The organism is Flavobacterium sp. RHBU_3 (assembly GCF_046613565.1).
Lineage (GTDB): Bacteria > Bacteroidota > Bacteroidia > Flavobacteriales > Flavobacteriaceae > Flavobacterium.
Genome location: NZ_JBKJHC010000002.1, coordinates 230183 through 345525, shown reverse-complemented (window position 1 = coordinate 345525; position 115343 = coordinate 230183). Strand labels below are relative to the sequence as shown.

86 protein-coding genes, 1 tRNA gene and 1 pseudogene (2 of these 88 running past the window's edge) are annotated in these 115343 nt (G+C 43.4%); 40 read left to right on the top strand and 48 right to left on the bottom strand.

Going from position 1 to position 115343, the window contains the following annotated elements:
• The 5 genes from ACLI1A_RS03805 to ACLI1A_RS03785 all read left to right on the top strand — a co-directional run.
• A protein-coding gene (locus tag ACLI1A_RS03805) for an HTTM domain-containing protein (RefSeq protein ID WP_411406246.1) crosses the window boundary here: on the top strand, positions 1-1219 show its 3' portion. It extends 194 nt beyond the left edge of the window; only the last 1219 of its 1413 coding nucleotides appear in the window; the start codon falls outside the window, past its left edge; it ends in the stop codon at positions 1217-1219.
• Positions 1158-3629, top strand: coding sequence for a TonB-dependent receptor domain-containing protein (locus ACLI1A_RS03800; RefSeq protein WP_411406244.1), 2472 nt, complete (start codon positions 1158-1160; stop codon positions 3627-3629). Before ACLI1A_RS03805 ends, ACLI1A_RS03800 begins: the two co-directional genes overlap by 62 nt.
• A 110-nt stretch (positions 3630-3739) precedes the next feature.
• Positions 3740-4363, top strand: coding sequence for a hypothetical protein (locus tag ACLI1A_RS03795; protein ID WP_411406242.1), 624 nt, complete (start codon positions 3740-3742; stop codon positions 4361-4363).
• A gap of 105 nt (positions 4364-4468) precedes the next feature.
• Positions 4469-5092, top strand: a complete 624-nt coding sequence (locus tag ACLI1A_RS03790; RefSeq protein WP_411406240.1) for a hypothetical protein — start codon at positions 4469-4471, stop codon at positions 5090-5092.
• A 315-nt stretch (positions 5093-5407) separates the two neighbouring features.
• Positions 5408-5611, top strand: a complete 204-nt coding sequence (locus ACLI1A_RS03785; RefSeq protein WP_411406238.1) for a hypothetical protein — start codon at positions 5408-5410, stop codon at positions 5609-5611.
• Positions 5612-5757: 146 nt separating this feature from the next.
• On the opposite strand, the gene ACLI1A_RS03780 is transcribed toward ACLI1A_RS03785, so the two are convergent.
• From ACLI1A_RS03780 to ACLI1A_RS03770, 3 genes are all read right to left on the bottom strand, one after another.
• A complete protein-coding gene (locus tag ACLI1A_RS03780; protein WP_411406236.1) occupies positions 5758-7620 on the bottom strand; it encodes an OmpA family protein in 1863 nt (620 codons plus the stop codon).
• A gap of 26 nt (positions 7621-7646) precedes the next feature.
• Positions 7647-8582 carry a type IX secretion system membrane protein PorP/SprF gene (locus ACLI1A_RS03775; protein WP_411405765.1) on the bottom strand — a complete coding sequence of 312 codons (936 nt, stop codon included), beginning with the start codon at positions 8580-8582 and terminating at the stop codon, positions 7647-7649.
• Between the two features lie 79 nt (positions 8583-8661).
• A complete protein-coding gene (locus tag ACLI1A_RS03770; protein ID WP_411406234.1) occupies positions 8662-15537 on the bottom strand; it encodes a choice-of-anchor L domain-containing protein in 6876 nt (2291 codons plus the stop codon).
• A 212-nt stretch (positions 15538-15749) separates the two neighbouring features.
• Here ACLI1A_RS03770 and ACLI1A_RS03765 point away from each other — a divergent pair, with 212 nt between their 5' ends.
• Complete coding sequence (locus tag ACLI1A_RS03765; protein WP_411406232.1) at positions 15750-16496, top strand: UDP-2,3-diacylglucosamine diphosphatase; 747 nt, start codon at positions 15750-15752, stop codon at positions 16494-16496.
• Between the two features lie 34 nt (positions 16497-16530).
• Here ACLI1A_RS03765 and ACLI1A_RS03760 read toward each other — a convergent pair whose 3' ends face one another.
• The gene (locus tag ACLI1A_RS03760; RefSeq protein ID WP_411406230.1) at positions 16531-16881 is read right to left on the bottom strand and encodes a hypothetical protein; all 351 of its coding nucleotides are present in this window, start codon (positions 16879-16881) and stop codon (positions 16531-16533) included.
• A gap of 116 nt (positions 16882-16997) precedes the next feature.
• On the opposite strand from ACLI1A_RS03760, the gene ACLI1A_RS03755 reads away from it, so the two are divergent.
• The 5 genes from ACLI1A_RS03755 to ACLI1A_RS03735 all read left to right on the top strand — a co-directional run bounded on the left by ACLI1A_RS03755 (position 16998) and on the right by ACLI1A_RS03735 (position 23468).
• Positions 16998-17330: a hypothetical protein gene (locus ACLI1A_RS03755; protein ID WP_411406228.1), complete on the top strand. Its 333-nt coding sequence runs from the start codon at positions 16998-17000 to the stop codon at positions 17328-17330.
• Between the two features lie 121 nt (positions 17331-17451).
• Positions 17452-19830 (top strand): TonB-dependent receptor, encoded by a 2379-nt coding sequence (locus ACLI1A_RS03750; protein WP_411406226.1) that lies wholly within the window; start codon positions 17452-17454, stop codon positions 19828-19830.
• A gap of 179 nt (positions 19831-20009) precedes the next feature.
• Positions 20010-20570: a type 1 periplasmic binding fold superfamily protein gene (locus ACLI1A_RS03745; RefSeq protein WP_411406224.1), complete on the top strand. Its 561-nt coding sequence runs from the start codon at positions 20010-20012 to the stop codon at positions 20568-20570.
• Positions 20571-20844: 274 nt separating this feature from the next.
• Positions 20845-21228 carry a DoxX family membrane protein gene (locus tag ACLI1A_RS03740; protein ID WP_411406222.1) on the top strand — a complete coding sequence of 128 codons (384 nt, stop codon included), beginning with the start codon at positions 20845-20847 and terminating at the stop codon, positions 21226-21228.
• A gap of 140 nt (positions 21229-21368) precedes the next feature.
• Entirely contained in the window at positions 21369-23468 is a 2100-nt protein-coding gene (locus ACLI1A_RS03735; protein ID WP_411406220.1) for a prolyl oligopeptidase family serine peptidase, read from the top strand.
• Between the two features lie 43 nt (positions 23469-23511).
• Here ACLI1A_RS03735 and ACLI1A_RS03730 read toward each other — a convergent pair whose 3' ends face one another.
• Positions 23512-24453: a lipid A deacylase LpxR family protein gene (locus ACLI1A_RS03730; protein ID WP_411406218.1), complete on the bottom strand. Its 942-nt coding sequence runs from the start codon at positions 24451-24453 to the stop codon at positions 23512-23514.
• A complete protein-coding gene (gene mtgA / locus ACLI1A_RS03725) occupies positions 24453-25130 on the bottom strand; it encodes a monofunctional biosynthetic peptidoglycan transglycosylase (RefSeq protein ID WP_411406216.1) in 678 nt (225 codons plus the stop codon). The genes ACLI1A_RS03730 and mtgA overlap by 1 nt, the downstream gene beginning before the upstream one ends.
• Before the next feature lie 289 nt (positions 25131-25419).
• Here mtgA and recJ point away from each other — a divergent pair, with 289 nt between their 5' ends.
• Positions 25420-27120 (top strand): single-stranded-DNA-specific exonuclease RecJ, encoded by a 1701-nt coding sequence (gene recJ, locus ACLI1A_RS03720; protein ID WP_411406214.1) that lies wholly within the window; start codon positions 25420-25422, stop codon positions 27118-27120.
• Between the two features lie 453 nt (positions 27121-27573).
• Here recJ and ACLI1A_RS03715 read toward each other — a convergent pair whose 3' ends face one another.
• The 4 genes from ACLI1A_RS03715 to mscL form a co-directional block, all read right to left on the bottom strand.
• Positions 27574-27969 carry a DUF4279 domain-containing protein gene (locus ACLI1A_RS03715; protein ID WP_411406212.1) on the bottom strand — a complete coding sequence of 132 codons (396 nt, stop codon included), beginning with the start codon at positions 27967-27969 and terminating at the stop codon, positions 27574-27576.
• Between the two features lie 7 nt (positions 27970-27976).
• Positions 27977-28468 carry a cupin domain-containing protein gene (locus ACLI1A_RS03710; RefSeq protein WP_411406210.1) on the bottom strand — a complete coding sequence of 164 codons (492 nt, stop codon included), beginning with the start codon at positions 28466-28468 and terminating at the stop codon, positions 27977-27979.
• Between the two features lie 313 nt (positions 28469-28781).
• Entirely contained in the window at positions 28782-29771 is a 990-nt protein-coding gene (locus ACLI1A_RS03705; RefSeq protein WP_411406208.1) for an aspartate-semialdehyde dehydrogenase, read from the bottom strand.
• Between the two features lie 207 nt (positions 29772-29978).
• A complete protein-coding gene (mscL, locus tag ACLI1A_RS03700; protein ID WP_411406206.1) occupies positions 29979-30368 on the bottom strand; it encodes a large-conductance mechanosensitive channel protein MscL in 390 nt (129 codons plus the stop codon).
• 156 nt (positions 30369-30524) lie between these two features.
• Here mscL and ACLI1A_RS03695 point away from each other — a divergent pair, with 156 nt between their 5' ends.
• Entirely contained in the window at positions 30525-30878 is a 354-nt protein-coding gene (locus tag ACLI1A_RS03695) for a hypothetical protein (RefSeq protein ID WP_411406204.1), read from the top strand.
• Between the two features lie 15 nt (positions 30879-30893).
• Positions 30894-31178: pseudogene (locus ACLI1A_RS03690) on the top strand (DUF4919 domain-containing protein); the annotation flags it as partial.
• A gap of 38 nt (positions 31179-31216) precedes the next feature.
• On the opposite strand, the gene ACLI1A_RS03685 reads toward ACLI1A_RS03690, so the two are convergent.
• Genes ACLI1A_RS03685 through ACLI1A_RS03670 form a run of 4 tightly spaced genes read right to left on the bottom strand, consistent with a single transcriptional unit; the run spans position 31217 to position 34843 of the window.
• Positions 31217-33658, bottom strand: a complete 2442-nt coding sequence (locus ACLI1A_RS03685) for a bifunctional UDP-N-acetylmuramoyl-tripeptide:D-alanyl-D-alanine ligase/alanine racemase (RefSeq protein ID WP_411406202.1) — start codon at positions 33656-33658, stop codon at positions 31217-31219.
• The gene (locus ACLI1A_RS03680; RefSeq protein WP_411406200.1) at positions 33655-33945 is read right to left on the bottom strand and encodes a type II toxin-antitoxin system RelE/ParE family toxin; all 291 of its coding nucleotides are present in this window, start codon (positions 33943-33945) and stop codon (positions 33655-33657) included. Before ACLI1A_RS03680 ends, ACLI1A_RS03685 begins: the two co-directional genes overlap by 4 nt.
• Positions 33942-34187 (bottom strand): hypothetical protein, encoded by a 246-nt coding sequence (locus tag ACLI1A_RS03675; protein ID WP_411406198.1) that lies wholly within the window; start codon positions 34185-34187, stop codon positions 33942-33944. The genes ACLI1A_RS03680 and ACLI1A_RS03675 overlap by 4 nt, the downstream gene beginning before the upstream one ends.
• Positions 34188-34228: 41 nt before the next feature.
• The gene (locus ACLI1A_RS03670; RefSeq protein WP_411406196.1) at positions 34229-34843 is read right to left on the bottom strand and encodes a thymidine kinase; all 615 of its coding nucleotides are present in this window, start codon (positions 34841-34843) and stop codon (positions 34229-34231) included.
• Positions 34844-34946: 103 nt separating this feature from the next.
• On the opposite strand from ACLI1A_RS03670, the gene ACLI1A_RS03665 reads away from it, so the two are divergent.
• From ACLI1A_RS03665 to ACLI1A_RS03640, 6 genes are all read left to right on the top strand, one after another.
• Positions 34947-36524: a hypothetical protein gene (locus ACLI1A_RS03665; RefSeq protein ID WP_411406194.1), complete on the top strand. Its 1578-nt coding sequence runs from the start codon at positions 34947-34949 to the stop codon at positions 36522-36524.
• Entirely contained in the window at positions 36524-37231 is a 708-nt protein-coding gene (gene rsmI, locus ACLI1A_RS03660) for a 16S rRNA (cytidine(1402)-2'-O)-methyltransferase (RefSeq protein ID WP_411406192.1), read from the top strand. The genes ACLI1A_RS03665 and rsmI overlap by 1 nt, the downstream gene beginning before the upstream one ends.
• 168 nt (positions 37232-37399) lie before the next feature.
• Positions 37400-38203 (top strand): hypothetical protein, encoded by an 804-nt coding sequence (locus ACLI1A_RS03655; RefSeq protein WP_411406190.1) that lies wholly within the window; start codon positions 37400-37402, stop codon positions 38201-38203.
• Positions 38204-38454: 251 nt separating this feature from the next.
• Complete coding sequence (locus ACLI1A_RS03650; protein ID WP_411406188.1) at positions 38455-41799, top strand: reprolysin-like metallopeptidase; 3345 nt, start codon at positions 38455-38457, stop codon at positions 41797-41799.
• Positions 41800-42264: 465 nt separating this feature from the next.
• Positions 42265-44166, top strand: coding sequence for a S9 family peptidase (locus ACLI1A_RS03645; RefSeq protein WP_411406186.1), 1902 nt, complete (start codon positions 42265-42267; stop codon positions 44164-44166).
• A 153-nt stretch (positions 44167-44319) separates the two neighbouring features.
• Positions 44320-45522: an aminopeptidase C gene (locus tag ACLI1A_RS03640; RefSeq protein ID WP_411406184.1), complete on the top strand. Its 1203-nt coding sequence runs from the start codon at positions 44320-44322 to the stop codon at positions 45520-45522.
• Positions 45523-45743: 221 nt separating this feature from the next.
• Here ACLI1A_RS03640 and ACLI1A_RS03635 read toward each other — a convergent pair whose 3' ends face one another.
• Both ACLI1A_RS03635 and ACLI1A_RS03630 read right to left on the bottom strand, forming a co-directional pair.
• Complete coding sequence (locus ACLI1A_RS03635; RefSeq protein WP_411406182.1) at positions 45744-46208, bottom strand: hypothetical protein; 465 nt, start codon at positions 46206-46208, stop codon at positions 45744-45746.
• A 162-nt stretch (positions 46209-46370) separates the two neighbouring features.
• Complete coding sequence (locus tag ACLI1A_RS03630) at positions 46371-46820, bottom strand: hypothetical protein (protein WP_411406180.1); 450 nt, start codon at positions 46818-46820, stop codon at positions 46371-46373.
• Positions 46821-47013: 193 nt separating this feature from the next.
• Between ACLI1A_RS03630 and ACLI1A_RS03625 the strand changes: the two genes are divergently transcribed.
• Positions 47014-48597: an FMN-binding glutamate synthase family protein gene (locus tag ACLI1A_RS03625; RefSeq protein ID WP_411406178.1), complete on the top strand. Its 1584-nt coding sequence runs from the start codon at positions 47014-47016 to the stop codon at positions 48595-48597.
• Here the strand turns inward: ACLI1A_RS03625 and ACLI1A_RS03620 are convergent.
• From ACLI1A_RS03620 to pdxA, 13 genes are all read right to left on the bottom strand, one after another.
• A complete protein-coding gene (locus tag ACLI1A_RS03620; protein WP_411406176.1) occupies positions 48594-49007 on the bottom strand; it encodes a hypothetical protein in 414 nt (137 codons plus the stop codon). The two genes, ACLI1A_RS03625 and ACLI1A_RS03620, sit on opposite strands and share 4 nt — an antisense overlap.
• Before the next feature lie 118 nt (positions 49008-49125).
• Complete coding sequence (locus tag ACLI1A_RS03615) at positions 49126-49497, bottom strand: hypothetical protein (RefSeq protein ID WP_411406174.1); 372 nt, start codon at positions 49495-49497, stop codon at positions 49126-49128.
• A gap of 11 nt (positions 49498-49508) precedes the next feature.
• Positions 49509-50252 carry a hypothetical protein gene (locus ACLI1A_RS03610; protein WP_411406172.1) on the bottom strand — a complete coding sequence of 248 codons (744 nt, stop codon included), beginning with the start codon at positions 50250-50252 and terminating at the stop codon, positions 49509-49511.
• 107 nt (positions 50253-50359) lie between these two features.
• The gene (locus ACLI1A_RS03605) at positions 50360-51118 is read right to left on the bottom strand and encodes a LytR/AlgR family response regulator transcription factor (RefSeq protein ID WP_411406170.1); all 759 of its coding nucleotides are present in this window, start codon (positions 51116-51118) and stop codon (positions 50360-50362) included.
• The gene (locus ACLI1A_RS03600) at positions 51115-52128 is read right to left on the bottom strand and encodes a sensor histidine kinase (RefSeq protein WP_411406168.1); all 1014 of its coding nucleotides are present in this window, start codon (positions 52126-52128) and stop codon (positions 51115-51117) included. Before ACLI1A_RS03600 ends, ACLI1A_RS03605 begins: the two co-directional genes overlap by 4 nt.
• 156 nt (positions 52129-52284) lie before the next feature.
• Positions 52285-59088: a YDG domain-containing protein gene (locus ACLI1A_RS03595; protein ID WP_411406166.1), complete on the bottom strand. Its 6804-nt coding sequence runs from the start codon at positions 59086-59088 to the stop codon at positions 52285-52287.
• 327 nt (positions 59089-59415) lie between these two features.
• Positions 59416-59784, bottom strand: coding sequence for a hypothetical protein (locus ACLI1A_RS03590; protein ID WP_411406164.1), 369 nt, complete (start codon positions 59782-59784; stop codon positions 59416-59418).
• Between the two features lie 230 nt (positions 59785-60014).
• Positions 60015-61367, bottom strand: coding sequence for an acetyl-CoA carboxylase biotin carboxylase subunit (accC, locus tag ACLI1A_RS03585; RefSeq protein WP_411406162.1), 1353 nt, complete (start codon positions 61365-61367; stop codon positions 60015-60017).
• Positions 61368-61456: 89 nt separating this feature from the next.
• A complete protein-coding gene (gene accB / locus ACLI1A_RS03580; protein WP_411406160.1) occupies positions 61457-61942 on the bottom strand; it encodes an acetyl-CoA carboxylase biotin carboxyl carrier protein in 486 nt (161 codons plus the stop codon).
• A 34-nt stretch (positions 61943-61976) separates the two neighbouring features.
• The gene (locus tag ACLI1A_RS03575) at positions 61977-62975 is read right to left on the bottom strand and encodes a beta-ketoacyl-ACP synthase III (protein WP_411406158.1); all 999 of its coding nucleotides are present in this window, start codon (positions 62973-62975) and stop codon (positions 61977-61979) included.
• Positions 62976-63151: 176 nt separating this feature from the next.
• A complete protein-coding gene (rpmF, locus tag ACLI1A_RS03570) occupies positions 63152-63346 on the bottom strand; it encodes a 50S ribosomal protein L32 (protein WP_411406156.1) in 195 nt (64 codons plus the stop codon).
• 9 nt (positions 63347-63355) lie between these two features.
• Entirely contained in the window at positions 63356-63898 is a 543-nt protein-coding gene (locus ACLI1A_RS03565; RefSeq protein ID WP_411406154.1) for a YceD family protein, read from the bottom strand.
• A gap of 117 nt (positions 63899-64015) precedes the next feature.
• On the bottom strand, positions 64016-65080 hold the full coding sequence (gene pdxA / locus ACLI1A_RS03560; RefSeq protein WP_411406152.1) for a 4-hydroxythreonine-4-phosphate dehydrogenase PdxA: 1065 nt from the start codon (positions 65078-65080) through the stop codon (positions 64016-64018).
• A 51-nt stretch (positions 65081-65131) separates the two neighbouring features.
• Here pdxA and ACLI1A_RS03555 point away from each other — a divergent pair, with 51 nt between their 5' ends.
• Positions 65132-65722 carry a riboflavin synthase gene (locus tag ACLI1A_RS03555; RefSeq protein ID WP_411406150.1) on the top strand — a complete coding sequence of 197 codons (591 nt, stop codon included), beginning with the start codon at positions 65132-65134 and terminating at the stop codon, positions 65720-65722.
• A gap of 39 nt (positions 65723-65761) precedes the next feature.
• On the opposite strand, the gene ACLI1A_RS03550 is transcribed toward ACLI1A_RS03555, so the two are convergent.
• Positions 65762-66331: a hypothetical protein gene (locus tag ACLI1A_RS03550; protein WP_411406148.1), complete on the bottom strand. Its 570-nt coding sequence runs from the start codon at positions 66329-66331 to the stop codon at positions 65762-65764.
• A gap of 71 nt (positions 66332-66402) precedes the next feature.
• Positions 66403-75555 carry a choice-of-anchor L domain-containing protein gene (locus ACLI1A_RS03545; RefSeq protein WP_411406146.1) on the bottom strand — a complete coding sequence of 3051 codons (9153 nt, stop codon included), beginning with the start codon at positions 75553-75555 and terminating at the stop codon, positions 66403-66405.
• Positions 75556-75979: 424 nt separating this feature from the next.
• Between ACLI1A_RS03545 and ACLI1A_RS03540 the strand changes: the two genes are divergently transcribed.
• Together ACLI1A_RS03540 and ACLI1A_RS03535 are read left to right on the top strand one after the other, a co-directional pair.
• The gene (locus ACLI1A_RS03540; protein WP_411406144.1) at positions 75980-77242 is read left to right on the top strand and encodes a putative DNA modification/repair radical SAM protein; all 1263 of its coding nucleotides are present in this window, start codon (positions 75980-75982) and stop codon (positions 77240-77242) included.
• Between the two features lie 2 nt (positions 77243-77244).
• On the top strand, positions 77245-78012 hold the full coding sequence (locus ACLI1A_RS03535) for a TIGR03915 family putative DNA repair protein (protein ID WP_411406142.1): 768 nt from the start codon (positions 77245-77247) through the stop codon (positions 78010-78012).
• Positions 78013-78088: 76 nt separating this feature from the next.
• Here the strand turns inward: ACLI1A_RS03535 and ACLI1A_RS03530 are convergent, their stop codons facing one another.
• Both ACLI1A_RS03530 and ACLI1A_RS03525 read right to left on the bottom strand, forming a co-directional pair.
• Complete coding sequence (locus tag ACLI1A_RS03530) at positions 78089-80542, bottom strand: AsmA family protein (protein ID WP_411406140.1); 2454 nt, start codon at positions 80540-80542, stop codon at positions 78089-78091.
• A gap of 409 nt (positions 80543-80951) precedes the next feature.
• Entirely contained in the window at positions 80952-81770 is an 819-nt protein-coding gene (locus ACLI1A_RS03525) for a carboxypeptidase-like regulatory domain-containing protein (RefSeq protein ID WP_411406138.1), read from the bottom strand.
• Between the two features lie 118 nt (positions 81771-81888).
• On the opposite strand from ACLI1A_RS03525, the gene ACLI1A_RS03520 reads away from it, so the two are divergent.
• The 4 genes from ACLI1A_RS03520 to ACLI1A_RS03505 all read left to right on the top strand — a co-directional run bounded on the left by ACLI1A_RS03520 (position 81889) and on the right by ACLI1A_RS03505 (position 87186).
• Positions 81889-83187 carry a pyridoxal phosphate-dependent decarboxylase family protein gene (locus ACLI1A_RS03520; RefSeq protein ID WP_411406136.1) on the top strand — a complete coding sequence of 433 codons (1299 nt, stop codon included), beginning with the start codon at positions 81889-81891 and terminating at the stop codon, positions 83185-83187.
• Positions 83188-83218: 31 nt separating this feature from the next.
• On the top strand, positions 83219-85072 hold the full coding sequence (locus ACLI1A_RS03515; protein WP_411406134.1) for a hypothetical protein: 1854 nt from the start codon (positions 83219-83221) through the stop codon (positions 85070-85072).
• Complete coding sequence (locus ACLI1A_RS03510) at positions 85030-85617, top strand: 2'-5' RNA ligase family protein (protein WP_411406132.1); 588 nt, start codon at positions 85030-85032, stop codon at positions 85615-85617. Before ACLI1A_RS03515 ends, ACLI1A_RS03510 begins: the two co-directional genes overlap by 43 nt.
• 135 nt (positions 85618-85752) lie before the next feature.
• Complete coding sequence (locus tag ACLI1A_RS03505) at positions 85753-87186, top strand: TlpA family protein disulfide reductase (RefSeq protein WP_411406130.1); 1434 nt, start codon at positions 85753-85755, stop codon at positions 87184-87186.
• A gap of 37 nt (positions 87187-87223) precedes the next feature.
• Here ACLI1A_RS03505 and ACLI1A_RS03500 read toward each other — a convergent pair whose 3' ends face one another.
• Together ACLI1A_RS03500 and ACLI1A_RS03495 are read right to left on the bottom strand one after the other, a co-directional pair.
• Positions 87224-87985: an SDR family NAD(P)-dependent oxidoreductase gene (locus ACLI1A_RS03500; RefSeq protein ID WP_411406128.1), complete on the bottom strand. Its 762-nt coding sequence runs from the start codon at positions 87983-87985 to the stop codon at positions 87224-87226.
• Positions 87986-88145: 160 nt separating this feature from the next.
• Positions 88146-88541, bottom strand: coding sequence for a helix-turn-helix domain-containing protein (locus tag ACLI1A_RS03495; protein ID WP_411406126.1), 396 nt, complete (start codon positions 88539-88541; stop codon positions 88146-88148).
• Between the two features lie 206 nt (positions 88542-88747).
• Here ACLI1A_RS03495 and ileS point away from each other — a divergent pair, with 206 nt between their 5' ends.
• From ileS to ACLI1A_RS03465, 6 genes are all read left to right on the top strand, one after another.
• A complete protein-coding gene (gene ileS / locus ACLI1A_RS03490; protein ID WP_411406124.1) occupies positions 88748-92179 on the top strand; it encodes an isoleucine--tRNA ligase in 3432 nt (1143 codons plus the stop codon).
• A gap of 7 nt (positions 92180-92186) precedes the next feature.
• On the top strand, positions 92187-92570 hold the full coding sequence (locus tag ACLI1A_RS03485) for a TraR/DksA family transcriptional regulator (protein WP_411406122.1): 384 nt from the start codon (positions 92187-92189) through the stop codon (positions 92568-92570).
• A gap of 355 nt (positions 92571-92925) precedes the next feature.
• Entirely contained in the window at positions 92926-95691 is a 2766-nt protein-coding gene (locus ACLI1A_RS03480) for a PD-(D/E)XK nuclease family protein (RefSeq protein WP_411406120.1), read from the top strand.
• Between the two features lie 42 nt (positions 95692-95733).
• Positions 95734-96303, top strand: a complete 570-nt coding sequence (locus ACLI1A_RS03475) for a hypothetical protein (protein WP_411406118.1) — start codon at positions 95734-95736, stop codon at positions 96301-96303.
• Between the two features lie 108 nt (positions 96304-96411).
• A tRNA-Ile gene (locus ACLI1A_RS03470) sits at positions 96412-96485 on the top strand.
• A 164-nt stretch (positions 96486-96649) separates the two neighbouring features.
• On the top strand, positions 96650-97147 hold the full coding sequence (locus ACLI1A_RS03465) for a hypothetical protein (RefSeq protein WP_411406116.1): 498 nt from the start codon (positions 96650-96652) through the stop codon (positions 97145-97147).
• Between the two features lie 273 nt (positions 97148-97420).
• On the opposite strand, the gene ACLI1A_RS03460 is transcribed toward ACLI1A_RS03465, so the two are convergent.
• From ACLI1A_RS03460 to ACLI1A_RS03435, 6 genes are all read right to left on the bottom strand, one after another.
• Positions 97421-97984: a 5-formyltetrahydrofolate cyclo-ligase gene (locus tag ACLI1A_RS03460; RefSeq protein WP_411406114.1), complete on the bottom strand. Its 564-nt coding sequence runs from the start codon at positions 97982-97984 to the stop codon at positions 97421-97423.
• 94 nt (positions 97985-98078) lie between these two features.
• Positions 98079-99548: an amino acid permease gene (locus tag ACLI1A_RS03455; protein ID WP_411406112.1), complete on the bottom strand. Its 1470-nt coding sequence runs from the start codon at positions 99546-99548 to the stop codon at positions 98079-98081.
• Positions 99549-99715: 167 nt separating this feature from the next.
• Complete coding sequence (locus ACLI1A_RS03450; RefSeq protein ID WP_411406110.1) at positions 99716-100117, bottom strand: hypothetical protein; 402 nt, start codon at positions 100115-100117, stop codon at positions 99716-99718.
• Between the two features lie 333 nt (positions 100118-100450).
• On the bottom strand, positions 100451-101374 hold the full coding sequence (locus ACLI1A_RS03445) for an alpha/beta hydrolase (RefSeq protein ID WP_411406108.1): 924 nt from the start codon (positions 101372-101374) through the stop codon (positions 100451-100453).
• A 235-nt stretch (positions 101375-101609) separates the two neighbouring features.
• Positions 101610-102422, bottom strand: a complete 813-nt coding sequence (locus tag ACLI1A_RS03440) for a CPBP family intramembrane glutamic endopeptidase (RefSeq protein ID WP_411406106.1) — start codon at positions 102420-102422, stop codon at positions 101610-101612.
• Positions 102423-102435: 13 nt separating this feature from the next.
• Positions 102436-103569 (bottom strand): sensor histidine kinase, encoded by a 1134-nt coding sequence (locus tag ACLI1A_RS03435; protein ID WP_411406104.1) that lies wholly within the window; start codon positions 103567-103569, stop codon positions 102436-102438.
• 132 nt (positions 103570-103701) lie between these two features.
• On the opposite strand from ACLI1A_RS03435, the gene ACLI1A_RS03430 reads away from it, so the two are divergent.
• Positions 103702-104325, top strand: a complete 624-nt coding sequence (locus ACLI1A_RS03430; protein ID WP_411406102.1) for a 2'-5' RNA ligase family protein — start codon at positions 103702-103704, stop codon at positions 104323-104325.
• 1 nt (position 104326) lies between these two features.
• Here the strand turns inward: ACLI1A_RS03430 and ACLI1A_RS03425 are convergent, their stop codons facing one another.
• Positions 104327-105154, bottom strand: a complete 828-nt coding sequence (locus tag ACLI1A_RS03425) for a helix-turn-helix domain-containing protein (RefSeq protein WP_411406100.1) — start codon at positions 105152-105154, stop codon at positions 104327-104329.
• Positions 105155-105250: 96 nt separating this feature from the next.
• On the opposite strand from ACLI1A_RS03425, the gene ACLI1A_RS03420 reads away from it, so the two are divergent.
• Positions 105251-106438: an MFS transporter gene (locus tag ACLI1A_RS03420; protein WP_411406098.1), complete on the top strand. Its 1188-nt coding sequence runs from the start codon at positions 105251-105253 to the stop codon at positions 106436-106438.
• Positions 106439-106695: 257 nt separating this feature from the next.
• Here the strand turns inward: ACLI1A_RS03420 and ACLI1A_RS03415 are convergent, their stop codons facing one another.
• A complete protein-coding gene (locus ACLI1A_RS03415) occupies positions 106696-108594 on the bottom strand; it encodes an amidophosphoribosyltransferase (protein ID WP_411406096.1) in 1899 nt (632 codons plus the stop codon).
• A 69-nt stretch (positions 108595-108663) separates the two neighbouring features.
• On the bottom strand, positions 108664-109593 hold the full coding sequence (locus ACLI1A_RS03410) for a PfkB family carbohydrate kinase (protein ID WP_411406094.1): 930 nt from the start codon (positions 109591-109593) through the stop codon (positions 108664-108666).
• A 588-nt stretch (positions 109594-110181) separates the two neighbouring features.
• Between ACLI1A_RS03410 and ACLI1A_RS03405 the strand changes: the two genes are divergently transcribed.
• The gene (locus tag ACLI1A_RS03405; protein ID WP_411406092.1) at positions 110182-110316 is read left to right on the top strand and encodes a hypothetical protein; all 135 of its coding nucleotides are present in this window, start codon (positions 110182-110184) and stop codon (positions 110314-110316) included.
• Positions 110317-110391: 75 nt separating this feature from the next.
• On the opposite strand, the gene ACLI1A_RS03400 is transcribed toward ACLI1A_RS03405, so the two are convergent.
• The 4 genes from ACLI1A_RS03400 to ACLI1A_RS03385 all read right to left on the bottom strand — a co-directional run bounded on the left by ACLI1A_RS03400 (position 110392) and on the right by ACLI1A_RS03385 (position 112732).
• Positions 110392-110832: a response regulator gene (locus ACLI1A_RS03400; protein ID WP_411406090.1), complete on the bottom strand. Its 441-nt coding sequence runs from the start codon at positions 110830-110832 to the stop codon at positions 110392-110394.
• 202 nt (positions 110833-111034) lie between these two features.
• Positions 111035-111499 carry a ribonuclease HI gene (gene rnhA, locus ACLI1A_RS03395; protein WP_411406088.1) on the bottom strand — a complete coding sequence of 155 codons (465 nt, stop codon included), beginning with the start codon at positions 111497-111499 and terminating at the stop codon, positions 111035-111037.
• 46 nt (positions 111500-111545) lie between these two features.
• Positions 111546-112121 carry a hypothetical protein gene (locus ACLI1A_RS03390; RefSeq protein ID WP_411406086.1) on the bottom strand — a complete coding sequence of 192 codons (576 nt, stop codon included), beginning with the start codon at positions 112119-112121 and terminating at the stop codon, positions 111546-111548.
• A 47-nt stretch (positions 112122-112168) separates the two neighbouring features.
• Positions 112169-112732 (bottom strand): phosphoribosylglycinamide formyltransferase, encoded by a 564-nt coding sequence (locus ACLI1A_RS03385; RefSeq protein ID WP_411406085.1) that lies wholly within the window; start codon positions 112730-112732, stop codon positions 112169-112171.
• 179 nt (positions 112733-112911) lie between these two features.
• Here ACLI1A_RS03385 and ACLI1A_RS03380 point away from each other — a divergent pair, with 179 nt between their 5' ends.
• The 3 genes from ACLI1A_RS03380 to rnc form a co-directional block, all read left to right on the top strand.
• Positions 112912-113148, top strand: a complete 237-nt coding sequence (locus ACLI1A_RS03380) for an acyl carrier protein (RefSeq protein ID WP_026980165.1) — start codon at positions 112912-112914, stop codon at positions 113146-113148.
• A 218-nt stretch (positions 113149-113366) separates the two neighbouring features.
• Entirely contained in the window at positions 113367-114620 is a 1254-nt protein-coding gene (gene fabF, locus ACLI1A_RS03375; RefSeq protein WP_411406082.1) for a beta-ketoacyl-ACP synthase II, read from the top strand.
• A 7-nt stretch (positions 114621-114627) separates the two neighbouring features.
• Positions 114628-115343, top strand: the 5' portion of a protein-coding gene (gene rnc, locus ACLI1A_RS03370) for a ribonuclease III (RefSeq protein WP_411406477.1). The gene runs 31 nt beyond the window's last position; only the first 716 of its 747 coding nucleotides appear in the window; the start codon lies at positions 114628-114630; its stop codon lies beyond the right edge, outside the window.

Genomic DNA, 115343 nt, shown 5'->3' with positions numbered 1-115343 from the left:
CGTATACACCTATCTATTGTTTATAGTTTGTGCGGTATCGGCACTTATGGTAGCTTTCGGATATAAGTACAGGCTGGGCATTATACTGTTTTTCCTGAGCTTTACTTACATAGAGCTTATGGACAAAACCACCTACCTTAACCACTACTACTTTATTTCGGTGGTGAGTTTTGTAATGATGTTCCTTCCTGCAAACGCATTTTTCTCTGTCGATGCCCATAAAGACCCAAAACTATTCCGCAATACCGTACCCCGCTACACTGTAGACGTACTGAAAATCCTTTTAGGAATTGTATACTTCTACGCCGGCATTGCCAAACTGAATTCCGACTGGCTGTTGCACGCACAACCGTTAAGGATTTGGCTCCCGGCCAATGCCCACCTGCCTGTAATCGGGCCGCTTATGGGTAAAGAATGGGCTGCCTATGCCTTTAGTTACATAGGCACTGTTTATGACCTAAGCATTCCTTTTCTTTTATTAAACAAACGCACACGCTGGTTTGCCTTTATACTGGTGGTGGTGTTCCATGTGCTTACGCGCATCCTGTTCCCTATTGGTATTTTCCCGTTTGTAATGATTGTTTCTACACTCATATTTTTTAGTGGGGATTTCCATAGGAAGGTATTGAATAGTTTAAAGTTTCAGGTTTCAGGTTTCAGGTTCAACACACCCCTAGCCCCTCTCAAGAGGGGAACAACTTCGCTTGAACCTACTGTCAAGGAACCGACAACCGACAACCGACAACCAGCAACTAATAACCTAAAAGCCGCTTTCCTTGCCCTGATTATTATCATACAACTGCTGTTCCCTTTCCGTTACCTTTGCTACCCCGGAGAGCTGTTCTGGACCGAAGAAGGTTTCCGCCTGTCGTGGCGTGTAATGCTTATGGAAAAAGCAGGCTACGCGCAGTTCAGTGTTTCCGACCCAAAAACGCATACCTTTGCGGTGGTAGATAACAGTAAGTTCCTTACCCGCTTTCAGGAGAAGCAAATGGCTTTTCAGCCCGACTTCATTCTTGAATATGCGCATTTTTTGCACAATTATTATAAAAAACAAGGTATGGCCGACCCCGAAGTGCGCGTAAAAAGCTACGTAACGCTAAACGGTCGCCTGAGCCGCCCTTATATAGACCCGAACGTTAACCTTGCGAAACAAGATGAATCATTCCGCCACAAAACCTGGATACTGCCGTTTAACGACACTATCAAAGGTTTTTAGCATACTGTTTTTTTTATGTATTACCGCTGCCTTTGCACAGGGTACACTACACGGCACAGTTAACGATGCCGAAGGTAAGCCCCTGCAAAATGTCGAGGTTCTAAACCCGGAAACGGGCAGCAATACAAAAACCGATGCTTCCGGAGCATACACCATTGCCCTGAAAAGCGGCGATAATAAACTGGTGTTTTATAAGGAAGGATACCTGTTTTTAGAAAAGGTAATTCCGGGTGATGCTACTTTCGACAAAGTTTCTATGGAAAAAATCATAGAGCTGAACGAGGTGGTGGTACAACGCGAAAAAGAAAAGCGCTTTGCGCTGAATCACCTTAGGGATATTGAAGGAACTGCCATATATGCGGGTAAAAAAACCGAGGTAATAAACCTAGACAAGCTTACCGTAAACAAAGCTACTAATAACACCCGCCAGGTATACGGGCAGGTTGTGGGCCTTACGATAAACGAAAACAGCGACGGCGGATTACAGCTAAACATAGGAGGGCGCGGACTTAACCCTAACCGCAGCTCTAACTTTAATACCCGACAAAACGGTTACGACATTAGCGCCGATGTGCTGGGTTACCCCGAAAGCTACTACACACCACCTACCGAGGCACTAAGCCAGATAGAGGTAATACGCGGAGCAGCATCACTGCAATACGGCACGCAATTTGGCGGGCTTGTAAATTTTAAGTTCTACGACCCGTCTGCAAAGCCCATAGAAATCATCAGCCGCAACACAGGCGGCTCGTACGGGCTGTATACAAACTTTACCAGCCTTAGTGGCACACAGGGCAAGTTTAGCTACTACACGTTCTTTAACTACAAGCAGGGCGATGGTTTCAGGCCGAATTCGGAATTTAACAGCCGCAATTACTTTGCTAACCTGAACTATAAGTTTACGCAAAAAACGTCGCTGCATTTTGACTATACATTGTTTGACTACCTGGCTAAACAACCCGGTGGCCTTACCGATGCCATGTATAACCAGGATATGTTTCAGAGTAACCGCTCGCGCAACTGGTTTCATGTAAACTGGAACCTTTTTGCCCTGAAACTAAAACATAAGTTTACCGAAGACGCTAACTTTTCGTTACAACTTTTCGGGCTCGATGCAAGCCGTAAAGCGCTTGGCTACCGCGCAACCCGCGTAAGTACTGCCGACGTACCCGGAACCGAACGCGACCTGCTTGTGGGCGACTTTGTAAACTGGGGAGCCGAAGCGCGCTTCCTGCAAAAATATACGCTGGGCAAACAAAAAAGTGCCCTGTTAGTGGGTGCCAAATACTATCATGCACAAAACACTTCGGAGCAAGGGCCCGGAAGTAGCGGCAGCGAACCCGATTTTCATTTTGCTTATGATGAATTTCCGAACTATACCAGCCAAAGCGATTACACCTACCCGAACCAGAACGTGTCGTTTTTCGGGGAAAACATTTTCAGGCTGTCATCAAAGTTTACTATAACCCCGGGGTTCAGGTTTGAAAACATCCGCACCGAGGCAAACGGCTACCGCCGCCGTATTAACGTAGACGGAGCAGGCAACATTATCCTTGACGAGAACGTGTACCAGGACGTGGTTAAAAACCGAAATTTTGTACTACTGGGTGTTGGCCTTAGCTATAAACCTACAAACAGCATAGAATGGTACGGAAACGTTTCGCAAAACTACCGCTCTGTTACTTTTAGCGACATTAGCGTTGTAAGTCCTGCCCAAGCTATAGACCCCAACATAATGGATGAGAAAGGCTATACAAGCGACGTGGGGCTGCGCGGGCATATAGACGACAGGTTTTCGTTTGACACCAGCATATATGCATTGTTTTACGACAAAAAAATAGGTGAAATACAAGCCACAGATCCTAACGGGGGTGCTGCAGTGGTACGCTACCGTACTAACCTGGGTACGGCCATTACTTACGGCTGGGAAATGCTGGCCGACTGGAACATAAGCCGCACTTATTTCCGCGACAGCGAATCGTTTACATGGAATGTTTTTGTAAACAATGCACTTACTAAATCAGAATACACCAAAAGTGACATTACAGGAGTAAAAGGTAAGGAAGTAGAATTTGTACCATTGGTAAATATAAAAAGCGGCACCACAGCCGGGTATAAAAACTTTATGATGAGCCTGCAGTTTACGTATCTTTCCAGCCAATACACGGACGCAAAAAACATACCTACCGATGACACCGATAATTCAAACGGCACCTTTGGGCAGATACCTGCCTACTACGTAGCCGATTTCTCGGCATCGTATACGTGGAGGCGCTTTAAACTGGAAGCGGGCATTAATAACTTTACAAACAATTATTACTTTACCCGACGTGCTACAGGGTATCCCGGCCCGGGAATACTACCCAGCGATCCAAGAACGTTTTATGCTACACTGCAAATAAAGATATAAACAAGGCTCCGGAAATCGGGGCCTTATTTATTACCAACAATGCCCGGCATAACCTATGAATTATGAATTGAATACCATAAATTAGCTTAACCAACCAAAATTAAACGACTATGATTTTTGCAATAGATTTTTTTTCACAAAACAGCATTGAGCTAGATAAAAATGAATTAAAGTTATTATTAAATATAGAAGATTTAAATAACATTATTTTTAATGAAGTCTTAAACAGCCTTAGTCAGTATAAGCAGGAGCAATATATAGCTTATAAAGAATCTGAACAGGCCAAAACGTACAGGGAAGAACGAGATGCTAAATTGCCTTATGTAGATTTTAATCATTTACCTAAAATCCTTGATGATGTTTTATTGCATAAAATTTTGTTATATCAAGAGGATGGACTAGTACGGCTAGCGATATCTGATTCATTATCGCATAAACATAAGACTCAGATAACTAAACTCGAATGGAAATTGAGTGACCAAGAAGAAGAGGAAAGACGGGCATCTTTAACCGATGAGGAAAGGAAAGCAGAGGATGACTGGAAAGAAAGGATTCGCAATAACCCCACTGCATTTTATGGTAACATAGCAGAACCGGATAATGCCGATAGTTATATTTTAAAGTATGGTATAAATCCTTATACAAATGAGCCGGAAACGATAGAGAGTTTTTATGCTAAATATACCATAGATACCAAAACAGGGAAATTTATCCCTAAAACGGATAACAAGTAGTACCGTGAAACGATATTTACTTAATGCTACAGTACTGATAAAACAATTTTTATCGTAACAGCAAACATCAGGTTAACTAAAAAAACCAACCAAAATTAAACGACTATGATTTTTACAGAAACTATTTTTTCTGATAATGAAAGTGAATTATCAAAATATAAATTGAAGATGTTATTAAATATTGAAGATTTAAATAACACCATTTATAATGAAGTTTTTAACCTCCTTGGTCAAGATCAGCAGGAACAATATATAGCCTATAAAGAATCTGAAGAAGCCAAAGCGTACAGGGGAGAAAGAGATGCCAAGTTACCTTACGTGGATTTTAGCCATTTACCCGAAACACTAGATGATGTTTTGTTGCATAAAATCTTGTTATATCAGGAGGACGGAGCTGTGAGTGGGGCAATATTTGATTCATTGTCGCAGCAACATCTGACACAAATTGCACAATTGGAAACGAAACTAAGAGATGAGAAAGAAAAGGAAAGACGGGCATCTTTAACCGATGAGGAAAGGAAAGCAGAGGATGACTGGAAAGAAAGGATTCGCAATAACCCCACTGCATTTTATGGTAACATAGCAGAACCGGATAATGCAGATAGTTATATTTTAAAGTATGGTATAAACCCTTATACAAATAAGCCGGAAACGATAGAGAGTTTTTATGCTAAATGTACCATAGATACCAAAACAGGGAAATTTATCCCTAAAACGGATAACAAGTAGTACCGTGAAACGATATTTACTTAATGCTACAGTACTGATAAAACAATTTTTATCGTAACAGTAAACATCAGGTTAATTGAAAAAAACCAACCAAAATAAATAATAACAAAAAACAAGGACACAAATTAAACAAGCCGTAAAAAAGAAAGTGTAATTATAATGTTATCGCAAAATTCGGCAACAAGGCTATAATGCTGTGTATTATTAAGCAAGGATTAAAAAATGCTAAACTTTTATTAATCCATTTCCTAATAACAAACAGTGTCGCTAATTTTAAGCAACAATAATTAGTAATAACCTAAAAACATTTACGCCATGCACATTTCTATTTTCCGCACGCTGTACAAAAACGTAATAGACAACCACCGCATAGAGCGTTTATTACAAAGACACAACATACTGTTTGAAAAAACAGTTTCAGACAGGGGTTCGCGCTACAGGATTACGGCTGATAGTGAAGACACTATTAATACGTTTAAAAAACAGCTGAACATGATTTACCCACAGATTTGCTTTTAATACAATTCATCTTACTTTAAAGCATAAACCTCCGCAATACGGAGGTTTTTTTATGGTATTATCAGGAGAAAAAAACACCCCTGCCATTTCGGGCAGGGGTGTTACTATTTGTATGCGTTAGGCTTTATTTGCTTGTATCTCTAAGCTTACTGCTTTACGATAACAAACTCACTACGCCTGTTTTGTGCATATTCTTCTTCAGTACACTTATCGCAGGCAACTTTAGGCTCGCTCTCGCCATAACCCTGGCCAGAGATACGCTCTTTAGCTATACCTTTTGATATAATGTACTGTACTGTACTTTTAGCCCTACGGTTAGAAAGACTCATGTTGTACTGCTCAGAACCACGGCTATCGGTGTGGGCTTTAGCCATAACAACAAGATCAGGATACTGTTTCATGATCTCAACGATTTTGTCAAGTTCAAAAGCACCTTGTTTAGTAATGTTGCTCTTATCGTATTCAAAATAAATTTCGTTAAGTACAATCACATTATCTACAGGTATCACTACCGGTTTCAGCTTAGCATCCACCTTAAGCTCACCTCCAGGGTTTTTAGCTATAGGGAATGTACCACCTTCGTAACCCGAAGCTGTAGCCTGTACGGTATACGCCTTATCACAGTCGATGTTGTAAGTAAGGTTACCATCTGTACCTGTAGTACGGGTTTCTATTACGTTACCTTTGTCATCAAGTATGGCTACAGTTGCTGATGCAATCGGTGCGCCTGTGTTAAGGTCGCGAACCATTACAATAGCTTCTACACCACATATTGGAGTAGCAAGGTAAATTTTATCAAAACCTTCCCTGTTACTTGAGAAAAGACCTACTTTTTTAGTATCGTTAAAGCTGAACGCGAAGTCGTCTTTACCAGAGTTGATAGGAAGACCTACGTTTTTAGCCTCAGTACCTTTTTTAAGGTCGATTACAAACACATCCAGAGATCCGAAACCTTTACGACCGTCTGATGCAAAGAAAAGCTTGTCTGAATCAGTGATGAAAGGGAAACTCTCCCTACCCTCAGTGTTGATTTTCGGACCAAGGTTAATAGGCTCACCATAGCTGTTAGGGCCTTTTACCTCCACTTTCCAGATGTCAGTACTGCCGCCTATAGAGCCTTCCCTGTCTGAAGCAAAGTATAGCCATTTGCCATCCTTGCTAATTGAAGGGTTACCGGTACTCCATTTCTTATCGTTAAATGGTAGTTCCTGTATCTTGTCCCACTTGCCGTTTACCTTAACAGCCTTGTAAAGATAAACCTGGCCTTGCTTAATGTTAGCCTTTTTATCCTTTACAAATTCTTTTTCTACAAAGCTTTCGCTGGCAAAGTACATAGTGTTACCGTCTGCAGTTACTGCAGCAGGGCCGTCATGCCACTTAGTATTCACGTCACTCACCGGAACCGGCTCGCTTACAGTACCGTTTGCATTGTAGGTAGACTGATACAGGTCAAGGTACGGTTGCTCATCGGCACCATAGGTTTTTCTGCCTGTATTACGCGCGCTGGTAAAGTAGATGGTGTTATCATCTGTAAGTACTCCACCAAAACTGCCGTATTTCTTGTCGTTAATGTCCAGCGCCTTCTCCTCAAACATCTTTGCCTGGCTCTGAAGCTTCGGCAAATAGTTAGGATCCTGCTTGAAAATGATAGCACGCTGATCGTTTGGAGCAAGCGCAGCAAACTTCTGCATCTGGGCATTAGCCTCCGCATACTTGCCCTCTGCTTTCAGCATCTGGGCATATTTGTAGTACGTCTCGGCATCCTGCTGTGTCTTTGTAAGCTCGCCATACCATTTTACAGCTTCCTTGCTGTTAAAAATGTTGTAGTAGCTCTCTGCAAGTTGCTTCTTTACATACTCGTCTTTGTCTTTTACTTTAAGGTAAGCTGTAGCTGCATCAACATACTCCATGCGGGCATAAAGCTTGTCTGCATCCTTGGTGGCATCGCTCTGAGCCATTACTGAACCGGTAGCCAGCATAAAACCAAGGGTAATATATAGATTTCTCATATCTTCTTATTTTATGGTGCTTTAGGTTAGAAATAACGTGGTGAACGTGATACCTTTTTCGGGAAGTTCAGGTCAAACAGTACCATGAATTCGTGCGATGCAGGTGTGGTTACCTTTAGGTCGCTTACAATGTGGTCGTAAGCATAACCAATCCTGATGTTTGGTGTTATGGCATAGTTTACCATACCACCCCAGCTGTCATCAAGCCTGTACGTAGCGCCTATCTCAAACTTCTCGAAGAACAAGGCGTTCAAAGAGCCGTCTATCGATGGGTCTACACCAAAGGCCGACTTAAACATAAACGATGGCTTTAGCTTAAAGTTATCGGTTATCTGGAATACGTAACCTCCCGTTACAAAGTAGTGTGATACTTCTGAACCAAAACGGTAATCTGTACCGGTTTGCGTAATATCAAGGTGCTTGCTCTTTATCATGTTCGGCACCGAGAACGCAAGGTAGTAGTTATCGCTGTAGTAGAAGATACCCGTACCAAGGTTAAAGTACGCGTTGTTAACGTTCTCCTGGAATGCAGGGTCACCCGGATCCGGTACAAAACCGTTACCTATATCACTGTATAAACCTACTTTGTGGAAGGTAGCTCCGGCCTTTAAACCAAGGGCCAGCCTGTGGCTGCCTCCAAGCTTAAGGGTGTAGCTGAAATCTCCGTAAACGTTCGTCTCGTTTACAGGGCCTATCTTGTCGGTAATCGCAGAAAGTCCCAAACCTACGTTTTTGCCCGCAGGGCTGTGAACCGATAGCGTACCTGTACTCGGCGCGCCGTCTATGTCTACCCACTGCTTGCGGTACAGCAAGCCGATAGCCATATTCTCTTTACTACCAGCATACGCCGGGTTAATTACGTTCATGTTGTACATGTACTGGGTGTAGTGAGGGTCTTGCTGTGCATAAGCCCCATACAAACTGCCCAGTGCAACTATTGCCGCCAGGTATAGTTTTCTCATTGTATTTTGTTTTGTTAGTCTTGCTTAGCAGTGGCATACCCCCGCCGGGACGGGGGTATAACTGCTTAAGGTATTATTATTATTTTATTTCCCTGTTAATGTAAATCCAGCCGGTTTTACTTTCACCTGTAGTACGGTGGTACATGTAGAAGTAAGTACCTGTAGGAAGCTCATCTCCACCTGAGGTTTGTCCGCCCCACTGGTTAGTATAAGCACCTTTAAAGCTGTAAACTTCTTTACCGTAACGGTTAAATATTTCCAGTTTGTTCACATCAAGGTTAGACAGGTCGAAGTTGTCGTTCTGTCCATCGTTGTTAGGCGAAATACCACGCTGAACAGCACAGCTTGTATCGTCTATCTGTATAGTAGCAGATACCGCACACGCCGTATTACCGTTAGGTGTTACCACAACTTCATATAAACCTACTGCTGTAATTACAATAGACTCACCGGTTCCGGCAGCAGCACCGGTTGTTGTATTTGTCCATGCGTAAGTTACGTTATCAGAATTGTACACTTCTTCGGCATCATCAAACACCGCAGTAAGTACAAAGTTTATTCCGTCACACTCAGTAGTTACTGGTACCTCTACAGAAAGTAGCGGCGTAGGCGTTACTGTTACCACAAAGGTTTGCTCGTCAACACAAACGCCGTTAGTAGCGTATACGTAGATAGTTTGTGTTTCGTAGACAGTAGTACCCTCAGCTATTGGAGATGTTCCACCGGCAGCCGCGTAGTAACCGCCAGCTGTAAGTGCAGGAAGCACATACTGGTCGCACACGGTTTGATTACCAGGTGTAGTAATTACCGGAAGGGTATCTATAGTTACTGTAAAGCTTCCTTCAGCCACACAGCTACCGCTTGTAGCTACTACATAAATGGTTTGTGAGGTAGTTATTACATCACCTTGTACCAGTTGTGTACCCGTAGCACCGGCACCGGTCCAGTAAGCATTACCGGCAGGTATAGCACCTATGGTATAGCTGTTACAAGCAGAAAGATCAGCCAGAACCGCAGGAACCGGAGTAGGAACTACAGTTACTGTAAAGCTTCCTTCAGCAGAACAGCTTCCGTTAGTAGCAACTACATAGATAGTCTGGGTACCAGTTATTACGTCACCTTCAACAATTGGGCCTACACTACCTGTTTGAGCATAGTAAGCATTTCCAGCAGGAATAACACCTACAGTATAGCTATCGCATACGGTTACATCGGCAGGAACAACCGGAGTTGGAGTTGGCGTAATTGTAACTGTAAAGCTGTCTTCACCAAAACATCCGTCTGGAGTTGTGTAGCCTACAAATATTGTTTGGTCAGCAGAAATGACTGTACCTACAGGAATTTCGTTTACACCAAGCGTTTGTGCATAGTACTTATAGTCTGCCACAGCAAGAGCCGGTAGTGTATAGCTATCGCAAGCCACTACATCATCAGGAGCTGTAACTTCAGGAGCTGGAGTAATGGTTACAGTAAAGCTTGTTTCAGCTGTACAGTTTGGTGTAGTACCGCTCGATGCAAGTACAAATATCTCATTAGCACCTACAGTTGTTACAGCATCACCGGCAGCAAGCATAGTGCCAGTACCACCAGTACCTGTATAGTATGCATTACCGGCGCTTAGCGCAGGCAGTATGTAGTGGCCACACTCTGTTACATCAGTAAGTACATCGGCTACAGGCGTAGGTACTACAGTAACGTTTACAGTAGCTGTACCCACACATCCGCTCTTATTAACTACAACTTCATAAGCACCACCTTCAGTTACGGTGATTTCAGAAGTATTAGCTGATAGCGTGTCGCCGTCATGTGTCCATGTATATGTAACTTCTTCAGGCAGGTAGTTACCAGGAGTAACCACTATTGTAGTAGAAGTACCTTCGCAGATAGAAACATCTGACGATACAGTGAACTCAGGCGATACCGTTTGTACAATCAGATCGAAAGGAGCCACACCATTACAGCCTGTAGTAGTGTTAAATGCCCTTACATATACCGTTTGCAAGAACTGTGTCGTGTTAGTATAAGGAGATGTTAGCGGGTTAGTACCTGCTGTAGCATCAGCCTCAGTTGCATAGTAGCTAATTTGATATTCAGAAGCATTTTCAACTCCGTCAAGAACCACAGCGTCGTTCACTGTCAGGTCGAATTGATCATAACCAGAAGCATCACATTGTGTAAGGTCTTGAGGCTCGCTTACTACCACTTCTACCGGATCGTAGAACTCTACTACAATACTATCTGAAGTTTCACAAGTAGATGAGAAATAGTGTGCTACTACTGTATATTCACCTTCTTCACTTACAGTAAGTGTAGGACCAGTTTCACCTACAATTTCAGTAGTACCGTTGTACCATGTAAATGAGTACTCTTCAGGATCAAGACCGGCATTGATAGTTGCTGTACCACCAGAACATAGTGCTGTGTTAGCATCTATAGTAAGGTCGGCACCAAGATCTACATCACCAATATCAAACGGACCGATGAATACAGCCGAGTTAAGGGCAGTATCGTTCCTATCGGCAATTACCAGTTTTATGTGGTATGTATTACCTACAATCACGTCACTTTCTGCATACATTTTCTTAGTTACACCATTATAGTTAATAGGTGCAGAAGCCGCAGGCATACCCGGAGGGCTGTTATAGTAAGCATCAAACCACTCTACGTTTTGAGAGTCACAACCAGAATTGTACAGGTTATCGCGTATGGTAATTACCGATACCACATCACCTGTACCCGGAATTAGTGCAAGGTTTGTAGTAACGTTGTTAGCATCTGTAAGGAAGAATGCAAATGCATCTGAATACGAACACTGGAAGGTACCATATTCCTCTGAAGCGAAGATGAATGGGAACTTAATGTGCGATGAAAGTGGTACAAAATCAAATTCAAGTACCGTAGCATCATTATAAGAATATAAGGTTGGGTCTATTCCTTCTGCCTGTATATAGTTAAACAGGTCAGAATCTCCACCCCATCCGCCGCTGCTTAGCGTGCTTAGGTTTGGTCCGGCAGAATCCATTGCGTTACCTGAGGCAAGTACCACACCTTCTTCTATACCAAATTCACTGTTACCCTGACCAAACTTAGCAATACCTGTAGTAAGGTTGTTACTGTCTCCACCTGTACTCCATGTAACGTTACTTACCGTAGCACAAAGTGAGTTTACAAGAACTTCCGAAACTAATTCAGGAACTGTATAAGTACTGTTATCAAGCTCTATAACCGCCGGTGTAGCCACACAAAGATCGAAGCTGTTAATAGCTGTAGGGTCGCTCATCCAGGTTACATATACCATTACATAGTATGTTTCGCCCGGTGTAAGGCCGCTTACGCTGGCACCGTCATCAAAACCACAGTAAATTTCTTCAAATTCACCACACTCACCACTGTATACAGTAAAGTAAGGGTAAATGTTTTCAGCATTGTTTATGCTTATAGAGTGTGTGCTGTTTGTAGCAGTAAAGCTAAACCATGCATCGTACTCTATTGTAGACCAAGAGTTACAGCTTGGTGTAAGGCCAGAGCCTGTAGAACCAAGAAGTGTACCCGATACAAACTCAGTACAGTCAGCACCAGAGTTTACAGGTACCGTTACAGCACCGGCACAGTCGTCGTTAGACAGGTCTGTTACAAAGTTTACAGGACCGGCCCAATTACTGTTGCCGTTATCGCCACCACATACCGCGCGTACATATACTGTATAAGGTGTACCCGGAGTAAGGCCTGTGATTGAATACGGGTTGTCTGAAGTAACCACACCAGTATCTGTAGCTAACGGGAATGACGAGCCGTAAGGCAGCACAAGTACTTCCCACTGGGTAGCACTACCCATTTCAGTCCAGCCAAATTCAGCCGTAGTTAAATCAATGTTATCTACAGAAAGGTTTTGCGGCATAGGGCACAGTGGAGGATCACACGAAGGTGTACCTGTAAATACTGTGGCACCTAGTGTACCACCACCTGCAGGTAGGGTAAAGAAGGTTTCGTTATAAGAATCATGTACTACAAGACCCGTATACTGGGTAGACCAGCCGCCATTATTAAGTACAATGTTTATTTCCTCACCAGGACACAGCGCTACATCGTAGGTCATAGAATAACCCCATGTAAAATCTGAACCAAAGGTAGCCACCGGTACACCTGCCTGATAAACAGTAAAGGTATTTCCGCTGTTACCCCATCCTTGTGAGTGTGTCATTTCAAATGTATAGGTACACTGGTTTTCTGCCTCACATACTTGTGTATGGAACGCAAACGGACCAGCCCAATCACTACTTTCTGTATCGCTACATACCATCCTTAAATAGTATTCGTAGTTTGTAGCTGCAGTAAGGCCTGTAGCAGTAGTACCATTAGTAGTAGTAAGTACACCCGCAGTAGCATCTGTTGGTGCAGGGTCGCCTGCAGGCACTATGTAATACTCCCAGTTACCTGTAGCCTGTCCGTCCCATGCAAGATCGGCAGTAGTAGTTGTAGTACCGTTTACAGTAAGACCTGTAGGAGGTAAACATAGCGGAGTTAAACAGTCGGCAGTGCCACTGTAAATAACCGATCCAGGAGTTTCTGAACCATAATCCATGGTATAGAAAGTCTGGTCAAAGCTGTTTGTAATAGACAGACCTACCTGGAATGACCAAGATCCGCCATTATCCCAGTATACCTCAAATGGTACGTTATTACATAGAGGAACTGTTATCTCCTGAGATTGTCCACTTGTAAAAGTAGAACCAATTACAGCAACAGTAGTACCGTTCTGAGAGATAATCATGTTAGCTCCATACCAGCCACCCCACCAGTCGCTAAGCATGGTAAAGGTATAGTTACACTGTTGTTCAGCAGGACACACAAGTGTGCTAAAGTCAAACGGACCAGCCCACTCGCTGCTTTGAGTATCACTACATATCATACGTACATAGTACTGGTATTCTGTAGCTTCTGTAAGACCTGTTGCAGTAACAGGGTTAGTTGTTGTAGCAGTACCTGCTGTAGCTGCCGTAGGGGCAGGATCACCGTTTGGCACTACATAATATTCCCAGTTACCTGTTGCAGGACCAGCCCACCCAAGAGTAGCTGTTGTTTGAGATATGTTAGTTGCAGTAAGCGCTGTAGGAGGTAAACACATAGGTGTGTCACAAACCACGGTACCTGTATACAGTGAACTACCCGGACTACCTACGCCCGGAGCCTTTGTAAAGAATGTTTGATCGTAGTTATTGTGTATAGACACACCTACTTCACTAGACCAGCTACCACCGGTGTTCCAGTAAAGCTCAAACGGAATGCCATCACACATCTGTACAGCAACTTCAACAGGACCAGTGCCCGAAGTCAATGAAAGAGTGGTTAAAAGCACACCGTTTTGAGTAACATTCATAGTGTTACCGTTCCATCCGTCGCCAAATGAATCTGTAAGCACAAAAGTATAAGTACACTGATCTGCAGCTTCACACACCATAGTATTGAAAGTGTAAGGACCTGCCCATTGACTAAAGGTACCATCGCCACAATCAGACCTTACATAGTACTCATAAGGAGTAGCCTGGGTAAGGCCAGACACAGTAAAGTTAGTGTTTGTAGTTGCAGGAGTACCACTACCTGTAGGGATACCTGCACCCGGCGCCTGAACCACAACTTGCCATGCAGTAGCACCTGTAGGGTTAGTCCATGAAAGGTCGGCCGAAGTCATACCCATGTTAGTAGTAGGAAGCCCTACCGGAGGCGTACAAGTTACCTGTTGTAAAACAAGGTTGTACGGGTTAGTTTGATAAATATAGTTAGAGATAACTATATAATAAGTAGTGCCTGCAGTTACTGCAAGCGTAGGTATAGTGGCAGATGTATACTGCCAGCCGGTTACGGCACCACCAATACAGCTAACGCCTATATCTTCGCAACTGTCGTAAACAAATACACCCGAATAGTTACCGGCATTGTTCAGGTTTACCTGTACAGTACCTGTAAAACCAGGAGTATAAGAATACACTACATCATTACCGTAAAGGTACGATTCCCAGCTGCTTGTTGCACAGCCCGATGTACCCGGTACTCCGGTATAGTTGTTAGCATAGTTGCTCGTGTTATCTGTAGTTGAATACGGTAACGACGCAATTTCTATAGGAGCCGTACAGCTTTCGCCAAGACCCACAGTAGTAAAGTTAAACGGCCCTACCCAGTTACTCTCGGCACCGGTAGAACAAATAGCTTTTACATAATACCTGTAAGCAGTATTGCTGTCCAGGCCGGTAACCTCATAAGGGAATGAACCACTCCACTCAACACCTGTACCCGTAGGGGTTTGTGTAGCAGGTATCACTTCAATCTCCCAGCTCGAAGCAGTACCGCTCCAGCTTAGGTCAGCACCATCAAGGCCAACGTTAGTAGCAGTAAGGTTAGTAGGATCAAGACATTGTTCTACAACGCTTACGTTATCCACTAACCAGCGGTCGCCGTCGTCGCCCATCATTACAAACGCAATGTAAAGTGATTGTCCGGTGTAAGTAGCCGGGATAGCTACAACTTTCTCTTCATACTCTTGCTGTACAGCATTAAGCGAAGTCTCCGTCCACTGAGTTACCTCGGTAAAATCAGCAACGTTAGTACTGGTACCAATCATAACTTTGTAAATGGTACCCTGGTCACCGTTAACGGTAAGCCTTGAGTAGAAGCGCAGCTGCGCGTTACTCGGAATGTTTACGGCCGGGGTAATTAACCAGTCTTCAGACTGTGTACCCGTAGCCACATTCTCCTTGTTCATGAAAGCAGCATGTACTCCCTCAAACGCTGGCTGTGCGGCAGAGTTATTTGCCTGTTGCCATTGTTGAGAGGGCCCCGCAATGTTCTGGATGCTCCATCCAGTAGGCGGCCAGCTACCCTCAAAACCCTCCATTGCCATCTGGGCATAGCCAGTTAGCGTACAAAGGGCCATGAAAAACATCATAGTAATTTTTTTCATAGGTTTTTAAATTTAGCAGTTTATGTTCAAAAACCGAAAATAGGCAAAAATTCTTAACCTTTTCAGGGAATTATTAACTATAATTTAATTCTTGACTAAAAAAAACAAAATAGAGACTTTTTGTTATGTTTCTGTAATATTAAATTTCTTTTATTAAGAATCTTACAATTTAACATTTTTAGTTTTTATATCTTTGCACAGTCAGTAAAACAATGAAAAATACACCTACAATATATTTCGCCTCAGACCAGCACTTCGGGGCCCCTACGCCAAAGGAAAGTGCGGTACGTGAACAAAAGTTTATTAAATGGCTGGACATTATTAAGGAAGATGCCGATGTGCTTTTTCTGGTAGGCGACCTCTTCGATTTTTGGTTTGAATACAAAACAGTAGTACCGCGCGGGTTCATAAGAGTACTGGGCAAACTGGCCGAACTGAAAGACCGCGGCATAGAAATACACTTTTTTACCGGAAACCACGACCTGTGGATGGACGATTACTTTAAAAAAGAACTGGGCATACCCGTATACCACCGCCCGCAGGAGTTTACTTTTAGCGGCAAAAGCTTTCTTATAGGGCACGGAGACGGACTGGGACCCGGCGACAAAGGATACAAGCGCATGAAAAAGGTGTTTACAAATCCTTTTTCAAAATGGCTGTTCCGATGGCTTCACCCGGATATTGGCGTAAAACTGGCACAATACCTTTCGGTAAAAAACAAACTGATTTCGGGCGATGAAGATGTGAAGTTTTTAGGCGAAGAAAACGAATGGCTGGTACTGTACAGCAAGCGTAAACTAGAAACCAAGCATTACGACTACCTTATATTTGGCCATCGCCACCTGCCTATGGTAATCCCCGTAGGGCCAAATTCGGAATACGTAAACCTGGGCGACTGGATAGTATACTTTACCTACGCAGAATTTAAAGACGGCAAACTGGAACTGAAAAAGTTTTAAAAGCGACTGTGCTTCTAAGCTGCTTAGAAACTTTTTAATTTAACCCTGCACCTCCCAGATATTCCAGCAGGTTAATTTTAAACAAGGTGCCTTCTACAAGGTCTTTTATTTCCAGGTACTCATCATAGTTTATGGCAAGGTCTACTTCAGGCACCGGGGTTTTCAGTAAAAAACGATGGCAACGCCCCTTAAGGCTGCAATTACAGCAATTGCTCCCCTCACATTCTGCTATTTTCCCGGAAAACTCTACAAGCTGTGCAGGCGTAAGATAAAATCCGGTTTGCCTGAATACCAGCTGCACCCGCTTTGTTACCACCTCTTCATTCTTTTTCCAGTAGAAGGCTACTCCAAAATCGTTGTGGTATACCTGGGCTATATCTTTCATGTTTATGCGGTTTTGCTCCCCACAAATATAATCTTTATTTAAAACCATTCTAAATAATGTTGTTTTTTTTCTGTTAAAATCATCAGTGCTAAAAATTAGTGTGTACTTTTGCAGCAATGAAAAGAAAAATAGCCATATTAAACCTGGTGTTTATGGCCTTGGTACAGTTTACCATAGGCTATAAGTCTTTTCACGTATTTTCACATCATGTAGAACACAAAACCCATACCGAACATTCTATAAAAGGTAAAGCGATAGTTAGCGCCGATACCCATGAAGAATGTAGCGTATGTGATTTTCATTTCGACTTCTTTATCGCGCCGCAGCAATTTTGCCTTAAGCTCGATTTCCCTTACACCCACATCCCTTACACATACAACAGTATAGAAGGGCATGCTTCTTTTTCAGGAAGCCTCTTTACCCTGCGGGGTCCTCCGGCATTGGCATAAATAAACTAAACCGTTAGTTACGGGCAAATTCCTACGGCTATATGCCAAAGGCTTGCAGTGTCGTTACACCCGGTACCGCCACTACCCTGCCCTGTTTTATTTATCCTTACCGGAAATCATCATGCAAAAAATATTCTTGCTTATAGCCATTATGGCTACAGGCTGGTGTGTACGTGCGCAGCATACCCTTAGCGGTACCGTGAGTGCCACACAAAACCTGCCCTTAGACGGCGCGCACATACACTTAGGCGACAGGCACGCAGCCACACTACCCGACGGAACCTACAGTTTAGGCAACATACCATCGGGAAACATACGGTTGGAAATAACCTACATAGGTTACCAAAGCCTGGATACCATAATAAACCTACAACAAAACATGGTGCTAAACGCCCGCCTGAAGCCGCAAAACGAGCAGCTGCAGGAAGTGGTGGTTACCCAAAACCTTGTTACAAACACTACAGTACACACGCAGAAGCTAAACACAGCCATACTGGAAAAGTTTAGCGGTGCCACACTGGGCGATGCCTTGCGCGAAGTAGCCGGCGTAAGCTCACTCCGCACGGGTAATGCAGTTGTAAAACCCGTAATAAACGGTTTGCACAGCAGTCGCGTTCCGGTTTTTACTAATGGAGTAAGACTGGAAGATCAGCAGTGGGGCACGGAACACGCCCCCAACCTCGATGTAAATTCGGCAGGAAAAGTTACCGTGATTAAAGGTGCCGGTGCGCTGCAATATAGCGGAGATGCCGTAGGCGGGCTGGTACTCGTAGACCCCATAAACATAGAAAAGGACACCCTTACAGGGCGCACCATAATGACGGCCGATAGTAACGGCCGTGGCGGTACCATAGCAACACATATTAATAAAGGCGCAGAGAAAGGCTGGGCATGGAACCTGGGCGGCACCTATAAATACCTGGGCGACCGGGAAACACCCGATTATATACTGAGTAATACCGGTAACCGCGAGGCTAATTTTAGTGGCAACCTAAAATACATAGCCGATAAATACACGTTAGGTGCATCATACAGCTATTATAATGCTACTATAGGTATTGCCACAGCTACGCATATAGGTAGCTTAGGCGACCTTGTTACTGCAATAAACAGCAGGCAGCCCAGTATAGTTAACCCGTTTACGTATACCATAGGCGCACCAAGGCAAGAGGTACAGCACCATTTAGGCAAGCTGAACTACACCCGTCAGCTGAGTGAGGATGCATCGTTATCCATACAGTATGCATTTCAGATGAACCGCAGGAAAGAATTCGACCTGCGCAGGGGAGCTTTGGAAAACGTAGCAGCACTCGACCTCACCCTGGACACCCACTCGGTTAATGCCGACTGGAAAAAAGAAAGCGGGGATAACACCTATAAAGCGGGTGCAAGTGCAGCCTATCAGCATAACGATGCCAGCCCTTCAACAGGAATACGCCCACTGATACCAAATTATACCAAAACCGATGCCGGAGCCTATGCCATAGCCAGTCACAGGTTCAGCACTACCCTTTCGGGGGAAGCAGGTTTGCGCTACGACTTTAGCCATGTACTCGCAAAAAAGTATTACCAAGTGTCGCGCTGGAATGACCTGGGCTATAACGACGGGTCGTTTGACCAGTTTATAATAGAAGACCTGGGCACCCAATATTACACCGAACCGAAGTTTACCTACCACAACCTTTCGGCAAGCCTGGGATTACACAAACAACTTACCGATGCCATAGACCTTATGGGTAACGTAAGCCTGGCCATGCGCAACCCAAACCCAAGCGAGCTCTTTAGCGACGGACTGCACCACAGCAATGCCACTATAGAGTTGGGCAGCCTGCGCACCAAAAAAGAAGAATCGGTAAAAGCATCAGTAACGGCGGTAAAGACGAGTGGAAGATTTACCTTTGAGCTTACTCCTTATATAAATAGTATCAGCAACTTTATATACCTGCAGCCTACAAACCTGGAGTACACCATTCGTGGGGCGTTCCCGGTATATCGGTATAAACAAACCAATGCCTTTATGGCGGGCACCGACCTGCATGTGGGATATGAGCTTACCCAAAACCTAAGCTACGGGCTAAATGCTGCATACATCTATGCGCAAAACACCCGCGATAACCTGCCGCTGGTAGACATGCCACCTGCAAACTTTGTAAACACCATACGATTTACTAAAAAAGAATGGCACAACTTCTTTGCAGAGCTGCGCAGTGAAACCGTATGCAGGCAATGGCGCTACCCTAATTATAACTTCTACGCCGATATACCACAAACAGAAGGCACGGTAAGCACTTATGTAGACATAAGTACGCCTCCGCCCGCCTACCAATTGTTTCATGTAAGTACCGGAGCACAGTTTGCATTGGGCAAAACCACAGCTTCGATGAGCCTGTCGGCGTTTAACCTTTTTAACACCTCGTACCGTGATTACCTCAACCGCCAGCGCCTTTACGTTGACGAAATGGGGCGCAACATTCAGTTGCAGGTGAAGCTGAATTATTAAAGCTACTGAGCTGCTGAGCCACTATCTATAATCTTAAAAACACACCCCTAACCCCTCTCAAGAGGGGAAAAGCTTCACTCGTATCCTAATTGTAACATATGAGTGAAGCTGCTCCCTCTCCTTTGGAGAGGACTGGGGAGAGGCCTACTTAGTAATACATTTTAAATTTAAATACAATCATGAAAAACCTGAAGATGATGGCCCTTGCTGCCATAGCCATTTCGTTTGCATCATGCAGCGACGACGACAAACCACAACAAGTAATAGAAAACGAAGTAATAACCACCGTAACCGCTACCCTTACCCCTACGGCAGGAGGTACATCTATTGTACTTAAATCACAGGACTTAGACGGCGATGGGCCCGATGCTCCCGTGGTTACCGTAAGCGGAAGTTTTGCAGCAAACACTGCCTACACCGGAACGGTTACCTTCCTTAACGAAACCGTGTCTCCGGCCGAGGACATTACCACAGAAATTGAGGAGCTGGGTATAGAGCACCAAATCTTTTACCGCCAGAGCGGCCTGGGTACCTTTGCCTACGCTGATGCTGATGACAACGGCAACCCGATAGGACTGAATTTTACCTACAACACAGCAAACACAGCTGCGAGTGGCAACCTTACAGTAACACTAAGGCATTTACCAACCAAAACAGCCTCAGGAGTTTCGGGTGGTGATATAACCAATGCAGGCGGTAGTACCGATGCCGAGGTTGTATTTCCGGTAAGCATACAATAACCTCAGCAGGCACATCGGACAGTTACCACAAATATTTTGTACGGTAATACTGATGTGCCTTTTCTGTTCTTAATTCAGATTTTCCTACAAACCAATAAATTATCACCAAAAATTATAGACAAAAACAAAATTTATTTAAAATAAATATTCCAAAAGAGTAAATTCACCCGAATTTTGCCAATTATCATTTTAGTAAAAAAATACTGCATTTTTTGTTAATTTATTTTTGTAATTTAGGTATACTATTAAAAATCAGGCACCTAATACACAATCTATGAATTCAAAATTTACCAACATTATTCGTATCTGCCTTGGAATTATATTAATACTTTTCGGCGCCAATAAAATCTATTCGTTTATTCCCCTGCCCCAACCAACGGCCGAAGCATCCAGCTTTATAAGCTCGCTTACCGATACCGGTTATATGCTCTCACTCATTGCTATAGCCGAAATATGCATTGGCATTATGCTGGTGTTTAAGCTTTGGGTACCCTTTGCCCTGCTGGTACTGGTACCGCTGTCATTAAACATATTATTATTCCATTTATTCTTAGACGTACCGGGCATAGCTGCCGCCATAGTGGTAGCCGCACTAAACTTTATATTACTCTACAAGAACCGCCGGCGCTACGTTCCGTTGTTCCGGGAAGCATATTAAGTGTATCCACACTAAAAATTCAGGTCCGGCACGGATTACATCATCCGCCCATTTTTCATACAAGCACACCCCTCCCGATGTAGTCCGTGCCATTTCTTTTATCAGGTATACTTCATTACATTTGTACTAAAGCCCATAGTATGAAAAAGATTTCTATTGCTTTGGCCGCAACAGCCATAAGCCTAAATGCTACTGCACAAATGAAAGACCTGAAATATCCGCAAACCCGAAAGGACAACACCGTAGATAATTATTTTGGCACCCCGGTGCCAGACCCGTACCGCTGGCTGGAAGACGACCGCAGTACCGAAACCGCAGCCTGGGTAAAAGCCGAAAACCAGGTTACCGATGCCTACCTGGCACAGATACCCTTTAGAGATGCCATAAAAAAGCGCCTGGAGCAACTGTGGAACTACGAACGCATATCGGCTCCGTTTACACAGGGCGACTTTACTTACTACTACAAAAACAACGGCCTGCAAAACCAAAGCGTGCTGTACCGCAAAGGCAAAGACGGTAAGGAAGAAGTATTTCTGGACCCGAACACGTTTAGCAAAGACGGCACCACTTCGCTTTCATCAGTTACCTTTAATAAAAAGGGCGACCTGGCTTCGTATATGATATCGGAAGGAGGTAGCGACTGGGGGAAAATCATTATCATTGATGCCATAACCAAAAAACAACTGGGTACCATAGAAAACGTAAAGTTTAGCGGCATGGCATGGTACGGCAGCGAAGGCTTTTACTACAGCACCTACGACAAACCCGAAGGCAGCCTGCTTTCGGCCAAGACCGACCAGCACAAGCTGTATTTCCACAAACTGGGTACAGAGCAAAAAGACGATACGGTGATTTTTGGCGACAGCGAAAAAAACCGCTACGTGGGCGGTTACATTACAGAAGACCACCGCTACCTGGTGGTAACGGCCGCTAACAGCACCTATGGTAATAAGCTGTATATAAAAGACCTGAGTAAACCGGGCAACATCTTTACTACTGTGGTAAACGACTACAATAGCAGCACCGGCGTAATAGACAGCAAAGGCACTACCCTATACCTACGCACCGACTACAAAGCGCCAAACAATCGCGTGGTAACGGTAGATGCTGCACACCCACAACAGGAAAACTGGAAAGACCTTATCCCCGAAACAGAAAATGTACTATCTATTACCGATGGTGGTGGCTACCTGTTTGCCACTTATATGAAAGATGCCATTTCGGTGGTAAAACAGTTTGACTACAGCGGCAAGCTAATACGTGAAATAAGCCTGCCGGGCATTGGCACGGCGTCGGGTTTTGGCGGAAAGCATGAAGAGAAAACACTGTACTACTCGTTTACCAACTATGTAACGCCAGGTAATATTTACGCTTTCGATCCTAAGACGGGAAAATCTACCCTGTACCAAAAACCTAAAATTGGTTTTAACAGCGAAGACTACACCAGTGAGCAGGTATTTTATACCAGTAAAGACGGCACTAAGGTACCTATGATTATTACCTATAAAAAAGGCCTGAAACGCGACGGCAAAAACCCAACGATGCTGTACGGCTATGGCGGGTTTAACGTAAGCCTTACCCCAGCGTTCAGTATATCGAATGCGGTGTGGCTGGAAAATGGCGGTGTGTATGCCGTGCCAAACCTTCGCGGTGGTGGCGAGTACGGACGCAAATGGCACGATGCCGGTACTAAGCTGCAAAAACAAAACGTATTTGACGATTTTATTGCCGCTGCCGAATACCTTATCAGCAACAACTACACCTCATCAGACTACCTCGCCATACGCGGAGGCAGTAACGGCGGCCTGCTGGTAGGCGCGTGCATGGCCCAGCGCCCCGAGTTATTTAAAGTGGCACTGCCCGCTGTAGGCGTTATGGACATGCTGCGTTACCAAAAGTTTACAGCAGGTGCAGGTTGGGCATACGACTACGGTACTGCCGATGATAACAAAGAAATGTTTGATTACCTGAAGGGGTATTCTCCCGTGCAATCGCTAAAAAAAGGTACACATTACCCTGCCACGCTGGTTACAACAGGCGACCATGACGACCGCGTGGTACCGGCGCACAGCTTTAAGTTTGCCGCCACACTGCAGGAATGCCAGGGCGGCAGCGCACCGGTACTGATACGCATAGAAACCAATGCCGGGCACGGTGCAGGAAAATCTATAGCGCAAACCATAGCCGAGCTTACCGATGTACAGGCGTTTACGTTGTTTAATATGGGGATTAAGTTATAAATTCACAGTCATGGGAATCAACTGTAAACTGTGAACCGTAAACTTAAAACATATACCCCAGCTGCAACGAACCGTAACAAAAACCGGTAATCACGTTATTACTGAGTTCTTTGCCGCGGTAATTAAACACGTAAGCATACGTCCAGCGGCGGCGGCCGTATTTAATACCGGCCTCGGCATTAAACCGGAAAGGTATAAGCGGAAAGGTTACAGGGCTTTTATCGTTAAACGGACTGCCCTGTATGGTAGTATCATAATTCATGTACTGCACTTTTGGGTTAAAGTACAGAAAGAGTTCGTAGCGGCTTGCAAAATCCTTATCTCCCGAAAGGTGTCCGCCGTACAACGAACTTTCGTACAACGGCAGTAAGTTCCCTTTAAGGCTTACCCGCGCCATAGCCTCTACAGACAGGCTGCGCCATATAGTACCCAGCTGCCCTTCGGCCTGCAGGTGGAAATCGGTTTTTTCGTGATAGGTTTCCGGGAAAATTTTATGGCTGTAAAAAGCATTAAGCTGCACGGCAGGCGTGGTGGTTATCTGGTATTCCCAGCCGTGTATGCGGTGGTAGCCTAACATTTTGTGGAGGAATTTCTGCGCTTTTTCTGCTCCGCTTTCGGGTCCTACTACGCCCAGCTGCATGTTTACTTTAAGCAGGTTTTCACTTTTAAAAAAAGTATTAATTCCCGCCTGGGCAAACAGGTATCCTGCAAAAGGGCGATCGTGCACATCGATACTTGCAGCGCGTACACTTTGCGGATTGTACATGTACTGCCCCACACGGAACTCCCATATCTTTTTGGCTACGTTTTCCGAACGGACATTGCCCAGATAGCGGTAAAAAAACTCTAAACCATTAGTATAATACTGGTCGGTAACCGGAGAAGTATACAAATCATTATCACTGATAATACCAGCTTCAGAGGGCTTTTGGGCAAAAGCTACACATCCGCACAGGCACAGTATTAACAATGATTCACGCAGCATTAGTACTTAAGCTTTACGTAGCGCATGTGTTTCAGTATGCGTGATTTGCGCCTTTCTATATAGGCAGATGAGTTTTTGGCCTTATACTTCAGCGGATTTGGCAATATGGCCGCTATGCCCGCCGCATCATATTTACTAAGGTCGGCTGCCGGCTTATCGTACCAGTACTTAGATGCCGCCTGGGCCCCGTATACGCCATCGCCCATTTCTATGCTGTTCAGGTATACTTCCATAATGCGCTCTTTGCTCCACAGAAGCTCTATCAGCACCGTAAAATACGCCTCAAAAGCCTTACGCACATAGCTGCGCCCCTGCCACAGGAACACGTTCTTAGCGGTTTGCTGGCTTATGGTACTGCCGCCTTTTATGCGTTTGCCCTTGCTGTTGTTTTTATATGCCTTAAACATGGCACTGAAATCGAACCCGTGGTGATCCTGAAAGGTAGCATCTTCACTGGCTATTACAGCACGTTGCAGGCGTGGCGAAATTTCCTCTATAGGCACCCAGTCGTGCTTGCAGTGCAGGGACTCTCCGTTAAATTTCTGCTCGAAGGCGCGGGTTATCATCAGCGGGGTAAACGGTACCGGTACCCAGCGGAAAAACAGCACGGAAAACACCGAAATGAGGAAAAACCACATGGCAACTTTATAAAACAGGCGAAGTATTTTTTGAAACATACGGGTTAGTGTGTAAAGGCGTTGCGAAATTACAAATTTTAGGTATTAGTTTTCAGTCACAGTCGCAGTTTTCAGTTATTACACAGAGTCCCTCTATGGAAGTGTAAAGTTCCCAAGAGTTTTCTCCCGCTCTCAAAGGCAAAAAGGGCATTTTATCAAAATCACTAAAAATCCGCAATTGCGAAGCATCCGCATCATCCGCGTTCCACTGCACCCCTGAAACTTTACCAAAAACATACCCTTGCCCCGCCCAAAAATATACCATACATTTACAGAAACACACTACTCCATGCGCTGGACTTTTGCCCCGGAACCTGATTCACTGATTATAAACCACCTTACCGATGTACTGGGGGTAGACCGCCGTATAGCAACCCTGCTGGCACAGCGCGGCATCAGCACGTTTGAGGAGGCGCGGCAGTTTTTCAGGCCGTCTCTGGCCGACCTGCACGACCCCTACCTGATGAAGGATATGGACAAAGCAGTAGCACGCGTGGAGCAGGCTTTGGTTAACGGCGAAAACATTCTTGTTTTTGGCGATTATGATGTAGACGGCACCACGGCAGTTTCGCTGATGAGTGGCTACCTGCGCAGTATTTACCCCAATGTAGACACCTACATCCCCGACCGCTATGCCGAGGGTTACGGCGTTTCGTTTGCGGGTATCGACTATGCCGATGACAACGGTTGCACCCTGATTATAGCACTCGATTGTGGCATTAAAAGCCCCGACAAAGTGGCCTATGCCAAAGAAAAAGGTATCGACTTTATTATTTGCGACCACCACCGCCCCGGCGATACCCTGCCCGATGCCGTAGCGGTACTGGATCCGAAGCGTGAGGATTGCACCTACCCGTACGACGAGCTTTGCGGCTGTGGTGTGGGCTTTAAATTAGTGCAAGCCTTGGGTGCCAATCGTAACCAAACGATTATGGATTTACTCCCCTGGCTGGATTTGGTGGCTACTGCCATTGCTGCCGATATAGTACCCATAACCGGAGAAAACCGTATACTGGCTAAGTTCGGGCTGGACGTGATAAACAGCAATCCGCGCCCCGGCATAAAGGCATTGGTGCAAAATGCCAAAAAACAACAACTAAATATAAGCGATGTGGTGTTTCGTATAGCGCCGCGCATTAACGCCGCCGGGCGTATAAGCCACGGTAAACACGCGGTGGCATTGCTTACCGAGTTCAGCTTGCAACAGGCAGAGGCATTTGCCGCCGAGATAGAAACCTTTAATGCCGACCGCAAGGAACTGGACAAGCAGATAACCCAGGAAGCCCTGCGGCAAATAGACCGCAACAACGACCACAACCGTTACAGCACCGTGGTGTACCAGGAAGACTGGCACAAAGGGGTGATAGGCATTGTGGCGTCTCGGCTTACCGAAACCTACTACCGCCCTACCCTGGTGTTTACCAAAAGCGGCGATAAGTTGGCCGCATCGGCGCGCTCTGTGCGGGATTTTGATATTTATAACGCCCTTGAGGCTTGCGCCGACTGCCTGGAGCAGTTTGGCGGGCATATGTATGCAGCGGGGCTTACACTAAAGGAGGAACAGTACGAAGCCTTTAGGGAAAAATTTGAGCAAGTGGTGCAAGACACTATTTCTCCGGAATTACTTATCCCCGAAATCAAGATAGATGCCGAACTGGACCTGGTTGATATAACCCCGAAGTTCTTTAGGATATTAAAGCAGTTTGAACCCTTTGGGCCGGGGAATATGACGCCGGTGTTCTTAACGAAAGGACTGCGTGATACAGGCTTTGGACGGGCCATTGGTGCCGACAGTGAGCACCTGAAATTGTTTGTAAAACAAGGCGGCAGTGAGGGTTATAGCGCCATAGGCTTTGGCCTTGCCAAAAAGAAACACCTTACCGAAAACACTGCTTTTGACGCCGTATACAGCATTGATGAAAACGAATGGAATGGCGAGGTTAGTTTGCAGTTAAGGCTAAGGGATGTGAGGAGTGAGTATAGCTGTTAAGCAAGTACTGGCTTTAGGGCTTTTTGTGTTTTAACACATTCCACAATATGACTACTATTCCAATGATATGGAATAAAAACAAAACCAGAATACTGAGCATTGACGTGTGCCCTAATTCAATAAACACGTCTCTATTTCTAGCCATATATGAATTTGGTTAAACAGTTCTGCGGTTAACCACAGCAGGCCGAAATAACAAACAATGACCAGCACTCTATTATATCGGAGTAGGCTTTTATGCAACAGAAAAGTCAGCATTAAAAAACTACCAATCTCAAAAAAAGATAGATCAGTGTATTCATTGTTTGGTTTTGATTGAGAAATGTAAACTTACAAAAAATCAAAAGCATAAAAAACAGCAATCTAAGACTCTTAAAGCACAGATGAAAACAAGTGGAACGGCGAGGTTAGCTTGCAGCTACGGCTTAGGGATGTGAGGGGTTGAGTAGGGGTTTATTTGTAATTATAAATATCACAATCTATTTCTGCTCCTACAGCGTGTACAAAATCCAAAACCTCTTTACTAAAACTGAGTCCGGGAGTTTCCTCCCCGTGATAGATTACAACTTCCAATACAAAACAAATTTCAGGATTCTCAGTTTTCAGCTTTAGAAATTCTTCTTTATGCTGAGCCAATACGGCAATAAGACGATCTATTTCTTCACCAAAAATCGGGTTAATCAACTTTGCGGAAGAGTAGTCCCAGCTTGTGCAAACCGGTGTTTTACCGCGCTCAAACATTTTACTGAACCGGGTAGGCAACAAAGAAAGGCGAAGATTGAACCACTCTAAATCAATAGATTCATTTTCTGTTTTGGCTGCGAAATAAACATAACCTGTTGTATCCATAATATCGCTAATCTAAATAATCCATTGGGTAGGTTTTTTGCTTGTACTTTATATCTATAGCTTTAAAAAAGGCACGGCGGTTTTCGTCCAGTTCGGGTATGGGTAAAAATGTGCCGGGCGCTACGGGGGTGCCTATTTCACGAAACAAGTCTTCCAGTCCTGCCGGCACTACGGTGCACAGCAGCCGTGCATAGGCGTCGGATGTGTTTTTAAAGCAGTGTATGGCACCACCCATGGGTATGTTTACAAAGCCGTCTTTACGTACCAACTGGTTTCCGGCTTCGGTTTTAAAGGTGAGTTCGCCTTCCAGCACGTAGAACATTTCCTGTATTTCGGGATGCGAATGCGGCGGAGGACCACCACCGGGAGGCACTACCATTTCTATAACGGCATAGGCACCACCGGTTTGCGAACCGTCTATAATAATGCGGTAATTGCCACCCGCCACAGCAAGGGCTTCACCTCCGGTTTTATGTGTAATGGTTATGTTTGGGTTCATAAGGTTGTTTATTATTCTGAGATTTAGCTTCGCTGAACCTAGAGATTCCTCGGCTCCGTTGCACTTCGCTCGGAATGGAAAGCATGTGGTTCCATGTCGAATGCAGCCAAGCGGAATTGAGACATCTCTTCCAAATATGTAATGACATGGTTTTCTCGCAAAGCCGCTAAGGCGCAAAACTTTTTGGATTTTGCCTAAAGATAGAATTTTTTACCAAACAAAAACCCACAAAGCCGTAGCCTGCGGGTTTTAAATATTTTAAGGGTTTAGAGATTCCTCGGCTCCGTTGCACTTCGCTCGGAATGGAAGAGGATTACACCAGTCCGTTTGCCACAAGGTATTCGGCAATTTGTACCGCGTTTGTAGCAGCACCTTTACGAAGGTTATCGGCAACAATCCACATATTAAGTGTATTTGGTTGGGTTTCGTCACGGCGGATACGGCCTACAAACACCTCATCTTTACCTTCGGCATATAGCGGCATAGGGTAATCGGCATTAGCGGTATCATCCTGAACAACCACACCCGGAGTGTTGCTTAGCATTTGGCGTACTTCAGCAAGATCAAAATCATTGCTAAACTCCACGTTTACGCTCTCGCTGTGCCCGCCCACGGTAGGGATTCGCACAGTAGTAGCCGTAACACGGATGCTGTCATCGCCCATAATTTTCTTGGTTTCCTTAACCATTTTCATTTCCTCTTTGGTGTAGCCGTTGTCTTCAAACACGTCTATCTGAGGAATAGCATTACGGTGAATAGGGTATTTGTACGCCATTTCTCCCTCTATGCCTGCGTACTCGTTTTCAAGCTGTTTTACAGCCTTAACGCCGGTACCGGTAACGCTCTGGTAGGTAGAAACCACCACGCGCTCTATGTTGTATTGTTTGTGCAGCCCAGACAGTGCCAGTACCATTTGTATGGTAGAACAGTTAGGGTTAGCTATTACCTTATCTTCGGCAGTAAGTGTAAACGCATTAATTTCGGGAACCACCAGCTTGTTAGCCGGGTTCATCCTCCATGCGCTTGAGTTGTCTATTACGGTAGTACCTGCTTCGGCAAACTTAGGTGCCCACTCCAGTGAAGTGCTTCCCCCAGCCGAAAAAAGCGCTATTTGCGGCTTCAGGCTTACAGCAGTTTCCAGGCTTACCACCTTATATTTATTGCCCTTAAATTCAATCTCCTTACCTACCGACCTTTCTGAGGCCACAGGTATAAGTTCGGTTACAGGGAAATTTCTTTCTGCCAGTACTTTAAGCATTACTTCGCCTACCATTCCGGTAGCGCCAACAACAGCAACTTTCATAGTATTTATGTGATTAATAAATTATTTCGGGTCAAAAGTAGTTATAAAAGCGTTTCAAACTTAAAATTTATAACAAAGAAATACCGCCCTTGCGGGGCGGTTTTGTTAGAAAATAGAATATGTCGTGTAGCGGAAACTTAATATCACAAAATGTTACATATAAAACAATATATTTTAAATATAACTTATTTTAGCTGCAGACGAAATTTATTGTTTCGCCCTTAGTGCGTCGCGTATCTCCATAAGCAGCTTTTCCTCATTAGTAGGTGCAGGCGGGGCAGCTGGTGCGGCTTCTTCTTTTTTGCGGGTAGCATTGATGCCTTTTACTACCAAAAACAGTGCAAAAGCCACAATAACAAAGGAAATAATATTAGAAAGGAAATTACCGTACTTTACCGCCGTACCCGGTATGGTAAGTTCGGCAAGGTTACTCAGCTTTGCTGCTTTAAGTGCAGGAGTAAGGATAAGCGGTGTAATAATATCATCTACCAGTGATTTTACAATATTATTAAACGCAGCTCCTATAACCACACCGACAGCAAGGTCTATTACATTACCTTTAAGGGCGAAGTCTTTAAATTCTTTCATTAATGCCATAAGCAAGTCTTTTAGTTTTCTTTTTGTTTAAGTGAATTACTAAGATAAGGATTTTTTTTGAGGTTTGAAGAAGAATGAACTAATCAAGAAATGAAGCTTTCTAAACTTAATCTAATTAACTATATTTGAACGTAACAACTAAACCACCCAATACATATGAAAAATCATTTATACATTATCTGTTTCATTTTCTTCTCACAATTAACCATTTGCACCGCACAGGAAGACAAAATTAAAATCCCCGACACGAACGACAAATATGCCGAGTACGTTAAAAAACTGGAAAATGGTGAAACCGATATTGACTACACCGATTTTAGGAACAGTTTTGTAGACAGCAAAATGTTCTCAAAAAAATCAACCAACTACCGTGATATTCAAAAAAAGTTGTTTGAAGCCATAAATAAAGGTGATTACAACGAGGTAATAAAAGCGGCTAAGGCCATGCTAAGCATTGATTACACAAGCATGACGGCACACATGTACCTGCAAAAAACGTATAAAATATAAGGTGATACCGCAAATAGCAAAAAGTACCACGACATAGAATTTGGTTTAATAAACTCTATCATGAAGAGCGGCGATGGTAAAACCTGCGATACCGGCTGGCATGTTACCCAGATTGAAGAGGAGTATTTTATACTCAATGTGGTTTTAGACGGCGATTTTCAAAAGCAAAGTTTAACCAGCGGAACCAAAAACACCTGCGACAAAATGGATATTAAAAATGAAAAAGGAGAAGTAATATCTTATTTTTTTGAAGCCAATAAGGTGCTTGAAGCCGAAGCAAAAATGTTTGGAGGAAATTAATCCAAACATCTTTGCTTAACAGATACGAGATAAAATAATTACTCCTTATAAAACACCCTTTTTACCCGTTGTGATATACTGGTAAGTATTTCGTAAGGTATGGTTTCCAGCACTTCGGCCATTTCGTGTACGGTAGGGCCTTCACCAAAAATTACAGCGGTATCGCCCTCTTTGCAGTCGATACCCGTAACATCTACCATAAGCATATCCATACAAATGCTCCCTAATATCGGGGCTTTACGACCGTTTATGGTTACATACCCCTTACCATTGCCCCATGCCCTACGAATGCCGTCGGCATAACCTATGGGCAGCGTAGCCACACTTACGAGCTGGCGTGCCATATAACGGCGACCATACCCTACACTATCTCCGGCAGGTACCTGTTTTATTTGCAGGATTACTGTTTTTAGCGTACCCACATTTTGCAGGAACTTTTGTTCGGTAGCGTCGTTACCCACACCGTAGAGACCAATACCCAGGCGCACCATATCGTACTGCGACTGTGGATAGTGGTAAATACCCGACGTGTTTAGTATATGTCGGATGGGTTTTATGGTAAGCGCTTCGGTAAGCACAGTAGACCACGCCTCAAACTTGCTTATCTGTTCTAATGTAAAGTCGCGGAATTGCGGACTATCCGATGCCGAAAGGTGCGAGAAAATACTGCGTACCTCAACAAAGTTATTGTTACGCAGCAGGCTTATGAGTTCCTCAAGCTGGTTCTCCTGAAAACCCAGGCGATGCATACCGGTATCCAGCTTTATATGTATGGGGTAATTACTTAAATTCTTTTGTTGTGCCAGGGCAATGAACGCGCGCAGTTCCTTAGCCGAATAAATCTCGGGCTCCAGGTTATACGCTATCATCGACTCAAACGCCGTATTTTCGGGATTCATTACAATAATCGGGGTACTGATGCCTGCATTGCGCAGGTCGATTCCCTCATCGGCAAAGGCTACCCCCAGGTAGTCTACCTTTTCGTGGCTCAGGGTTTTGGCTATTTCGTAGCTGCCCGCCCCGTAACCAAAGGCTTTTACCATAACCATAATTTTGGTTTCGGGTTTCAGCCTGCTTTTATAAAAGTTCAGGTTGTGCACCACGGCGTTCAGGTTAATTTCCAGTACGGTTTCGTGGGTCTTTTCTTCAAGAAGCACCACAATTTCATCGAACCTGAAACTGCGCGCACCCTTAACCAATATGGTTTGATCGTTAAAACCCGACGGCTTAAAGTTGGCCAAAAACTCCTTGGTATCCTTATACGGATAAAAGTTCGGGAAATCAGCCAGCTCACGGCTTATGGTTTCGCCTATGCCTATCACGCGGCTTATGTTATGCCCGGCAAGCAGTTTGGCAACCTTGGCATACAGCACCGATGTATCAAACCCGCTCTGGAAAACGTCCGACAGTATCACCGTTTTCTCCTGATGGGTTTTGTGCTGCTCTAAAAAGTCGAGTGCTATTTTTAGCGACTGATAGTCGGCGTTAAAACTATCGTCTATAATGGTACAGTCATTAATGCCATTTTTTACCTGTAGTCTCAGCTCCACAGGGTACAACCCAGCCATGCGCGCAGCAATAGTTTCGGCGCTGTAATCCAGGCTCAGCATAGTCATAGCACAGCTTATGGCGTTCTCTACCGATGCATCATCGGCAAACGGAATGTTTATATCAAAACTACCACGGTAGCTAAAGGTAAGTTGGGTTCCACCTGCTGCTGCCACGCGATGAATGTTTACTACGGCATTTTCATCGTTATACCCCCAGCTAAACGTGTGCACCCCATCGGGCACCAGGTTGATAACCTCAGCATTGTTTTGAAGCACCAAGGTTTTAACATGGGTAAACAGCTTTAGCTTTTCAGATACTTTTTGGGCACTGTTCTCAAAACCTTCGTCATGAGCTGAACCAATATGCGTAAGAATCCCTATAACCGGGCGGATGATGGGCTCCAGTTTTTCCATTTCGTCCACGGTAGAAATACCCGCCTCAAAAATACCCAGGTCATGGTGTTCGTTTATACCAATAACCGAAAGCGCCACCCCTACCTGTGAGTTGTAGCTCTTAGGGCTTCGGATAATGTTATAGTCGGGGCTTAACAGATAGTTGAGCCACTCTTTCACAATGGTTTTTCCGTTACTGCCCGTTATGGCAATAACCGGGAAATTGTACAGCTGGCGGTAGTATATGGCAAAATCCTGAAGGGCTTTTAGGGTATCGGGTACAATGAAAAAATTGGCTTTACCCTCACTCCCTGCGGGGACGTGGTTTACCACAAAATTCTGCACGCCTTTTTCTATCAGCGCAGGAATAAACTGGTGGCCGTCGCGGTTTTGTCCGGTAAGGGCAAAGAAAAGAGTACCGCCGTTGTTTTGCAGCGAACGGCTGTCTATAGACACGTTGTCTATTTCCATATCGGGTTGTATACCTTCAAAACGGGCATACAGCGCCGGGGTAATATGTTTTATGTGGACGCTCAAGGTTTAAGTTTTTTGGGATGTTGCCTTGTGCTGAATACACGTGATATTGTTATCGAGTCTTTGCCTACAATGTAAATTATCTTCATATTCCAAAGCACAGCAAAACGAACATTTGTTTTACCTGTTTTAGGCCGGAGTGGAAATTTATCGGGAAAAACAGAAAGGCTGTCAACCAATTTATGCACTTTCTCGAATACCATAAGGGCATTTTGAGGGCTATCCTTTTTTATATATTCTATTATGGCAATAAGTTCATCTGAAGCTTTTTTAGTCCACTGTATCCTCATTTACCAAAAATCATTTGTTTGACTTCTTCGGAAGTATAGGTTTCAAGGGTGCCTTCTTCAAGTTGTTTTAAAGTATCTTCTAAATCTTCCATGAATTCTTCATGGGTTACAGGATTACCCTGCGCATCATATCCTACAATATTTTCTTCATCTAAAATATCAGATATTCTTTTAAGCAACCTGTCATCTGAAAGGCCGAGGATTCTCTGGGCAACATTTATTTTCAATTTTTCTGATTCCATGGCCGTCATCTTTTACTGTAAAGTTACAAAAACAAAGCCATTTATTTTGGTTCACCCGAAGTTTTCTTCCCCTCCTGCTGTTCTCTTATAGCCGCATAATACGCCGCCCTGCTTAAGGGTTCGTATTCCTCGGTTTCGCCCAAAAGTACAAGCTTGTCGTTTTGTGCTTTACGGAAGCTGTAGTGCGCCAGGTTTCCGGTGCGGGTGCACACCGCGTGTACTTTGGTTACGTATTCGGCGGTAGCCATAAGGGCAGGCATGGGCCCAAACGGGTTTCCTTTAAAATCCATATCAAGCCCGGCTACAATAACGCGGATACCGTTATTGGCCAGGTCATTACACACGGCTACAATTTCATCATCAAAAAACTGGGCTTCATCTATGCCTACTACTTGGCAGTCCTGTGCCAGCAGGCGTATCATGGCAGCTGATTCTACAGGCGTACTGCGAATTTCGTTACTGTCGTGAGACACCACCATTTCGTCATGGTAGCGTGTATCTACTGCCGGTTTAAAAATTTCTACCTTTTGTTTGGCAAACTGCGCGCGTTTCAGCCTGCGTATCAGTTCCTCGGTTTTACCCGAAAACATTGACCCGCAGATGACCTCGATCCACCCGAATTGCTCTTTATGATTTACTGTATTTTCAAGAAACATTTTATACCTTCAGCCTGTAAAAAACAGAAATGTTTTGCGTTACTTTGTGTTGAAACAAAAATATTAAAAAAGTAGTCCGCCACGCCCGAATACGCCAAAAGTTATGAAGAAAAAGTTAGAAGCCGAACTGATAAGCATTGCGCACCGCATCCTGAAACTGAAAAACAGGGCCGAACTGGATCAGCTACAGCAGGAAACCCTGAACCTGTACCAGAAAATATCGGTGCTTAAGTTTGTTGAAGATAATTTTAGCGACGTGAAGCCCACCATAGGCTTTGGTATGGCCGAACAAAAGCTGGAGGACATATATAATGTTATTGAAACTGCACCCGAAACAGTTTCTGAAATAACTGCACCCGAAAAAGAGGAAACTACTGAAGAAATCACCGCTGTACCTGTATCGGAAACTGCACCTGCTAGCATAGAAACAGAGGAAGAAACCCCGTTTGCCGAAACTACCGAAGAAACGGAAGTAGCAGTAGAGGAAACCATTGCAGCAGAGCCTGAAGCTACTGAAGCTGAGGAAACCCCTATCGCAGAAGAAGAAGCCGTTGAAGAAACTGATGTAGAAGAAATTCCGGAGGAAGAACCGGCTACCGAGGAACCTGTTATAGAGGCTACTACCCCTGAAGAGGAAGCACCTGCCGCAGAAGAAGTACACCATTTGGCAGAACAGCCGGTATCCCACCACAGGGAAGAAATTACAGCTGAAGTTAGCTTGCACGAAGATGAACAACAGCCCGTAACCGAAGTGCCGGAAATGCCGGAAGTAGGTACACTGCCCGAAACAGCAGGTGAAGATACCGAGAACGGTACCGGCGAAGGCATAGACATACCTACAGGCGAACCGGCAGTATCTGAAGAAGAAGCTGAGATAACCGAGGAGACAACCGGAACCGAAATAAACTTTGATAGAAAAGAACCTGCTAAGCAACGCGAAATAGTATTTGAGGATTTTAGTGGGTTTGTACAGCCTGAATTTGTAAAGAAAGAGGAAGACAAACCTAAAGAGGAACCTAAGGCTGAGCAAGCTCCGGCGCCAACATTTGACGACTGGATGAACTGGGAGCCAAAGAAAGATGAACCGAAAGAGGAAGAGCCAAAAGAAACACCCAAGACCGAACCTGTAAATCCGGTGGATGACTGGATGAACTGGGAACCTACTAAAGCTGAAGTGACAACACCGGCAGAACCGGAAACTCCTAAAGAAGAACAGAAAGAGGAACCCAAAGCCGAGCCGGCAGACGACTGGCGCAACTGGGAACCTTCTAAACCTGCCTTCAGCGCACCTATAGAACCTGAAAAACCGAAAGAAGAACCAAAACCCGTTCCGGCAGACGACTGGACGAAATGGGAACCTTCTAAACCTGCATACTCGGCACCGATTACAACCCCGGAAGCCCCAAAAGAAACTCCGAAGCCTGCCGCACCTAAGTTTAACGACGGTTTTGTGCGCGCCATGAGCCTGGGGCTAAACGATCGCATAGCGTTTGAAAAGCACCTTTTTGGCGGAAGCAGCGAAGACCTTAACCGTGTGGTATCTCAACTGAATACGATAAATACCTTTGATGAGGCGAAGGATTTTATAGCCGACCTTGTAAAGCCCGACTACAACAACTGGGCCGGTAAAGAAGAATATGAAAACCGCTTTATGGAGCTGGTAGAGAAAAAATTTAGCTAATGGGCAAGCTGTATATAGTCCCCACCCCCATAGGCAACCTGGAGGACATGACATTTAGGGCCATAAAGGTGCTAAAGGAGGTAAACCTCATTCTGGCGGAAGACACCCGTACCAGTGCCAAGTTGCTGAAGCATTTTGAAATAGGTACGCACATGATGAGCCACCACATGCACAACGAGCATAAAACAGTGGAAAGCATAATACAACGCCTTAAGGCCGGCGAAACCGTAGCCCTGATAAGCGACGCGGGTACACCCGCCATATCCGATCCCGGGTTTTTACTTACGCGTGCCTGTGTGGAAAACGGCGTTGATGTAGAGTGCCTGCCCGGTGCCACTGCCTTTGTGCCTGCACTGGTAAACAGCGGACTGCCTAATGATAAGTTTGTATTCGAAGGTTTTTTGCCGGATAAAAAAGGAAGGCAAACGCGCTTTTTGGCTTTAGCCGAAGAAACCCGTACCATGATATTTTACGTTTCGCCGCATAAGTTGGTAAAGACGCTCGGAGAGTTTGCGCAATACTTTGGAGCAGAACGCCCGGTATCTGTATCGCGGGAGCTGAGCAAACTGCACGAGGAAACCGTACGCGGCACAGCGACTGAAGTACTGGAACACTTTACCAAAAAAGAACCTAAGGGCGAAATTGTAGTGATAGTGGGTGGCGCTGTTGTAGAGAAGAAAAAGAAACGGGAAGACCGGGAGGAGTAACTTTTCTTTTTGAGATTCCTCCATTCCGCTGCGCTTCAGTTGGAATGGAAGAACGCTCCGTACCTCCGCTATGACGTACCGAATGTGGGGGAGCGAATTAGACACAACGTTCTTCAGCTCTTGCCATTGTGAAAGCAGTGAAGCAATATTATAAAACCAAAACCAACCATGAGAACATTCGTTTTATTCTTTTTGTCGGTAGTAACAGTGTTTGTTTCATGTAAAAATGAACCTGCGGATAAACCACAGGAAAACACAGAAAACACATCAACTCCGAAAAAAGAATTCGAAACAGTAAAGTTCAAAAATCATACTGCAAAAGCAATACTACTTTCTGCCAACATAAGTATTTACGATAACCAGCAGAAAAAGACAGGGACGTTAGGTAATCCTGCCATGGAGGAAGTGGAGATTACTGCTGTATCTAACAAAATGTACAATACTGACGGAAGCACGGACTATTGCGAAACAGCTAACTTTATAAAAATAGTTTACAAAGGGCAGACATATATAGTTTTTGGGGCTGAAGTTTATGAAAACAATACCACAAGCATATTCTCCTTTAAAAACACAGAGGGAGTAGCATTTAATATTTTCCCTGCTACACATTTTCAAATGGGCGCATCGGATAAGGATGGCCTTACCGAGTGTGATGAATACCATGTGTTAGTAATTAAAAACGAGGTAACCAAAACTTTCTCCTTGATCGGTTATCCTGAAAATGAAAACATCCACAATAAAAAACAACTTGGCAAGGCAGTACTTTTTGACGACGACGGCTCAGAAGAAACAATTTATAAGGTCCTTGTAAGCGGCGATACGCTTTCATTTGGGATTAAAGCAATGTATCAGGAGGGTGGTAGTGCATTTTACCTGAAAGCACTTTTCAGCAAGAAGTTCACAAAATCGTTTATTACTAATTTCAGGAGATATGAATATAATGAAATGGATGAACTGGAATTACTAAAATAATACACAAGTAATTATTAATTTTCTCAGACCGTACACCAATCCCTCAACAAAAACACAACTCACCCCCTACATTAATCAACTGAACCACTGCCATTAGCAACAGGCTTTTATATGCATACATAAAAAAATAAGGTTTTTCTTATTTGTGATTATTTTGTCGAAAATAATAGCATTTATATCGATATTTAACAACAGTGGTGAATATTGTTATGATTTTACATTTACATTTACGTAAATCGAAATTATAAGATATGAAAAAAAACCTACTCACTCTGGCTCTGGCAGCCGTTACCGGGTTTACTTTTGCGCAAAGCGGAAAGCAATTCTGGACAGCTACCTCAACCAAAACCAACCTGACCACATTTACCAACCGCCAGGCATTGCCCACTAAAAACCTGTACGAACTGGATACAGAAGGCATTAAGCTTACCCTGGCAGCCGCACCGCTACGCGGCACCTCAAAATCTACCGTTATTGTAGCGTTCCCGGACAGCGAAGGCAATATGCAGCGCTTCCGAATGTATGAAGCCCCAAACATGGATGCCGAACTTGCCGCCCGCTACCCCGAAATTAAATCGTATGTGGGTATAGGCGTAGAAGATCGCAACGCTACCATCCGCCTTAGCGTATCGCCGTTGGGGGTACACAGTATGCTTACCTCAGCCGACAAACCGGCTGTATTTATAGAGCCTTATACCACTGATCTTACAACCTATTCGGTATACAAGCGTGCCGACAAAAAACAGGCGTTTACAAAATTTGACTGCTCGGTAATGGACAATGCCCTGCAGGAAATCCCTAAAAACTCACTTGCCTACCGCCCTAACGCCGATGACGGCACCCTGCGCACCTACCGCCTGGCCATGAGTGTTACTGGTGAGTACACGGCTTACTTTGGCGGCACCAAGGCACTGGCGCTGGCAGCCATAAACACCACACTTACCCGCGTAAACGGTGTTTTCGAAAAGGACTTTGGCGTAAACATGGTACTGATAAGCAATACCGACAGCGTTATTTATACCAGTTCATCTACAGACCCATACGGCAGTACCGATGCTAATTATAACACCGAACTACAAAGCACCCTTACCAGTGTAATAGGCAGCGCCAATTACGACATTGGCCACCTTATGTCGGCCATAGGTAATAACGGTAATGCGGGTTGCATCGGCTGTGTGTGTGCCAGCGGCAAGGGCAGTGGGTATACCACCAGTACTGCACCCGTAGGCGACAACTTCGACATAGACTATGTAGCCCACGAAATGGGTCACCAGTTTGGCGCTAACCACACCTTTACATTTAGCAATGAAGGTACCGGCGCACAAATGGAGCCCGGCAGCGGCAGCACCATTATGGGCTATGCGGGTATTACCGGCAGCACCGACGTGCAGGCGCACAGCGACCCGTTTTTTCATGCGTACAGTATACAGCAGGTAACAAACTATGTAAAATCTACCACCTGCCAAACCAATACGGCAACGGGCAACACTACACCAACCGTTAATGCAGGTGCTGACTATACCATTCCGAAAGGTACACCCTTTATGCTAACGGGTACCGGCAGCGATGCCAATGGCGATGCCATAACGTATGACTGGGAACAGATGAACTCGGGCACAGTTACCACAACCAACCCAAGCACCACAGCCACCAGTGGTCCGGCATTCCGTTCGTTTGTGCCGTCTACAAGTGGGGTGCGTTATTTCCCGAGGATGGCTACCATAAAAACCGGGGCAACCTCATGGCAATGGGAAGCCGTACCAAACGTAGCCCGTACACTAAACTTCCGCCTTACCGTACGCGATAACCATGCGGGCGGACCTGCAAACAACAGCGACGATACCGTGATTACTGTTAACGGTACCGCCGGGCCATTTACTGTAAGTGCACCGAATACTGCTGTGAGTTGGGCCGCCGGAAGCACCCAAACCGTTACCTGGAGCGTGGCAGGTACAACCGCAAACGGCGTTAACGCAGCCAATGTAGACATACTGCTTTCTACCGATGGAGGGGACACCTACCCTATTACCATTTTGGCAGGAACGCCAAACGACGGAACGCAAAGCATTACCGTACCAAACAATATTGGCACTCAAAACCGTATAATGGTTAAGGGTAGCAACCACATATTCTTTGACATAAGCAATACAAACTTCACTATAACATCGGCTTCTACCGATACTACTGCCCCCACTGCCCCTACCCTTACCGCAAGTGGTACTACAAGCACCACTACTAACCTAAGCTGGAGTGGCGCTACAGATAACGTAGCCGTTACCAGTTACGACGTATACCAGGGTACAACGCTCCTTGGTAATGTAACAACCACAACCTATGCCGTAACCGGGCTTACCCCTTCTACTACTTATTCGTTTACCGTAAAGGCAAAAGACGCAGCAGGAAACGCATCGTTAGCAAGTAATGCAGTAAGCGTAACAACATTAGCAAGCAGTGGTGTAACTTATTGTACCAGCAAAGGAAACAGCGTAAGTGATGAGTACATCGGCAAAGTACAGTTGGGCACCATAAACAATACCTCTACAGGTGGTACGGGCTACAGTGATTTCACATCGATATCTACAAGCCTTACAAAAGGCACTGCCTATACCATAACCATTACCCCTACCTGGACAGGTTCAAGCTACAGTGAAGGTTATGCTGTATGGATAGACTACAACGCAGATGGTGATTTTGCCGACACTGGCGAACTGGTATGGAGCAAAACCGCAAGTACCACTACCCCGGTTACAGGTACCTTTACCCCGCCTACAACGGCTATTACAGGCACAACCCGCATGAGGGTATCCATGAAATACAACGGTGTACCCACATCGTGTGAAAGCTTTAGCTATGGCGAAGTGGAAGACTATACAGTAAACCTCGCCGCAGGTGGCGGAACCACTCCTGTAACGTATTGTACCAGTAAAGGAAACAGCGTAGCAGATGAGTATATAGGCAAAGTACAGTTTGGCACCATAAACAACACCTCTACGGGTGGTAGTGGCTACAGCGACTTTACCTCAATTTCTACAAATGTTACTAAAGGTACTGCTTACACCATAACCGTTACCCCTACCTGGACGGGCTCTACCTACAGCGAAGGTTACTCGGTATGGTTAGATTATAACGCCGACGGTGATTTTGCCGATAGCGGTGAGCAGGTTTGGACAAAAACTGCGAGCACCACCACTCCGGTAAGCGGTACCTTTACCATACCTACCACAGCCGCTACGGGCAGCACACGCATGAGAGTGTCTATGAAGTACAACGGTGTGCCTACATCGTGCGAAACATTCAGTTATGGCGAAGTGGAAGACTACACCATAGTAATAGGCTCGGCAGCAAGGGGCGAAAGCTCTGTAGTGGTATTGCAACCGGCCATTACACTATACCCTAACCCGGTAAGCGATGTGCTTAATGTAACAAACATTAGCCACAAGGCTACTTACCGCATCTTTAACATGCTGGGGCAGCAGGTAGCTACAGGCAGCCTGACTGATGGCAACACAAACGTAAGCCAGCTTACACCGGGCACCTATCTTATAGAAGTATCCGATGAAACTACACGCACTACGCTACGTTTCATCAAAAAATAAAGTTATTATGTAATCTGTTTTTTCTGGGCTGCCTTCGGGCGGCCTTTTTTTATGATTGGTGTTTTATACAAAAAACAGTCTATGAAACGGCATGATTCTTCCTAAAAATAATTTTACCACAAGGTGCACAACGCTTTTCACGGGGTGCACAAAGTTGTTATTTCTGGATAGAGAACACAAGGACTTTCCTACGGAAAGTTAAAACAGGGAACTATTTGCCGGACACTAATCCCTTTACACTCTTTTAGCTTTCCTACGGAAAGCCTTTGTGTCCATATTTAAGAATAACCGAATTATTTAGAGGCTTTTGTGAACTTTGTGAAAAACTTTGTGTCCTTCGTGGTAAATAATTCTCAACAAACGGCTAAACATTTTCGCCCAGACGAAATCTCATTAAAATTGGCAATCTTGACAAGTATTGGTTACTTTTGGAAAAGTTTAAAAAAACCAAACAGTAACGAGGTAATGAAAAAACTTTTACTACTAACAGTGAGCATGATAGGATTAACTGCTGCGGCGCAGCAAACCATGACCCCTGAGCTGCTGTGGAGCCTGGGCCGTGTAAGTGCCGTGGGCATAAGCAAAGACGGGAAATCAATAATATACCGGGTAGGCACGCCAAGCATTACCGAAAACAAGTCGGTTTCTAAATATTATAAAGTACCTGTTTCGGGAGGCAAAGGACTGGAAATTAAAAGTACCGATGGTCTTGTAAGTGACAAGAACCTTTCGCCGGACGGCAAAATGATGCTAACCAGCAAAGAGATTAAAGTAGAAAAAATAATGGGCAGCGATATTTATCCTGACCTGGAAAAAACCACCGTACAGGTATACGACGGCCTGGATTACCGCCACTGGGATACCTGGAACAACGGTACGCATAACCACGTAGGCTTTTACCCTGTAGCCGACAAAAATGCCTTTACCGACATTATGCCGAACGAGCCTTATGATGCTCCGCAAAAACCACACGGCGGCGATGAGGATTTTATTTGGGGACCAAATAGTAAGACCATAGTATACGTTTGTAAAAAGAAAGCAGGCACTGAGTACGCCATTAGCACCAATACCGACCTGTATGAATACAATCTGGACACCAAGCAGACCAAAAACCTTACACCCGATAATCCCGGATACGATACACAACCGGCTTATTCGCCACAGGGTTACCTTACCTGGCTGCAAATGAAGCGCGACGGTTACGAGGCCGATAAAAATGATATTATAGTACGCTATAACGGCATAGACATGAACCTTACCGCCGCATGGGATGGTACCGTAGATAGCTTTACCTGGAGCGCCGATGGTAAGAAGATTTACTTCCTGGCACCAATAGACGGCACCAAGCAACTGTTTGAAGTAAACTTTCCCGGCAAAACTAAAGTGTCGCTTACCGTAAAGCAGCTTACCGATGGCGTATTTGACGTTACACAGATTGTAGGCTTTGTGGGTGAAACCGTTATTGTAGAGCGCACCGACATGAACCACGCTACCGAAATATACAGCTACGGTTTTAAAAAGAAAGACTGGAAACAGCTTACACACGTAAACGATGCCACGTATAAAAAGCTTGCCCTGGGCAAAATAGAAAAACGCTACGTAACAACTACTGACGGCAAGAAGATGCTGGTATGGGTAATGCTTCCGCCAAACTTTGATGCTAAAAAGAAATACCCGGCACTACTGTACTGCCAGGGTGGCCCGCAGAGTGCACTGAGCCAGTTTTACAGCTACCGCTGGAACTTTCAGGTTATGGCAGCTCAGGGTTATATAATAGTGGCACCAAACCGCCGCGGTATGCCGGGGCATGGTGTACAATGGAACGAGCAGATAAGCAAGGACTGGGGTGGCCAGGTTATGGACGACTACCTTAGCGCCATAGACGACGTAGCCAAAGAACCGTATGTAGACAAGGCAAGGCTGGGTGCTATAGGCGCCAGCTACGGCGGTTACTCGGTATTCTACCTTGCAGGCATACACAACAAGAGGTTTAAAACATTTATATCGCACTGCGGGGTGTTTAACCTGCAAAGTATGTACGGCACTACCGAAGAGGTGTTCTTTACAAACTGGGACAGCGGTGGCCCGTACTGGGACAAAAACAATGCAGCAGCGCAAAAAACCTATACCCAGTTTAACCCGGTTAATAACGTAGACAAATGGGATACCCCTATACTGGTTATACAGGGTGGTATAGACTACCGTGTGCCTATAGGGCAGGGACAAGAAGCGTTTCAGGCAGCACAACTGCGCGGCATAAAAAGCAGGTTTGTATACTTCCCGGATGAAAACCACTGGGTACTGAAACCTCAGAACGGACTGGCATGGCAGCGCGAATTCTTTAAATGGCTGAAGGAAACATTATAAGATTTTTCAGGCAGGAATACCGGCGGATTATTTGCGTTAAATAGTGAAATTCGCTGGAAAATTAAATCTTGCTTATAGAATTAATTGCAAAAATTGGCGTTTTATAAAAAAAACGTAATTTAGCACTCAGATAACATAACCCTAACAATAACAATGAAAAAAGTTATAGCTAAATCCCTTGTAGCAGCACTGTTTGTAGCAGGCGGATTGCAAACTGCTTCAGCGCAGGATTACCTGATAAACTCGGTTAAAAACAACCAAAGCAACAACAGTAAGGATGCTTTTGTTTTTAAAGACGTTATAAACATTGAAAATACACCGGTAAAAAACCAGGGATCAAGCGGTACTTGCTGGAGCTATTCGGCTAACTCATTCCTGGAAAGCGAAATGATACGTATGGGCAAAGAACCAGTAGAAATTTCGCAAATATATACTGCCCGCAATGCGTATGTAGAAAAAGGAATTAACTATGTGCGTATGCACGGTGCCATTACCCTGGGCGATGGCGGTGCGCTGCACGATGTAATTAATATGTACCGCAAGTACGGTGCGCTTCCTCAAAGCGTGTATACCGGGCTTAACTATGGTACTACAAAAAACAAATTTGCCGAAATGGCTGCCATGAATGAAGGCCTACTTGCTGCAGTGGTAAAAAACCCTAACGGCGAACTTAGCCCTAACTGGATTAAGGCGTATACTTCGGTTATAGACACTTACCTTGGTGAGGTACCAAAATCTTTTGAATACAAAGGCAAAAAATATACTCCGCAAACTTTTGCTAAAGAAGTTGTAGGTATTAACCCTGACGATTATGTAGAACTTTCTTCATTCTCAGACCATCCTTACTACGATAAGTTTGTACTTATGGTACCGGACAACTGGAGCCTGGATCTGGTATATAACGTAAAAATGAACGAACTTACCGATATTATAGACAACGCTCTTGCTAAAGGTTACAGCGTGGGCTGGGCCGGAGACGTTACCGATAAAGGTTTTAGCTGGAAAAACGGCGTGGCGTACCTGCCTTCAAAACCGTTTGCCGATATGAACGAGGAAGAAAAAGCTAACCTGTTTAAAGGACCTCAGGCTGAACTAAATGTAACGCCCGAGCTACGCCAGCAGGCTTTTGACAACTACGATACTACAGATGACCACGGTATGCACATTGTAGGCCTTAGCAAAGACCAAAACGGTAAAGAGTACTACATAGTAAAAAACTCATGGGGTGCCACTAACGACTACAAAGGTTACCTGTACATGACCAAGAACTTTGTAAAGCTTAAAACTACGGCTATACTGCTACACAAGGGCGGTATACCAAAAGAACTTGCTAAAAAGATGGACATTAAGCAATAACAATTTGTTATTCGCGGTTATATACATTCCTGCCCTTTAACCGGGCAGGAATTTTTATTTTGTCCCCATATAAGAAAAGTTTACAACAGTCCTGACAAAAAATTACATACAGGTATAAATGGGCATACGCCGCAGCCTGGGGAAACGCTTCAATAACAAAGCAGGCATTGGCGTAGGCTGGTATGTAATGCTATAAGAGGCATAAAATGATTCGCAAAAGTTTACACTTCAGCAGCAATACGATTCACGGTCCCGGCGATGTTTTCGGGACCTTTTGTTTTATTAGAGTGTACCATTTTTTCTATCTCCCTCACAAACTTACGGGCATCCATAATGTTTTCGGCGTGTACACGGCTGTGGCGTGTTTTACCGCTTTTAAGGTGAATGCACAGCGTGTGTTTTCTTCGCCCTTTATAAAACATTAAAATTGTAGTTCCCACGCCCATCACTATAAATAACACTTTAAGTCCGGTTTCTTCGGGTTTAAGAAAAAAAGATAATGCTGGTAAAACAAGCGGCAGGCAGGCAAATAAAATTTCTTTTTTAAGCAGATTACTACTCAGTGCTGCACCGGTTACTTCATCACGGTACAGTGTACTGTCGCCCCTGTGTGAAGCAAGCTCAATACGGTCGTGAAAAATTTTTCCACACGTGTTGGCAAACAGTGGATTAAGGATCGATTTCATGGCAATTCATTTTCTGGTAACAACGAAATTATAACGATTTATAACCTAAAATGAAATATTTAACACCAAAATAACAAATTCCGCCCATGTGCCTAAAGCAGGAATTATTTATTACATAAAAATAACTATATCAGATAATTGCAATAAAAACAAGGCTTTCGGCTATGCTATAACCGGCTTTCCTGAAAATTCACTTTCCGGTACCGCTTTAGCTTTGTTTATCATAGAGGTAGTTTTGTCAATAAACTTTTGGGCTTCTTTTTTGTTACCTTCCCACACCTTAATTTTTACCAAACGTCCACTTTGTGTTTTAAGGTTAAGGCTATATGCCTTCTTAACTTTTAGCACACAAACAATCACTCCTAATACCCCTAATAACAACAAAACTGTTTTCATATCCTGGGTATCCTTAGGAAAAACATATGGCAATACTATTAAAATGGCAGGCAGTAAGGCAAACAGTAAACTGCTTTTATCATACCGCTTTTTCAGCGTAATGCTTGCAATACTTCTAAAGGGAATTGTAGTCTCCTTGTGGGTGGCAAGAATAATACGGTCTTTAAAGATTTTTCCGCAGGTATTCGCAAATACCTCTTTGTTGTTGGTATACATATTCAATCTTTTGGGGTCTCAAATTTAACATTTTTTTTAATAATTAATTAATATTTAACTCATAATAGGCTTTTTATAATTGAAATAAATTCTACAGCACTGAAAAACAAGCAAATAACACTTAATGAAACATTAAAAAAAGGTGCCACATAAATCGTTATTTTTGTAGCAATGACTACGCAATCAAATTGACATGAGAAAAATTTTTCTGCTTTTTACCTTAACCAGCTTATCGGTTATTGCCCTGTTAACGTACATCGACCGTAAATCAGCTTTACTACTGCTGCTATTCGGGCCGCTAATTCTAATGGGCTTCTATGACATGTACCAGTCTAAAAAAACCATACGTAGAAACTTCCCACTATTGGGGCGCCTGCGTTATGTACTGGAATCCATAGGCCCCGAAATGCGCCAGTACTTTATAGAAACTGACCTTGAAGGAAAACCCTTTAACCGCCTGCAGCGCAGCCTTATTTACCAGCGCAGTAAAAAAGAAACCGACACTAATCCTTTCGGTACCCAGCTCGATGTATACCACGAAGGCTACGAATGGATAAACCACAGCATACGCGCTTTACCTTTTAGCCAGGTAAACGAAAACCCACGTGTACGTATAGGTTCGGCTCAATGCACCCAGCCTTATGAAGCAAGCATTTACAACATAAGTGCTATGAGCTACGGATCATTAAGCAAAAACGCTATTATAGCACTAAACAAAGGTGCCAAGATGGGTAAGTTTTACCACAACACCGGCGAAGGTGGCCTTTCGCCCTACCACCTGGAAAATGGCGGAGATGTGGTATGGAATATAGGAACCGGCTACTTTAGCTGTCGCGATGGCGAAGGTAATTTTAGTTACGACGAATATGCCAAACGTGCCGTACTGGATAAGGTAAAAATGATTGAAATAAAATTCAGCCAGGGAGCCAAGCCGGGGCACGGCGGTATATTACCTAAAGAAAAAGTAACCGATGAAATTGCAGCCATACGTATTGTAGCCAAAGGTAAGGATATAGTATCACCTCCATTCCACTCAGCTTTCAGCACCCCGCTGGAACTAATGGATTTTATACAACTATTGCGCAAAGGTTCGGGCGGTAAGCCTATAGGTATTAAAATATGTATAGGTAACAAATCAGAATTCATTGCTATATGCAAGGCTATGGTACAAACCAAGACCTATCTGGATTTTATTACCGTAGACGGCGGCGAAGGCGGTACCGGTGCTGCCCCTCAGGAATATAGCGACCACGTGGGTATGCCGCTGCGCGATGCTGTAGCATTTGTATACGACTGCCTTGTGGGCTTTAACCTAAAGGAACAAACCAAGATTATATGCAGCGGTAAGGTAGTTACCGGATTTGATATTATAAAATCACTTTCTATAGGTGCTGACTTGTGTAACTCGGCGCGCGGAATGATGTTTGCACTGGGGTGTATACAAGCCCTTGAATGTCACAAAAACACCTGCCCTACCGGTGTGGCCACGCAGGACCCTGAACTGGTAAAAGGCCTGGTACCCGAAGAAAAAAGCGTACGTGTAGCACGTTTTCAGCATGAAACGGTAAAATCTGCCATGGAACTTATGGCATCGGCAGGGATAGCCCACCCAGATGATGTGGGCAGGGATGTAGTAAGTATGCGTACAGACCGTACTACCATAAAAACCTACGCACAAACCTACCCTGAGCCTACCGTAGGCTGTATGCTGGAAGGACACAGTGTACCTACCGAAATGTTTTACTTTTGGAAAAAAGCGTCAGCAGAACGTTTTTAATTGCACTGGGTAAGCTGCCTGTTAAGGTGTTTTATAAATTTACGGGTGTCTTTTTGATTACCTTTCCATACATTCCATTGCAGGGATTCTCCGTTTTTAAGGGCAAGTTTTAAAATAAAATGCCTGCGGGCATTAATAGCCGAAAAAACCATAAATAATATACCTAAAAAACAGGTGGAAAATTTTAATGCATTATCTGACTCAGGGAAATAAAATGCTATAACAAGCAGAGGCAAAGGCAGAAAGATAAAAGCCAGCCCCGACCTGGAAAAGTGCCATGAAAAGCTAACGTTTTTAATTTCAGTAAGCTTAATTTCGGTTTCTTTATACGCTGTGGCAAACACTACACAGTCTGTAAATAACTTGCCACAGCTGTTGCTAAAAAGCAATGGGGTATTTGTAGTGTTCATAGTAAGGTTGAGTTTAGTGAACCTTTACTTACGTAAAAAAGGACTAACCGGTTTTTAAAAACATAAAAAAAATCCGGACACAAAAGTGTCCGGATTTTTTTTATTTCAGGCAACTGGTTTATCCCTGTTGGTCTTTAAAGTATTCACGCAGTTTTTGTCGGTTTTCCTTTTTGTGTTCTAAAAAAGAAGCATACTGTTCTTTACTCAGTATACCCTTAAGCTTTTCATCGCGTTTGGCATCAATGTCTTTAAACTTTTGCACCTTTTCTTTACGCCCGGCACCCGACTCTTTCATGGCCTTGGCCTGCTTGAGAAAATCCTCGTTTACGGCGTATACCTTTTTGTACTGGTCGTTGTTCAGCTTTAGCTGCTCTTTCATCATATCGGTTATTTTCTGGGCACCTTCCGATGTTTTTTCCTGGGCATTAGCCGCGCAGGCAGTAATAAAGAATACCACCGCTAACAACCTCATTGTTTTTAATAGCTTCATTGTAATAATAATTAATTTACACTTATGGTGTAGGTAGTACCGTTTATAACCAGTGTTGCCGTTCCGTTGCCATTAAAGGTAATGGTACCGTTGTAGCTAAATGAGCCTCCCAGGCTTCCGTTTCCGGTAATGCTTACACTGGCCGTACCACCACTAATGGTTTGTGTATCCTTGTTAAGCGTAATGTTATTAAGATCTATGGTAATAACGCTGTTAAAATGGCGCATAAGGCGTACTTTACTTTCCTGGTAACCATTTCTTACATACGTTCCGTTTATTGTAGCTGTCGATGATGACGGTGCAAGTCCTGTTACGGTAAGAGATGACGTAGAATTATCGTCACTCAGCATACGCGGGGTTTCATACGTACCCTCAAGCGACGCAGAATAAGTAAAAGTTTCGGGAACACCCGCCCCGGTACAGCTTATAAGGTAATTACGGGTACCGCTGTAGTCATAGCTATAGTTAGTACCGGTATAAGTGGGGTTATATGAAACTGTATATTGCTGGCCGCACTCTAACTGTGGCGCATAAGTATATACGTCTTCATCCTCGGCTAATGTGCTGGCATCAGTAGCCATTTTGGCCATACCGCTACTGCTTGCAGAAACTGAAGCTTCAATTGCATCAGCAGCATCGGCCTCAGTAACACCTGTGCTTGTGTTTTCATCGTCGCTGCACGATATCATAGTGGCTGCCAGTATTAAGCCCATAGGCAGCAGGGCTCTCCTTGTAAAATTTTTAAACTGTATCATAATTGTTTATTTTTTAATGTTATACCCAAATGTACCAACCTTTTTTCTGTGTTTTAACAAAAATAACACCAGCAGGACATATCATAATATGAACGGGACAGTAAAGACTATGACTCCATCCATACCAAAAAAGCCTGTACCCGAGCCTTGCTTACAATAATATCGCACGGGGTTTTTACATTCATACTTACCAGCAGCCTGCGCGAAAAATAATGCTCGGCGCCGTCCATAGCTTTACGGTTAATGATAAACTGGCGGTTCACCTTAAAAAACAACTGTGGGTTCATCATGCCTTCCATCTCTTCCAGGGTATAGCTTACATGGTAACGCATCCCGCCCTGCACGTGCAGCGTTACAATTCCGGCCTCAGCATGCACATAGTGCACATCTTCCAGCTTAAGCGGAATAATACGTTCGCGGTGGTGAATCAGTAAACTGGTTTTGTGACTTCCTCCTATTTTAGCCAATGTATTACCCATTCTTTCTGCATAATCTGCTTCTGGAATAAAAAGCGATTTCATGTCCCTGAATTTTTGCAATGATTTTTGCAGTTTTTCTATTTCAATTGGCTTTAACAAGTAATCAATACCATTAGTTTCAAAGGCGTTTATGGCGTACTGGTCATATGCAGTACAAAATATTACAGGCGCTTTTACAGGAACCCGTCGAAATATTTCAAAGCTTAACCCGTCTGCAAGCTGTATGTCGCTAAATATAAGGCCGGGTGTATGCTGCAGAAGCCACTCACATGCCTCTTTGACTGATGGCATTATAGCCGAAACAGTAAAATCGCCATCGTCTTCTATAAGCCGGGCGAGTTGTCTTGCGGTTTTTACCTCGTCTTCTATAATTAACACAGTGGTCATATCAGCGGTAGTTTTACGGTAAAGTGTGTATGGGTTTGTTCTATAATAATGTTTCTCCCCGAAAGCAGCCTGTAGCGCTCGGCTATGTTGTACAGACCAGTACCGCCTTCTTCGGGTGCATCATACAGTTTTCTGTTAAGGGTATTGGCTACAACTATATAGCCATCTTCGGTATATATATGTACCTCAAGCGGCTGGCTTTCCGAAACCACATTGTGCTTTATGGCGTTTTCTATAAGCAGCTGTAACGCTGCAGGAGGTAGTTGTTTGTCAAAAAGACCCGGGTTAACATCAAGTTTTACCTGCAACCCATTTTCAAAACGCTCCTGTATAATGTACAGATAGGCATTTATAAACTCTATTTCCTTCCGTAGTAATGACAGGTGACTTTCATGTCCGGCAAGCAGATAACGGTAAATATGAGACAGCTGTATTATGTACTTCTGCACAGCGGCATCAGTAGTAAGGGTATTGAGGATTCCTAGCGAATTAAACAAAAAATGCGGACTAAGCTGCTGCCTTAACACAAACAAACGGGCCTCAAGGTTTTCGTGTTTCAGCTTTTCATTTTCTATAAGGGCAAGCTGATTCTGGGTATTAAGATGCAAAATATAACCTAAAAAATACAAGAATGCATTTACAAAACTGCCTCTGAACAGTGTAGCGCTAACAAGAGGCCTGGACCTAAATGCCTGCCGTAACGAAAAAAGCGTATCTGGACCAAACTGGTCGCGTACCTTATAAAGCAAAAGATATGATGCTATAAATGCCACTATAAAACTAATAATAATCTTTAGCCAGTTATTATCAAGCATTTTTGGCAAATTTCCTGATGTTATAAGAAACATGTTAAACATCCAGCAGCATATAGAATACAGGAAAATAGTTGCTGCATTTACCACTATAATGGTGGTGGTAAATTCGCGTTCCATGGCCACTACGGGCAAAAAAGCCAGCAGGCCTATAAAAAGCGAAATAATGGCACCGGTACTTATCCTGTATTTTTCCATTGAGTGTAATGTATGTAGTGTAAAAATAGCCATTATGTAATTCAGGAAGTACAACTTTTTACATGAAACAGCCAATAACCGAAATGAGCAGGCACAAAAAAGCCCCATGCAGGGCATGGGGCTTCTTTTTTGGGTATGTTATTTTAATAGCAACCGTTAGTAAACGATGCGTTTGCTTACTTTACCATTTACGGTATCTACCTCTATAATAAGCACCTGCTGCTCTGCAGTAAGGTTGCTTATTTTTAGTGTAGTGTTGTTAATACCGTTTTGAGAGTAAAGTTTACGTCCGCGTATATCAAAGATGGTTACGTTGTTCATCATGGCGTTTCCGCTGTTGATGCCTATTACGCTGCCTTCGGTGTATACCATAACCTGGTTAGCATTTAGTACAGGGTTGTCTGTACCCAGGGCGTTAGTGGTGTATATTACATCAAAACGTCCTTCAAAAGTACCTGCTTCTGCACTGAAAGTGTAATCCATCTGCGTAAGGTCGCGGATGATGCCTTCCTGGTTGTCCCTTAAGTAAATTTTCTGTCCTTGTTCAAACAGTCCGTCTACGTGGTCAAGGGTAATGGTGAAGTTACCCGCTGCAGGAGCAGTAAAGCCCATAGGCACTACATCGCTTGCTTCAAAGATTGGCCTTGCCTGTATGGCAAGTGGTGTTTGCTGGCTTACTGAGTATATGGCCAGTGTAGTACCGTCTGTAAACTTCTTGGCATCAAAACCGTAATCAAGTTCCATTGTACCTTCTTCCATGTAGGCTACCAGTGCCTGGTTAGCGGTGCCGTTTTCGGCAACAATGTTCAGCCACAGGCGTGAAGCAGTGCTTGGTGCCGACTTAAAGAAGGCTTGTGAGCTGCCCGGAGATACACGGCGCATGGCGTTTGTAAAGGTTACAGATCCTGAAGATACAGCATCGGCGGTTTTTACAAAGAAGCCCTGTGCAGGAGCAATAGTATAGGTAGCGTACGTGTTGGCTCCACTGAAGTAAGAGGTCATATCTACAACACCACCGTCTTGCGGGTTGGCCACATATCCGGCCTGGCTTAGGGTAGCGTAAGATGAGTTAGCACTGTTGTTGCGTTTCCTCCACAGGTAGATACCTGATGATGTATTGATAACCGAGCTGTTTGCAGCGAAGAAATCAGACAGGTTAATAGGAGACGGATACGGGTTACCTATTGCAGTAAACCTGTTACCTGCTGCGCTTAGCGGGTAAGTAACAGTACCGTTGTGCGGTTCACCGGTAAAGGTACCGTCAAAGTAGTAGTTGTCTGTACCTGCGCTGTACTCGGCCGGTGTTGTTACCCCGTCGTTAGTACTACCGGTTACATCGGCAGTAAGTGCATTTGGCATACGGATAAGGTACGCCTTAGCCGAAGTAAATGAATTAGCAGACGATACCGGCCAGTACGCATTTATATTATACCCCACCGTTGCGTCGTAGTCGTACTTGTACTCGTAGTAACGCACTGCATTTGTTGCAGGAGAGAAGTTGTACAGCGTTTGGTTGTCTACCGGAGACGACCATAGTGTGTAATCCAGCCTGAACAGCGGGTTGCTGGTCTTGTGGAAGGTTATTTTACCACTGTTAGCATTAGTTGTTGTTGCTGCTCCCTGTAGTAGTGCAGCGTTGTTTAGCACGGTTAGGGTTGCTGTAGGATTAACCGACAGTATGTTGTCTACACTAAGTGTAGCACCCGAAGATACGGTTAGTGTAGCGCCTGCACCAAGGGTTAGGTTGTGTGCATAAGCCACGCCCGAAGCAATAACAGGGTTGTTAGCTGTAGCAGGTATGGTAATATCATCGTTAATAGTTGGTACAGTATTACCGCACCAGTTAGTAGCATCAGTCCAGGCAGTGCTGGTAGCCCCCGTCCAGTCGTAGCACTGGGTAGCAGTACCAAAAACTGTTACATCATCTATACGGAAAGTACCTGAAGCAGAAGCTGTACCTGTAAGGTCGGCACGCTGTGTACCGTAAGGATATACCCTAAAGGTAACTTCACCCCCAACAGGAGTAGAAAAATCTTCAAAATCCCATGTTATGTAGGTACCTGTTGTAGGAGTTGCAGGTGCACTCCACTGCGTATACGTAGCGAAATTATCGGTACTGTAACGTATTACAAGTTGGTTTGGTGCACTGTTACTTGCCTGACGGAACAGGTAAAGCGACTTAAGATCAAGCCTATAGCCCGCATCTGCATTTACACTGAACTGAATATAAGATGTTTCGCTTACAGTAGCAGTATTGTTTAGCGTAGTAGAGTTAAACACGTTAGCGGTAGACTGGCAGGTAATTGTAGTACGAGACACGTCTGAACCGGTTGTATTAGTAGCTGTAGTAGCTATGTTACCGTTTGTAGGACAAGCAGAAGCACCTGTAAACTGGTTAAGGTAAAGACCCGGCTGAACCGTAAGTGTTTGCACTGTGCTTGCAGCATTATAGTTTGCACTTTCTGCCTGAGAAGCTGTAATGGTTACATAACCTGTACCCATTATAGTAAGCGTAGTACCCGATATTGAGGCAATTAATGGGTTACTACTGGTATAAGTTACCGGGTTAATAGCCGAAGTACCCGAATAAGACGTAAGGGTAATGGCTGGCTCCAGGTCGGTTTTTACAGGGAACGCTGCAAACGTAATGCTTTGGTTTGCTTTAGTAATAGTACCTGTAAGGGCAGGCTGCACTATGGTATAGCGGTATGCCTGTGCTCCTGTAAGGGTAAAGGCTGAAGTAACAGCTATATCAGCACCGGCATTTTCATTGGCAAAAGTACCGCCATTGTTTACAAGCGTTACATCATCTGTACCCACAATACCCACAAGGGCACCACCGGTAACGGTAGCCGACGTATTACCACTAATATATGCCCTGGTAGTAACAGTAGCACCTGAAACAGTAAGTGGCTTAGCCTGTACTGTAAGCGGTTGTACCACATCGGCAGCAGCGTTATAAGCGCTGTCACCAGCCTGAGAAGCAGTAATACTTACTGTACCGGTACTTAGTATTGTTACTACGTTACCCGATATTGAAGCAATAGATGAATCAGAACTTGTATACGTTACGTCTAGACCTGAACTGGCTGTTGCAGTCAGTGTAAATGTTGGGTTACCATACACTTGATCTGCAAGAGTGTCGAAAGTTATAGACTGGTTTGCAAGGGTGGCAGAAGTTACCACAAGTGTTTGTGCAACAGATGCAGCAGCATTGTAGTCGCTGGTTTCAGCCTGAGAAGCAGTAATTACAGTAGAACCCACACCTACAATATGTACTGTAGCTCCTGTTACTGTAGCCACAGCAGTATTAGAACTTGTGTATGTGATTGGGTTTATTGCAGCAGTAGCCGAAGTAGCTGTAAGAGCAAAATCAGGGTCGTTAACATCTTTAGACGGAAGTGCGTCAAATGTTATCGTTTGGTCGCCTTTTGCAACAGTAAGCGTAAGCACAGCCGTACCTGTACCGGCTGCATTAGTAGCCGAAAGCGTAATGCTATAAGTGCCTGCATGTAGTGGTGTACCGCTAATAACACCGGTTGATGTGTTTACAGTAACACCATCCGGAAGGCCGGTAGCATTATAGCTTTCAGGAGCATTAACTGCTGTAATGGTATAATCGGCAATGGCAACGTTTAGCGAACCGGTTATTTCAAGGTTTGTATTGGTAACTACCGGTGCTATTAATGTAGGAGCAAAAGCCACTCCACGGAACACGGTATTAGCAGGTGCTGTAACAATCTGGGTAAAGCTACCGCTTATTGCCGTTGTAGCATCGGCGGTATCGGTAAGGCTGTATACAGCTGCTGTACCGCTAGCAAATATTTCTACGTTACTGCCGTTTACGCGGGCAGCAAGGCCGAATAGCGCAACCGAAGATACCGGAACGGCGCTACCTACCTGGCTCCATGCACCGCCGTTAGTAGAAACCCATTTTGTAAGGCCAATTGTAGTTGTTGATGAAATTACATACATGTTTCGCAGGCCGCTTCCACGGTCTACAATAGCATAAGCATAAGGATCGGCTGTTGTTACCGAAATCGTAGCGCTTGTAGCCACTGTAGGAAGCCCCGAACCTACGGTATAAATACCGGCAGTACCCGATGAGCTACTTACATATAACTGGCCTCCGAAAATAGAAGCGGTACGCGTATTAGCAGGAGCCGTAATCAGCTGAGTAGCTGCAGTGTCCTGGTCTGCTATTGTATAAACACCCCCTGCAGCACCCGAAGTCCAGTAGCGTGTACCATCCTGGGTTACGGCAGAGCGAATATTATTACCACTGTACAGGGTAGAACCCATAGAAGTAAATGCAAACTGTGAGTTGGCAGACATACGTGCCACAACACGGTTTGCTGCTGTTGAAGTTGAACTTGCAATACCTGAAGTACCTACAGCAGCATCATAACCGGCTACAGTAAGGTATTGTCCGTCGCCAGAAAGGTTAAGTTGTCCCTCAGAGGTAGCACTACCGCTCAGCACCATACGGTTACCCGCTGTAACAGACGGCACTGGTATATTCATGGTTGAAGTACCACCTGTAGTATATTCCGATAAATAAACCCGAGTAGCAGCACTGCTTAGAGCGGCACTACCTGTACCCACCCTAAGTACCACAATGTTACCTGCGGTAAATTCAGGTTCTATAACTGTAAGGGTTTGTGTAGCACTTGCAGCATTATAATTTTGACTTTCTGCCTGTGTAGCTGTTATAGTAGAAGTACCGGCACCAACAATGTGAATATTACCATCAACTATAGTAGCCACAGCTGTATTAGAGCTTGTATAGCTTATTGCATTTACCGCTGATGAAGCCGAAGCAGCACCCGGTGCAAAATCTTCGTCAAGGGTAGTTTTATTTGGTATAGCACCAAAAGTAATAATCTGGTCGGCTTTGGTAATAGTACCTGTAAGCGCAGGTTGTACCAGTGTATAGTTAGCACTATCTGCACCAGCTAAAACAAGAGCAGCAGTTACCGCTTTATTTTCGCCGGCATTAGCATCCTCAAAGATACCGTTGCCCGAAACCGTTACATCATCACCAGACACAACTCCTACAAGGGTAGCGCCGGTAATTACAGCAGTTGTAGTAGCATCATAAACTTTACTTGTTACAGCAGCTCCGGTTACAGTAAGCTGTTTTGCGGTTACCGTAAATGTGTTGCTTACTTCCGGAGCAGGATTGTACTCACCGTTACCTTCCTGGTCTGCATAGATAGTCACTTCACCTGCACCTACTATAGTAACGGTACTCCCCGATACTGTAGCAATGTTAGCATCAGAACTTGTATACGTTACCGCTAGGTTAGACGAAGCAGTGGCTGCAAGCGTAAACGAAGCGCCTCCATACACTTTATCTGCAATGGCAGGAAAAGTTATGGTTTGATCCGTTAAAGCCGTAGAATTAACCGTAAGGGTCTGCACAACGCTATTAGCAGCATTATAATCTGCATCTCCTGATTGTGATGCAGTAATATCTGTAGAACCTGCGCCCACAATGTGAACTGTACTACCCGTAATGGTAGCCACAGCAGTGTTAGAGCTGGTATAGCTTACAGCAAGGCCTGATGAGGCGGTAGCAGTAAGGCTGAAATCAGCTGAGTTATCATTAACTGACGAAAGTGGGTCGAACGTAATGGTTTGATCTGCTTTGTTTATTGTAAGAACAAGTGTGGCTGTACCGGTCCCTTCAGCATTAGTAGCCGAAACGGTTACGCTTGCGGGGCTGCCGACAGCAGTTGTAGGCGTACCCGATATAACACCTGTAGTAGTATTTATAGAAAGACCTGCCGGAAGTCCGGTAGCATTATAAGATGTTACGGTAGCATTAGCAGTAATCTGGTATGAAAAAAATTGCCCTACCTGCGCAGTAGCCGTTAACGAACTTGTAATGGCAGGAGGAGTAGCAAGCGGCGCAAATGCAATACCTTTTATAATGGTATTAGCCGCAGCAGTATAAAGTGTAAGGTTATTAGCCGTAGTTATAGCAATATTAGCATTATAACCGGCAGTATCTGTTAAGCGCATTATTTTGTTTGCAACAAGCGCTCCCAAACCTGTAGTTACATATAGTTGCGTATCAGTACCTACTTTGCGTGCACAAAGTCCAAAACCACCAAAAGTAGTTGTGTACGTTCCATTGGCAGTCCATGTACCCGAAACAAGCGAATATTTTTTTATAACACCGGCTGTGTTAGAGCTTGCTGTAAGTATATAAAGCACATCATAAACACCGTCGTTGTTAGAAGATATCATATAGAAATCCTGGCCTGCACTCTCAGTAGCTATACCGGTAAGACCAGTATATGTTGTAGCTGTAGGCCCTACAGGCGACCCGAATGTACCTACCGCTATTACAGTTGAAGAGGCTGCAAAACCATATACAACACCACCAAAGGGTTTAAGCGACCTAAGGTTAGTTGATAGAGATGAAGCTGTAGCACCATTAGTATAAAGTCCTCCCTGGTCTGCAATATAGTAATTTGTATTGTCCAGGGTAGTGGCACAACGAGTTTGATTCCCGCTGGCACCTGTATAAGTAGTAGGAATAACATAAGCACTTCCGGCATGTTTAAACCTTATAACACCACGCGAAAGCAGGGTATTGGCATTACTCGAAGTGTTGGTAGAATAATGTCCCGTTAATAGCAACTGGCTTCCGTCAGCACTATTAGATACATAAAGCGTAGATGTTGCACTTCCTGACACCCTGATATCCGAACCACTTATTGCAAAAGTGTTTACAGGAGAGGCCTGGTTAGCAGTAGAAGGGTTCACCTCTATAACACTAGCAGTAGTGTTATTAGCACTGGCTGCAGCAACTACCGCAGCAAGGTTACCGTCAGTAAACTGGGCAAAAGCCCCGGAAGACAAGAGGAACAAAGCAGCAAAAAACACCCTGAACCAAATCTTGGTGCTTAAAACCCGCCTTTCCTGGGAAAGCGTAGTCATCATTTCCATATAAATTAATTTTTAACTATTGGTGAGCAAATCTATTTCTAAAATGGGGGATTGAGCAAAACAACTCATTATGAATACGTTAACAAACTTTTAAATCTTAACTTCTTGTACAGATTTAAATTAAGCTCCCAAATATTTAAAAAAAACAGTATATGGAAAAATAATGTCACACTATTTACGATGCCTAAAAAAGGTGATAATTAAATTTTAATCAAGACTTTACAGGCGCCCTAATAAATAAAGACGAATATTTTATACTAACTTTAATCCTTAAAGATTTATAACAACACGAAAAAAAAAGCTTCGTATAAAACGAAGCTTGTTAATTTATTGGTAATATTCGGATATTTTCTTGCGGTCCTGCGCTTTAGTAGCTATATACAATTTATACTGGTCGTCGCTCATTACCGACTTAAGTTTAGTGTCTCTTTCTTCTTCAATCGCCCTTTGCTTTTTCAGCTTTTCTACTTTATTTGTTTTGTTATTATTCTCAAGCGTCTTTTGCATAAACGCAAGGTTAACACTAAACACCTTGGTGTACTGGCTGTCGTTTAGGGTAAACTTCTCTTTCATGTACGACGTAAGGGCTTTTGCGCCGTCTTCAGGCTTTACGGCTTCCTGTGCCGAAACAGTTACAGCAAATAGCAATGTAAGTATGCCTGTAAAAAGGGCTTTCTTAAACAATTTAGTATTCATAATTATTTTATTGGTTACTGGTGGCATAGATACAAATTTTTGTCGGGTAAAAAAAACACTATTCATAACGTTTTTCACGTCCTGTCACTGCGAGGCACGAAGCAGTCTCATAAAGTGATTACACAAAATAATTAGATTGCTTTGTCGTGCCTCCTCGCAATAACAGCGCGTGCTAATCCTGCAACAGCACAACATAAAAAAAGCCCTTGCTTTCGCAAGGGCTTCATATATTATTCTTCCACTATAGGGTTCATTTTAAAACCTTCCATAAACTTAGTGGTGTAGTCACCCGCTACATAAGCAGGCTCATCCATAAGCTGACGGTGGAACGGAATTGTAGTTTTTATACCTTCTATGATAAACTCGTCAAGAGCGCGTTTCATTTTGCTTATGGCCTCTTCCCTTGTTTGGGCAGTGGTAATAAGCTTGGCAATCATAGAGTCGTAGTTTGGCGGAATAGTATAGCCGCTGTATACGTGGGTATCTAGCCTTACACCGTGGCCACCCGGCATGTGCAGGGTAGTGATTTTGCCCGGAGACGGACGGAAATCGTTATACGGGTCTTCAGCATTAATACGGCATTCTATAGAGTGTAGTTGCGGCAGGTAGTTTTTACCAGAGATAGGCACACCGGCTGCTACAAGTATTTGTTCGCGGATAAGATCGTAGTCTATTACCTGCTCGGTAATAGGGTGCTCTACCTGTATACGCGTGTTCATTTCCATAAAGTAGAAATTGCGGTGCTTGTCTACAAGGAACTCTACCGTACCGGCACCTTCGTAGCTAATAAATTCTGCAGCTTTAATAGCAGCAGCACCCATTTTCTCACGAAGTTCATCAGTCATAAACGGTGAAGGAGTTTCTTCAGTAAGCTTCTGGTGACGACGCTGTACAGAACAGTCGCGCTCAGAAAGGTGACATGCTTTTCCGAAAGAGTCGCCCACAACCTGAATTTCTATGTGGCGAGGCTCTTCAATAAGCTTCTCCATATACATACCGTCGTTACCGAAAGATGCACCGGCTTCCTGCTTGGCACTATCCCATGCTTTGCGCAGGTCTTCCTGTTTCCATACGGCACGCATACCTTTACCACCACCACCGGCAGTAGCTTTAAGCATTACAGGGTAGCCTACTTCTACAGCAAGTTTTTCAGCAATTTCGTATGATTCTATAATACCGTCAGAACCCGGTACACATGGTACACCGGCAGCTTTCATGGTAGCTTTGGCAGTAGCCTTATCTCCCATTTTATCAATCATTTCAGGCGATGCCCCAATGAATTTAATGCCGTGTTCTTTACAGATTTTAGAAAAACGGGCGTTTTCCGAAAGGAAACCGTAACCCGGGTGTATAGCATCGGCGTTAGTTATTTCTGCAGCCGCTATAATGTTAGATATCTTAAGGTAAGAAAGGTTACTTGGCGGCGGGCCTATACATACGGCTTCGTCGGCAAATTTTACGTGCAGGCTTTCCGCATCGGCAGTAGAGTATACCGCCACAGTTTTTATGCCCATTTCCCTACAGGTACGTATTACGCGAAGCGCAATTTCACCCCTGTTGGCTATTAGTATCTTTTTAAACATCGTCAAGAAATTTTAAATTTTATATTTTAAATTTTAAATTATTCTGAGTGCTTTTAATTCAGCATTCAAAATTTATAATTCAAAATTTCTTAAGATGGGTCTACCAGGAATAGTGGTTGGTCAAATTCTACCGGAGAGGCGTCATCTACCAATACTTTTACTATTTTACCTGATATTTCGCTTTCAATTTCGTTGAAAAGTTTCATAGCTTCAATTACACAAACTACATCACCTTTGTTTATAGTAGCTCCTACTTCTACAAAAGCAGGCTTATCTGGCGATGGTTTTCTGTAAAGGGTACCGATAATCGGCGACTTAATGGTAAGATACTTAGCAGTATCATCGGCCGGGGCAGCAGCAGGTGCGGCAGCAACAGGAGCAGGAGCAGCGGCTACAGGAGCAGCAGCTACAGGCTGCGCTACAGGGATATGCTGAACGTAAGCAGTAGTAGCTTCAGCAGCGCCTTCGGCAGTTGTTTTTATGGTGATCTTAAAATCATCCATCTCCAGTTTAACTTCGGTGGCACCGGACTTTGCCACAAACTTGATTAGGTTTTGAATTTCTCTGATATCCATACGTTCCGATTTTTATTTTATTATGTAGTTTGTTTTAGTTTTTATCGTAAGCCCATTTAAGGTAAATAGAACCCCATGTAAAGCCACCACCAAAAGCAGCAAATACTATGTTATCTCCTTTTTTAAACAGGTGTTCAAAATCAGCAAGTACAAGCGGAAGTGTAGCGCTGGTAGTATTACCGTACTTTTCTATATTCACCAGTACTTTACTGTCGTCTACACCCATGCGGTGTGCGGTAGCATCTATAATACGGCGGTTAGCCTGGTGTGCCACAAGGTAAGCTACATCATCATGGGTAAGGCTGTTCCTCTCCATAATTTTTGCACTCACATCGGCCATATTGCTTACTGCGTATTTAAACACTGTTTTACCATCCTGGTACACAAAATGCTTGCCCTGCTCTACCGTATCATGGCTTGCAGGAAGCAATGAACCACCGGCCTCTATACGAAGGAATTCACGGCCTATACCGTCGCTCCTTAGTATTTCATCCTGAAGGCCAAGACCTTCAAAGTTTGGTTCAAACAATACTGCACCGGCACCATCACCAAAGATAATGCAGGTAGCACGGTCTTTATAATCTATAATAGACGACATTTTATCTGCGCCTATAAGCAGTACTTTTTTGTAGCGGCCTGTTTCTATAAACGCTGCACAGGTACTCATACCGTACAGAAAACTAGAACATGCAGCCTGAAGATCATAACCAAAAGCATTTACAGCACCAATATTAGTAGCTACATACACTGCTGTAGCAGCCACAGGCTGATCTGGAGTGGCAGTAGCCACAATTACAGCATCTATATCTTCAGGGTTAATACCCGCCTTTTTAATAAGATCTTCAGCAGCTTTAATAGCAAGATAAGAAGTACCCTTATCTGCGTCCTTAAGTATACGCCTTTCCTTAATACCTGTACGGCTGGTTATCCATTCGTCATTGGTATCAACCATTGTTTCCAGTATCTCATTTGTAAGCCTAAAATCAGGCACGTAAGACCCCACAGCGGTTATGGCGGCTGTTATTTTACTCATAATCTTATAGTAAGTATATAAAACACCTTTCAGCCACGGCAAAGCCGCCACTGAAAAGCGGTGGAAATTACAAAATTTTTTACAAATGGGTGCTAAAAAAAGCCGCCTCAGTTAAAAACGGCCTTTTAACAAAAAAACTCCCACTAAGTGAGAGTTTTACCCTATACTTTCAGCAATTAAGCTTCTGCTACTTGCTTATCTATAACTACCTGGCCCCTGTAGTACATTTTGCCTTCATGCCAGTAAGCTCTGTGGTACAGATGCGCTTCGCCGGTTACCGGACATGTAGCAATCTGAGGTACAGCAGCTTTGTAGTGCGTCCTTCTCTTATCTCTTCTGGTTTTCGAGGTCTTTCTCTTAGGATGTGCCATTTTACAATATTATTTATTATCCGTTAATAGTTTTTTTAAGCCGTCCCACCTGGGGTCGGTATTTTTTTCTTCTTTTACCTGTTGTTGTTCTTTCGGGGCCAGTGCATCAAGCTTATCCAGCATGCCACCGCCCACGCTTCCGTCCTTTACACCCGGATGTATACGCTTTGTAGGAACAGAGAGTACAATCATTTCGTAAATATACTGAGACACATCTATCTGGTATTCACCATGAGGCAGTATCAGTATTTCATCGTTATCATTATTAAACTCCTCGCCAAACTTCACCAGCAAGAACAACTTACCTTTTACAGGCAGGTCAAAATCCTCATTGGTTATATCGCATGGCACGTTTACAAAGCCCTTGTGTTTAAAGGTAAGCTCCATCATGGTGCTTTTCTTTTCAAGGACAAGATTAACTTTTATATTGACGTTGTTGTATTCGTCAAATTGAAAGCCATCAAAGAACGTTTTATCAATATCAAACTCAAACTGGTGTTTTCCTTGCTTTAACCCCACAAACGGAATTAAAAACTCTTTGTTCAGTTTCATTTTTTGCCAGTTATTACTGTTATACTTCCTGTAACCGCGGCTTAACAGTGCCGCAACCTATTAGTAATAACAGTTTTGAGCGTGCAAAGATATAAAATTATTGCAAATCCAAAACCGTTATGAATATTTTTTTTCTTCTTGCTTTTCCCTCACTTTCAGTGGGTTCCTGCTTATTTCCCTGTATTCCTCTCTATTATGGTAAATATCAAGGGCCAGATATACAGCTTCTTTAAACGAATTATGGTCGGCTTCACCCTTACCTGCTATCTCATAGGCAGTTCCATGATCGGGCGATGTACGCACACCCGAAAGGCCTGCAGTATAGTTAACCCCATGACCAAAAGAAAGCGTTTTAAACGGTATAAGCCCCTGGTCGTGGTAGGCGGCTATTACCGCATCGTACTTCTCGTATTGCCCGGTGCCAAAGAAGCTATCAGCGCTAAATGGTCCGAAAACCAAAACACCTTCTTCAAACAGTTTTTTAAGCGCCGGCTTAATCACATCTTCATCTTCCCTGCCTATAACACCGTTATCTCCACTGTGCGGATTAAAGCCCAGCACGGCAATTTTTGGTTTATTAACACGGAAATCCTGCTTAAGGGTTTTATTAATGGTGTGCAGCTTTTTAAAGATAAGCTCCTCTGTAAGGTGAGCCGAAACCTCGTTTACCGGAACGTGGTCTGTAAGCAAGCCTACACGCAGCCCATCATTTACCATAAGCATTAGCGCATCGCCATCGAGCTCCTTATCCAGGTAATCGGTATGCCCCGGAAATTTAAACTCCTCGCTTTGTATGTTGTATTTATTTATCGGTGCTGTAACCAGCACATCAATCTGTTTATGCTTCAGCGCCTCTACAGCGGCAGTAAACGATTTTATAGCATAAGAACCCACTACATCGTCATTCTTGCCGAATTCGAGGTTTACGCCCTCTTTCCATACGTTCAGTACGTTTATCTTGCCTACAACCATCTGGTCTATTTTATCTATGCCATGAAGGTTGCACTCCAGTCCTAACGCTTTTTTAATAAAGGAAAGTATTTTTACGTTGGCAAAAATAACCGGCGTACAAAACTCCAGCATACGGGTATCTTCAAAAGTCTTCAGAAGCACCTCCGCCCCTACCCCATTAAGGTCGCCTATAGAAATACCCACAATAACATTTTCCGCCTTTTTTGCCATGATAATAGTAATGCTTAATTTTGGTGTTACAAATTTAGAAAATAAATCAGCATGTTTACAGGAATAATTGAAAGCGCTGCCACAATTAAGCACATAGTGCGCGAAGGCGACAACATACACTTTACTTTTACATCACCCATTACCCACGAACTGAAGATAGACCAAAGCCTGGCGCACGACGGCGTATGCCTTACCGTGGTAGCCATAGATGCCGACAGCTACACCGTAACCGCCATAAAGGAAACCCTGGAGAAAACCAACCTGCGTAGCTGGGACACCGGCACACAGGTAAACCTGGAGCGCGCCATGAAGCTGGGCGACCGCCTGGATGGCCATATTGTACAAGGGCATGTAGACCAAACGGGGACTTGTGTAAACGTAGAAGAAGCAAACGGCAGCTGGTACTTTACCTTTGAGTACGACCCGGCCAAGAGCAACATAACTATAGAGAAAGGCTCTATAACCGTAAATGGGGTCAGCCTTACGGTGGTAAACTCTAAAGAACATTCATTTAGTGTAGCGATAATACCATATACGTATGAACATACCAACTTTAAGCACTTTACAGTAGGCACCACCGTAAACCTGGAGTTTGATGTGGTGGGCAAGTATGTAGCACGGCTACACGGTTTAAGAAAATAAAAAAAGGGCTTTAGAATATGTTTCTAAAGCCCTTTTTAATTAGTCCATTGAGACGACCACATAATCGAAATCAGGGTCTTTGGAAAGTTCTTTAATAACCTGGCTCACCTTGGTCTTAAAAAAACCACCCCATTTATAAGAATAGATAAATACCAAAGTTTTTTTATCCTTACTCACATTAAGCCTGCTTAAAACCCCAACGGTATCACTCTTAGAAACAGTAACATCGTCCAACTGAGACGGGATTTTCCTGTATAAATTTACAATCTGCCCAGTACAGCTTTTGATTTCAATTTGGTTACCACTAACAAAATTATCCTCGAATACTATTCCGAAATACAAACTGAGCTTATCAGCTATAACATCGGTACGGAACATATCCACGTCATCTTTTCCCAGCAAATAGAATTTCTCTTTTGGGATTCCGGAACTCTTTTCAGCAAAATTTAAATAATCATCTTTAGAAGAAAAAGACATTTTTCTATTTGCACCAAAATACGTCTCCTGAACAGAACAACCTGAACAAACCAGTAAAACAAGGACACCACAAACAGCACTTGTAATTTTAGCACACATACGAGCCGATATCATTGTAAATCGTGAAAACATATAAAGTAGTTGAATTGGTTTAAAAACAACAAAGGCTGCCCGAGGACAGCCTTTGTTTATTATTCGATTAATTATCGTTTTAAAGAGAAGTGAGACTTAAACTCTCTGCGAACACCCAGTGCATCCGGATATTCTACAGTGAACCAGTAGTCATCTGCCGGAAGCGGGTTACCGTTGTAGGTACCATCCCATCCGTCGCTATCAGGGCTTAGCTGTTTGATTAGCTTACCGTAGCGGTCGAAGATAAAGATTTGCGTATCTGTATTCTGCAGACCCACTATGTTCCAGTAGTCGTTAAATCCGTCACCGTTAGGTGTAAAGAAGTTAGGGTAGTCTATTACACTTACTCCGTCTATAGCAACCATATCACATGGATTGTCGGTTTTAACATCGCGAATCCATACTGTGAACGAACCTGTAGGCATGTTCTCAAATACGTTAGAGTTTTGCCATGGGCCTATCGGATCTTCACCTTCAGGAGAAATGGTGTATTGATATTCACCATAACCTTCTACAAGAACCACAACTGTTTGCTCATCTGAGAACGCGTTGCTTACAGTATAACCGTTACCTATCAGGCTGGCAGGGCCAGATTGTATTACCTCAAACTGAGCTGACGGATTGCTTACACAAGCCAGAGCCGTATCGCTGGTGGCAATTACAGTATACATACCCGGAGCTACCGCATTATAGAAGTTCTCAGTTGGGTCTGTAGTTACATCTGCACCATCAAGGTACCATGTAAATGTATAACCGGTAGACGGTACACCACTGTTTAGTACAAGTGGGCCATCTGTAGGCTGGTTAGTATCAAAGTCCATACAAAGCGTTTGACTACCATCAGCAGTACTGATTACCGGCTCAGCAAGAAGCTCTACCTGTACATCGAAGCTGGTTACATCGTAGCAACGGCTTAGTGTGCCTTCGTTTGTAACACGTATCCACAGTGTTTGTGGATTAGTGGTGTTAGTAAATGCTGTTGGTGCATTAAGGTCGCCTATGTATTCAGCAGCAGTAGTATCACCATCTATAGCAGCAGCCTGAGTGGTGTAGTACTGTACGCTGTAGTTAGGTGTTTGTGAACCAAGCGCCTCAGTACCCGCAGGTGTAAGGTCGAATATGGTAAAGCCATCGTTAACACCGTCATAGTCGCACATTGTAAGCGGGTTGTTAGCACCGGTTACAGGGTTAGCTATAGCAGCAAGCTCGGCATACAGATCCATCTGGGCTATAAGCTCACAATCTGTGGTGTTATTAACAATTTTCACCCAAATTACCTGGTGACCTGCCGTAGTATTAGTATACACATGAGGCAGTGCTGTACCGTTGGCAATATCAGCGTATGTAGCATAGAACCTGATGTCATAATTTGTCGGTGTTTCACCGGCCGCAGTAAGCAGGTTATTGATGAAATCCATCAGGTAGAACGTTTCGAAACCTGTTGTAGGCGAGTTACAGATAGCATAGTATGGCGTATGCGTAGGGTCTGCAGGGTCATAAACCGGAGGCAGCGAATCTACGTGTAGCGGTAGCGTTACTTCTTCGGCACAGCCAGGAGAACCCGGTTGTGTATCAGTACGTGTTACCACAACTATTACTGTATCATCCCAAGGCGTTACGTTGCTGTAAGCAGCAGGGTTAGTTATAGGCGTACCTGCAAGCACATCGGCAGCGGTAGCGTAGTACTGTACTACAGACTGTGTATCGCCATCAAGGATATCAGCAGCAGCTTCAGTAAGGTCGAATACTTCTATACCATCACCAATGGTTACAGCATCACATAGCACAAGTGCATCTGGTGTTGTATCAGGTGTAGGGCGAGGCGTAACTACTATAGTAATGTTTTCCTTGCTCTTACATCCTTCCGGTGTAAGCACCAGTATGTATAGCGTTTGTGGGTTAGAGATGTTTGTATACTGGGTAGGATCTACAATCCAGTTAATATTAGCATCCCTATCAGCCTGAGTTACAAAGAACCTAACTTCGTTACCTTCACCTATACCGGTTGGGGTAAGTATATCATCGTTCCTTATAGTAAGGTCAAACGTTGTTACGTTGTCATTCGGCAGTGCCTCATCACATAAGATAATGTTAGCCGGATGTGCAAGGGTTTGAGGCTGGTTTATTTTCAGCTCAAAGCTTGTAACAATATAACACTCAGTAGCAGGGTTTTCAATCCTTACCCATATTACCTGGTTGTTAGCGCCATAGTAAGCTGTAGGAACAATAATCCTTGGCGAACCGTTTTGTGCATTAGCCTGGCTTGTAAAGTAATGTATAGTATACGTACCAGGTGCAACACCAAGCTGTGTTTCTATTACAGCATCCTGAACTGTAAGATCAAATATCATATGATCATCTGTACCATTGCTGTCAAGGTCGTCACACTGGGTAAGATCTTGCAGTATCACCGTTGCAGGAGCAGGATCTACTACCAGGTTAATGGTATATACGTTAGACCTACAGCCGGTAATGGTATTAGTAGCTACCACATACAAAGTTTGGTTATACTGTACGTTGTTCTGGAAGTTAGCCGTGTTAGCTATAGCGCTGAAGTTGTTTATAGCAGACACGTAAGTATAGTAGAACTGTACTGTCATGTTTACACCACCGTCTATCATCTGCGTAGCAATCTCATTCAGGTCGAAGTTACCGTAGCCAGTAGCGTTAGTACTACAAACTGTAAGGTCATCAACTGTAGGCTGGGTAAGTATTGGTAGTGGTTCTACCCTTATATCCAGCAGCACTATGCGGTAACAGCCGGTAACAGCATTTGTTACCCTTACAAATATTGGCTGTACACCCGGCGTAGTATTTTCATACTCGGTAGGGTTAGTTATAGCACCTGTATTTGCTTCAGCATCGGCAAGTGTAGTATGGAAGGTAACATCCAAGCCAAACACACCACCTGTAATTTCATTTATTTTAGAAGTAAGATCAAACTCCTCTACTTCATCGCCAAAGTCGTTAACATCACACAGCGTAAGCGGCGTAGGGTTTGTAACAACCGGCTTAGGATTAACAATAAGGTTTAGAGCAACCACATCATAACATCCGGTAGCGTTAATAGTTACTTTAACATACACAGTTGTAGTAGCGGTGTTGTATGTAGCCGGAGTACCTATTATAGCACTGTTATTCTGAAGATCGGCTAATGTAGGATAGAACGTTACTGTATGTAACGCAGGATCCATAGTACCCAGTACTGTAGGAATGTACGTTGTAAGATCAAACACACCTATACCGTCTGTATCATCAGCACCATTATCACACACCTCATAATCATCAAGAGGGTCTGTAGCTATAGGCCTTGGGTAAACAATAAGATTTAGAGGCACTACAGTGTAACAAGAAGATGCAAGTGTAGAGTAAAGCCTTATGTATACCGTTTGGTTAAAGTCGTTTACGTTCTGATAATTTGTAATATCAGCAATAGCATTCACACCAAAATCAGCATCAGCCATTGTTTCGTGTACCGTAGCAGCCACGTTCTGCTGTGTACCTATAGCTTCTGCAACAGAGGCGGTAAGGTTAAACAAGCCGTTTTCACCTGCATCGTCAGTAGAACATGTTGTAAGATCGACAGGAATTATTCCTACAGGCCTTGCCACTACTTTAATATTGAACTGCTCTTCGTCAGTACAGTCCGGTGTAGTGTTAGTATGATCCCACACGTATAAATCATAATCACCCGGAGTCAGCACTTCACCTACAAGGTGCTCTACCTGACCACCTGTGTTAGGACCCCCAGGAAGTTCAAAGTACCTTGCAGTTGCAGGAACCGGAGTAGGCAATGTATAATCGTCACAAGACACCACATCAGCAGGATCCGGAACATCAATAGTGTTTATGGTAAGGAAGAACGTGTGTTCGTCGCTACATATGTTGTTAGTACCTGTTTGCGCATAGATATATACCTGTTGCGAAGCAGTAATAGTAAGATCTGTTATTTGGTTAACACCTCCAGGGCTGCTGTAGTAGTTACCTACTGCAAGTGCAGGAAGCGTATGAGAGAAACAGTCAGAGAAATCAGCCTGAGTATCATCTACAACAGGAGTTTGGTTAATTACGATATCTATCTGCGCTTCGTCTTCACAGTTAACCCTTCCAAGTAGCCTTGCATAAAGGTAAACAGTAGTATTTGAAGTAATCACAGTAGTATCTGGTATTTCCACCTGCCCGGCAACATCCGGACCACCAGGAAGCTGGTAGTAGTGTTGGGCAAAAGTATCGTCACCTTCATCGATATCCGGAAGATCGTACGAATCACACTCTTCTACATAACCCCAAGGATAATCTGCCATTATATCACTGTAAACGCTATCTACCTGAATAGAGTAAACTATTACATTATAGCTGGTTTCCATGAAACAATCAGGGTTACCTGCAGCTGCCGAATAGATGTATATGTTAGTACCATCAGGTGCGTTAGGACCAAGTGTCGCAGGAGCCAATTGCTGACCCGGCACGTTAGGACCACCACTTAGAAGGTAATAGTTGTATCCGGCAGGAAGTGGACTAAATTGATATAAATCACAAATCTCTACATCCGAAAGCGCTATTGTATTAGGAGTTGTTGTAATGTTTACGTTAAAGCTGGCTTCGGCCACACAGTTAGGGAAAGTAGCGGTATCTGCATACACATATATATCTTGTGTTGTAGTAATTATATCACCAGCTTGTAGCATTTGCCCACCACCAGAAGCACCACCCGGTAGTGTGTAGTAGTTACCTACACTTAGCGCAGGCAGTACATACATATCACATAGTACTACGTCGCTTACAGCATCAAGTACCGGTGTTTCGTTTATAGTTACCTCAAAATAAGTATCCTGAGTACACGCAGCTGCAGAATCTACAAAGAAGTAAATTTGATGTGTATGGTTTCCATCTGTATCAGTAGCATAAGTTCCTGTGTAAGAAGACTGGTTTGAAACCGATGTTCCTGCAGGTATTTCTATACCTCCACCAGAAGCACCTCCCGCACTTGTATAGTAGTGCTGACCGGCAGGAAGCGCAGGAAGCACATAGCTATCACAAGAAGAAAGGCTTTGAGGAGGCTCAGGATTTACTATTATCTGTAGCTGGTTCTCAGAGGTACAGTTTGGAGTACCTCCCGTGGCAGCATAAATATAAAGTATTGTAGACTGATATACCACCTGACCAGGGAACATTTGGTTTCCTGTACCTCCGGAACCTGTAAAGTATCCGCCGTTTTGTAGCGCCGGAAGTACTACCGAAGAACACTCAGCAATCACACCAAAGTCATCAATAACAGGAGGAGCAACAGTTGTTACTGTAAACGAATCTTCAGCATAACATGTTGGCGTTACATTAGTAAGTGCTCCATAAGTATATATCGTAGAATCAGTAGTAATAACCGTACCAGGAGCTAATGAAGTACCTCCACCCGAAGGTCCACCCGGTAGTGTATAATATGCATAAGAAACGGTTGACGATGAAGGTAAATCAGGAAGTGTATACCCTACGTTAGAACACACAACCTGGTCTTCAATATTAGGTACCGAAACCTGGTTTATTGTTATTGTAAAGTCACTCTCAGCACTACAGCCCGGGTTAGAGTTGTATATATACATTGTCATACCCGACGTAATAACATCATTAGCAAAGTACTGATTATTAGTACCACCCGGACCCGCAAAATAATTACCGTTAGTAAGGGCCGGCAGCACATACTGGTTACAGGCCGTTACATCTGGAAGACTGTCTACAAGAGGTGTATTAGTAATGGTTACTGTAAAGGCGTCGTCATTAGTACAGTTAGCACCGGAAGTTACAGGTATATACCTGTATATGGTTTGTGTACTGGTTATAACAGTTCCGGCAGGTATAACACTACCAGTGCCGTTTGCAGCAGTACGATAAGAACCTATAGAAAGTGCCGGAAGTGTATAGCTACCACAAGCAGTTACGTTTTGTGGTGTATCTGCACTGTTTATAATAGTTACAGTAAAAGGATCTTCACTATAACATGTTGTAGAACCGGTTGTAGTACTTACATAAGCATACACAACCTGAGTAGAAGTAATAGCAGTGCCCGCAGCAATAGAACCTACACCATTAGGACTTGAGTAGTATCCACCTGCAGATATAGATGGCAGCGTATAGCTATTACAAGCTACAACATCATTATAGGTAGCACCTAAAGATGGAATTGGCACTATTGTAATAGTAAACGGAGTATCAGCCGTACAAGAAGTAGAACCACTTGTTAGCGTAGCATAAACGTATAATGTTTGTGTACTGGTAATTACATCACCTGCAAACTTCTGAACGTTACCTGCAGTAGCAGGACCACCAGCCATAGTATAATAGTTACCCACCGCAAGTGACGGAAGTGTGTAACTACCACATGCTGTTTGGTTACCTGGAGTTTGGGCATTAGCTCCCAAAACAGTTATCGTAAACTGCCTTGCACGGCGGCACCCATACTGGTTTGCTGGAGTTATTGCAAACAAAGTCATTGTTGAAGTTATAACATCTCCAGGCATGTACTGTGGAGTTCCCGAACCATTTGAAGAAGTATAATAACCATCAATTGTGTATCCTGCAGGAGCAGCAGGCAAAGTATAACTGTTACATACCGTTACATTTGAATAAACCGGTAAATCAGGTGAAGGGTATATAACCACCTCAAAAACATCCTCACTGGTACAACCTGTAATGTCATCAGCATAATAAATATAAACTGTTTGTGTAGTACTAAGGTAGGTTCCGTTTGCAATTTGTCCTCCGGTACCTCCTGAACCATGATAATAGGCACCTACAGAAGGAGCAGGAAGGAAGTATACTCCACAACCTGCAAAATCCGACCTCGGTACCACCTGCGGTGCTATATACACATCAAAACTGGTTTCAGCATAACAACTTCCATCCGGATGTTGGTTATATATGTATATAGTCTGGCTGGTAGTAATGTTACCTGTTAGTTGGGTACCACCTCCTGAAGGGCCACCTGACGCAGTCCAGTAAGAACCGCCACCCGGAAGTGCAGGAAGGGTATAAGGACCTGTACACAATGTTACATCAGCCTGATTCGGAACCGTAATAAGGGTTACAGTAAAAGAGCTTGTATTTGTACATGTAGCCGCAGTAGGTATATAGAAGTAAATTACATGCGAATTATTACCGTCCGGGTCTGTAGCAGCAGCATATGCATAAGTACTGCTTACAACAGTACCTCCCGGTATTTCTACACCGCCACCGTTAGCTGCAGTACGGTACTGCTGACCTGCAGGAAGCGTAGGTAATGTGTAGCTGTTACACGCAGTAACAGAAGAAGGCGTTACAGCACCGGTAAGTACTGTAACCACAAAATCACTTTGGTTACTACAGCCGCTAGCATTAGTATTATAAATATAAATAGTTTGCGAAGTAGTAACTACATAACCCACAGGAAGTGGAGTATTACCACCTGAGGCGCTGTAATACGTTCCGTTCGCTACAGCAGGAAGTGTATAGCTGCCACACACCTGAATATCGTTCATTTCTGTAACAGCCGGAAGCGGGTTTACCTGTATGGTAAACGAACTCACAGCATAACAAGTGGTGTTAAACGAACTCTGCACCCTTGCATATATTGTTTGCGTAGGCGATGAAGTTGTAGTAACACTGCTATAGCCTGTAGGGCTTGTTATAGGGTTAGTACCCGCATTAGCATCAGCAAGCGAAGTATAATAAATAACACTATACTGGCTTGCAGACTGCGAACCTAAAACGGTAGCAGTTTGTGCAGTAAGGTTAAACACAGCAGTACCCGCACCAGCCGTAGTTTCACACGCCTGAAGTGTAGAAGCAGTGTTAGCAACCGGCGGCGTTACGGGCACCAGGTTAAATGGAACAACCGAGTAACAAGTACTTGTTGTACTTTTTACACGAGCATATATAATTGTAGTAGCTGTGCTGGTTGTATTATAAATAGGGTTAACTGGGTTAGTACCCGCATCAGCATCTGCCTGAGATGTATGGTAAGACACAGTAGCAGTAGCTCCATTTAAAAGAGTCGTTGTATTAGTACTTAAGTTATAGGTATACTGCCCACCCGAACCAGGACAAGAATACAGGTCTGTAGGAGTACCCGGCGAAAGCGGAGCCTCAAACTCAAGGGTTACCTGCTCTGAAGTAACACAACTGGTAGTAGGATTAGTAATTGTAAGCGTATATGTACCCGCCTGAGTAGCAGTATATGATGCGCCTGTACCCACGGTAGAACCACCTAAAGTCCAGTTAAAAGTAAAATCAGCCGGATTCAGCTGAGTGTTTATTGTATATGAGCCACCCTGACAAAGCGCAGTGTTTGTTGCAGCAACCATGTTTTGACCCATAACAAGCTGACCTAGATTAAGACCTCCGGCAGGTAAAAACACAGCCGAATTATAGCGTCCGTCTGTAGGTGCAGGGTTAATAGGGTTAGCATTACCGTCGTCTGCAACAACAATTTTAAGGTGGTAAGTAGTACCCGGCACAAGTGTATAAGTAGCCGTCATCAGTACAGTTTGCCCCTCAAAGTTTGTAGCCGCAGTAGACGAGTTACCACCACCGTTAAACGTACCGAAGTACGCAGGGTTTTGGCTGCTACATGCAGTATTGTAAGAGTTATTACGAATGGTAGCCACCGAAACCGGGCTACCGTCTGGTAGTGTAGCTATGTTAGTATACGTACCTCCTACCGGCTTAATAAGTATTGCCATACCGTCTTTTGAATTACACTGGTACTGGCCATACTCTTCCGATGCAAAAAGGTACGGTATTGAAAGTGTACTGGTTACAGCCGTGAAATCAAACTCCAGAACAGTAGCATTCATTGAGTTGATACCACCAATACTTGCAAAAGCAGTTTGAAGATCAGCATCTCCTAACCATGTTTGCGAAGCAACACTGTTATCTGTTGATACACTGGTGTTTGGACCTGAAGCAGTAAGAGCATCTCCCGACACAAGCACCACACCGGCACTCATAGGAAACGCACTGTTACTGTTTGTAAAGGAACCAATACTGTTTCCCTGAGCATAGTTATAGGTACTAAGCCCGGTAGATTTGGTAATATTCGCTGTCTGTACAAGACAGCTATTATTTACCAAAACGTTGTTTACCAACTGGGTGGCGTTAGCGTTACCGTAAGCGGTCGTACTTACAACAACGCCTTGTGAAAACCCTGCTAAACAGCACAACAGGGCAATCAGAACGAGTAGATTTTTTCTCATAAAACTTCCAACTAATACTAGCAATCCAATAATTTTTCGGGGTCGTATTTAACGCTCTATAATACAAGCGCTTAATACGGGCAGGCAAATATAAAATATTTGTTTATCGTCAAAACTTATTTTTCAACAAATTTCCTATAAATCCTGTATTATTTCTACCTTTAAAAAAAAGAAGCCTATTTAACAAAAAAGACACATAAATATCACTGTTATTTAAAACTTCTTTCAATTTTCTCAGCATATCTGTAAGGACTGCCTTTTTCTCCTGAACGCAAAAATACACGAATTTTTTATTTATCCCAGTATTCACGCGATTTTAATCGATACTTAAACAATTTACTCTACGAACACCCTACCTCTTTAACTTTTGTTGAACTATTTCTTAATATTCGAATGCTTATTTTTGTAAAAAGCAGGAGGTTTTATGTACGACAGAATAAGAGAAAAGTTAACAATACTGGCCGATGCCGCTAAATATGACGTATCTTGCTCGTCCAGTGGAGGAAACAGAAAAAATAACAATAAAGGTATAGGCGACAGCAGCGCCAGTGGTATATGCCATACCTATACCGAAGACGGACGCTGTGTATCGTTACTAAAAATATTGCTTACTAACCACTGCATATACGACTGTGCCTTTTGTGTATCGCGCCGCAGTAACGATGTAAAACGTGCTGCTTTTACTGTAGAAGAAGTAGTAGAGCTTACCATGAGTTTTTACCGTCGTAATTATATAGAAGGGCTTTTCCTTAGTTCGGGCATCTTTAAAAATGCCGATTTTACTATGGAGCGCCTGGTAAGAATTGTAAAAAAGCTCAGGCTCGAAGAACGCTTTAATGGCTACATTCACCTAAAAACTATACCCGGAGCCAGCCAGGAACTGCTTACCGAAGCCGGCCTCTATGCCGACCGGATGAGTATTAATCTGGAGATGCCCACTGAAAACGGACTAAAATTATTGGCTCCCGAAAAATCGCATGAGGAGGTAAAAAAGCCGCTTGGCTTTATACAAAACACCATTACTCAGTTTAAAGACGAAAAGAAAACCGGACTTATAAAGAGCATCCCTAAGTTTGTACCTGCCGGACAAAGCACCCAGATGGTAGTGGGCGCCACCCCCGAAAACGACATGGAAATAATGTATACTGCCGATAAGTACTACAAAGACTTTTCTCTGAAAAGGGTTTACTATTCGGGTTATATACCCATAAGTAACGATAACCGAATGCCTGCCATAGGCACCCAGCCACCACTGCTGCGCGAAAACCGACTGTACCAAACCGACTGGCTGATGCGGTTTTACGGCTTTGAGGTGCACGAACTGCTAAACCCCAAAAATCCGAACCTCGATACTGACATGGACCCTAAGCTGGGGTGGGCACTGCGCAACCTGGAACAATTTCCTGTAGACCTTAATACTGCTGATTATCATATGATAATGCGGGTACCGGGTATAGGGGTACAATCTACCCAAAAGATAGTGCAGGCACGCCGCTTTGGCACGCTATACACCTATCAGGTAAAGAAAATGGGTATTGCCTACAGCCGCGCAAAATACTTTATACGCTGCGCAGATACCCCTTATATGTTACAGGAACCCGACGCCCCAAGGCTAAAAGGACTGATTCTATCTGAAAGCAGCAGCAAATACCTCAAAACGCCTCAAAACCAATTAAGCCTGTTTTAGTAATGGTTACCTATGTCTTTGACGGATCGTTTGAGGGGCTGCTCACCTCAGTTTTTGAAAGTTATGACCGCAGGCACAAGCAGGTAGCGCTGGTATGGGAAAAACATTACCAGCCATCTATACTGAATGAGGAACTGATTATTATTAACTCTGAAGAAAAAGCACAACGGGTATGGAAAGGACTTAAAAAGAAACTGGCTCCACGCTGGATAAATAATTTTTACACCACTTACCTCAGCGAGGATCCACAGGCTTTTCAGCACCTGTTTTACTTTGCACAATACATTTTTGATAATCCCGCCGGTGCCGAAAAAAACTTTGGCAACCCGCATGTTATTGCGGTAGACCAAATGGCACACAAAGTAGGCCGCGAACGCCATCGTATGAAAGCTTTTATACGTTTCCAGAAAACGGCCGACGGTATTTACTACTGCCCAATAGAACCCGACTATAATGTACTGCCGCTGATTGCCAAATTTTTTAAGGACCGATATGCCGACCAACAATGGATAATATATGATGTAAGGCGCCGGTACGGATTGTTTTACAGCCTAAACACTGTAGAAGAAATAACGTATGATTTTGTAAGCGAAATAGATACACGTACCCTAACCCTGCCCGCTGCCCTTACTGACGAAAAAGAAGAGCTGGCAGCACTGCTGTGGAAAGACTATTTTAAAAGCACTAACATACCCGCCCGTAAGAACATGAAACTGCATCTGCAACATGTACCAAAACGTTACTGGAAATACCTCACCGAAAAGTTTTAATATCAGTCGAAAGTTTGAAAGTCATAAAGTCGAAAGTTGTGGACTCCAAAGACTTTACAACTTTTAACCTTTGACTTTATGACCTATTTCTTTTGCCCAGCTTTATTTTTACCTTACCGGTTTCGTCGTCTTCGGCCTTAAGGTGCACCACAATACCCTTGTTTCTACGTTCGGCAAGTTTCTTCTGGTCGGTTATCCCCTTGTCCTTCTCCGGATTACGCAGTGGCACATCTATATATATAAGAGTCCCTTTGCCAAAAGAGTACACCCCTTCTACATCCATATTCAGCACAGAACTGCTTATCTGCATCGGTGCTACCTGCACTTTTTCGCCCTGTATATCAAACCTGCCTTTAAGATCCTTAAACTCAATATGCCTTACATCCCTAAACGGAAATGCAAACTTACCTACGCTTACTATAGGGTCAAAATTTACCAGCTTGCCATCGGCCAGCTTAAAAGTAACTACACCATTTACAGACCGGGGCTGTACACTACCACTTTGGGTTATTCCTCCGGTAACATCTGCCCTGGCAGAAAACGCTCCGCTTATATTCCTACTTGTAAGGCTCTCAAGCCCAAAGTTGTTAAACGCATACATAAACTTTGGCAGGTTAACGTTTTTCACCTGTGCAGAAATCGCGTATCGGGTTATTTTTCCCGGATTTAGCGTACCACTCAGGTCAAGACTGCCACCGGCATGGTATAAGCCGGCATGCTTTAACACTATTGTACCGTTATCGTTAAGCAACAGGTTAGCAGTGGCATTTTCCGCCAAAAACTTTTTGTAATACAGCTTGTCAACCTTCATTTTCATGTGCACCGAGCATTTTTCAAACAGCTCGTCAAGACCTGCTGTAACACCTCCCTTAGCACTCTTAGCAGTTTTACTAACACTATGCTTTGTTTTATTCCGGGTTTGCAAAAAGGCCATAAACTCCCCCAAGTGAAGTTGCGGACTGTACACATTCCAGTTAAGCACCAGCTTTTCGGGGTCTTTATAATACAGGTTCAAAAAGTTACTCACACTACCATTCATTACAATAACACTCTGCTTCATTTTTAAAGCCACCTTGCTTATATACAGGCTATCCCGATTAAACCGCAGTGCTACCGATATGTTATTAAACGGAAGCTTTCGCGGCGCATAAGTAATATCGGCATCCTTCACCTTTATTTCACCCTGTACCACAGGTTTTACCAGTTTAAAATTATCTACATCGGCCCTAAAGTTCAGCGCGGCATTTACACTGCCCTTGCCCAGCTTCAGCAGGCTGTCGTCTATAAGCCCGGCGGCATCGGCCACCTTACAGGACGACGTAACACTACCCACTGCCAAAGGATGCTCTAAATCCCTGATTTCTATGCGCGGCATCGTAAAAGGAATACCCTCGTACTTCCCTGTAAAACCGAAAAGCTTTATCGCCGAATTGGCATCATTATATCCTTTATCAATCTTTCGGTTATTGGTAAACACTCCAAAAAAGTTACACTCTTTTATCAATCCGCCCGGGGTTTCCAGCTCGTTGTCTTTCACTTCGGCATTTACCTGTATAAGCGGATCGCCCCCGGCATTAAAATCACCTATAAGGTCGCAAGCCACCCTTATCGGTTTTTTAATATCAAACATCAGCAGTTTTTTACTTATGTTTTGCGAAAGCAATGTCGCGGCATCCTTCCATAATATAGCCTTGTTTTCTATGGTAAAATGAAACAACGGTGTTTCGGCAAAGCTGAGCTTCCCTCCTATCATAAAATGTTCGCCGCCTATATCCAGTCGTTTTTTATGAATAAGAAGTTCCTTTATTTTTTTATTGTATTCCAGGTCAAAAGTTCCTTCAAGGGTTTTGCCTTCTATAAAACTGCCGTGCACGGTATTAAACGCCATGCTTTCGGCAAGGGCACCCAGGTTTACGTCGGCACGCAGGCCGGTATCGTTATAATCCAGTGCCGCCTTCATACTGTGCACCTTAAACTTGTAAAGTTTATTGCCTTTTTTGTTGTCTGCGGTAAACAACACATCGTTTAGCAGTACCTTTTTAAGCTCGGGCAACCCGTGCTTTTCCTTTTTATCATCGTCCTCAGCCTTGTGTTGCGGAAAAACCGAACTGTTGCAGTAGCCGTTTGCATCGGTATACAAATCAATAGTGGCATGGCTCAGGCTGATTTTTTTTATTTGGATAGTCCCCCTTAGCAGCGCCATGGTATTTACAGCCACTTCGGCAGTGCCGGCTTTTAAAAAGGTATGCTTGTGTATAGGGTAAAGGCTGTCTGTAAGGGTAAGCCCGTTTATCTTGAGCCCTACTCCCGGAAAATCTGATACCAGCGTTACATCCATCTCCTTCATGGTAAGCTTACCCGACACTGTTTTGTTAAGGCTTTCAGTTACTGATTGCTGTACCTCAGCCTTGTGCGTATATATATACAACGCCAGCGCCAGGTAGGCGGTAACAAATAACAAAATAAGGGACATAAAAGCCTTGACAGCGATTTTAAACAGGTGATGGCGTGGAAGGTCGGGGCTTTTCATATGAAACACTGATTATCAGACCCCTAAATATAATTAAGAAAAAACTGAAAAGTTTTTAGTATTTGTTAAAATGCAATAAAACTTTTTTTGGTGATACTTATATAAAATGAGTGCGGACGCTTTCGCGTCCGCACTGCCCCCAGAAAATAAACGCACCAAAATCGACATTAGTGCATTGTAAAAACAACTGTATCACATCGAAAAGACAGAAACCATTTCGTTTAGATACTTTGCAAAAATAACGTTATACCAATGGTTTTACACGTTTTTATTAATAGACAAACTATAGACAACACCCCAACAAATGGCCTTTTTGCCACAAATAATGGTTTTACGGCCAAAAAAAAAGTGCTTTCCGCTTTTTCTTACAAACTTGTAAGAAAAAACTCTTTTACATTACTATTGCAGCCTACTTCCAGTAAAGCGTATCTACCGTAAACCCTACAGTAACGGCTCCTTCTTTTGCCCATTCGCCCTGGCTTGTATTACGTACTACAACATACGGCCCCAGCAGAGCCGCAGAAAAACGAATCTTAGCCGGATTATCTTCCAGCCATTCCAGAGCCACCACAAAATCGTCCTCTACCATAATATTATACTTGGTAAGGTCTACCACCAGCGGGCCTGCTTCTTTCGGCAGGGTTACAAATATGTTTTCAGTAGCAATGGGCTTATCAGGCAGTCCGTTTTTTACAGTATAAAAGTTTAGCCTCAGCGTTACCGGCGGATTATCGTTACTGGCTACCTGGGCGGTAAACTTAAGTAGTTTGGCCTGGCTTCCCTTAATACGCATAAGCACGCCCAGCTCGTTCCCTAACTGGTCGGTTGTAAAACCTAATATCATACTCTTAGAAGTGGTAGTGCTTCCCAATGTTTTCTCTTTGGGCTTTTTGTTGGAGATAACTACCTCATCCAGCTTTATAGCCTCTGTAGAAAGTAAAATTGTCTTGTTACTTTCTAAAGCTTTAAAAAAATCTTTAACCAGGAAGTTTTTGGCAGCATATCCTATAGATGATATCCTTAAGGTATCGTTATCCATTCCGGCAGGTAATTTTATAGAAAAGGCTCCATCTTCGCCACAAACGGTACCCACCCCTTTTCCTACTACACCTATGTTTACAAACGGAATAGTTTCATTGGTTTCGGCATCTTTAATAACTCCGGTAGCCTGCTGTGCATTTAGCATAAGCCCTGCAACAAACAACAGTACTGTAAGGCACTTCTTCATAATGTAATTGGTTTTTTAACAAATATACATTTTTATCGAAAAGAACAACGCACATGACTTTTATCATAATTTACCCCATGCTGTTCCCTTTACTTTGTTGGGTTAATTTACCTGGACTATGCAGTATTGGAAAAAACTATCTGTTGCCGAACGCAATGCCCGCGTACAGCAGGCGCTTACCGAAAATGTAAACTTCAGCACCGATGCCTCATTTGGCTATCCGGCCTCGCATCTTGATGATAAGGTGTTTAATGAAGACGCGCCTTTTCTTAAAGATGCACCCGTGCTGCAAACCTATGCTGCAAACCCTAACCATATAGGCTGCCATACCCTAGGCACCAGTGAGGCCGCCTTTAAGGGCACCCAGGAAATAGAACGCGAAGTGCTAAACGTGGTAGCCTGCGATATTTTTAAAGCCGAACCTAATAGTTTTGACGGCTATATAGCCCCGGGCGGAACCGAGGCAAACATACAGGCCATGTGGATGTATCGCAACTATTTTATGAAGCACAAGAACGCAAAGCCATCTGAAATTGCAGTGCTTTCTACCGAAGACACCCACTACTCCATAGCTAAAGGATGCAACCTGCTGATACTGGACTGGATTAAGGTTCCGGTGCATTTTATGGAACGCTATATTGACGATAGTGAACTGGAGAGCCTTATTATAAATGCACGCGCCGCAGGTAAAAAATACTTTATAGTAGTAGCAAATATGGGCACCACCATGTTCGGGTCAGTGGAAGTGGCAGATATATATACTGAAATTCTTGAAAACTACGGGCTGGAATACAAGCTGCATATAGATGCCGCGTATGGTGGTTTTGTATACCCGTTTAGTAATCCGGACAGCCACCTTAACTTCCGCAACCCTAAAATAAGCTCGGTAACCATAGATGCGCATAAAATGTTGCAGGCACCTTACGGCACGGGTATATTCATTTGCCGCAAAGGCTACATAGAAAACGTATTGACCACCGAAGCCGAATATGTAGAGGGCATGGATCTTACCCTGTGCGGCAGCCGCAGCGGCGCCAATGCCGTAGCCGTATGGATGATACTGTTTACCTACGGCCCGCACGGGTGGCAGGAAAAGGTAAATATACTGCAAATGCGTACCGGCTGGCTGTGCCAACAGTTAGACCTACTGGGAATAGAATATTTCAGGGAGCCCTATATGAACATTGTTACCATACGCCAAAACCACATACCACAATGGGTAGCAACGGCATTTAACCTGGTGCCGCAAAAGCATGACGAAAACAACCAGTGGTACAAAATAGTAGTTATGGACCACGTGGAAACCGAGCACCTGTCGCATTTTATAGACGTGCTGAAACACGGCGAAGCACCACCCGAAGACACCTCAAAATACACTGAAATAGTACACAACAATTCATTTTTTATGAGGTTTTAGCCATAAAGCCTCTTTTTTAGTTTATGAGCATATGACACACTACAACAACACTACCCACACCTTTCACATTCCGGTAATGGGACTGGCGTATACTATAGATACGCCCATAAGGCTGGCACACTTTGGCATATCGTCTTGCGTTTCCATTACAGACGACGACCTGTGCGAAAAAATGTCGGCGTATTTTTCTAAAAAATTCAACCTGCCCTACCAGGCCATTTCGGCTAAGGCATTTGACCACCGCGCACAGCGTGTAAAGCAATACCTTAATATGGTAGACACTATTGTGAAGCAAAAATTTGAGGAGTTTAAAACCGAGCTGGCCGAAAGTAAGGCTTCTATGGATAAATTTCTGGAAATCTTGCCTAACAAAAGTTCGTTTAAAGAAGGGCTGGAACAAATAATGGCCGAAGGCAGCCAGATGGCCGAAAACGTAAAGGCGTATCTGGAAAAAAACTTTGCACCGGGCAACATTGATGTAAACATAATGACCAAGGTAGACAAAGAGAATGTAGACGAAAAGAACAATCCACTGCCTACCGAGTTTAATGATGCCCATGCATCGCTGCGCGGTTTTGCCGAAAGCGAGCTTTCATCGTCGGTGGTGCTGTCTGCGGGTATGAACCCAAGGCTGTACAGCTACTTTGAAAACTTTGCCGACTTTTATCCGGACGCAAACGGAAACTTCAAAAAGAAGATTGTACTTAAAGTAAGCGACTTCAGGTCGGCATCCATACAGGGTGCATTCCTTGCCAAAAAAGGACTTTGGGTATCAGAATACCGTATAGAATCGGGGCTAAACTGTGGGGGTCATGCCTTTGCTACCGAAGGGCTGCTTATGGGGCCCATCCTGGAAGAATTTACCCAAAAGAAAAATGAGCTGGCAGCCGCATCGTTCAGCCTTATGGCAAAAGCCCTTGAAGCAAAACAGCTACCCGTACCGGCAAATGTTCCTGAAATGTTTATTACCGTTCAGGGTGGTGTAGGCACTGCTGAGGAACACAACTTTTTAATGAGCCACTATAATGTAGACTCTGTAGGTTGGGGATCGCCGTTTCTTTTAGTACCCGAAGCTACCGCAGTAGACGAAGCCACCCGCAAGCTACTTGCCGATGCAGGCGAACAAGACCTGTACTTAAGTAATATGTCGCCACTGGGGGTACCGTTTAATACCGTACGCGGCACTACTAACGACCAGCTAAAACAACAACGCGCCGAAAAGAACCGCTACGGCAGCGCCTGCCCTAAAAAGTACCTTGCCCTTACTCCGGGCGAAGATGGCTTGGTTTGCACCGCATCGCGCAAGTTCCAGGAGCAGAAGATAAACGAGCTGCTTACCGAGAACGACATCCAGGCCATGATGGAAAAATCGTGCCTGTGCGTGGGGCTGTCGGCACCGGCGCTTATGGAAAAAGGCATTCCGGTTAAGGGAGAGCAGCAGGGCGTAGTGGTATGCCCGGGGCCAAACATGGCTTATTTTACCGAGGAGGTTTCGCTTAACCGCATGGTCCGCCACATTTATGGTAACGACAATGTAATTACAGTACAGCACCGCCCCCATATGTTTATTAAGGAGCTTGATTTGTACGTAAAACACCTGCAAAAAGAAGTAGCAAACCTTACCGAAGGCAATGCGCAGCAGCTAAAAAAACTGAAAACCTTTAAGCAAAACCTGCTGGAAGGCATACGCTACTACCAAAACCTGTTTGCCGAAAACAAAGATTGGTTTGCAACCGAAAGAGAAGCCGTAAATACAGCACTGGCAGCGTACCGCACGCAAACAGAAAGTTTACTGGCAGAAAACCAACCTCAGCCGGCAGATGCGTATATTTGTAGTAAACAATGCGCTACCTGCAAATGCCAGACACCTGCCTCTACTTTATAGCCATAATTCCGCCCGAGGATATTTCTGCGGAGGTAACCTCGTTTAAGCAGGAACTGGCTGATACATATAATACCAAAAAGGCGCTTAGGGTAATGCCACACATTACCCTGAAAGCGCCTTTTACTATTAATGCTAACCGTGATGCAGAGGTAATGAAATGGTTTTTAAACATTGAAACCAACTCTCCCCCTTTTGAAACCATACTAAATGGTTTTGGCGCGTTTGACAACCCCAGGAATCCGGTGTTGTTTGTAAAACCCGAGGTTTCGGCAGCAATGCGCAGGTTGCAAAAGGATATTCTAAGCGCTTTTAAAAAGCAGTTCCCTAACATACCGGTACACTTCCATGAAGACGAATTTCACCCGCACATGACCGTTGGTTACCGGGATTTGGCCTACGCCGAATTTGAAAAAGCATGGGTGGTTTTTAAAGACCGGGAATACAAATCAAGTTTCACAATAGACAGCTTTTGCCTGCTAAAACACAACGGGGAACATTGGAAAGTGACTTCATATAAAACACTGGCAAACAAGGATACCCTTTAACACCCATTTTCACACATATAATAAGCGCTTATACAATAAAAAACAAATACTATTGTTAAGTATTTATCCCAATGATGCGGCGCAATGCCCCACCATAAAAAACCAAACTTTACAAACCAGAACCATCGCAATAGTATGAATTATTTCTACAGCCTGATTATGGCTTTAGCATCCTTAATTGTTGTTTTACCATCAACGACAGCACCGGAACCAAACGCACATGAAACCGCTTATCTTGTAGCGGACAGAAACGACACTATTTTGAAACAAGTATATTTTCAGAATATCTCAAATAACTACAAAAGAAATGAGATAATAAAAAATCATTCTAAAGTCACTCCTGCCGATTTTGTAATAACAGCTAAAACTGCCGGATTTTATAAAATTTATTCTTTTAAACCTTTTGGAATACCCTCCACGGTATACATTCAGCCGGGCGACTCTATTACATATAAGAATAACGGCAATAACGGCCTTACTTTTACAGGAAAAAATGCTGCGCATTATAACTTCTTTAATGAGCTGTTTAAAAACGGCAATACGTATCCGGACTATAACGAGAAAGAGGGATTACTACAATATAAAGCTACTTGTTCCAAAATTCTTAAACACCGCATAGCATTCTTAGATGATTATGTTAAAAAACACAAGGTGTCATCAGAATTTTATTATGCTGTAAAAACCGATTTGGAATTCGGCTTAATTGGGCAGATTTTAAACAAATTCACAATACCTGATAATGCAATTAAAAACAACCCAAAAGTATTAGACGGCATTAGCTTTAAAACTTTTAACTTACAAAACAATGTTCCTGTTAGCTATAACTTTTATTGGGCGCTGAGTAATTATGTACGCAGTTATAGTATAATCAATGAACCCTCTGAAAATTATTCTAACAACAAACTGAAATTCAGGATTAGCGTTATCAACAAGAACCTGAAAGGCGATTTGCGGGAATTTGCACTTACAGAAACATTTGATGATTACGAAAAGCACCTAAAGCCGGAAAATATAAGCGTTATAAAAGAATGTCTTACAACGACCCTTACCTCCATACAAGACCCCGTGTATATAGAAGAACTGAAAAAAAAGCAGAAGAAACTATTACAGTTAAGCGCTGATTTACCTCAGGAAGTATTAAATGCGCAACTTATGGACACTGAAGGGAATCTGGTAGCACTGAAAGACATCCTGAAAAGCAAGGGCAATGGAGTTAAGGTGCTGGATTTTTGGGCAAGCTGGTGTGGGCCCTGCATATCAGGCATGAAAGAAACACACGCCCTGAGAGACAAACTTACAGCCGAACAACAGGTAGCTTTCCTTTATATTTCTACGGATAAAAGCGTAGATAAATGGAAAGATAAAGTAGCCGAACTAAGTACATTAGGTATTAATAAAAATCATTACAGGCTTACGGATGAAAGCCATGCACTTTTTAAAAATTTCTTTTTAATAGAATCTATACCGAAATATGTGGTACTAACCCCGGGCAACAAAGTATACCTAAACACCGTACCGGCGCCGGGCAGTACAGATTTTGACATGGTATTACAAAGTGCATCTAAATAAAAATAGCCGGTTGTTACACCGGCTATTCTATTATGTTTTATATAAACATACCCCCTGATACTTCTATGCGCTGTGCTGTAACCCATCGGGCATCGTCGGTACAAAGGAAAGCAACTACTCCACCTATATCGTCCGGAAGCCCTACCCTGCCCAGGGCGGTCTGTGAGGCAAGGAAACTGTTTACCTGGTCGTTATCGCGTACCACACCACCGCCAAAGTCGGTTTCTATAGCACCCGGCGCCACTATGTTTACACGGATGCCCCTTGCACCAAGCTCCTTAGCCTGGTATTTAGTAAGGGTTTCCATACCGCCTTTCATGCTGGCATACGCTGCATAGCCCGGCGAACTAAAACGCGCCAAACCGGTAGAAATATTTACAATGCCGCCTCCGTCGTTAAGCAACGGCAGTGCCTTTTGCGAAAGGAAAAACGGTGCCTTAAAGTGGATTCCCACAAGGGTATCAAACTGCTCCGGGGTGGTTTCGGCAAATGAAGCATGTATGCCTATACCGGCATTATTTACCAGAAAATCGAATTTTTCAGCGCCAAAAACATCTTTAAGCGCAGCACTTACATTAGCATAAAACGCATCGAAACTATCCGCGTCAGAAACGTTGAGTTGCAGTGCCGCTGCCTTTTGTCCCAGGGCTTCAATTTCGGCTACTACCGCATCGGCCTCTGCCTTTTGGCTGTTGTAGGTCAGAATTACATTTAGCCCTTTTTTAGCAACGGCTATCGCCATGTTTTTGCCCAGGCCGCGGCTGCCGCCTGTTATCAGTGCAATTTTAGATTGTGCCATATTGTTGTATTATTTGATGATTTACAAGACAAAGTTAGGCAGGGAACAGCGCTTAAAAATGGTGGACTCTTCAGTATTTGCTTCGCGTTTCAGGTTTAAAGTTTCAGGTTCCTTTGACCGTTATGAACTTTAAAAACAACTTTAAACCTTAAACTTTAAACTAAACCCTTTTCCTGTACTGCAACGGCGTTATGCCCGTCATGCTTTTAAAGAATTTGGTAAAGTTAGTAGGCTCATCATAGCCAAACTTCTGGCCTATTTCGGCTATAGAAAGTGTGGTTTCCTTTATCAGTGTAACCGATTCGGCAAGGATGCGTTCTTCCATCACCTCACATACCGATGAGTTCATGGTAAGCTTCAGGGTATTGGTAAGGTGCCTTGGGTGTATGAACAGCTTTGCACCAAAATCCTGCGCATGCAGCCTGCGGGTAGCCTTGCCGCTCATCAGGTCGGCAATGTGTGTATCTACCAGTTTCAGGAAACCAGCCGTAATCTCGTCCTTGCGCGAGAGTATTTTTTCCGGGATTTTGTAGGTTTTGGTGACAGCGGTTTCCATAATGCTAAGGTAGGAAGAATTTTAGCCTGAAAGCCACCTTTTATATAATTCCGCTGCTATTTAACATCGCCATATAAAAATCGATCCTATCCTCTTATAAAAGGATTATACTTTTTTTGAACTATAATGTTGTATATTATTTCAAACCACCCTCCTCTTAAAAAAATTCACTACATTCGCAAATTGATTTTTTGAACCTAGTTGTAATGAGTAAGAAGTTTACTGAATATAAGGGCCTTGACCTGGCAAATGTAGCCGCAGAGGTGCTTGATTTCTGGAAAAAGGAAAACATATTTGAGAAGAGTGTAACCACGCGCGAAGGCAAGCCGCAATACGTGTTTTTTGAAGGGCCGCCAAGCGCAAACGGACTGCCGGGCATTCACCACGTTATGGCCCGTGCCATTAAAGATATTTTTTGCCGTTATCAAACCCAAAAAGGCTATCAGGTAAAGCGTAAGGCAGGGTGGGATACCCACGGCCTACCCGTAGAGCTGGGTACCGAAAAAGAACTTGGTATTACTAAAGAAGACATAGGGACAAAAATCTCTGTAGAAGAATATAACGAAGCCTGTAAGCGTACCGTAATGCGTTATACCGACGTATGGAACGACCTTACCGAAAAAATGGGCTACTGGGTAGATATGGAAGATCCGTATGTTACCTACAAGCCAAAATACATGGAAACGGTATGGTGGCTGCTTAAACAGATTTATGATAAAGGCCTTTTGTACAAAGGCTACACCATACAGCCGTATTCGCCTAAGGCGGGTACCGGCCTTAGTTCGCATGAGGTAAACCAGCCGGGTGCATACCGCGATGTGACTGATACTACCATCGTTGCCCAGTTTAAGGCTATAGAAAGTTCACTACCTGATTTCCTTAAAGGATTTGGTGCTATAGACATCCTTGCCTGGACCACTACTCCGTGGACACTACCAAGTAACACGGCACTTACTGTAGGGCCGAACATCGACTATGTATTGGTAAAAACCTTTAACCAATATACGTTTGAGCCGATAAACGTAGTACTTGCCAAAAACCTGGTAGGCAAGCAATTTGGCGGTAAGTATTTTGAAAGTACTGATGCTGCTGATTTTGACAACTACACATCGGCAGATAAGAAAATACCATACACCATTTTAGCTGAAGCCAAAGGTAAAGACCTGGTAGGCATCCGCTACGAGCAGTTACTGCCGTTTGTGTTGCCGTACCAAAACCCGGAGAATGCGTTCCGCGTAATTTCGGGCGACTTTGTTACTACCGAAGACGGTACCGGTATAGTACACACCGCGCCTACCTTTGGTGCAGACGATGCCAAGGTAGCCAAGGAAGCCAAGCCTGAAGTACCGCCTATGTTGGTGCTGGATGCGCACGGAAATGCTGTGCCGCTGGTAGACCTTCAGGGTAAATTTACAAGTCACCTTGCCAGCCTGGACAACCCGGCAGGTAAGGCACTGGAACTTGCAGGCAAATACGTGAAAAACGAATATTATGATGCCGGTACCGCCCCTGAGCGTAGTGCCGACGTAGAAATATCTATCTACCTAAAAGAAAACAACAAAGCCTTTAAGGTAGAGAAATACGTACACAGCTATCCGCACTCGTGGAGGACCGATGAGCCACTACTATACTATCCGCTGGACAGCTGGTTTATAAAAATGACCGACGTTAAAGAGCGTATGTTCGACCTGAACGACACCATAAACTGGAAACCTAAGGCTACCGGCGAAGGACGTTTTGGTAACTGGCTTAAAAATGCTAACGACTGGAACCTATCGCGCTCGCGCTACTGGGGTATACCGCTGCCTATATGGAGAACTGAGGATAAAACCGAGGAGCTTATCATAGGTTCGGCAGAGGAGCTGTACAACGGCATAGAAAAAGCCATTGCAGCCGGTGTTATGACCGAGAATCCGTTTAAAGGATTTGAGCCGGGTAACATGAGCGAGGAGAACTACGACCTGATAGACTTGCATAAAAACGTGGTAGATGCCATTACACTGGTATCGGCAAACGGCAAGCCTATGAAGCGCGAAAGCGACCTTATAGACGTGTGGTTTGATAGTGGTGCCATGCCGTATGCACAGTGGCACTATCCGTTTGAAAATAAAGAATACATAGACAACCATACTTCATTCCCGGCCGACTTTATTGCCGAGGGTGTAGACCAAACCCGTGGTTGGTTCTATACGCTGCACGCTATAGGTACGCTGGTGTTTGACCAGGTGGCGTATAAGAACGTGGTTTCTAACGGGCTTGTGCTTGACAAGAACGGACAGAAAATGAGTAAGCGCCTTGGTAATGCGGTAGATCCGTTTACTACGCTTGCCGAATACGGTCCCGATGCTACACGCTGGTACATGATAAGCAATGCTAACCCGTGGGACAACCTTAAGTTTGATATAGAAGGGGTTGCCGAGGTGCGTCGCAAGTTCTTTGGAACACTGTACAACACCTACTCGTTCTTTGCGCTGTACGCTAACATAGACAACTTTACCTACAGTGAGCCGGAAGTTCCATTGGAAGAAAGGCCTGAAATAGACCGTTGGATCCTGTCTGAACTAAACACGCTTATAAAAGACGTAGACGCGTTCTATGCTGATTATGAGCCTACCCGTGCAGCTCGTGCTATAAGCGACTTCGTTCAGGAAAACCTGAGCAACTGGTACGTGCGTTTGTGCCGCCGCCGTTTCTGGAAAGGCGAGTACGCACAAGACAAGATAGCAGCCTACCAAACCCTGTATACCTGTATGGTTACTGTGGCTAAGCTGGGTGCACCTATAGCACCGTTCTTTATGGATAGATTGTACAAAGATTTAACACAGTCTTCACAGAAAGATACAGCGGAGAGTGTACATTTGGCCGATTTTCCGCAGTATGCTGATAACTTTGTTGATAAATCGTTAGAAAGCCGTATGCAGAAGGCGCAGACTATATCTTCGCTTGTCCTTTCGCTAAGGAAGAAGGAGATGATAAAAGTGCGTCAACCGTTGCAAAGGGTAATGATTCCGGTACTTGACGCAAATCAGAAGGCGGAAATCGAGGCGGTAGAAGAGCTGATAAGAGCCGAGGTAAACGTAAAAGAAATACAACTTTTAGATGATGCCTCAGGCGTGCTTGTGAAGCAGATTAAGCCTAATTTTAAAGCCCTTGGACCTAAAGTTGGAAAAGATATGAATCTGGTTTCCAAAGAGATACAAAATTTCTCACAGGAACAAATTGCAGAGATTGAAACCAAAGGAAGTATAGATATTGTTATTTCAGGAAAAAGTATTACTTTGACCCCTCAGGAAGTGGAGATTTCAAGCCAGGATATCCCGGGATGGCTTGTAGCCAATGCAGCAGGCATTACTGTAGCACTGGACATAACCATTACTGATGAACTGCGCCATGAAGGTATAGCCCGTGAGCTGGTAAACAGGATACAAAACCTAAGGAAAGACAGCGGCTTTGAAGTAACAGACCGCATTACCGTAACCCTTAAGAACAATAATATACTTCAGGAATCCGTTAAGGCAAATGAGGCGTATATAAAAAGTGAAACACTTACTGACGAGTTGATTTTCAGCGAAGTGGTGCCAAATGGCACAGAAATTGAATTTGATGACATAACAACCCTAATATTAATTTCAAAATAGATCAACTATGGTAGATGAGCAACAAATAAGATACTCGGATGCAGATCTGGCCGAGTTCAAGGAATTGATTACCAAAAAAATCGAAAAAGCCAAGGCTGATTTGGAGCTCATTCGTAGTGCATACCTTAACGACCTTAATAACGGTACCGACGATACATCGCCTACCTTTAAGGCTTTTGAGGAAGGAAGTGAAACCATGAGTAAGGAAGCTAACTCGCAGCTTGCTATCCGTCAGGAAAAGTTTATCCGCGACCTTAAAAACGCGCTGATACGAATTGAGAATAAAACCTACGGCATTTGCAAAGTTACAGGCAAGCTTATCAGCAAGGAACGCCTTAAACTGGTTCCGCACGCTACAATGAGCATTGAAGCTAAAAACATGCAACGATAATTACAACCACCCCCGCTTTGCGGGGGTATTTTTTTGTACTCCCGGAATTTTGTAACACAGAAGTTCGCAGGGAAGTTATTGCACAAAGTCTCTCAAAGGAAGCGCAAAGTTCCCCGAAGTTTTTAGCTCCAGTTTTCAGGTTCCGTCATGGCGAGCAGAAGTATGGAGCGTGGCCATCTCATTACTAAGCATTTTTTTACCACAACGTACACAAAGGCTTTCCACAAAGTGCACAATGTGTTTCCATTAATTCCTTTCAGGAGCACAAAGCTTTCCTTTGGAAAGTTACACCCTTAGTAAAATAATTACAACATTACAGCAATGCTTCAAAAAGCTTTTTCTGTAGCTTTGCTATATGTCATACCCAACCTTTCTTGATAAACTAAGCGAACGTATTATAGCCGATTACGGTACGCAGCTGCCGGGCATTACCATTGTTTTGCCCAATAAAAGGGCGCGTGTATTCCTGCTGGAATCACTTAAAAAACACATGGGCGCTACCACCTTTGCCCCAACCATAACCAGCATAGAAGATTTTGTACAGGAAATGGCCGGTATTCGCAGCGCCGACCCCATAGAACTGCTATTCGAGTTTTACAACATTTACCTGGAGCTTACCGCTAAGGACAAACAACAGCCTTTTGAAAACTTTGCTAACTGGGCAAAAACCCTGTTGCAGGATTTCAACGAAATAGACCGTTACCTACTGGAGCCTTACAAGGTGCTGAAGTACCTGGAGAACATTCAGGAGATAGAGCACTGGGCGGTAGACGTTAACCAGCGCACTACCATGATAGCTGGGTATCTGGAGTTTTACAAACAGTTGCCGGGATATTACGACGCTTTTTACGAACACCTAAAAAACAAAGGCTTCGGGTACCAGGGACTTATTTACCGTGAAGCAGTAGCTAACCTGGCACACTTCAGTAACAACTACAAAGGCACAAAGCTTGTCTTTGCAGGCTTTAATGCACTGAATGCCGCCGAAGAAAAAATCATACAGCACCTTTTACTGGAAGGCCAGGCCAAAATTTACTGGGATATAGACTACACTTTCCTTAACGACAGCTACCATGATGCGGGTTTGTTTATCCGCCGCTTTAAAAAGGAATGGAAACAATATGCCGGCAACGAATTTGAGTGGGTTGTAAACGAGTTTGACCGCCAAAAGGACATTCGTATCATTGGTACGCCAAAAACCGTAGGACAAGCTAAGATTGCAGGAAAAATAATTGAAGACCTTAAAGAGCAAGGTTACAGCCTGGACAAAACCGCACTGGTACTGGGCGAAGAAAACCTGTTAATACCCACACTGTACAGCCTGCCCGAAAATGTAGGCAGCCTGAACATTACCATGGGCTACAACAGCCGCAACAACCCAGCGCAGATACTGCTGCAAAAATTGTTTAAGCTGCACACCAATGCCATAAACCGTAACGAAAAAAGCTATACACTCTACTACCGTGAAGTGCTCGACGTGCTTACGCACCCGCTGGTAGAGCCTTACATAGGTGCGGGTAAACTGGTAGATACCATCAACCGGAATAATATTACGTTCTTTTCGCTACAAAAACTGTTTGACATACAGGGCGAGACTTCCGAATTTTTCAACCTGTTATTTGACCGCTGGAATCCGGAAAACGTGGAAGGCATACTGAAACGCCTTAGCGAGATCCTTTTGGCTCTGAAAAACTACCTGAGCAACGACGAGGAGGAAGATAAAATAACCAAGGCTTTTGTATACTCCATTTTTAAGGTAATAAACCGCCTTACTAACTACGCAGAAAAACACCCCCATATAGGCAGCTTACAGGTGCTGCACGCCATTTACAAACAGGTTATCGATTTGGCCGAGGTATCATTTGAAGGAGAACCATTGAGCGGACTCCAGATAATGGGGGTACTGGAAAGCCGTGTGCTGGATTTTGAGAATGTAATTATCACCAGCATGAACGAAGGTAAATTCCCTGCCGGAAAATCGACAAATTCATTCATTCCGTATGATGTGAAACGTGAATTAGGCTTACCTACCTTTAAAGAAAAGGATGCCATTTACACCTACCACTTTTATCATTTGCTGCTTAGGGCAAAAAACATTTACCTGCTGTACAACACCGAAAGCGAAGGGCTTGATGCCGGTGAGCGCAGCCGTTTTCTTACCCAGCTGGAGATAGAAAAACGCCCGGCGCACACCCTTACAAGAAGCATTTATAACGCCGAGTTACCCAAAAAGGCTTACGAGCCCATGGAGGTTGCCAAAACCCCATTGGTTATGGAGCGCCTTAAGGAAATTGCCACATTAAAAGGTTTTTCACCATCTTCATTAACAGGATACCTGCGAAACCCTATGCAGTTTTACTACCAGCGCATCCTCCGCATTAGCGAAACCGACGAAGTTGAGGAAAGCATTGCACTAAACACGCTGGGCACCATTATCCACGGTGCTTTGGAGGAATTGTACAAACCTACTATAGGCCGTTTCCTTACGATAGCCGACATTGAGCAAATGGAAAAACTGGCCAACAAAGCCGTAACAGAGCAGTTTACAGAAGTGTACAAAGAGGGTGAAATAAAAAAAGGGCGCAACCTATTGGCTTTTGAAGTAGCTAAGCGCAACGTGAATAACTTTTTGAAACAGGAAAAGAAAGCTCTGGAAGACGGTGATGCTATAAAGGTATTGGCACTTGAAACCAAGTTTGAACGCAGGCTGGAGCATGAGCTACTGCCCTACCCCGTACTTATCTCCGGAAATATAGACCGTGTAGAGGTGCGAAACGGCAAACTAAGGATTACCGATTACAAAACCGGGAAAGTGGAAAAGACCAATGTAACCCTTAAAGACTGGGACGGCCTTACTCAGGATTATAAAAACGACAAAATTATACAGCTGCTGTGCTACGCTTTTATGTACGAACCTCACGCTGCAGGGCTGGAAATGGAAGCAGGTATTATTTCGTTTAAAAATATGCGTAGCGGCTTTATGGGCTTTAATTACAAATCTACTGAAGCAGAACACCACATTATAGACCAAAACCTCTTAGAGAGCTTTAAAACACAGCTGGCAGCACTTATTGCCGAGGTTTTAAATACCGAAATAAGCTTTAAGGAAGAAATTGTATAAGCCATGCAAGTTTGATATATTTACAACACTATTCTAACCGATATGAAACAGACACTCTTAATCGCCATGCTGCTGCTTGGCGGGTTTACAAAAGCACAAAGTATTTTAGTAAACGAAACTGATAAAGAAAACGGCACCCACCTTATCCTAACTAAAGGTTTTGCAGGAAGCGAAGTAACCATAGACGACAGTGTGGTGCGCCGCGGCACGGTATTCTTCTCGGCAGGATACCAGGAGGTAAAAGTGAATGAAACCAAAACGCCGCTGTACTTTATAGAGCTAAACATAGTGCACAACGACCTGCGTATAGGTTGCCTGAAACAGGAAACCAGCAAAATTGTACTGGAACTGGAGGATGGCTCCAAGATGGAATGCATGCAAATTAGCCCAACCGAATGCGACCCTGTGGGATTTACAGGTGATTTTGTACTGATGCCAAAAGGCGGCAAAATAGCTGAAATGACAGCCAACTTAAAAAAATTGGAGTCGGTAGCGATTAAAAAAATCACTGTTTTTACAACCGAAACAGAGGTTGTGTACATCATTAAAGACAAATGTAAGCCGGTACTGGAAAAACATTTTTCACTTTTAGAGCAAACTTTATCAAAATGACATACTGATATACTGTTAGTTATAAAAACATGAAAAAATAAAGGCAGAAAACCTCCACTTTTATTTGGTTTGTATTTAAAATAGCAGTAATATTGCACCCACAAAAGCGGTCCTATAGCTCAGTTGGTTAGAGCACCTGACTCATAATCAGGTGGTCCCTGGTTCGAGCCCAGGTGGGACCACTGCTTTTACAGAAGCCTTCACAGCAATGTGGAGGCTTTTTTGTTGTAATTTAGTCTCAGGCTTAACACCTATGATTACGGCGCACGGAATTATGATCTTGCACTGGGCAGATGGATGAACATAGGCCCTAAAGCTAATCCTATTCATTATGGGCAATAACAATATGAAAAAAATAATGATTTTTACAGCACTTGTTATATTTTACTCTTGCTCAACCACAAATAAAATATCTGGCAAGAAATACATATATCAGAGCCTTAATCGAGAACTTATCTTATCTTTTGAAAACGATACCGCATGTACTTTAAAAAATATCTTTTATTGTGACGATATAGATATTCATTATAAAGAAATTACGATTAAAACTACATACAGAAAAGAGAAGGATATAATTATACTAAAAAATATTAATTGTATGGAAAATAAATGTGTATTTCCTCCAACAATTGATATCCTAATTCAAGTAAGTAAAAATTGTGACTTTCTAAATATTGAAAACAGGGAGCCAAAAAAAATATTTGACGGTCGTACATATCAAAGTAAATATTATGAATATGGTAGTGTTCCAAATATAGATATTGATACTTTATATGTTTATAAAGAGCAATTCACGTTAGTTAAAAAAGTTGGAAGAGGTAGTATCGGATTTGTTTTTAAATAGTAGGATTATATGTGAATATTCCACATTACGTATAACATGAAACCACTCTTAACGGAGTGGTTAATGCTTTAAAAGCCCACCGTACCCACAAAAAGCGACAATAACCAAAGCCACAACGTCCTCCAAAACCTCCTCAACTAACCCCAAAGCACCAGAGTCAACAGATGCGTTGCACCGCTAGTGATTGTGTATGCCAGTCATAAACCTGCTGACCACCATATCCCCTGATAACTATCGGGATTCAGTTTTGTACTGAGTGTGTCGTCAAGGATTTTAAAACGAAACTACCCCGTTTGGGGTAACGCAAAAATCAAGCGGGATATCCGTATCGCTATGCGGTATTTCAGTTGGTTCAGCCTCAAAGAATGAAAGCCCCACCTTTACCACATCAGGCCTGCATTCAGCCAGGAAACGGTCGTAAAACCCCTTACCGTACCCTACACGATGACCTTTATTATCAAAAGCCAATAAAGGCACAAAAACCACGTCAACTTTTGCAGGCAGCACTTCTATACCTTCCGCCGGTTCGGGTATACCGTACGGGTTTACCATTAAACGCGTGCTTTCGGTAAGTAAAAAATGTTGCAGGGTATAATTTTCAAAATCAGATTTAGAAACAATAATATCCTTATCGCGCCCCCACAGTATATGCTGAATCAGGTCGGTTTGCACCTCGCGTTGATCATCAATAGTAAGAAATAGGTGGAAATAGGTTTTATCCCAAACATCTAACTGCAATACGTTATTGGCTATAGCCAGGCTTTTTGCCGCTACATCCTCCAACGAAAGGGCTGCTCGCAGGGCTTTGTATTTTTGACGTAATTCAGGTTTTTCCATACACAAATATAGCAATAGCCGTCCAATAAAAAATCCTGCCTTAGAGGGCAGGATTTTGACTTAAAAATTATGTGTTTGTTTGCATTAAACCGGATTATTCTTCTTTACCCAGTTTACTATGTTTTTTACTGTATCCAAAATAGAATATAAAGCCCAGTGCCATCCAGCCGATGAGCCTTAACCAGTTTGCCCATCCAAGGCCGTAAATCATGGCAAGGCATACTACCACACCAAGAATTGGCACAACTGGAACCCATGGTGTTTTAAATTCGCGCACCATGTTTGGCTCCCTCTTACGCAGTACGATAACCGAGATACACACAAGGATGAACGCGAACAGCGTACCGATACTCGTCATATCGCCCACCACATCGCCCGGTACAAACGCAGCGAATAAGCCCACGATAACAAGGATAACAAGGTTTGCTTTATAAGGAGTTTTAAATTTAGGGTGAAGGTCGCCAAAATAGCTCGGCAGCAGGCCGTCTTTACCCATAGCGTAGAACACACGGCTTTGACCAAGAAGCATCACCAGGATAACTGATGAGAAACCAAAAAGGATAGCCACAGTTACAAACTGGCCTAGCCACTCATAACCTATCATGTATTTGTTTATGGCAAAAGCTACAGAAGCTTCTTTACCTGTAGTACGGAAATCTTCGATAGTTGCAACTCCTGTAAGTACGTGCGCAAAAAGAATATAAAGCACAGTACAAACAGCAAGTGAACCAAGGATACCTATAGGCATATCACGCTTAGGGTTTTTGGTTTCCTGAGCAGCAGTAGAAACAGCATCAAAACCAATGAAGGCAAAGAACACCGTACCTGCGGCACCAAGGATACCCATAAGACCACCAAAGTTATGCGGAAGACCTGCTTCATCTGTATACGTTGTAGCAGCAGGGATATAGTTTTCGTGGTTAACCGGGTTAATAAACTGCCAACCAAGTATAATGATAAGTATAACGATTGTAACTTTTACCAATACAATAAGTCCGTTTACAAAAGCCGACTCCTGCGTACCTTTTATAAGCAGAAGGCTGATAGCAGCAACAATACCCAATGCAGGCAGGTTGATGATACCATGCAGGTCTCCTGAAGACTGGAATGGCGAGTGGCACCATTCGTAAGGAATGGGACTCGTATGGAGGACGTTGACCAGGAGGTTATTAAGATACTCGCTCCAGGCAATACCCACAGTAGCAGCACCTACAGCATACTCCAGGATAAGATCCCAACCGATAATCCATGCAAGGAACTCACCCATAGTGGCATAGGTGTAAGTATATGCACTACCCGAAATAGGAATAGAAGAAGAAAGCTCGGCGTAGCAAAGTCCGGCAAGGGCACAGCCTATAGCTGCAATAATAAACCCGAAAGTAACAGATGGGCCAGCATTTTGTGCAGCTGCTGTAGCAGTACGCACAAATAAACCGGCACCTATAATAGCACCTATACCCAGGGCTACCAGTGACCATGCCGTTAATGTTCTTTTTAATCCTTTTTCTGATTCAGAAGCTTCTGCCAGCAACTGGGCTAGTGGTTTCCTTCTCCAAATAGACATATATATTTGTTTAGTGTTGTTTAAGAATTCCCAAATATAGAGGTTTTGTTATTATTATAATAATTTTAACTTATTTATGTTCGCTGTTAAAAAAAATCCTCTAAAAACAAAACATCCTTCCATAAAAACGAAAGGATGTCCGCAAAGTAGTGTATCGTAGTTTAGTGTTAAGCTTTTTTAGTACGCCTTGGCTTAGCCGCAGCCGGCTCTTCAGCCGTGTTTTCCGCATCCGGAGTTTCTTGTTCCGCTGTTTCGGAAGCAGTCTCAGCTTCGGCAACAATATCATCAGCAATAATAAGCGCCTCTGCTTCTTCAATTGCAGCATCTGTTAGCGCATCAAGCTCTGCCTCACTAAGGAAACGGATGTTTTTGTAGCCAATCTCAATCAGTAAACCGGTTTCAGCATCTTCAACAAGGCCGGTAAACTTCTTGGTGCCTTTGCCTGTAGTTGCCCACACATGAAAGAAACCTAATTTTCTAACTTCCTTCTTAGATGGTTTTTTACCCTTCTTTGTTCTACCCTTTTCGGTAACCAAAAATTCTACAATTCTTAATTCTTCTTGGCTCATAACACTGTTGGAGTTTTAATTTTACATTTAAGTAACGCAAATTTAACATTGTTAAAATAAATATACTGATTTCCAATGTTAAGTCTTTCATTTTCAGCAAAAACTTAACATTAGAAAAGCTAACATATTGACAGTTAACGTTTTTTAAGACTGTATTTTCGCACAAAAAGCCAAATCACCACAAAAACATCTACAACAAGCAGCTTTTGAACATCCAAACGGCTGATAGTTTTAAAACCCGGAGAAACAAAATGCCCTTCTAAAATAAAATATCCTGCCACTATATTCAGCAGCAGGATAACTATAATTACACCTATAACAAAAGGTTTGGTTTTAGTCGCAGAAGCCATAAGTATCGCGCTGGCAGGTTTTACCTGTACTTATTATTGTATGAGCCTGCATTTTTTCGCCGGCAAGTACAGCCGTCATAAAATCTACTGTTTTTTGAGGGTCTTTGCTAAATAGTTCGTCGCTGTACTCATGCCCACCGTTACAAAAAGTATACAGGTGCGCACTTCCGTTTAAGTCAAGAATACGGTTGTATACAGAATACGACCCAAAAAGCATCAGCCATCCGCTGCTGTTTGTAGGACATAGATGGTGTGCAGCATTAGCATAAGGTACAGTACCATCACAGCTACCATGGAAAAGCATCATGGGTACCATATTTTGTTTGGTAATAAGGTTAAGGTCCATAATAGCCCCTGAACCCGATATTACGCCGGCATACTTAAACTCATTTGGCAGTTTAGCTGTATACATATTCATAAGGGTACGGTCCCAGTAGGCGGCGTGCAGCACGGTTTCGCCCCCGGCACTACTGCCCGAAATGAATATTTTACTAATATCAATATTATATTCGTTACTGTGTTTTACAAAGAACAGTGTAGCCTGCCACAGTTGGTTTGCCGCTATCTGAAATGCCTTTACCTTCTCAGTAAGAATACCATCGCAGCTAAACTTTTTGTTTTTCATGTACAGCGTATAGCTTATGGTTGCAGCGGCATAGCCGTTTTCGGCGGCCTTACGGCAAATGGCATAACCGTACTCACGCGAGCCCGACGAAAATCCGCCTCCGTGTACGTGTATAAGTAAGGGTGTTTTTTCTTTGGCTTTAACCTTATTGGCCTTAGGCAAAAACAAATCAAGTTGAAGCTTAGTAGTGTCGTTTACAAAATAGGTTAGGGTTTTCTTTTCCTGGGCATTGCTGCCAATAAAACATAACAGAGCAAAAAGCAGTAACGTAATTTTTTTCATGAAGGTTTTGAGTAAGATGATTTAGGAAGCTGCAAGATACTAAATATTGGTTCTTTTCAAACCTTTTCGTTTGTTAATCTTCGTCATCTTGGGGCAACGGCACAGTATAGCGCCGCACTTCCAGCCCTGCTTTGTTATAGGCAATAACGTTTTTGCGTATTAAAAATCCCTCCATAACATCCTATACAAAAACAGAGAAAGCCTATCACATCAAAATGAATATAGTGGATCTTCATCATTCCGAGTTAGTAGTTATGCGATGCTGCCTACTCAGGTTTTTAGGTTTAAAAATGATGATGGTAGCTATCCCCCACAGTGTTATTAACATACCCATATAGCCATTTATTGTTGCTGAGGGTAAAGCCGCCGTAAAAGGTATGTCTATGGTAGCATGAAAAATAGCGCATACCAGCAGGCTGCCCCGGGTAGTATTGTAAAACCATGTAAGCAGTATACTGCCCGTAGCCAGACTAAGTACCCATCCAAAGGCTCCGGCGGCATCCATATTTACGTAGCCGGGGCGGTATAAAAAAAGCGGCAGGTGCCACATAGCCCAAAAAACGGTAAGTAATAACGAAGTGCTAAGGGCATTCATTCGTTCCTGAAGCCTGGGCAATGCAAAGCCTCGCCAACCCACCTCTTCACCGAAACCAAAAAACAAAAGATTGTACAACAAAAAGAGTACAAAACTAAACTGTGGTAATTCGCTGTTTTTTGTAAGGCCGGAAAACTGCAACGGGGAACCATCTACAAAATGACCTATTATTATGGCTATAACCGCTATTAAAAACGGGCTTAACAATGCTATAGCCGCATATAAAGGTTTTTTGAAATTGAAAAGCTGTTTTAACAGCGCTAATACCGAAACCCTTCCGCCAAAGATAGCAGTACAAATAAACGAAGCCATTAATGGACCAAGCCCGCCTATAGCATGATGATATGGCAATACCGGCAATCCTTGTATACCCAGATGAGGTCCGTAAAGCGGCAGCCATATTAACCAGGAGATACCATACGCCAAAAAGAAATATGTAACAACCTGTTTCATTTTATGTTGGTTTTTAAGTTATCGCTTTGGGCAGCAGCAGGGTAAATGTGGTGCCGTAATCGGTTTTACTTTCTACGGTAATTTGCCCGCCATGGTTTTCCACAATCTTTTTACAGAGTGCAAGCCCTATCCCTGTACCCGGCTTATCGGTAAGGCGCTTAAATATCTTAAATATCTGTTCGGCATAATGCTGGTCAAACCCCACACCGTTATCGGCTACCAATATTTTTACAAAACCGGAAGCTTTGTCTCCCAATGCTGCTATTTCTGTATCGGTAAGTTCATAGGTTTCAACGGATATTTGTGGTGCAGTACCCGAAAACTTTATAGCATTGCTTATCAGGTTGGTAAAAAGCTGCTGCATCTGTATGGCATTACCTTTAACTTGGGGCAACGGCGCAACATAAATACTCACATTTTTCTCTTTAAGCAGTAAATCCAGGTCATCCTGCACCTCTGTAAGTGTGGCGCTAAGATTTACCGCATCAAAATATTCTACATCGGCACTAAGCTGTGTGTACTGCAAAATCCCTTTTATAAGATTTGACATACGATTAGCCGACTGTGCTATCTTGCCCGAATACAATAAGCTTGAAGCCTTGTTATCTATATTAGTCTGTAGCAAATCGGCAAACAGCTGTAGCTTACGCAATGGCTCCTGTAAATCATGAGAGGCTATATAGGCAAATTCCTCAAGCTGGCGGTTGCGGTATTCTATATCACGCGCATATTCGCGTATCTGGTCTTCGGCAAGTTTCCTTTCGGTAAGATCGCGGGTTACTTTACTAAAGCCAATTACTTCACCATCATCATGCAGCGCTGTGATTACCACCGAACCCCAAAAAGTTGAACCGTCTTTACGCACACGCCAGCCTTCGTGCATGGCCCTGCCTGTAGTTCGGGCTTCATTAATAAGGCTTTCAGGCAATTGGGCTTCACGGTCGCATTCACGATAAAACAACCTGAAATTTTTCCCTACAATCTCATCCCTTTTATAGCCTTTTATCTGTTCGGCTCCCAGATTCCAGTTTTGTATATTGCCTTCGGTATCCATTAACAATATGGCATAATCCTGCACCTCGGCTATCATCTTTTGGTAGCGTTCCTCGCTAAGCTGTAGTTTCGTTTTTTTTGGTGAATTATCCATGTTGGTTATGTTTTGCATGTGCGCTTTGTAAATATAATACAACGATATGAAAGTTCGCCGTAACAGTTTATAGTTTTAACAACTGTCCAATAGTATTAATTTATAAAAGAACTTGCTATTTTTGCATCACTTATGGCAAAACGTAGCGCTAACATAACCCAGCTTACCCTGTTTCCCGAAACGCTGTATGAATACCACATACTGCTTTCGCCCAGCGATGCCGTAAAGGAAGAGGTAGACAGCCTGAAGCAGCAACTGCATGAGCAGATAGGCATCAGCGAAAAAGACCGCACCTCTATAGCCCATATAACCCTGCTGAAGACCGAGGCTTTTGAATCAACCAACATGAAGGATTTGGTAAAAAAAGCACTGGCAGGCGAAAGTAAGTTTACCATTAAGGTAAACGGTTATGACCATTTTGCCCACGGCAGCACCCGTACCCTGTACCTTAAACTGGAAAACCCGGAAAAGGTAGACAACCTTGCTGTAGCTATAAAAAACCCCGCTAAAAAACGCGCACCAAAACCAAAATACCGACAAACGAGCATTGTAGACAAGCCCGAGCGCAAACAAAAACTATCTATGGTACCCCATATAACCATAGCCCGCACCATTGCCGAAGCCGATTTTGAGCGTATTGATTTTACCCCATTTGAATATGAGAACGAGTGGGTATGCGACCGCGTTATCATCCGTAGAAGGCTGGCCGGAACCGATAAATTGTTTAGCCCTGCCGGCGAGGTGAAGCTGGGGTAAGCTATCCTTTACCAAAAGCACTTGGTTTTATATTCTTCCGTTTTTTAAAGTAATTGGACAGATGGCTTTCATCAGTAAAGCCAAACTCATGGGCTATTTGCTTAATGGGCATGTTGCGCCCCGCTATACGCTGCTCTATAAGGCGAATACGCAGGTTGTTTATATAATCGCGGTAGGTAAGCCCGAAGTTTCGCTTAAACCAAGCACTGAAATACGTGGGTGCTATAGCAAAATGCGCTGCTATTTCTTTTACCTGCACCTTATCCGGAAAATAGATGTGCTGGTGCACATAAGCAATAACATTATTGTTATCTATACCCGTGCTTTGTACCGCCTGCATTTTCTCGGTTGCCTCTTTAAGCAACCCGAATATAGACAGTATCTGGAAGAAAATTATAGGCGAAGTGGAAATATCAGTGCGCCCGTTGTAGGCAGTAATATTTTCTACCGTATTCCTCAATATTGTATGGCAGTCATCTCCCAGTTGCAGCACATGTTCCTTTAGCAATTTGTTTCGCATAAACTGCTCAGGAGTATTCATCAGCATATCGTCTGTATACAGGTTTTTCTTACTGCTGAAATAACTATCGGTAAACTTTATAAACACAAAACGGGTACTGCTGTGAATATCGAAATAATGACTATCATCCGGTGAAATGGCAAACAGGTCGCCCGCTTTATAAGTCAACCTACTCTCATTTATATGATGAATCCCCTCGCCTTTCTTTATGTAAATCAGCTCATAATACGTATGGCTATGCACCGGCAGGTGGAATTTTTCCTCCTCAAACTCATCAAGCATCAACAGGGCAAACTGATTTAGTTTCATACTATATATTTACAAGTAAGTATAACAAATTTACAACTAATTGCATTAGGTTTCGTGTAGCTTTGCTTCTTCTTTACACAATCATTTAAAAACATCATGAAATTAAGCCTTCTTCCCCTCGCCTTAGGCGGGCTTACCATAGGTATTACCGAATTTGTAGTAATGGGGCTCCTCCCCGATATTGCCAAAGACATACATGTAACCATTCCGCAGGCAGGCCACCTTATAGCCGCTTATGCACTGGGTGTGGTAGTAGGAGCACCTATACTGGTAATTTCAGGCCGCAATATGCCACCCAAAAAAATGCTTACCCTACTTGCACTTATGCTGGCTGTATTTAATGCGCTGAGTATTGTAGCACCGGGTTACAACCTGCTTCTGGCATCACGTTTTTTATCAGGATTGCCACACGGGGCGTTTTTTGGTGTGGGAGCTGTGGTAGCTACCCGTATAGCCGAAAAGGGCAAAGAAGCCCGGAGTGTAGCCATAATGTTTACAGGGCTTACTATAGCAAACGTAGTAGGCGTGCCGCTGGGTACCTGGATAGGGCACAACCTTAACTGGAGGTATACTTTTGTAATTATTGCCGTTACCGGCCTTATAACAGTAGTGAGCATGGTAATATACATGCCAACCCTGAGTCAGGAACACAACGCTCCTATGCGGCAACAGCTGGCGTTTTTTAGTAAGTTTAAAGCATGGCTCATTATATTTATTACCACCATAGGCTTTGGTGGGCTTTTTTGCTGGATAAGTTATATAGCACCGCTACTTACAGAGGTTTCAGGCTTTGCAGCCGAAGACGTACCCTACATAATGATGCTGGCCGGACTGGGTATGGTAGCCGGTAACCTTATAGGCGCCCGCCTTGCCGACCGTTACAGCCCCGCAAAAATACTACTGGCACTGCTTATGGTTATGAGTGCCACGCTAACCGCAGTCTATTTCTTTTCGGGAAATCAGTATTTGTCTTTAGTACTGGTATTCTTTACCCCATGTATGTCATTTACCCTTATAGCCCCTATAAACATGCTGGCCATACAAACGGCTGTAGGTGCCGAAATGATAGCATCGGCAGCATTACAGGCGGCGTTTAACATGGGGAATGCACTGGGAGCATACCTGGGCGGATTACCATTAGAACAGGGTTACAGCTATACAAGCCCGAATGTGGTAGGTGTGGTAATGACCCTTATAGGGGCTGCAGCTACTGCATTGTTTATAAAAATAACTCCGGCAAGCGAACTTGCACCAAGCGCTGACAAGCCGGTAATAATGCATTAGGCATACATCAATTTTAAACATAAAAAAAAGGGAAAACGGTTAGTCTTCCCTTTTTTAGCCCCCAAAAAATACCGTAAAATTTTAAATTTTACTAATGCTATTTTTGGTAAATGTATTCTTATTGACCATATCTTGCAAAACTATCTGACGAAATGCATCAAAAATCGATGAAATGCATTTTTTATCGTCAAAAAACAAAATTTGATTCTAATAATTTATTACGAAAACGTTTTTTGTTGCGAATTATCTTACTTTTTTTAATAAGCCCTTGCATCGTTACCTTCATAGAAGTTTATAAACGCTCGGTTTACCACACGATTTCCGCCCGGTGTAGGGTAATCTCCCGTAAAGTACCAGTCTCCCAGGTTTTTAGGACAGGCTTTATGAAGATTCTCTACCGTTTGGAAGATAATTTTAACTTCTGCCTTGATATCCTTAGTGGTTAACATTTCGGCTATTTTATCTGAAATCTCCTGGTCAGTAAACGGAGCATAGAATTCGGTTACGTGATTTACTACCTCTGTATCCGGCAGGCCTTCTTGCGCCTTACATTTTGCATACACATCGTGTATAATATGTTCCAGTCCACGTTCTTTTAACAACTCGTGTGCAGCACGGAATGCCACAAGACCTTCCAGCTTAGCCATATCTATACCATAACAGTCTGGATAACGGATTTGTGGCGCACCCGACACTACTACGATACGCTTAGGGTTTAGGCGATCCATCATTTTAATGATACTCATCTTAAGCGTAGTACCGCGTACAATAGAATCGTCTATGATAACAAGATTATCCTCCGGTTTAATAACACCGTAAGTAACATCGTATACGTGAGCCACAAGGTCGTCGCGGCTGCTGTCTTCTGTAATAAAGGTGCGCAGCTTGGCATCTTTAATAGCTATCTTCTCAGTACGGATTTTTACCGAAAGTAGTTCCTTAAGCGTCTCCTCAGTAAGGATATCGCGTTTTTCAAGGATCTCATTATTCTTACGCTGGTTCAGGAAGTCATTTGCAGCCTCCACCATACCAAAGAACGATGTCTCGGCCGTATTCGGTATGTATGAGAATACAGCGTTGTCTGTATCATTATCTATAGCCTTAAGCACATCCGGCAATATAAGGCGGCCCAGTTCTTTACGCTCTTCATAAATTTCGGCGTCGCTACCACGAGAGAAGTAAATACGCTCGAACGAACAGGCTTTGTTTACTGTAGGAGGTATAATTTCGTTTACAGAAATAGTACCGTTCTTTTTAATGATGATGGCACTACCCGGTGTAAGCTCCTGAACATCTTCAAAAGCAACGTTAAACACCGTTTGTATTACCGGCCTTTCGCTGGCTACAACAGCTATTTCATCGTCCTGATAGTAATATGCAGGACGTATACCCGCCGGATCGCGGAATACAAAAGCATCCCCGTGGCCAAACATACCTGCCATGGCATAACCACCATCCCACTGCTTAGAAGCGCGCTTAAGTATACGCGTTACATTCAGCCTGTCTGATATTACCGGAGAGGCTTCCTGCTTAGTATATCCTTCCTGCTTACATTCTTGGTACAGATCCGCCACTTCATCATCAAGGAAATGACCTATCTTTTCCATTACAGTAACCGTATCGGCAAGTTCTTTCGGGTGCTGCCCCAGTTCTACAAGACTGTTAAACAGCTCCTGCACATTGGTCAGGTTAAAGTTACCTGCTACAATAAGGTTACGGTGCATCCAGTTGTTTTGGCGCAGGAACGGGTGAACGCTCTCTATGCTGTTTTTTCCAAAAGTACCGTAACGTACGTGACCTAAAAACACCTCACCTATATAGGGTATGTTTTCTTTTTGTGCTGCTACGTCATCGGCAAACTCAGGGTTAGCGGCAAGCTCTTCGTTTATACGCTCGTTAATTTGGGCAAAAACGTCAAGTATGGGCTGCGGCTTGTTGCTGCGCACACGGCTTATATAGCGTTGCCCGGGTTTTACATCGAGCTTAATGCTGGCAAAGCCCGCACCGTCTTGTCCGCGGTTGTGCTGCTTTTCCATCATAAGGTACATTTTTTGTACCCCGTAAAAAGCCGAACCGTATTTTTCTTTATAGTATTCCAGTGGCTTTAAAAGCCTTAGCATTGCGATACCACATTCGTGTTTAATAGCGTCGCTCATAGTAGTATGTGTTGTTGTGTTGTAGTTATATCAAAAAAAGCCCCGTAGTGAGGCCTTAATTTTTCATGTTTATTCTTCCAGCGCTATATCAAACTGAGTGAGCGCTTTAAATTCCTGAAGGCGTTCCAGCACTTCATCCCTTTGTAATCCTTCCATACGCTCGGTACCGAATCTTTCTACACAAAAAGAAGCAAGGTTAGAACCGTAAATGATAGCGTTTTTTAAATTCTTAAACGAAATATTCTCGCTCTGGGCTATGTAACCACTAAAGCCACCCGCAAAGGTGTCGCCGGCTCCGGTAGGATCAAATACTTCCTCAAGCGGAAGCGCAGGCGCAAAGAATACTTTTTTATCGTGGAACAATAGTGCACCGTGTTCACCTTTTTTAATCACCACGTACTTAGGCCCCATAGTATGGATTTTTGCAGCAGCTTTTACAAGGCTGTATTCGCCGGTTAGCTGACGGGCTTCCTCGTCGTTTACAGTGATTACATCTACACGCTTAATAACATCCATAAGTTCAGGCAGCGCACAGTCCATCCAGAAGTTCATAGTATCTAGCACTACGAGTTTCGGGGTAGCCGTAAGCTGGTTAAGCACACTGGTTTGCACTAATGGGTGCAGGTTACCCAGCATTACTACATCGGCATCGGTAAAGTTAGCCGGAACTTTAGGCTGAAAATCGGCCAATACATTCAGCTGGGTATCCAGGGTATCGCGGCTGTTAAGGTCGTTATGGTAACGTCCGCTCCAAAAGAAGGTTTTACCACCCGGAACTACCTCAATAGCAGTAGTGTCTATGCCTTTGTTGTTTAGCATATCTATGTACTCCTGCGGGAAATCTTCGCCCACAACCGATACTATGGCACTTTTAACTTTAAAAAATGAAGCCGAAAGGCCTATGTAAGTAGCGGCTCCGCCAAGTATCTTGTCGGTTTTACCGAAGGGTGTTTCTATGGCATCAAAAGCCACGGTTCCCACAATGAGTAGTTTGTTCATCTGTTGCAGTCTCAAATTTGAGGATGCAAAGATAGTGCAAAGCTACGAGAGTAGCAACAGTGGAATAATCAATTTAAGTTATAGAAGTATAGAGGGTTAAAGTTTTGTGTAAAAGAATATTTTTGGTAAAAACACACTTGTTTTTGCAAAGGTAAATCGTTTTCTTTTTACAACTTTACTATCAGGACTTCCTTTCACAGCCCTGCCTGAGCCATTAACCAACTCAAAACACCCAATAAACAAAGACTATTCTTACAATATTTACCAACGTTACGCGCGTGTACAAAAATTTAACAATCAGCACAATAGGGAAAAACCCCGGTAGGGCTTTCAATATTGTTATAATTTTGTTAAATATTATTGGTTCAAAATATAATTATCACGAAAATTACGAAACTGAAAATTTTAAGCAGATTTTAATGTTAAATTTACACTTTAAGCCCTGATTACACTTGCATTATAAGCAATAAATATATAAGTTCGCCGTTATAAGATTAACACACTGTAAAGTTTTAATTAATAATTTATTGTGAGGTTGAGATTTAATGAAGTTGTAAATTTAATGTAGAATTTTAAACAAAGGGGATTATGTTGGCGAATCAAAATCAAAGATATGAGCACGAAGACGAGCTACCTAACGGTATGTTTGTAAAAATGCTGGCTGTAAGCATAGGATCTGTTGTAGGAGCGTGCCTTTTAGGGCTTGCTTTTTTCAGCATGTAACACTATAACGATTTCGACCATAAAAGCCTGTACATTATATAATGTACAGGCTTTTATTCCTTATTTGCAACGTGATTATGCCTGGAGCAAAAAGCCTCCAAGCTCGGGCGTTATATAATTATCCCAGTCCAGGAAAAGGAAATGGCTAATCTGGCTGCATAAGCTTGTAAAATCCGACGGCTTTACAAAATAGAAATTTGCACCGCCCTCATGCGCTTTAGAAACATAAGCCATACTGGAGCTTGTAGAATAAATAATAACCGGCACCTGGCGCAGCGCAGCGTTTTCACGTAACTCACACAAGGCATCAAGTCCACCCAGTCGGGGCATATTTACATCTATAAAAATTATATCCGGAAGTACATCGGCAACAACAACCGCATCTATAAGCGCACGGCCATCGGTAAAAACATTAAGGCTGTAACCGGAAGTAATTTCAGAAAGTGCTTCCTGAAAAAGTTCGGCGTCGTCCCGATCGTCATCGGCCAGGTAAATATTTTTTAGTGGAGACAACATAAACTTTCTTTTTTATGACTTGCTAAAAGTTAGTTTTAAAAGAAAATCCTTCGCAGAAAGCCCCACTTAAAAAACAACCCTTCCGTAAATCGGGGTTAATAATTGCAAAGGTAACCTAATATATGTTTGAGTCGGGTTTTGTGCGGTAAAATGCCTTAAAAAGCAATTAACTTGTAATAAAACCGACGCAAAACATAACTTTTTATTCCTGTTCTTCATAAAAGGCATCAATATGCAAATCAGCCATAGTACTTGCCATTACAGCGAGTTCATCGCACCTTTCGTTTTGAGGATGCTGGTTATGACCTTTTATCCACTTAAAATCTACTTTGTGCTGGCGGTATATTTTTAAGAACCGTTTCCACAGGTCAGGGTTCTTTTTATCCTTATACCCTTTTTTCTCCCAACCAAAAACCCAACCTTTACTCACACTATCTACCACATATTTACTGTCGCTCACCACAAGTACCGTGGTGCCGGGCTTAGTAAGTTTTTCCAGCCCTACAATTACGGCAAGCAATTCCATTCTGTTATTTGTTGTAAGCCTGAAGCCTTCATAAAACTCCTTACGGTAACCGGTACCCACTTGCTCAAGGATTACCCCATAGCCACCTGGCCCGGGATTTCCCTTGGCAGCGCCATCTGTATATATATGTACGGTATGCATTTTAGGTTATGCGGTTATTTGTTAATTTGGTTATTCGAATTGTTGATTAATAAAATTCAGCGTCAAGTTCCTCCTCGCTAAATGGAATATCTGGTTTTACTCCATCAAACACCGATAATAATATTTCATTGGCCCTGCGCGTAGCGTACCCTTTATTAAGTAACTGGTTGTTCTCATCAATCTCAACCACGTTTGTCCAGATTATAAATGGCATTAATGCATCTGACCCAACATTATAAAAATCCACGTACAAGTCAAAATTTGCAAGCGGCACAGAAAAGTTGTTGAAACAGAATTTCTCAGAAAACTCAAGAAACGAAAACCAAAAATCATGCTTATTAGTTAGCAGCTTTCCCTCTGCTTCGTTTAAAATATCGTCTGCTTCCATTGGGTAGTAATGCAATGCAACAATATAATCCCCCACCGCAGTTTTGGTATTAGGCATACCGGAATAAGATGCAGATGTAAAAACCTTAAAACAATTAAAAACCAATTGTGGAGTCTTAAGTATTAGTTCCAGATAATCAAAATTTGCTTTAATAAGCCTGGAATCAACAGTACCACTAAATAAAAAATAAACGAAACATCGTATTTCTGTTTTAATATCATCGCTTAATTTCATTGTCCCTTGTGATGATTAACATTACTACATCAAACAATTGCTACATTCTATTCAGTAAGCAGTTTCTCAATTACTTTAGGAAAATGCTCATGCTCCAGAGCAAGCACCTTGGCGGCTACTTCTTCGGGTGTGGCACAATCGGCCAGGGCTATGCTTTGCTGAAAAATAATATTACCCTCATCATAATTTTCATCAACATAATGTATGGTAATGCCGCTTTCGGGTTCGTTGTTTTCTAAAACAGCACGGTGCACATGTATACCGTACATGCCTTTACCGCCATATTTTGGCAGCAATGCAGGGTGAATATTAATCACTTTATGCGGATAAGCGGCAATAATATCGGCCGGAAACTTCTGCAAAAAGCCCGCAAGCACTATAATATGCGGGTTAAAAGCCTGCAAATGGCGCAGCACCCAGCCGTTTTCCAGCTCCTCTTTTGTAAAGGTAAGCGTAGGCACATGGTGGCTTTCTGCCTTAAAAAGCACTCCGGCACCTGGCCTGTTACTTAGCACCAATACTACCCTTGCTACGGGGCTGTTTGCAAAATATTCTATTATTTTTTCGGCGTTACTCCCCCCTCCTGAAGCGAAAATCACAATATTTTTCATTTTATTTCACCGTTTTCTAAGTGCAAAAAAAAGAATAATATACCGCAAAATAACACGGTCTTCACATTTTTCTGAAATTAATTTTTTACCTTAGTGCTCACATTTTTTAGGTTATGCGTGGTTTTAAAATAAAGTTTTTTATTTTTGCCGTTCAATTTAAATTCTAAAATTCAAAGATTATGTCAGACATTGCATCAAGAGTAAAAGCGATCATCGTAGACAAACTAGGTGTTGACGAGAACGAGGTAGTATCAGAAGCTAGCTTCACTAACGATCTTGGAGCCGACTCGCTAGACACAGTTGAGCTTATCATGGAGTTCGAAAAAGAATTTGACATCCAGATTCCGGACGACCAAGCTGAAAACATCTCTACTGTTGGTCAGGCTATTTCTTACATAGAAGAAGCAAAGAAGTAATAAATATCTAACATCCATGCAATGTTCTTGCATGGATGTTATTGTTTATTAGCATCTGCGATTGGTGTCTGATAATCGCTTTTTAAAAAAAGAACTGCTACGGCATACTGTAGCATCAAAAAATAAATAGCCGATACCCATGTTCTCTTTGTATTTATTATTTAGATTCAAAAGGCACATGGGTATTGTTTTATAAAATATAACCAAAAAGTAACTGTATGACGTTAAGGAGAGTTGTGGTAACCGGCTTAGGAGCACTAACACCAATAGGCAATACTGTAGAAGAATACTGGAACAGCCTTATAAATGGTGTAAGCGGCGCTGCGCCCATTACATACTTTGATACCACCAACTTTAAGACCAAGTTTGCGTGCGAAGTAAAGAACTTCAATGTAGAAGACTTTATAGAACGCAAAGAAGCCCGAAAAATGGACCGCTATGCGCAGTACGCCATGGTAGCCAGTGAAGAGGCTGTAAATGACGCCGGTTTTAATATGGAAACCCTGGATAAAGACAGGGTAGGCGTTATATGGGGATCGGGTATAGGAGGCCTTGAAACGTTCCAGGAAGAAGTAATCAACTGGGCTAACGGAAATGGTGTGCCTAAGTTTAACCCGTTCTTTATTCCTAAAATGATTGCCGATATAGCCGGTGGACATATATCTATGAAATATGGCTTCCGCGGCCCTAACTTTACTACGGTTAGTGCCTGTGCTTCGTCTACAAACGCGCTTATAGACGCGTTTAACTACATCCGTCTGGGTCATGCCGATGTTATGGTAAGCGGCGGTAGCGAGGCTGCTGTAACCATAGCAGGTATGGGAGGCTTTAACGCCCTGCATGCCCTTAGCACAAGAAATGACGACCCTGCTACTGCAAGCCGCCCTATGGACAAAGACCGCGAAGGTTTTGTACTGGGTGAAGGCGCCGGAGCCCTTATTCTTGAAGAATATGAGCACGCAAAAGCACGTGGGGCAAGAATATACTGCGAAATAGGCGGTGGCGGTATGAGTGCCGACGCTCACCACATTACGGCTCCGCACCCGGAAGGGCTTGGCGCTAAAAACGTAATGATAAACTGCCTTAGAGATGCAGGCCTTAAACCGGAAGACGTAGACGGTGTAAACATGCACGGTACAAGTACTCCGCTGGGCGACATTGCCGAAAGCAAAGCAATACTTGAAGTATTTGGCCAGCATGCCTATACCCTTAACCTAAACTCTACTAAGAGTATGACGGGCCACCTACTGGGTGCTGCCGGGGCTATAGAAACAATTGCCTCTATACTTTCTATTAAATATGGCATAGTGCCACCTACCATAAACCACTTTACAGACGATGAAAACATCGATCCAAAGCTTAACTTCACCTTTAATAAAGCGCAAAAACGCGATATGAAAGTGGTAATGAGCAACACCTTTGGTTTTGGTGGCCACAACGCTTGTGTACTGGTTAAAAAGCTTGAAGAATAATCCGCTTATGGGATTCTTTAAAAAAATATTTTCAAAATCCCGCCCGGTTCCTAATGAAGGCGGGATTTTTTTTACCGAAATGAAGACGATACTTGGTTTTGAGCCCATAGAGCTTAACCATTATCGCAGGGCATTTACCCATCGCAGCAGTAACAAGCAAGACGAAAAAGGTAACCCCATTAACTACGAAAGACTTGAATTTCTGGGCGACGCCATGCTGGGGTCTGTCATTGCTGCGCATTTATTTAACGAAGTACCCACCGGAGACGAAGGCTACCTTACAAAAATGCGTTCTAAAATTGTTAGCCGCGAACACCTTAATGAACTGGGGCGCGATCTTAACCTTATAAAATGGGTAGAGAGCAAAGTATCGGCTAACCATTTTGGCGAAAATATTCATGGTAATCTTTTTGAAGCCTTTGTGGGTGCTATTTACCTGGACAGGGGTTTTCCGTATTGCGAACAATTTATTCACGAAAAAGTAATATTGCCGTATGTAGACATACCTAAGCTGGAAGGCAAGGTAATAAGCTACAAAAGCCTTGTAATAGAATGGTGCCAAAAACAAAAAAAGGCATTCCATTATGAAATCTATGAGGACAATGGTATAGAAGGCCCGAAACATTTTGGTGTAAAACTGAAAATAGACGGCCAAATTGTAGCAAGAGCGAGGGCGACTTCAAAAAAGAAGGCTGAAGAAAAAGCGTCTCAACGTGCATATTT

What these genes read in the sequence shown, in the direction of transcription:
- ACLI1A_RS03800 (WP_411406244.1), top strand. Translation starts at nt 1,158, where the DNA reads ATGAATCATTCCGCCACAAAACCTGGATACTGCCGTTTAACGACACTA.
- ACLI1A_RS03595 (WP_411406166.1), bottom strand. Translation starts at nt 59,088, where the DNA reads ATGGAAATGATGACTACGCTTTCCCAGGAAAGGCGGGTTTTAAGCACC.
- ACLI1A_RS03475 (WP_411406118.1), top strand. Translation starts at nt 95,734, where the DNA reads ATGAAACAGACACTCTTAATCGCCATGCTGCTGCTTGGCGGGTTTACA.
- ACLI1A_RS03630 (WP_411406180.1), bottom strand. Translation starts at nt 46,820, where the DNA reads ATGTATACCAACAACAAAGAGGTATTTGCGAATACCTGCGGAAAAATC.
- ACLI1A_RS03670 (WP_411406196.1), bottom strand. Translation starts at nt 34,843, where the DNA reads ATGTTTCTTGAAAATACAGTAAATCATAAAGAGCAATTCGGGTGGATC.
- ACLI1A_RS03455 (WP_411406112.1), bottom strand. Translation starts at nt 99,548, where the DNA reads ATGTCTATTTGGAGAAGGAAACCACTAGCCCAGTTGCTGGCAGAAGCT.
- ACLI1A_RS03525 (WP_411406138.1), bottom strand. Translation starts at nt 81,770, where the DNA reads ATGAAGAAGTGCCTTACAGTACTGTTGTTTGTTGCAGGGCTTATGCTA.
- pdxA (WP_411406152.1), bottom strand. Translation starts at nt 65,080, where the DNA reads ATGGCAAAAAAGGCGGAAAATGTTATTGTGGGTATTTCTATAGGCGAC.
- ACLI1A_RS03780 (WP_411406236.1), bottom strand. Translation starts at nt 7,620, where the DNA reads ATGAGAAATCTATATATTACCCTTGGTTTTATGCTGGCTACCGGTTCA.
- ACLI1A_RS03415 (WP_411406096.1), bottom strand. Translation starts at nt 108,594, where the DNA reads ATGAGCGACGCTATTAAACACGAATGTGGTATCGCAATGCTAAGGCTT.
- ACLI1A_RS03705 (WP_411406208.1), bottom strand. Translation starts at nt 29,771, where the DNA reads ATGAAAGTTGCTGTTGTTGGCGCTACCGGAATGGTAGGCGAAGTAATG.
- ACLI1A_RS03420 (WP_411406098.1), top strand. Translation starts at nt 105,251, where the DNA reads ATGAAATTAAGCCTTCTTCCCCTCGCCTTAGGCGGGCTTACCATAGGT.
- ACLI1A_RS03610 (WP_411406172.1), bottom strand. Translation starts at nt 50,252, where the DNA reads ATGATACAGTTTAAAAATTTTACAAGGAGAGCCCTGCTGCCTATGGGC.
- ACLI1A_RS03540 (WP_411406144.1), top strand. Translation starts at nt 75,980, where the DNA reads ATGTACGACAGAATAAGAGAAAAGTTAACAATACTGGCCGATGCCGCT.
- ACLI1A_RS03770 (WP_411406234.1), bottom strand. Translation starts at nt 15,537, where the DNA reads ATGAAAAAAATTACTATGATGTTTTTCATGGCCCTTTGTACGCTAACT.
- ACLI1A_RS03530 (WP_411406140.1), bottom strand. Translation starts at nt 80,542, where the DNA reads ATGAAAAGCCCCGACCTTCCACGCCATCACCTGTTTAAAATCGCTGTC.
- ACLI1A_RS03745 (WP_411406224.1), top strand. Translation starts at nt 20,010, where the DNA reads ATGAAAAACCTGAAGATGATGGCCCTTGCTGCCATAGCCATTTCGTTT.
- recJ (WP_411406214.1), top strand. Translation starts at nt 25,420, where the DNA reads ATGCGCTGGACTTTTGCCCCGGAACCTGATTCACTGATTATAAACCAC.
- rpmF (WP_411406156.1), bottom strand. Translation starts at nt 63,346, where the DNA reads ATGGCACATCCTAAGAGAAAGACCTCGAAAACCAGAAGAGATAAGAGA.
- ACLI1A_RS03555 (WP_411406150.1), top strand. Translation starts at nt 65,132, where the DNA reads ATGTTTACAGGAATAATTGAAAGCGCTGCCACAATTAAGCACATAGTG.
- ACLI1A_RS03615 (WP_411406174.1), bottom strand. Translation starts at nt 49,497, where the DNA reads ATGAAGCTATTAAAAACAATGAGGTTGTTAGCGGTGGTATTCTTTATT.
- ACLI1A_RS03430 (WP_411406102.1), top strand. Translation starts at nt 103,702, where the DNA reads ATGGCAAAACGTAGCGCTAACATAACCCAGCTTACCCTGTTTCCCGAA.
- ACLI1A_RS03435 (WP_411406104.1), bottom strand. Translation starts at nt 103,569, where the DNA reads ATGGATAATTCACCAAAAAAAACGAAACTACAGCTTAGCGAGGAACGC.
- ACLI1A_RS03740 (WP_411406222.1), top strand. Translation starts at nt 20,845, where the DNA reads ATGAATTCAAAATTTACCAACATTATTCGTATCTGCCTTGGAATTATA.
- rnhA (WP_411406088.1), bottom strand. Translation starts at nt 111,499, where the DNA reads ATGCATACCGTACATATATATACAGATGGCGCTGCCAAGGGAAATCCC.
- ACLI1A_RS03765 (WP_411406232.1), top strand. Translation starts at nt 15,750, where the DNA reads ATGAAAAATACACCTACAATATATTTCGCCTCAGACCAGCACTTCGGG.
- ACLI1A_RS03655 (WP_411406190.1), top strand. Translation starts at nt 37,400, where the DNA reads ATGAGAACATTCGTTTTATTCTTTTTGTCGGTAGTAACAGTGTTTGTT.
- ACLI1A_RS03400 (WP_411406090.1), bottom strand. Translation starts at nt 110,832, where the DNA reads ATGTTGTCTCCACTAAAAAATATTTACCTGGCCGATGACGATCGGGAC.
- ACLI1A_RS03460 (WP_411406114.1), bottom strand. Translation starts at nt 97,984, where the DNA reads ATGGAAAAACCTGAATTACGTCAAAAATACAAAGCCCTGCGAGCAGCC.
- ACLI1A_RS03510 (WP_411406132.1), top strand. Translation starts at nt 85,030, where the DNA reads ATGCGCTACCTGCAAATGCCAGACACCTGCCTCTACTTTATAGCCATA.
- rsmI (WP_411406192.1), top strand. Translation starts at nt 36,524, where the DNA reads ATGGGCAAGCTGTATATAGTCCCCACCCCCATAGGCAACCTGGAGGAC.
- fabF (WP_411406082.1), top strand. Translation starts at nt 113,367, where the DNA reads ATGACGTTAAGGAGAGTTGTGGTAACCGGCTTAGGAGCACTAACACCA.
- ACLI1A_RS03410 (WP_411406094.1), bottom strand. Translation starts at nt 109,593, where the DNA reads ATGAACAAACTACTCATTGTGGGAACCGTGGCTTTTGATGCCATAGAA.
- ACLI1A_RS03545 (WP_411406146.1), bottom strand. Translation starts at nt 75,555, where the DNA reads ATGAGAAAAAATCTACTCGTTCTGATTGCCCTGTTGTGCTGTTTAGCA.
- ACLI1A_RS03755 (WP_411406228.1), top strand. Translation starts at nt 16,998, where the DNA reads ATGAAAAGAAAAATAGCCATATTAAACCTGGTGTTTATGGCCTTGGTA.
- ACLI1A_RS03730 (WP_411406218.1), bottom strand. Translation starts at nt 24,453, where the DNA reads ATGCTGCGTGAATCATTGTTAATACTGTGCCTGTGCGGATGTGTAGCT.
- ACLI1A_RS03495 (WP_411406126.1), bottom strand. Translation starts at nt 88,541, where the DNA reads ATGGAAACCGCTGTCACCAAAACCTACAAAATCCCGGAAAAAATACTC.
- ACLI1A_RS03485 (WP_411406122.1), top strand. Translation starts at nt 92,187, where the DNA reads ATGGTAGATGAGCAACAAATAAGATACTCGGATGCAGATCTGGCCGAG.
- ACLI1A_RS03650 (WP_411406188.1), top strand. Translation starts at nt 38,455, where the DNA reads ATGAAAAAAAACCTACTCACTCTGGCTCTGGCAGCCGTTACCGGGTTT.
- ACLI1A_RS03645 (WP_411406186.1), top strand. Translation starts at nt 42,265, where the DNA reads ATGAAAAAACTTTTACTACTAACAGTGAGCATGATAGGATTAACTGCT.
- ACLI1A_RS03515 (WP_411406134.1), top strand. Translation starts at nt 83,219, where the DNA reads ATGACACACTACAACAACACTACCCACACCTTTCACATTCCGGTAATG.
- accB (WP_411406160.1), bottom strand. Translation starts at nt 61,942, where the DNA reads ATGGATATCAGAGAAATTCAAAACCTAATCAAGTTTGTGGCAAAGTCC.
- ACLI1A_RS03775 (WP_411405765.1), bottom strand. Translation starts at nt 8,582, where the DNA reads ATGAGAAAACTATACCTGGCGGCAATAGTTGCACTGGGCAGTTTGTAT.
- ACLI1A_RS03665 (WP_411406194.1), top strand. Translation starts at nt 34,947, where the DNA reads ATGAAGAAAAAGTTAGAAGCCGAACTGATAAGCATTGCGCACCGCATC.
- mscL (WP_411406206.1), bottom strand. Translation starts at nt 30,368, where the DNA reads ATGGCATTAATGAAAGAATTTAAAGACTTCGCCCTTAAAGGTAATGTA.
- ACLI1A_RS03575 (WP_411406158.1), bottom strand. Translation starts at nt 62,975, where the DNA reads ATGAGTAAAATAACAGCCGCCATAACCGCTGTGGGGTCTTACGTGCCT.
- mtgA (WP_411406216.1), bottom strand. Translation starts at nt 25,130, where the DNA reads ATGTTTCAAAAAATACTTCGCCTGTTTTATAAAGTTGCCATGTGGTTT.
- ACLI1A_RS03735 (WP_411406220.1), top strand. Translation starts at nt 21,369, where the DNA reads ATGAAAAAGATTTCTATTGCTTTGGCCGCAACAGCCATAAGCCTAAAT.
- ACLI1A_RS03500 (WP_411406128.1), bottom strand. Translation starts at nt 87,985, where the DNA reads ATGGCACAATCTAAAATTGCACTGATAACAGGCGGCAGCCGCGGCCTG.
- ACLI1A_RS03605 (WP_411406170.1), bottom strand. Translation starts at nt 51,118, where the DNA reads ATGACCACTGTGTTAATTATAGAAGACGAGGTAAAAACCGCAAGACAA.
- ACLI1A_RS03625 (WP_411406178.1), top strand. Translation starts at nt 47,014, where the DNA reads ATGAGAAAAATTTTTCTGCTTTTTACCTTAACCAGCTTATCGGTTATT.
- ACLI1A_RS03445 (WP_411406108.1), bottom strand. Translation starts at nt 101,374, where the DNA reads ATGAAAAAAATTACGTTACTGCTTTTTGCTCTGTTATGTTTTATTGGC.
- ACLI1A_RS03590 (WP_411406164.1), bottom strand. Translation starts at nt 59,784, where the DNA reads ATGAATACTAAATTGTTTAAGAAAGCCCTTTTTACAGGCATACTTACA.
- ACLI1A_RS03680 (WP_411406200.1), bottom strand. Translation starts at nt 33,945, where the DNA reads ATGAGGATACAGTGGACTAAAAAAGCTTCAGATGAACTTATTGCCATA.
- ACLI1A_RS03695 (WP_411406204.1), top strand. Translation starts at nt 30,525, where the DNA reads ATGAAAAATCATTTATACATTATCTGTTTCATTTTCTTCTCACAATTA.
- ACLI1A_RS03790 (WP_411406240.1), top strand. Translation starts at nt 4,469, where the DNA reads ATGATTTTTACAGAAACTATTTTTTCTGATAATGAAAGTGAATTATCA.
- ileS (WP_411406124.1), top strand. Translation starts at nt 88,748, where the DNA reads ATGAGTAAGAAGTTTACTGAATATAAGGGCCTTGACCTGGCAAATGTA.
- ACLI1A_RS03390 (WP_411406086.1), bottom strand. Translation starts at nt 112,121, where the DNA reads ATGAAATTAAGCGATGATATTAAAACAGAAATACGATGTTTCGTTTAT.
- ACLI1A_RS03620 (WP_411406176.1), bottom strand. Translation starts at nt 49,007, where the DNA reads ATGAACACTACAAATACCCCATTGCTTTTTAGCAACAGCTGTGGCAAG.
- ACLI1A_RS03750 (WP_411406226.1), top strand. Translation starts at nt 17,452, where the DNA reads ATGCAAAAAATATTCTTGCTTATAGCCATTATGGCTACAGGCTGGTGT.
- ACLI1A_RS03535 (WP_411406142.1), top strand. Translation starts at nt 77,245, where the DNA reads ATGGTTACCTATGTCTTTGACGGATCGTTTGAGGGGCTGCTCACCTCA.
- ACLI1A_RS03405 (WP_411406092.1), top strand. Translation starts at nt 110,182, where the DNA reads ATGTTGGCGAATCAAAATCAAAGATATGAGCACGAAGACGAGCTACCT.
- ACLI1A_RS03380 (WP_026980165.1), top strand. Translation starts at nt 112,912, where the DNA reads ATGTCAGACATTGCATCAAGAGTAAAAGCGATCATCGTAGACAAACTA.
- ACLI1A_RS03565 (WP_411406154.1), bottom strand. Translation starts at nt 63,898, where the DNA reads ATGAAACTGAACAAAGAGTTTTTAATTCCGTTTGTGGGGTTAAAGCAA.
- ACLI1A_RS03675 (WP_411406198.1), bottom strand. Translation starts at nt 34,187, where the DNA reads ATGGAATCAGAAAAATTGAAAATAAATGTTGCCCAGAGAATCCTCGGC.
- ACLI1A_RS03480 (WP_411406120.1), top strand. Translation starts at nt 92,926, where the DNA reads ATGTCATACCCAACCTTTCTTGATAAACTAAGCGAACGTATTATAGCC.
- ACLI1A_RS03550 (WP_411406148.1), bottom strand. Translation starts at nt 66,331, where the DNA reads ATGTTTTCACGATTTACAATGATATCGGCTCGTATGTGTGCTAAAATT.
- ACLI1A_RS03450 (WP_411406110.1), bottom strand. Translation starts at nt 100,117, where the DNA reads ATGAGCCAAGAAGAATTAAGAATTGTAGAATTTTTGGTTACCGAAAAG.
- ACLI1A_RS03715 (WP_411406212.1), bottom strand. Translation starts at nt 27,969, where the DNA reads ATGGATACAACAGGTTATGTTTATTTCGCAGCCAAAACAGAAAATGAA.
- accC (WP_411406162.1), bottom strand. Translation starts at nt 61,367, where the DNA reads ATGTTTAAAAAGATACTAATAGCCAACAGGGGTGAAATTGCGCTTCGC.
- ACLI1A_RS03710 (WP_411406210.1), bottom strand. Translation starts at nt 28,468, where the DNA reads ATGAACCCAAACATAACCATTACACATAAAACCGGAGGTGAAGCCCTT.
- ACLI1A_RS03425 (WP_411406100.1), bottom strand. Translation starts at nt 105,154, where the DNA reads ATGAAACTAAATCAGTTTGCCCTGTTGATGCTTGATGAGTTTGAGGAG.
- ACLI1A_RS03505 (WP_411406130.1), top strand. Translation starts at nt 85,753, where the DNA reads ATGAATTATTTCTACAGCCTGATTATGGCTTTAGCATCCTTAATTGTT.
- ACLI1A_RS03640 (WP_411406184.1), top strand. Translation starts at nt 44,320, where the DNA reads ATGAAAAAAGTTATAGCTAAATCCCTTGTAGCAGCACTGTTTGTAGCA.
- ACLI1A_RS03600 (WP_411406168.1), bottom strand. Translation starts at nt 52,128, where the DNA reads ATGGAAAAATACAGGATAAGTACCGGTGCCATTATTTCGCTTTTTATA.
- ACLI1A_RS03785 (WP_411406238.1), top strand. Translation starts at nt 5,408, where the DNA reads ATGCACATTTCTATTTTCCGCACGCTGTACAAAAACGTAATAGACAAC.
- ACLI1A_RS03465 (WP_411406116.1), top strand. Translation starts at nt 96,650, where the DNA reads ATGAAAAAAATAATGATTTTTACAGCACTTGTTATATTTTACTCTTGC.
- ACLI1A_RS03635 (WP_411406182.1), bottom strand. Translation starts at nt 46,208, where the DNA reads ATGAAATCGATCCTTAATCCACTGTTTGCCAACACGTGTGGAAAAATT.
- ACLI1A_RS03520 (WP_411406136.1), top strand. Translation starts at nt 81,889, where the DNA reads ATGCAGTATTGGAAAAAACTATCTGTTGCCGAACGCAATGCCCGCGTA.
- ACLI1A_RS03385 (WP_411406085.1), bottom strand. Translation starts at nt 112,732, where the DNA reads ATGAAAAATATTGTGATTTTCGCTTCAGGAGGGGGGAGTAACGCCGAA.
- ACLI1A_RS03760 (WP_411406230.1), bottom strand. Translation starts at nt 16,881, where the DNA reads ATGAAAGATATAGCCCAGGTATACCACAACGATTTTGGAGTAGCCTTC.
- ACLI1A_RS03795 (WP_411406242.1), top strand. Translation starts at nt 3,740, where the DNA reads ATGATTTTTGCAATAGATTTTTTTTCACAAAACAGCATTGAGCTAGAT.
- ACLI1A_RS03440 (WP_411406106.1), bottom strand. Translation starts at nt 102,422, where the DNA reads ATGAAACAGGTTGTTACATATTTCTTTTTGGCGTATGGTATCTCCTGG.